The organism is Pseudoduganella lurida (assembly GCF_007830455.1).
In the GTDB taxonomy this organism is placed as follows: Bacteria; Pseudomonadota; Gammaproteobacteria; order Burkholderiales; family Burkholderiaceae_D; genus Rugamonas; species Rugamonas lurida.
This window is the reverse complement of record NZ_VLLB01000002.1, coordinates 346030-461372: the sequence shown is the minus strand read 5'-3', so window position 1 is coordinate 461372 and position 115343 is coordinate 346030. Positions and strand designations below refer to the sequence as shown.

General features: G+C 65.4%; 102 protein-coding genes, 2 tRNA genes, 1 pseudogene and 2 riboswitches (2 of these 107 only partly in view). Of the genes and pseudogenes, 52 read left to right on the top strand and 53 right to left on the bottom strand.

Features of this window, described 5'->3' with window-relative positions:
* From flgK to flgB, 10 genes are all read right to left on the bottom strand, one after another.
* Positions 1 to 1197 carry the 5' portion of a flagellar hook-associated protein FlgK gene (flgK, locus tag IP91_RS08700; protein ID WP_145648543.1) on the bottom strand. Its footprint begins 165 nt before the window's first position, so only the first 1197 of its 1362 coding nucleotides appear in the window; it begins with the start codon at positions 1195 to 1197; its stop codon lies off the left edge, out of view.
* Positions 1198 to 1314: 117 nt separating this feature from the next.
* A complete protein-coding gene (locus IP91_RS08695; protein ID WP_145648542.1) occupies positions 1315 to 1725 on the bottom strand; it encodes a rod-binding protein in 411 nt (136 codons plus the stop codon).
* Positions 1725 to 2831, bottom strand: coding sequence for a flagellar basal body P-ring protein FlgI (locus IP91_RS08690; RefSeq protein WP_145648541.1), 1107 nt, complete (start codon positions 2829 to 2831; stop codon positions 1725 to 1727). The genes IP91_RS08695 and IP91_RS08690 overlap by 1 nt, the downstream gene beginning before the upstream one ends.
* Before the next feature lie 10 nt (positions 2832 to 2841).
* Positions 2842 to 3510 carry a flagellar basal body L-ring protein FlgH gene (gene flgH / locus IP91_RS08685; RefSeq protein ID WP_145648540.1) on the bottom strand — a complete coding sequence of 223 codons (669 nt, stop codon included), beginning with the start codon at positions 3508 to 3510 and terminating at the stop codon, positions 2842 to 2844.
* A gap of 16 nt (positions 3511 to 3526) precedes the next feature.
* A complete protein-coding gene (flgG, locus tag IP91_RS08680; protein WP_199754543.1) occupies positions 3527 to 4318 on the bottom strand; it encodes a flagellar basal-body rod protein FlgG in 792 nt (263 codons plus the stop codon).
* Between the two features lie 127 nt (positions 4319 to 4445).
* A complete protein-coding gene (locus IP91_RS08675) occupies positions 4446 to 5174 on the bottom strand; it encodes a flagellar basal body rod protein FlgF (protein WP_145648539.1) in 729 nt (242 codons plus the stop codon).
* Between the two features lie 24 nt (positions 5175 to 5198).
* A complete protein-coding gene (locus tag IP91_RS08670; protein WP_145648538.1) occupies positions 5199 to 6416 on the bottom strand; it encodes a flagellar hook protein FlgE in 1218 nt (405 codons plus the stop codon).
* 10 nt (positions 6417 to 6426) lie between these two features.
* Complete coding sequence (locus IP91_RS08665; protein WP_145648537.1) at positions 6427 to 7125, bottom strand: flagellar hook capping FlgD N-terminal domain-containing protein; 699 nt, start codon at positions 7123 to 7125, stop codon at positions 6427 to 6429.
* 2 nt (positions 7126 to 7127) lie between these two features.
* Positions 7128 to 7544: a flagellar basal body rod protein FlgC gene (gene flgC / locus IP91_RS08660; protein ID WP_145648536.1), complete on the bottom strand. Its 417-nt coding sequence runs from the start codon at positions 7542 to 7544 to the stop codon at positions 7128 to 7130.
* A 24-nt stretch (positions 7545 to 7568) separates the two neighbouring features.
* A complete protein-coding gene (gene flgB / locus IP91_RS08655; RefSeq protein WP_145648535.1) occupies positions 7569 to 7931 on the bottom strand; it encodes a flagellar basal body rod protein FlgB in 363 nt (120 codons plus the stop codon).
* 120 nt (positions 7932 to 8051) lie between these two features.
* On the opposite strand from flgB, the gene flgA reads away from it, so the two are divergent.
* Complete coding sequence (gene flgA, locus IP91_RS08650) at positions 8052 to 8762, top strand: flagellar basal body P-ring formation chaperone FlgA (protein WP_145648534.1); 711 nt, start codon at positions 8052 to 8054, stop codon at positions 8760 to 8762.
* A gap of 35 nt (positions 8763 to 8797) precedes the next feature.
* Here flgA and IP91_RS08645 read toward each other — a convergent pair whose 3' ends face one another.
* From IP91_RS08645 to fliE, 17 genes are all read right to left on the bottom strand, one after another.
* The gene (locus IP91_RS08645; protein ID WP_145648533.1) at positions 8798 to 9598 is read right to left on the bottom strand and encodes a glycoside hydrolase family 73 protein; all 801 of its coding nucleotides are present in this window, start codon (positions 9596 to 9598) and stop codon (positions 8798 to 8800) included.
* Positions 9585 to 10028, bottom strand: a complete 444-nt coding sequence (flgN, locus tag IP91_RS08640; protein WP_229474150.1) for a flagellar export chaperone FlgN — start codon at positions 10026 to 10028, stop codon at positions 9585 to 9587. Before flgN ends, IP91_RS08645 begins: the two co-directional genes overlap by 14 nt.
* A complete protein-coding gene (flgM, locus tag IP91_RS08635; RefSeq protein WP_145648532.1) occupies positions 10029 to 10337 on the bottom strand; it encodes a flagellar biosynthesis anti-sigma factor FlgM in 309 nt (102 codons plus the stop codon).
* Between the two features lies 1 nt (position 10338).
* A complete protein-coding gene (locus tag IP91_RS08630) occupies positions 10339 to 11322 on the bottom strand; it encodes a flagellar motor protein MotB (RefSeq protein ID WP_145648531.1) in 984 nt (327 codons plus the stop codon).
* A gap of 27 nt (positions 11323 to 11349) precedes the next feature.
* Positions 11350 to 12267: a flagellar motor stator protein MotA gene (motA, locus tag IP91_RS08625; protein ID WP_145648530.1), complete on the bottom strand. Its 918-nt coding sequence runs from the start codon at positions 12265 to 12267 to the stop codon at positions 11350 to 11352.
* A 32-nt stretch (positions 12268 to 12299) separates the two neighbouring features.
* Positions 12300 to 13070, bottom strand: a complete 771-nt coding sequence (locus IP91_RS08620) for a FliA/WhiG family RNA polymerase sigma factor (RefSeq protein WP_145648529.1) — start codon at positions 13068 to 13070, stop codon at positions 12300 to 12302.
* A gap of 49 nt (positions 13071 to 13119) precedes the next feature.
* On the bottom strand, positions 13120 to 13602 hold the full coding sequence (locus tag IP91_RS08615; RefSeq protein WP_145648528.1) for a flagellar basal body-associated FliL family protein: 483 nt from the start codon (positions 13600 to 13602) through the stop codon (positions 13120 to 13122).
* The gene (locus IP91_RS08610; RefSeq protein ID WP_145648527.1) at positions 13602 to 14864 is read right to left on the bottom strand and encodes a flagellar hook-length control protein FliK; all 1263 of its coding nucleotides are present in this window, start codon (positions 14862 to 14864) and stop codon (positions 13602 to 13604) included. The genes IP91_RS08615 and IP91_RS08610 overlap by 1 nt, the downstream gene beginning before the upstream one ends.
* Complete coding sequence (locus IP91_RS08605) at positions 14861 to 15199, bottom strand: hypothetical protein (RefSeq protein ID WP_145648526.1); 339 nt, start codon at positions 15197 to 15199, stop codon at positions 14861 to 14863. The genes IP91_RS08610 and IP91_RS08605 overlap by 4 nt, the downstream gene beginning before the upstream one ends.
* A complete protein-coding gene (gene fliS / locus IP91_RS08600) occupies positions 15192 to 15581 on the bottom strand; it encodes a flagellar export chaperone FliS (protein WP_145648525.1) in 390 nt (129 codons plus the stop codon). Before fliS ends, IP91_RS08605 begins: the two co-directional genes overlap by 8 nt.
* A 26-nt stretch (positions 15582 to 15607) precedes the next feature.
* Entirely contained in the window at positions 15608 to 16990 is a 1383-nt protein-coding gene (gene fliD, locus IP91_RS08595; protein ID WP_145648524.1) for a flagellar filament capping protein FliD, read from the bottom strand.
* A 134-nt stretch (positions 16991 to 17124) separates the two neighbouring features.
* Entirely contained in the window at positions 17125 to 17565 is a 441-nt protein-coding gene (locus IP91_RS08590; protein WP_145648523.1) for a flagellar FliJ family protein, read from the bottom strand.
* 10 nt (positions 17566 to 17575) lie between these two features.
* Positions 17576 to 18886 carry a flagellar protein export ATPase FliI gene (gene fliI / locus IP91_RS08585; RefSeq protein ID WP_145648522.1) on the bottom strand — a complete coding sequence of 437 codons (1311 nt, stop codon included), beginning with the start codon at positions 18884 to 18886 and terminating at the stop codon, positions 17576 to 17578.
* A complete protein-coding gene (gene fliH / locus IP91_RS08580) occupies positions 18883 to 19584 on the bottom strand; it encodes a flagellar assembly protein FliH (RefSeq protein ID WP_145648521.1) in 702 nt (233 codons plus the stop codon). The genes fliI and fliH overlap by 4 nt, the downstream gene beginning before the upstream one ends.
* A complete protein-coding gene (locus tag IP91_RS08575; RefSeq protein WP_199754542.1) occupies positions 19581 to 20648 on the bottom strand; it encodes a flagellar motor switch protein FliG in 1068 nt (355 codons plus the stop codon). The genes fliH and IP91_RS08575 overlap by 4 nt, the downstream gene beginning before the upstream one ends.
* Positions 20635 to 22383, bottom strand: coding sequence for a flagellar basal-body MS-ring/collar protein FliF (gene fliF / locus IP91_RS08570; protein WP_199754541.1), 1749 nt, complete (start codon positions 22381 to 22383; stop codon positions 20635 to 20637). Before fliF ends, IP91_RS08575 begins: the two co-directional genes overlap by 14 nt.
* Before the next feature lie 36 nt (positions 22384 to 22419).
* Complete coding sequence (gene fliE / locus IP91_RS08565) at positions 22420 to 22776, bottom strand: flagellar hook-basal body complex protein FliE (RefSeq protein WP_145648519.1); 357 nt, start codon at positions 22774 to 22776, stop codon at positions 22420 to 22422.
* 536 nt (positions 22777 to 23312) lie between these two features.
* Here fliE and IP91_RS08560 point away from each other — a divergent pair.
* The 7 genes from IP91_RS08560 to IP91_RS08530 are packed head-to-tail and all read left to right on the top strand — an operon-like array spanning position 23313 to position 29739.
* A complete protein-coding gene (locus IP91_RS08560; protein ID WP_158643116.1) occupies positions 23313 to 24155 on the top strand; it encodes a FliM/FliN family flagellar motor switch protein in 843 nt (280 codons plus the stop codon).
* A gap of 13 nt (positions 24156 to 24168) precedes the next feature.
* Positions 24169 to 24570: a FliM/FliN family flagellar motor switch protein gene (locus tag IP91_RS08555; protein ID WP_145648518.1), complete on the top strand. Its 402-nt coding sequence runs from the start codon at positions 24169 to 24171 to the stop codon at positions 24568 to 24570.
* Positions 24567 to 25400 carry a flagellar type III secretion system pore protein FliP gene (fliP, locus tag IP91_RS08550; protein WP_229474145.1) on the top strand — a complete coding sequence of 278 codons (834 nt, stop codon included), beginning with the start codon at positions 24567 to 24569 and terminating at the stop codon, positions 25398 to 25400. The genes IP91_RS08555 and fliP overlap by 4 nt, the downstream gene beginning before the upstream one ends.
* A 9-nt stretch (positions 25401 to 25409) precedes the next feature.
* Positions 25410 to 25682 (top strand): flagellar biosynthesis protein FliQ, encoded by a 273-nt coding sequence (gene fliQ / locus IP91_RS08545; RefSeq protein ID WP_145648517.1) that lies wholly within the window; start codon positions 25410 to 25412, stop codon positions 25680 to 25682.
* A 7-nt stretch (positions 25683 to 25689) separates the two neighbouring features.
* A complete protein-coding gene (locus IP91_RS08540) occupies positions 25690 to 26502 on the top strand; it encodes a flagellar biosynthetic protein FliR (protein WP_145648516.1) in 813 nt (270 codons plus the stop codon).
* On the top strand, positions 26495 to 27652 hold the full coding sequence (locus IP91_RS08535; protein ID WP_145648515.1) for an EscU/YscU/HrcU family type III secretion system export apparatus switch protein: 1158 nt from the start codon (positions 26495 to 26497) through the stop codon (positions 27650 to 27652). Before IP91_RS08540 ends, IP91_RS08535 begins: the two co-directional genes overlap by 8 nt.
* On the top strand, positions 27649 to 29739 hold the full coding sequence (locus IP91_RS08530) for a flagellar biosynthesis protein FlhA (protein WP_145648514.1): 2091 nt from the start codon (positions 27649 to 27651) through the stop codon (positions 29737 to 29739). The genes IP91_RS08535 and IP91_RS08530 overlap by 4 nt, the downstream gene beginning before the upstream one ends.
* Before the next feature lie 76 nt (positions 29740 to 29815).
* Here the strand turns inward: IP91_RS08530 and IP91_RS08525 are convergent, their stop codons facing one another.
* The 4 genes from IP91_RS08525 to IP91_RS08510 all read right to left on the bottom strand — a co-directional run bounded on the left by IP91_RS08525 (position 29816) and on the right by IP91_RS08510 (position 34699).
* Positions 29816 to 30754 (bottom strand): hypothetical protein, encoded by a 939-nt coding sequence (locus tag IP91_RS08525; protein WP_145648513.1) that lies wholly within the window; start codon positions 30752 to 30754, stop codon positions 29816 to 29818.
* Positions 30755 to 30857: 103 nt separating this feature from the next.
* Entirely contained in the window at positions 30858 to 31751 is an 894-nt protein-coding gene (locus IP91_RS08520) for a flagellin N-terminal helical domain-containing protein (protein ID WP_145648512.1), read from the bottom strand.
* Positions 31752 to 31959: 208 nt separating this feature from the next.
* A complete protein-coding gene (locus IP91_RS08515) occupies positions 31960 to 32859 on the bottom strand; it encodes a flagellin N-terminal helical domain-containing protein (RefSeq protein WP_145648511.1) in 900 nt (299 codons plus the stop codon).
* 211 nt (positions 32860 to 33070) lie between these two features.
* A complete protein-coding gene (locus tag IP91_RS08510) occupies positions 33071 to 34699 on the bottom strand; it encodes an electron transfer flavoprotein-ubiquinone oxidoreductase (protein ID WP_145648719.1) in 1629 nt (542 codons plus the stop codon).
* Positions 34700 to 34965: 266 nt separating this feature from the next.
* Between IP91_RS08510 and IP91_RS08505 the strand changes: the two genes are divergently transcribed.
* Entirely contained in the window at positions 34966 to 35742 is a 777-nt protein-coding gene (locus IP91_RS08505; protein WP_145648510.1) for an SDR family oxidoreductase, read from the top strand.
* Between the two features lie 33 nt (positions 35743 to 35775).
* Here IP91_RS08505 and IP91_RS08500 read toward each other — a convergent pair whose 3' ends face one another.
* Positions 35776 to 36336: a helix-turn-helix domain-containing protein gene (locus IP91_RS08500; protein WP_145648718.1), complete on the bottom strand. Its 561-nt coding sequence runs from the start codon at positions 36334 to 36336 to the stop codon at positions 35776 to 35778.
* Positions 36337 to 36597: 261 nt separating this feature from the next.
* On the opposite strand from IP91_RS08500, the gene IP91_RS08495 reads away from it, so the two are divergent.
* The 4 genes from IP91_RS08495 (at position 36598) to IP91_RS08480 (ending at position 39088) form a co-directional block, all read left to right on the top strand.
* Positions 36598 to 37296, top strand: a complete 699-nt coding sequence (locus IP91_RS08495; protein WP_145648509.1) for a CoA transferase subunit A — start codon at positions 36598 to 36600, stop codon at positions 37294 to 37296.
* Positions 37297 to 37306: 10 nt separating this feature from the next.
* Entirely contained in the window at positions 37307 to 37957 is a 651-nt protein-coding gene (locus IP91_RS08490; RefSeq protein WP_145648508.1) for a 3-oxoacid CoA-transferase subunit B, read from the top strand.
* A gap of 175 nt (positions 37958 to 38132) precedes the next feature.
* Positions 38133 to 38618, top strand: a complete 486-nt coding sequence (locus IP91_RS08485) for a carboxymuconolactone decarboxylase family protein (protein WP_145648507.1) — start codon at positions 38133 to 38135, stop codon at positions 38616 to 38618.
* A 71-nt stretch (positions 38619 to 38689) separates the two neighbouring features.
* Complete coding sequence (locus tag IP91_RS08480) at positions 38690 to 39088, top strand: MerR family transcriptional regulator (RefSeq protein WP_145648506.1); 399 nt, start codon at positions 38690 to 38692, stop codon at positions 39086 to 39088.
* A 59-nt stretch (positions 39089 to 39147) separates the two neighbouring features.
* Here the strand turns inward: IP91_RS08480 and IP91_RS08475 are convergent, their stop codons facing one another.
* Together IP91_RS08475 and IP91_RS08470 are read right to left on the bottom strand one after the other, a co-directional pair.
* A complete protein-coding gene (locus IP91_RS08475) occupies positions 39148 to 40488 on the bottom strand; it encodes a dicarboxylate/amino acid:cation symporter (RefSeq protein ID WP_145648505.1) in 1341 nt (446 codons plus the stop codon).
* Between the two features lie 116 nt (positions 40489 to 40604).
* Complete coding sequence (locus IP91_RS08470; protein WP_307724404.1) at positions 40605 to 41438, bottom strand: 3-hydroxybutyrate dehydrogenase; 834 nt, start codon at positions 41436 to 41438, stop codon at positions 40605 to 40607.
* Between the two features lie 229 nt (positions 41439 to 41667).
* On the opposite strand from IP91_RS08470, the gene IP91_RS08465 reads away from it, so the two are divergent.
* The 4 genes from IP91_RS08465 (at position 41668) to IP91_RS26000 (ending at position 48463) form a co-directional block, all read left to right on the top strand.
* Positions 41668 to 42582 carry an alpha/beta fold hydrolase gene (locus tag IP91_RS08465; RefSeq protein ID WP_145648504.1) on the top strand — a complete coding sequence of 305 codons (915 nt, stop codon included), beginning with the start codon at positions 41668 to 41670 and terminating at the stop codon, positions 42580 to 42582.
* Positions 42583 to 42617: 35 nt separating this feature from the next.
* Positions 42618 to 42965, top strand: coding sequence for a RidA family protein (locus IP91_RS08460; RefSeq protein ID WP_145648503.1), 348 nt, complete (start codon positions 42618 to 42620; stop codon positions 42963 to 42965).
* A gap of 137 nt (positions 42966 to 43102) precedes the next feature.
* A complete protein-coding gene (locus IP91_RS08455) occupies positions 43103 to 45346 on the top strand; it encodes a RelA/SpoT family protein (protein ID WP_145648502.1) in 2244 nt (747 codons plus the stop codon).
* Positions 45347 to 45451: 105 nt separating this feature from the next.
* A complete protein-coding gene (locus tag IP91_RS26000) occupies positions 45452 to 48463 on the top strand; it encodes a patatin-like phospholipase family protein (RefSeq protein WP_158643115.1) in 3012 nt (1003 codons plus the stop codon).
* Between the two features lie 6 nt (positions 48464 to 48469).
* On the opposite strand, the gene IP91_RS08445 is transcribed toward IP91_RS26000, so the two are convergent.
* Positions 48470 to 49387, bottom strand: a complete 918-nt coding sequence (locus tag IP91_RS08445; RefSeq protein WP_145648501.1) for a cation diffusion facilitator family transporter — start codon at positions 49385 to 49387, stop codon at positions 48470 to 48472.
* Positions 49388 to 49533: 146 nt separating this feature from the next.
* Here IP91_RS08445 and IP91_RS08440 point away from each other — a divergent pair.
* From IP91_RS08440 to IP91_RS08385, 12 genes are all read left to right on the top strand, one after another.
* Positions 49534 to 49610 (top strand) — tRNA-Val (locus IP91_RS08440).
* A gap of 92 nt (positions 49611 to 49702) precedes the next feature.
* Positions 49703 to 49779 (top strand) — tRNA-Val (locus IP91_RS08435).
* A gap of 250 nt (positions 49780 to 50029) precedes the next feature.
* The gene (gene thrS / locus IP91_RS08430) at positions 50030 to 51937 is read left to right on the top strand and encodes a threonine--tRNA ligase (RefSeq protein ID WP_145648716.1); all 1908 of its coding nucleotides are present in this window, start codon (positions 50030 to 50032) and stop codon (positions 51935 to 51937) included.
* A 65-nt stretch (positions 51938 to 52002) separates the two neighbouring features.
* Positions 52003 to 52533, top strand: a complete 531-nt coding sequence (gene infC, locus IP91_RS08425) for a translation initiation factor IF-3 (RefSeq protein WP_145648500.1) — start codon at positions 52003 to 52005, stop codon at positions 52531 to 52533.
* A 271-nt stretch (positions 52534 to 52804) separates the two neighbouring features.
* Positions 52805 to 53002, top strand: a complete 198-nt coding sequence (gene rpmI / locus IP91_RS08420; protein WP_057262756.1) for a 50S ribosomal protein L35 — start codon at positions 52805 to 52807, stop codon at positions 53000 to 53002.
* A gap of 24 nt (positions 53003 to 53026) precedes the next feature.
* The gene (gene rplT, locus IP91_RS08415; RefSeq protein ID WP_145648499.1) at positions 53027 to 53386 is read left to right on the top strand and encodes a 50S ribosomal protein L20; all 360 of its coding nucleotides are present in this window, start codon (positions 53027 to 53029) and stop codon (positions 53384 to 53386) included.
* Positions 53387 to 53496: 110 nt separating this feature from the next.
* A complete protein-coding gene (gene pheS / locus IP91_RS08410; protein WP_145648498.1) occupies positions 53497 to 54513 on the top strand; it encodes a phenylalanine--tRNA ligase subunit alpha in 1017 nt (338 codons plus the stop codon).
* A gap of 65 nt (positions 54514 to 54578) precedes the next feature.
* Positions 54579 to 57005, top strand: a complete 2427-nt coding sequence (gene pheT, locus IP91_RS08405) for a phenylalanine--tRNA ligase subunit beta (RefSeq protein ID WP_145648497.1) — start codon at positions 54579 to 54581, stop codon at positions 57003 to 57005.
* Positions 57006 to 57388: 383 nt separating this feature from the next.
* On the top strand, positions 57389 to 57736 hold the full coding sequence (locus IP91_RS08400; RefSeq protein WP_145648715.1) for an integration host factor subunit alpha: 348 nt from the start codon (positions 57389 to 57391) through the stop codon (positions 57734 to 57736).
* Between the two features lie 12 nt (positions 57737 to 57748).
* Positions 57749 to 58147: a MerR family transcriptional regulator gene (locus IP91_RS08395; RefSeq protein WP_145648496.1), complete on the top strand. Its 399-nt coding sequence runs from the start codon at positions 57749 to 57751 to the stop codon at positions 58145 to 58147.
* A gap of 245 nt (positions 58148 to 58392) precedes the next feature.
* Positions 58393 to 59025, top strand: a complete 633-nt coding sequence (locus IP91_RS08390; protein WP_145648495.1) for a response regulator — start codon at positions 58393 to 58395, stop codon at positions 59023 to 59025.
* Between the two features lie 274 nt (positions 59026 to 59299).
* Complete coding sequence (locus IP91_RS08385) at positions 59300 to 60832, top strand: CHASE3 domain-containing protein (protein ID WP_145648494.1); 1533 nt, start codon at positions 59300 to 59302, stop codon at positions 60830 to 60832.
* Here IP91_RS08385 and IP91_RS08380 read toward each other — a convergent pair.
* A complete protein-coding gene (locus IP91_RS08380; protein WP_371860603.1) occupies positions 60729 to 61520 on the bottom strand; it encodes a Crp/Fnr family transcriptional regulator in 792 nt (263 codons plus the stop codon). The genes IP91_RS08385 and IP91_RS08380 overlap by 104 nt on opposite strands.
* Before the next feature lie 556 nt (positions 61521 to 62076).
* Here IP91_RS08380 and IP91_RS08375 point away from each other — a divergent pair.
* From IP91_RS08375 to IP91_RS08325, 11 genes are all read left to right on the top strand, one after another.
* Complete coding sequence (locus IP91_RS08375; protein WP_145648493.1) at positions 62077 to 63381, top strand: type VI secretion system Vgr family protein; 1305 nt, start codon at positions 62077 to 62079, stop codon at positions 63379 to 63381.
* A gap of 177 nt (positions 63382 to 63558) precedes the next feature.
* On the top strand, positions 63559 to 63981 hold the full coding sequence (locus IP91_RS08370) for a type IV pilin protein (protein ID WP_145648492.1): 423 nt from the start codon (positions 63559 to 63561) through the stop codon (positions 63979 to 63981).
* Complete coding sequence (locus IP91_RS08365; protein WP_145648491.1) at positions 63969 to 64586, top strand: pilus assembly FimT family protein; 618 nt, start codon at positions 63969 to 63971, stop codon at positions 64584 to 64586. The genes IP91_RS08370 and IP91_RS08365 overlap by 13 nt, the downstream gene beginning before the upstream one ends.
* Positions 64583 to 65002, top strand: a complete 420-nt coding sequence (locus IP91_RS08360) for a type IV pilus modification PilV family protein (protein WP_145648490.1) — start codon at positions 64583 to 64585, stop codon at positions 65000 to 65002. Before IP91_RS08365 ends, IP91_RS08360 begins: the two co-directional genes overlap by 4 nt.
* The gene (locus IP91_RS08355) at positions 64999 to 66156 is read left to right on the top strand and encodes a PilW family protein (protein ID WP_145648489.1); all 1158 of its coding nucleotides are present in this window, start codon (positions 64999 to 65001) and stop codon (positions 66154 to 66156) included. The genes IP91_RS08360 and IP91_RS08355 overlap by 4 nt, the downstream gene beginning before the upstream one ends.
* On the top strand, positions 66153 to 66752 hold the full coding sequence (locus IP91_RS08350; RefSeq protein WP_229474139.1) for a pilus assembly PilX family protein: 600 nt from the start codon (positions 66153 to 66155) through the stop codon (positions 66750 to 66752). The genes IP91_RS08355 and IP91_RS08350 overlap by 4 nt, the downstream gene beginning before the upstream one ends.
* A gap of 8 nt (positions 66753 to 66760) precedes the next feature.
* Positions 66761 to 71395: a PilC/PilY family type IV pilus protein gene (locus tag IP91_RS08345; RefSeq protein ID WP_145648488.1), complete on the top strand. Its 4635-nt coding sequence runs from the start codon at positions 66761 to 66763 to the stop codon at positions 71393 to 71395.
* 291 nt (positions 71396 to 71686) lie between these two features.
* Positions 71687 to 73354, top strand: a complete 1668-nt coding sequence (locus tag IP91_RS08340) for a peptide chain release factor 3 (protein WP_145648487.1) — start codon at positions 71687 to 71689, stop codon at positions 73352 to 73354.
* A gap of 112 nt (positions 73355 to 73466) precedes the next feature.
* A complete protein-coding gene (locus IP91_RS08335; protein ID WP_145648486.1) occupies positions 73467 to 73859 on the top strand; it encodes a GntR family transcriptional regulator in 393 nt (130 codons plus the stop codon).
* The gene (locus IP91_RS08330; protein ID WP_145648485.1) at positions 73856 to 74731 is read left to right on the top strand and encodes an ABC transporter ATP-binding protein; all 876 of its coding nucleotides are present in this window, start codon (positions 73856 to 73858) and stop codon (positions 74729 to 74731) included. Before IP91_RS08335 ends, IP91_RS08330 begins: the two co-directional genes overlap by 4 nt.
* Positions 74728 to 76119, top strand: a complete 1392-nt coding sequence (locus IP91_RS08325) for a hypothetical protein (RefSeq protein ID WP_145648484.1) — start codon at positions 74728 to 74730, stop codon at positions 76117 to 76119. The genes IP91_RS08330 and IP91_RS08325 overlap by 4 nt, the downstream gene beginning before the upstream one ends.
* A 6-nt stretch (positions 76120 to 76125) precedes the next feature.
* Here the strand turns inward: IP91_RS08325 and IP91_RS08320 are convergent, their stop codons facing one another.
* From IP91_RS08320 to IP91_RS08310, 3 genes are read right to left on the bottom strand one after another with little or no spacing between them, the layout of a single operon-like run.
* Entirely contained in the window at positions 76126 to 76449 is a 324-nt protein-coding gene (locus tag IP91_RS08320; RefSeq protein WP_145648483.1) for a hypothetical protein, read from the bottom strand.
* A gap of 60 nt (positions 76450 to 76509) precedes the next feature.
* Positions 76510 to 76875, bottom strand: coding sequence for a DP-EP family protein (locus IP91_RS08315; protein ID WP_145648482.1), 366 nt, complete (start codon positions 76873 to 76875; stop codon positions 76510 to 76512).
* Positions 76876 to 76900: 25 nt separating this feature from the next.
* On the bottom strand, positions 76901 to 79798 hold the full coding sequence (locus tag IP91_RS08310; RefSeq protein WP_145648481.1) for an nSTAND1 domain-containing NTPase: 2898 nt from the start codon (positions 79796 to 79798) through the stop codon (positions 76901 to 76903).
* A 242-nt stretch (positions 79799 to 80040) separates the two neighbouring features.
* Between IP91_RS08310 and IP91_RS08305 the strand changes: the two genes are divergently transcribed.
* Both IP91_RS08305 and IP91_RS08300 read left to right on the top strand, forming a co-directional pair.
* Positions 80041 to 80685: a hypothetical protein gene (locus IP91_RS08305; RefSeq protein WP_145648480.1), complete on the top strand. Its 645-nt coding sequence runs from the start codon at positions 80041 to 80043 to the stop codon at positions 80683 to 80685.
* A gap of 7 nt (positions 80686 to 80692) precedes the next feature.
* Positions 80693 to 81760, top strand: a complete 1068-nt coding sequence (locus IP91_RS08300; protein ID WP_145648479.1) for a hypothetical protein — start codon at positions 80693 to 80695, stop codon at positions 81758 to 81760.
* Between the two features lie 92 nt (positions 81761 to 81852).
* Here the strand turns inward: IP91_RS08300 and gcvP are convergent, their stop codons facing one another.
* From gcvP to IP91_RS08280, 4 genes are all read right to left on the bottom strand, one after another.
* A complete protein-coding gene (gcvP, locus tag IP91_RS08295) occupies positions 81853 to 84753 on the bottom strand; it encodes an aminomethyl-transferring glycine dehydrogenase (protein ID WP_145648478.1) in 2901 nt (966 codons plus the stop codon).
* Positions 84754 to 84848: 95 nt separating this feature from the next.
* The gene (gene gcvH / locus IP91_RS08290) at positions 84849 to 85232 is read right to left on the bottom strand and encodes a glycine cleavage system protein GcvH (RefSeq protein WP_145648477.1); all 384 of its coding nucleotides are present in this window, start codon (positions 85230 to 85232) and stop codon (positions 84849 to 84851) included.
* A gap of 33 nt (positions 85233 to 85265) precedes the next feature.
* Positions 85266 to 86396, bottom strand: coding sequence for a glycine cleavage system aminomethyltransferase GcvT (gcvT, locus tag IP91_RS08285; RefSeq protein ID WP_145648476.1), 1131 nt, complete (start codon positions 86394 to 86396; stop codon positions 85266 to 85268).
* A 69-nt stretch (positions 86397 to 86465) separates the two neighbouring features.
* Positions 86466 to 86574, bottom strand: a riboswitch (glycine riboswitch).
* Positions 86575 to 86604: 30 nt separating this feature from the next.
* A riboswitch (glycine riboswitch) is annotated at positions 86605 to 86691 on the bottom strand.
* 740 nt (positions 86692 to 87431) lie between these two features.
* Positions 87432 to 87836, bottom strand: a complete 405-nt coding sequence (locus IP91_RS08280; protein WP_145648475.1) for a hypothetical protein — start codon at positions 87834 to 87836, stop codon at positions 87432 to 87434.
* A 132-nt stretch (positions 87837 to 87968) separates the two neighbouring features.
* Between IP91_RS08280 and IP91_RS08275 the strand changes: the two are divergent.
* Positions 87969 to 88963 (top strand): annotated as a pseudogene (locus tag IP91_RS08275) (IS5 family transposase).
* A 215-nt stretch (positions 88964 to 89178) separates the two neighbouring features.
* Here IP91_RS08275 and IP91_RS08270 read toward each other — a convergent pair.
* The 6 genes from IP91_RS08270 to tssF are packed head-to-tail and all read right to left on the bottom strand — an operon-like array spanning position 89179 to position 97155.
* On the bottom strand, positions 89179 to 89445 hold the full coding sequence (locus IP91_RS08270; RefSeq protein WP_145648474.1) for a DUF6966 domain-containing protein: 267 nt from the start codon (positions 89443 to 89445) through the stop codon (positions 89179 to 89181).
* Positions 89442 to 90881, bottom strand: a complete 1440-nt coding sequence (locus IP91_RS26200) for a DUF4150 domain-containing protein (RefSeq protein ID WP_229474137.1) — start codon at positions 90879 to 90881, stop codon at positions 89442 to 89444. The genes IP91_RS08270 and IP91_RS26200 overlap by 4 nt, the downstream gene beginning before the upstream one ends.
* On the bottom strand, positions 90865 to 92199 hold the full coding sequence (locus IP91_RS08260) for a DUF2169 family type VI secretion system accessory protein (RefSeq protein WP_158643114.1): 1335 nt from the start codon (positions 92197 to 92199) through the stop codon (positions 90865 to 90867). The genes IP91_RS26200 and IP91_RS08260 overlap by 17 nt, the downstream gene beginning before the upstream one ends.
* A gap of 10 nt (positions 92200 to 92209) precedes the next feature.
* Positions 92210 to 94348 carry a type VI secretion system Vgr family protein gene (locus tag IP91_RS08255; RefSeq protein ID WP_145648472.1) on the bottom strand — a complete coding sequence of 713 codons (2139 nt, stop codon included), beginning with the start codon at positions 94346 to 94348 and terminating at the stop codon, positions 92210 to 92212.
* A gap of 9 nt (positions 94349 to 94357) precedes the next feature.
* A complete protein-coding gene (gene tssG, locus IP91_RS08250; RefSeq protein ID WP_145648471.1) occupies positions 94358 to 95356 on the bottom strand; it encodes a type VI secretion system baseplate subunit TssG in 999 nt (332 codons plus the stop codon).
* Entirely contained in the window at positions 95320 to 97155 is a 1836-nt protein-coding gene (gene tssF, locus IP91_RS08245) for a type VI secretion system baseplate subunit TssF (protein WP_145648470.1), read from the bottom strand. The genes tssG and tssF overlap by 37 nt, the downstream gene beginning before the upstream one ends.
* A 230-nt stretch (positions 97156 to 97385) precedes the next feature.
* On the opposite strand from tssF, the gene IP91_RS08240 reads away from it, so the two are divergent.
* Positions 97386 to 97946 carry an ATP-dependent Clp protease proteolytic subunit gene (locus IP91_RS08240; RefSeq protein WP_145648469.1) on the top strand — a complete coding sequence of 187 codons (561 nt, stop codon included), beginning with the start codon at positions 97386 to 97388 and terminating at the stop codon, positions 97944 to 97946.
* Positions 97947 to 98015: 69 nt separating this feature from the next.
* Here IP91_RS08240 and IP91_RS08235 read toward each other — a convergent pair whose 3' ends face one another.
* Positions 98016 to 98198 (bottom strand): hypothetical protein, encoded by a 183-nt coding sequence (locus tag IP91_RS08235; protein ID WP_145648468.1) that lies wholly within the window; start codon positions 98196 to 98198, stop codon positions 98016 to 98018.
* A 279-nt stretch (positions 98199 to 98477) separates the two neighbouring features.
* Between IP91_RS08235 and IP91_RS08230 the strand changes: the two genes are divergently transcribed.
* From IP91_RS08230 to IP91_RS08195, 8 genes are all read left to right on the top strand, one after another.
* Entirely contained in the window at positions 98478 to 100541 is a 2064-nt protein-coding gene (locus IP91_RS08230; protein ID WP_145648467.1) for a DUF1631 family protein, read from the top strand.
* A gap of 159 nt (positions 100542 to 100700) precedes the next feature.
* On the top strand, positions 100701 to 101411 hold the full coding sequence (locus IP91_RS08225) for a phosphatase PAP2 family protein (protein WP_145648466.1): 711 nt from the start codon (positions 100701 to 100703) through the stop codon (positions 101409 to 101411).
* A 117-nt stretch (positions 101412 to 101528) separates the two neighbouring features.
* Positions 101529 to 105053: a chromosome segregation protein SMC gene (gene smc / locus IP91_RS08220; RefSeq protein WP_145648465.1), complete on the top strand. Its 3525-nt coding sequence runs from the start codon at positions 101529 to 101531 to the stop codon at positions 105051 to 105053.
* Positions 105050 to 106465, top strand: a complete 1416-nt coding sequence (locus tag IP91_RS08215) for a cell division protein ZipA C-terminal FtsZ-binding domain-containing protein (protein WP_145648464.1) — start codon at positions 105050 to 105052, stop codon at positions 106463 to 106465. Before smc ends, IP91_RS08215 begins: the two co-directional genes overlap by 4 nt.
* 20 nt (positions 106466 to 106485) lie before the next feature.
* Positions 106486 to 108846, top strand: a complete 2361-nt coding sequence (gene ligA, locus IP91_RS08210) for an NAD-dependent DNA ligase LigA (protein WP_145648463.1) — start codon at positions 106486 to 106488, stop codon at positions 108844 to 108846.
* Positions 108847 to 108855: 9 nt separating this feature from the next.
* Positions 108856 to 109761 carry a UTP--glucose-1-phosphate uridylyltransferase GalU gene (galU, locus tag IP91_RS08205; protein ID WP_145648461.1) on the top strand — a complete coding sequence of 302 codons (906 nt, stop codon included), beginning with the start codon at positions 108856 to 108858 and terminating at the stop codon, positions 109759 to 109761.
* Positions 109748 to 110284, top strand: a complete 537-nt coding sequence (def, locus tag IP91_RS08200) for a peptide deformylase (RefSeq protein WP_145648459.1) — start codon at positions 109748 to 109750, stop codon at positions 110282 to 110284. Before galU ends, def begins: the two co-directional genes overlap by 14 nt.
* Before the next feature lie 174 nt (positions 110285 to 110458).
* On the top strand, positions 110459 to 112450 hold the full coding sequence (locus tag IP91_RS08195) for an OPT family oligopeptide transporter (protein WP_145648457.1): 1992 nt from the start codon (positions 110459 to 110461) through the stop codon (positions 112448 to 112450).
* Between the two features lie 229 nt (positions 112451 to 112679).
* Here IP91_RS08195 and IP91_RS08190 read toward each other — a convergent pair whose 3' ends face one another.
* The 3 genes from IP91_RS08190 to IP91_RS08180 all read right to left on the bottom strand — a co-directional run.
* Entirely contained in the window at positions 112680 to 113468 is a 789-nt protein-coding gene (locus IP91_RS08190; RefSeq protein ID WP_229474134.1) for a flagellar brake protein, read from the bottom strand.
* Between the two features lie 257 nt (positions 113469 to 113725).
* Positions 113726 to 114475 carry a pseudouridine synthase gene (locus IP91_RS08185; RefSeq protein ID WP_199754540.1) on the bottom strand — a complete coding sequence of 250 codons (750 nt, stop codon included), beginning with the start codon at positions 114473 to 114475 and terminating at the stop codon, positions 113726 to 113728.
* Positions 114475 to 115343: the 3' portion of a [protein-PII] uridylyltransferase gene (locus IP91_RS08180; protein ID WP_145648455.1), read on the bottom strand. It continues 1726 nt past the right edge of the window; the window shows 869 of its 2595 coding nt (coding positions 1727-2595); the start codon falls outside the window, past its right edge; the stop codon is at positions 114475 to 114477. The genes IP91_RS08185 and IP91_RS08180 overlap by 1 nt, the downstream gene beginning before the upstream one ends.

Sequence of the window (115343 nt, the reverse complement as noted above, 5' to 3'; positions counted from 1 at the left end):
CGTGGCCGTGTTCAGCAGCGACAGGTTCTGCTGGCTCCGGATGCCCAGCTGGCCGACCAGCTGCGTGTCGGCATCGCCCAGCATCACGGTGCCCAGTCCGTTGAGCGAGACGGTCTTGTTCTTGATGTCGACCAGCAGCTGCAGGTTGCCGGAGTCGCCCGGCGTGCCATCCGCCGACAGCGCCAGGTCCGATGCCGTGTAGCCGGCCACCACGGACAGGATGCCGCCCGCGTCGGTCGCGAACAGCGGCTTGCCGGGCGTGCCGTCGGTGTACTGGCCCTGCGCCAGCTGCGCGTTCATCTCGGTCGACAATGTACTGGCCATCGCGGCGATCGAGGCCTGCAGCGGCAGCAGGGTGTTCTTCTCGAAGTCGCCCAGGCCGCCCAGCTGGCCGCCCATGCTGGCGTCGTCCACCGAGAACCGGGCATCGGCAAAGCTCACCACCAACTTCGGCGTGGCGCTGGTGGTATCGATGGCCAGGCTGCCGGCCACGGCACCGGCCACCAGCGGCTGGCCCGACTTCAGCGACACGGAGCGGCTGCCGTCCGGCTGCTCCAGCACCTCGATGGAGGCCAGTTGCGACAGCGCGTCGATGGCCTGGTCCCGCTCGTCGATCAGGCCGGACGTGTTGGTGCCGAGCGCGCCGGCGGCGGCGATCTGCTTGTTCAGGGAAGCGATGTTCTGCGTCAGCGTGTTGAACTTGGGCAGCGTGGCCTCGCGCTGCTGCTGCACGGAGACCTGCTGGTTGCGGGTCACCTGGTAGATGCTGTTGAAGCTTTCCGCCAGCGCGCCGGCCTGCGCCACCACCTGGCCGCGCAGCGGACCGGAGGTGGGCTCTTCGCCGACCGCGTTCAGCGCCTTGAAGAAGTTGTCCATCGCATAGGAAATGCTCGACTTGTCGTCGGACATCACCTGCTCCAGCTGCGTCAGGTAGGGCTGCTGCTGCGTGTAGCGGCCCAGCTCGGCATTCGAGCGCCACAGCTGCTGGCTCTTGTAGGAGTCGGAAAAGCGCAGCAGCGACGTCACGTTCACGCCATTGCCCGCGCCTTGCGTGCCGATGCCGGGGGCCTGCGCGGCCAGCAGCACGCCCTGGCGGGTATAGCCCTTGGTCTGCAGGTTGGCGACGTTCTGGCTGGCCGAATTCAGGCCGGCCTGGGCGGCAACGGCACCGGACAACGCGTTGTTAATGATGGTCATGGCGGATCTTTCATGGCAGCCGGCCCGTCCGGTCACGGACGGCTGGCCGGGGGATGACGCTGGAATGCTCCGGAACTGCTCTGTTATCTATTCATGGCGACCGCCGGACCCGCGGCATTAAGTCTTTGCCGAACTTTTCTGTGCTGAAGGAACGGCGCCGGCCGGCATCGGTGCGGCCGGTGGCGGCGGGGCGGCGGGGATGAGCTGGCGCAGGATGGCATCGGCCACGCCGAAAGCGCGCTGGTGGGCCATCTGGTCGGCGACCAGGTTGTCGGCCATGTCCAGCATGTCGCTGTTGACGGAATCCTTGTAGATGCTGTCGTCGCCGGACAGCTCCTTCGTCGAGCTGCGCATCTGCTTGAGCATGTGGCCGATGAAAAAGCTCTCGAACTTGATGGCCGCTTCCGTGGCCTTCCTGTGATACGCGCTGTCGGCGGGCGCCACCTGCGGCGCGCCCTCGGCGGCCGGATCGAGGCCGGCGCCGGCGGTGGTGGAGGTGGCCGAGGTGACGGGCAGGCGCGCGTCCATCAGATCACCACCAGTTCGCCTTCGATCGCGCCGGCCTGGTCGAGTGCCTGCAGGATCGCCATGATGTCGTCCGGCGAGGCGCCCAGGCTGTTCACCACGTCGATGATCGACTGCAGCTTGGCGCCGGCGGGCCACTTGAACATCTGGCCCGACCCCTGGTCCACCGACACGTTCGACTGCGGCGTGACGACGGTCTGGCCGCCGGCCAGGGCGTTCGGCTGGCTGACCTTCGAGCTTTCCGAGATCACCACCTTCAGGGAGCCATGGGTGACGGCGGCCGCCTTCACGCGCAGGCCGTCGGCGATGACCACCGTGCCGGTGCGCGAATTGAACACGACGCGCGGATTTTCCTGGCCCACGTCGATGTTCAGGCCTTCCAGTTTCGCCATGAAGGCCACGCGCTGGGTCGGGTTTTCCGGGGCGGCCACGGCCACGCTGGTGGCATCGTCCGTGCTGGCGATGTTGCCGAATTTGCGGTTGATTGAGTCGACGATATTGGTGGCCGTCTCGAAGCTGGGGCGGCGCAGCGACAGGCGCACCGTGGCATTGGTCGAAAAATCGGTGGCGATCTCGCGCTCGATCAGCGCGCCGTTCGGAATGCGCCCGGCCGTCGGCGTGTTGACGGTGACGGAGGAGCCGCTCTTGCCGGAAGCGTTCAGGCCGCCCACCACGACATTGCCCTGCGCCAGCGCATAGGTTTCATTGTCGGCCGCGCGCAGGGGCGTGAGCAGCAGCGAGCCGCCGCGCAGCGACTTCGCATCGCCCAGCGACGACACGGTGACATCGATCGGCTGGCCGCGGCGGTAGCCCGGCGGGAACACGGCGGACACCATCACGGCAGCCACGTTCTTGCTCTTGGCATCGGCACCGTCCGGCATCTTCACGCCGAACTGCTTGAGCATGTTGACCACCGACTGGCTGGCGAACTTCACCTGCGTCGAGTCGCCGCTGCCGTTCAGGCCCACCACCAGGCCATAGCCGACTAGCGGATTGTCGCGCACGCCTTCGATGGAGACGAGGTTGCGCAGCACCTGGGCGGCCTGGGCGGGCAGTGCTGCCAGAGCGCCAAGGATGGCGCAGGCGGCGAACAGTTTGTGCAGTTTCATGGGCAATCCGTCAGAACGGCATCAGGGGGCCGAGGAAGAAGCGCTGCAGCCAGCCCGGCGTGTTGGTGTCGGCCAGCGTGCCCTGCGCCGAGTAGGCGATGCGGGCATTGGCGATGCGCTGCGACGAGACCTGGTTGTTGGCATCGATGTCGGCGGCGCGCAGGTAGCCGCGCAGCCGCACGAATTCCTCGCCCTGGTTCAGGGTGAGGGCCTTTTCGCCGGCCACCTTCAGGAGGCCGTTCGGCATCACTTCCTGGACCACCACGGTGATCGCGCCGGTCAGCGCATTCTGTTGCGTGGCCGTGGCGTCGCCCTGGAACGAATGGCCGGCGGAGAGGTCGATGCCGGCCTTCGGATACGTCTTGCCGAGCAGGGAAGGGGGCGTCACGGAGATGCCGGAATCCTTGCCCAGCTTGGTGCCGGCGCTTTTCGATGCCTGCGTGGTTTCCTGCAGGATCACGGTCACCACGTCGCCGGTGCGGAACGCGCGGCTGTCCGAGACGAGCGACAGGCCGGCGTCGGCGGAGAACACCCCGCCCGAGGTGCCACGGGGCGCCGCGATGCGGGCCACGGCGGGCGGTTCGTCATAGGGGCCGGGCCGCACGGGGGGCGGCGCCAGCGTGGCGGCGCAACCGGCCAGCAGCAGCGCGGCCAGTGCGCTCAGTTGCGCTTTGATCATCGGGTCCTCGAAAAAATCAGCGGGCGGCCTGGGCCAGGTACTGCAGCATGTTGTCCGCGGCGGACAGCACCTTCGTGTTCATTTCATAGGTGCGCTGCGCAGCGATCATGTCGACCATCTCCTCGACCACCTGCACGTTGGACGCTTCCAGCGCGCCCTGTTTCAGCTTGCCGAACTGCGCGTCGCCCGGACGGCCTTCGGTGGGCGCGCCGGAGGCGGCCGTTTCCGCGAACAGGTTCTCGCCCAGCGCCTGCAGGCCGGCCGGGTTGATGAAGGTGGTCAGCGTGAGCTGGCCCAGTTCGGTAGGCGCCGTGTTGCCGGCGATGGTGGCGGATACGGTGCCGTTCTCGGCGATCGTGATCGAGGTGGCATTGGCCGGCACGGTGATCTGCGGGGTCAGCGGCAGGCCCTGTGCATTGATCAGCACGCCGTTGGCATCCAGGCCCAGCTGGCCGGCGCGGGTGAAGGCGGCTTCGCCGTTCGGGCGCTGCACCTGCATGAAGCCATTGCCGACCACGGCCACGTCGTACTGGTTGCTGGTGATCTGCGTGCTGCCGTTGGTGAACACCTTCTGCGTGCCCACCATATGGGTGCCGTTGCCCAGCTGCACACCGGTCGGCGCGAGCGTGTTGTTGTCGGCGCGCTGCGCGCCCGGCTGGCCTTCGATGGAGTAGGCCAGATCCTCGAAGACCACGCGGTCCTTCTTGAAGCCGACCGTGTTGGCGTTTGCCAGGTTGTTGGCGATGGCCTGCAGCTTGGCATCCTGTGCCTGCACGCCGGTCTTGCTGATCCACATTGCTGGATTCATGTGATGCTCCTGTTGGTGGCCGCGGTCATTCGCGGCGGGGCCGTGCCATGACAACGGCAATCCGCCAGGCAACTTTAATGCCGGCGGAAAATAAATTGGTAAGAGTCAGCTGCGGATCGGCGGCCGATCAGGCGCTGATCAGCCGGTTGCCGGCAGTGGTCATGTCGTCCGCCGCCTTGAACAGCTTCATCTGCACTTCGAACGTGCGGTTCAGGCTCATCGTCGCGACCATTTCCTCGACGGCCGACACGTTCGAGCCTTCCAGGTGGCCGGGGCGGATCTGCACCGTGTTGTCGGTGGCCAGCGGCTGGCCGTCGCGCGCCACGATCAGGCCCGCCTCGTTCTTGGTCAGCTCGCCCCCTTCGGCGCGCACCAGCTTGAGCTTGTCGATCACCTGCATCTCGCCCATGCCGCCGGGGCTCTGGATCGACACGGTGCCGTCCTGGCCGATTTCCACCTTGGTGTAGATGGGCAGCGTGATCGGCCCGCCTTCGCCCAGGATCGGCATGCCGTTCACCGTCATGGTGCCGTTGGCGTCCAGCGTGATGCCGCCGGCGCGCGTGTACGCCTCGCCGTTCGGTCCCTCGACGGCAAAGTAGCCACTGCCCGAGATCGCCACATCGAGGTCGCGGCCGGTCGGCCGCAGCGTGCCCTGCTTGGTCGAGATCGCGTTGGCCTGCAGCGTGGTCATGTGGCGGTCGTCGTAGCCATAGCCGGGTGCGGCCTGTGCGGTGGCCAGCTCCAGGTTGGCGCGGAAGCCGCCCGTGTCCATGTTGGCGAGGTTGTTGGCGTGCACCTGCTGGCCCCGCAGGGCCCGCTCGGCGCCGCTCATCGCGGTGTAGATCAATGCGTCCATGGTTCAGTCCGAGTCCAGTGCGTGTTACAGGGCCTGCATCAGCGACTGCAGCATCTGGTTCTCGGTCGTGATGACCTTCGAGTTCGCCTGGTAGTTGCGCTGCGAGCCCATCAGGCCCACCAGTTCGTTGGTGATGTCCACGTTGGAGCCTTCCAGCGTGGCGATCGACAGGCTGCCCGCCACGCTGGCGCCCGGGTTGTCGAGGCTGACGGTGCCCACGTCGCCGCTGGCGGTCCAGCTGGTGTCGTTGACGGGCACCAGCGCATCCTCGTTGGAGAACGTGGCCAGCTTGATCTGGCCGACGGCCTGCTGCTGGCCGTTCGAGTACTTGGCGATCACCTTGCCGTCCGAACCCAGTTCCACGCCCACGTACTGGCCGGTCGTGTAGCCGTCCGCCACGTTGGTGGAGGTGGTCGCCTCGCCGGCCTGCAGCGTGCTGCCCGTGTAGTCGATCACCAGTGCCACGTCGGCGGCCGGGGCGGGCTTGAAGGTGAGGTTCAGCTTGGCGGGCGTCGTGGTATCGAGCGCGCCGTTGCTGTCGAACGTCAGCTGGATGGCTTCGCCGGTGGCCGGCCGCTGGCCATCGACCAGCGTGTGGATGGTGACCGTGTTGGCGGCATCGTCGTCGCGCACGAAGTACTGGCTGACCGTGTGGCTCTTGCCCTGGCTGTCATACGCCAGCGTCACCTTGGTCATGTTGTAGCTGGCCGAATCGGGCACCACGGCCGGATCGCTGGTGGTGTCGAACGCGACCGTCGGCTTCTTCCAGTCGGCCGACAGGTTGGCCGTGAAGTCGATGCCGGTCGATGCCTTCGCTGCCAGCGTGGAGGTCGGTACCTTGAGGTCGCCCGGCACGCCATCCGATTCCACGCCCGGCGTCAGCTGGTTGCCCTGCACGCGGCGGCCGGCGCTGTCGACCAGGAAATCGCTGCCGTCCTTCGTGAAGATGCCCACGCGGCTGTACACGGTCTCGCCGGACGACGTCTTGCTGACGAAAAAGCCGCGGCCGTTGATGGAGGCATCCAGCGAACGGCCGGTGCTCAGCACGCCGCCCGTCAGGCCGATGTTCTGGGTGGTCGAGCCGATGGTCGTGCCGGTGGCCTGCGTGCCCGCGTACATCGACGAGAAGTTGGCGCGCTGGGCCTTGTAGCCGTAGGTGCCGGCGTTGGCGATATTGTTCGAGATGCTGGTCAGCTGCTCGTTGATGGCCTGCAGGCCGGACAGGGCGATATTGAAGCTCATGGCGTTCCTCTTAGAGAGAAGTGGTCGCGGCGCCGGCCGCAGCGGTGGTAGTGGATTTGCCGTTGAAGGCGGTGACGGCGCTCGGCGCGACCTCGCCCACGTTGGCGATGTTGAGCACGATGCTGCCCGTGGCGCCCAGGCGCACGCTGTTCAGGCGCCCGGCGATATCGACCGGCGGGGTTTCGCCGGACGACGTGACGACCTTCATCTTGTAGGTGCCCGCGGGCAGGCCCATGGCCGTCGGATCGATCGAGAACGGCGCGCTGCCCGCGGCGAGCGGGCCGAGTGCCAGTTCGTGGTCCTGGCCATCGCTGCCGGTCAGGACCAGGGTGGTCTTGGTGCTGTTCGAGGTGAGGGCCAGTTCGCCGCTCACCTTGGTGCCGTCCAGCTGCACGCTGGTGGCGGTGGCCATCACGTTCGAGCCCACCTGGCCGCCCAGCGCCAGCACCTGCATGCTCTGCAGCACGCTGGCGTTGTTGCTGGTCAGCGAGGCCAGGTTCTGCAGCGCTTCCGTCTGCGACAGCTGGGTCAGCTGCTGGACGAACTGGGACGGATCGCTGGGCGACAGCGGATCCTGGTTCTTGATCTGCGCCACCAGCAGCTTGGTGAACATCTCCTGGCTCTCGCTGGCGTTGTTCGCCAGCGGCGTGGACGAGGAGGACGCACCGGCCGAAGCCGCTGCCGAGTTGGTGAAAAGGTTCGTTTCCATGATCAGACTTCGCCCAGTTTCAGAAGGGATTGCTGCATGGACCGGATGCGGCCCAGCACCTCGACATTCGTCTCGAAGGCGCGCGAGGCGGACATCATGTCCGTCATCTCGGCCACCTGGTTGACGTTCGGGTAGAACACCATGCCCTCGGCATTGGCCATCGGGTGGTCCGGCTCGTACACCTTGCGCAGCGGCTCGGCGCTCTCGACCACGTCCAGCACCTGCACGCGGCCGCCGGCGGCGGCATTCGCGCCTTCGTTCATCACGGCGGCAAACACGGGCTTGCGGGCGCGGTAGGTGTCGTTTTCGCTGGCGGACACGGAATCGGCGTTGGCCAGGTTCGATGCCACCGTGTTCAGGCGCACCGTCTGCGCCGCCATCGCCGATCCGGCGATCTGGGAAATATCCTTGAAGCTCATGCGGGACCCGTGTCGGAAAGTTCTTTATTGCCCATTGATGGCCTTGGCCAGCCCCTTCAGCTTCATGTTGATGAAGGTGAGGCTGGTCTGGAAATCGGTGGCGTTCTGCGAGAAGGCGGCCTGCTCGACGCCGATCTCGACGGTATTGCCGTCCGCCGTCGGGTGGTGCGGCACGCGGAACAGGGGATCGCTTTCCGACATCAGCGACAGGCCGCCATCGGCTTCGGACTGCAGGCGCGCCATCGACGACGCGAAGTCGATGTCCTGGGCCTGGAAGCCCGGCGTGTTCTCGTTGGCGATATTCGAAGCCAGCACGCGGCTGCGCTCCGTGCGCAGGTTGAGCGCATCGGCGTGGATACCGGTCACGTCCTTGAAATTGATGCCCATATGGATCCCCTGTATTGGCCGGCGTGGCAGCCGCGCTGGCAGTCATGCCATGTAGAATTGCGGCCACCGACCGCGGATTGCAGGCAATCTCGGCGAAATATTGCCTCGAAGGTATTGCCCATGTTCAACAAATGCATTGTAACCCGATTTTTTCCGCTGTTGCTCATCGGCATGACCAAGTTTTGCACGGCAGCATCCGTCACGCCTGAGTCGCTGGTCGCGCAGGTGCAGCGGGAAGCGACCGCGCAGCTGAACCGGCACGCGGAACTGGCCGGCTGGAGCGAACCTGCGTTCGAGATCGAGGTTGCCAGGAATACCAGGCCGATCGGGAGCTGCGACGGCGTCCCCAGAGTGGAGAGCGCGGATATCCGCCAGCCGGCGCGGATGCGCTTCGTGGCAATCTGTCCAGACGCCGGCGGCTGGCGTTACGAATTCGTCACGCGCGCCAGGATTTCCGCCCGCGTGGCCGTTGCGGCAACGGACTTGCCATCAGGGAAAAGTGTTGACATAAACGACCTGTTGCTGGAGCGCCACGACATCACGGGCATGCCGGATGCGCTGTCCGATCTCTCCGCGGTGCCGGGGATGGCGACCCGGCGCACCGTCCGTGCCGGCACGGTGCTGCGCGCCAACATGCTGGTGGCGGCCACCCTCGTCAAGCGGGGCGAGGCGGTGCGCATCGTGGCCAGGAAGGACAATATCGAAGTGACCATGGCGGGCGAGGCCGTCGATGGCGGCGGGCGGGGCGCGACGATCCGGGTGAAGAACGCCAGCGGCAACGTGATCCGGGCGCGGGTGGTGGAGCAGGGACAGGTGGAGCCGATGGAATAACGTCCGCCAGGGGCGGCGGTTGTCCGGCCCGAGGCTTATTCGGAGCGGGCGATCTTCGCGGCCAGCTTCGCCAGCTTCTGCGCGTAGGCGGGATCGGTGGCATAGCCGCCGCGCGCCAGGCCGCTGGCGAACGCATGGGCGTCGTTGCCGGCGTTCAGGGCCGACTGGTAGCGGGGATTGGCCGTCAGGAGCTCGGCATAGTCGCGGAAGGCGCTGGCCTGGTCCGGATAGCTGCGGAATTTCTCCACCTTGCGCACGGCGGCGCCATGTTCGTATTCGGTGGTCGTGTTGGCGGCCACGTCGCCCTGCCAGCCGCTGCCGGCCTTGATGCCGAACAGGTTGTTGGTGTCCGCGCCGCCCTGGCGCAGCGGGCGCTGGCCCCAGCCCGATTCGAGCGCCGCATGGGCGGCCACGATATCGGGCGAGACGCCCAGCTTTTCGGCAGCCTGCGCGGCGTACGGGCGGATCGCCGCCAGGAACTCCTGCTGCTGCGCGGTACTTCCGTTGATCATGCTGCCGTCGATCGTACTTCCATCGATGCCGCCATCGATGGCGCCATCGGCGGCGGGGCCGCCCAGGGCAGTGGCGGACAGGCGGGCACGCAGCGCCGCGCCGTCAGCCGTCAGCCCGGCACCGGCGGAACCGACGCTGCCGCCGGCCGCGATGAAATTCGCGACATCGGCCTGCACCTGGTTGAAGGCGCTCGCAAAACCGCCGGCCGCTGCCCCGCCGCCGAAGCCGGCGGGCAGGGCGGGCCGCGCCGCCGTCATGTTCGATGCGGTGGCGGCCGTTGCTGCCGTGGGGGGCGTGGCAAAGGTGAAATCAGGCCGGCTCATAGTCCCGGTGCTCGCCGTGCAGCACGCGCTGCATGATCGTGAACTGTTCGGCCAGCAGGTCGCCATTGCGTTTCGCGGCCGCCTTCGCCGCCAGCACCATGCGCTCCAGTGCCGCCCAGTCCGCTTCCAGCCGGGCGCGCGGTCCCGGGCGGAGCAGGGCAAACACCTGCGCCATGGCCGGCTGCGGGCCCGTCAGGCGGGTGGCCAGGGCGACACGGCGGGCGCGGCGCGTTTCCAGTTCGTCCACCAGCATGCCGATCGCTTCGGCCAGCTGGCCCAGGCGCGCCTGCTGGTGGCGGATGGCGGCATCGAACTGCTCGCCGAGCAGGTCCTGCAGCGACGCGTAGCCGACCAGGTCGAGCGCGATGTCCTGCAGCAGCTGCCCCATGGCGGCCTGGCGCGACAGCGCCCCTGTGAGCGGGAGATTCACTCAGCGGGCTCCGTGGAAGCGCTGGATCATGCCGGCCAGCTTGCCCGGATTGAACGGCAGTTCGCCCTTGGCCAGCGCATCGCGCAGCATGGCCACTTTTTCATGGTCGAAGTCGGGCAGCTGGTCCATGGCCGCCAGCGCCGGCTGCAGCACGGACGATTGCAGGGGCGCCGCGGCGGCGGCGCTCTTCGGCGCCTCGGGGGCGGCCGTCTCCGTCACCGTTTGCACGGGCGCGGCAGCATTGGCACCACCCACATTTCCACTCGAGATACGCATACGCTGGCCTCTTCCCTTCGTTTCGATTGCCATGTCAGTTCTCCGCTGCCTTGCCGGGCAGCAGCTTGTCGCGCAGTTGCTGCAGCGCGCTCGCGTCCGGCAGCACCGTGTCGACATCGGGGCTGGCCGCCTGCCTCCGGTCCGGCATGCCGAACATATTGGCCACGGCGCTGGCCTGGCCGCTCGTCAGGATCAGCAGTTCGATGCGGCGGTTCACGCCGGCGGCGGCATGCTTCGTGTCGAGCGGCGCGCGGTCGGCCATGCCGACCACCTGCAGCACGCTGTCGGCCGCCATGCTGCCGGCCAGCAGCTGCGCCCGCGCCGACATGGCGCGGTTCGACGACAGGTTCCAGTTGGAGAACGAGGAATGGCCCGTGTCGGCGTACTGCAGCGAATCCGTGTGGCCCACGATCAGCATCTGGTTCTTCATGCGCGCGAACAAGGGCCCCATTTTACGCAATAGCGTCTGGAACTTGCCGGTCGGGATGGCGCTGCCCCGCACAAACATGCCTTGCCTGTCGGTATCATGCAACATGACACGCAGACCATACGGCGTGACGACGGATTCCAGGTTGCTCTGCAGTCCCGCATCCTGGCTCATCTGTTGCAGCGCCCTGGCCAGCAGGTTCAGGTCATCGGCCGTCTCGTAGCTGACCTTCTGGGGGGCCTGCTGCGGATTCTGCTTCATGCCCTTTTCTTCCTTGCCCTCCACATCCGTGTTGCCGGTGCGGGGGAGAGGAAGACGGTCGATCAGGCTGCCGCGCGGGCCGCCCACCTGCTCGGGCATCACGCCCTTGCCCTGGTCGGTGCGGTTGCCGTCCGATTCGGTGAGGATCTGCTGCAGGCTCTCGGTATTGCGCGAAGCCATCAGCCACAGCACGAGGAACAGGCACATCAGCGCCAGGCAGAAGTCGGCGAACGCCACTTTCCAGGCGCCGCCGTGCTCGTCGTGCGCGTGCTTGCCGCCCCCGCGCTTGACGATGGTGGTCTCGTGGTGCTTCTCATGCGGCTTCAGCATGACGGGCTCCTGGCCACGGCTATCTTGTCAGGCTGCCTTGGCACGGCCACCTCCACGGCGCGAGCCCGTCTCCGGTTCGCTGTCGCCGCCTTCCATCGCATTGATCCAGCTTTCCAGCTGGGCAAAGCTGGGCTTGGTGTTCAGCTGTACCAGGCGGCGGCCGGCATCGATGGCCAGCAGCGGCGGCTTGCCGGCCACGTGCGTGACGAGCACCACCTTCACCGATTCCAGCGTGGAGGCTTCCTCGCCCACCAGCTGCTTCATCATGTTGCAGATCGGGTCGATCAGGCCATAGCACAGGAAGATGCCGATGAAGGTGCCGACCATCGCGGCGCCCACGTGCTCGGCGATCTCGCCGGAGGTGGCGCCTTCGCCCACGCTGCCCATAGTGATCACGATGCCCAGCACGGCGGCCAGGATGCCGAAGCCGGGCATCGCCTCGCCGATCTTGTTGAGCGACTTGGCCGGCTGGTTCAGCTCTTCGTGGATGGCTTCCAGTTCCTGCTCCAGCACGCCTTCCAGCTCGTGCGCGTTGATCTTGCCCATGGCCATCAGGCGGAAGTTGTCGACGATGAACGCCAGCAGCTTCGGCTCTTCCAGCACGGCGGGGTAGCGCTGGAAGATCGCGCTGTCCTTCGGCGCCTCGACGTGGGCATCGAGGGCCTTCAGGCCGCCGGCGGCGAGCTGCAGCAGTTCGTACATCAGCAGCAGCAGCTGGCGCTGGAATTCCGAATCGTATTTCTTGCGGATGACGATCTTCTTCAGCTGGTGGCCCAGCTCGTGCAGGATGTGGCCCGGGTTGCCCAGCACGAGCGCGCCGACCCCGGCACCGGCAATGACGAGCAGCTCGATGGGCTGCCAGATCGCGTGGAAGCCGCCGCCCATCAGCGCGTAGCCGCCGAACACGCTGCCCAGGATGATCAGGATGCCGATAATTTGCTGCATGGTGAATTCCTCTTGTTGTGGTGCCGGCGGCCTCAGGCCTGCAGCACGGCTTTCATCTTGTTCAGCGCGGCCTTGTTCAGCTGGCACACGCGCGCATCCGTCAGGTCCAGCACGGCGGCGATTTCCTTGTAGCTGAGCTCGAACTCGTAGTACATCTGCACCACGCGCTGTTCGCGTTCGTTCAGGGTGCCCAGCGCCTGTTCCAGGCTGCGCCGCACCAGCAGCTGTTCTTCCGGGCCGGGCGTGCTGCCGGCGCTGCCGTCCGCCGCGCCGTCCTGCAGCAGGTCGTCGAAGCTGGCCATCACCTCGGCATTCTCGTCGAGCTGGTAGGCCATGTATTCGTCGGCCGTGATGCCCAGGCTGGCGATGGTTTCCTGTTCGCTCGGTTCGCGGCCCAGCTTGCGGGTCAGCGCGCGCACGCCGTCGCGCAGCTTGTGGCTCTGCTGGCGCACGGCGCGCGGGCGCCAGTCCTGGCGGCGCAGTTCGTCCAGGATCGCGCCGCGCACGCGCAGGCTGGCGAAGCTGCCGAATGCCGCATCGGGCTCGCCGTAGCGCCGCAGCGCTTCCAGCAGGCCCATCAGGCCGATCTGCTCCATGTCCTCGCGGTCGATCGCGCCGCCCACCTGCGAATTCAGCTGGCGCACGATGCGCTTCACCAGTGGCGCATAGGCCAGCAGGTGCTTCTGCTCGGCGGCCGGCGTCAGTGCGGGCGCGGCCTCGGCGGCGCCATAGCTCTCGCCATAGCCGGCGCCGAAACCCGCGCCGGTGCTGCCCGCGCCGAAGTCGGTTTCTGCGTAGGCCATCAGGCAGCTCCGCCGGACGGGAAGGTGTGCATTGCTGGGCTCATCCGCATCACTCGATGATCAGCTTGCCGATCATGACTTCCCGGAACGGCTGCTCCTGCGTGTTCTTCTCGTATTCCTCGGCGAAGGCCTTGTTCAGCATCGTCGCGAAATCGTCGATCGTCATGGACTGCGCCTTGTCCATCTGCAGCGAGGACAGCGTGCGCACGGCCACGCTGCGCAGCAGCGGCAGGTGTTCCTTGGTTTCCTTCTCCTTGTCGACGGGCGTGGCCACCACCAGGTCGGAGGAGAGGTAGTGCGGGATCGTCTCGTTCGGCGCGCGGCGCAGCATGACGATGATCTTGTCGACCGTCAGGTACTTGACGGGCTTGGCATCGTCTTCTTCCTTCTTCTTTTTCTTCTTTTCCGCTTCCTTGTGGGCCGCGTCGGCCGCATCGGCCTTCGGCGCGGCGAAGTACCACATGGCACCGGCGGCGCCGCCGCCGCAGACGAGGGCGACGGCCACGATGATCAGGATGAGCTTCTTGTTCATCAGGCGTTACCTCCCATGGCGAAGGCGCGGGCACCGGCGTCGTCGCCATCGCTCAGGGCGCGGCCCGGCTGGCGTCGTTGCGCTTCGCCTTGCTGCTGTTCACCCCCCTGCTGGCGGCCACGGCCTTCGCTGTCGGCCAGCGTGCGGTTGCTGGTGGCCGACACGGTCACGGCCACGTCGCTGAACTGCCGCGACGACAGGTCCTGGCGCATGGCATCGCCCACGGCGTTCAGCTGGCGCAGCACTTCGCCGTTCGAGGCGGCCAGGTTCACCTGCAGCGCGCCGCCGCTGTGGCGGATCGAGATCTCGATGCTGCCCAGGTTGGGCGGGTCGAGGCGGATGACGGCCTGCTCGCTGTTCTTCTGCAGCTGCAGCTGCAGGCGGTCGCCCAGCGCGGCGCGCAGCGGCTGCTGCCACTGGTCCGGGCTGCCGGCCAGCCGCACGGTATCGGCGCCGTCGGCGGTCGGCGCCGTGCCGGCGTTGGCCGCCATCACGGTGCGGAACGCGGCCGGATTGTCGCCGTTGCCGGACGGGGTGTCGCCGCCGGCCTGGCCGCGGGCATCGGTAGCGGCGGCAGCCAGCACGGGTTGGGCGGTGGCCGGCGCACCGGCCACCGTGTCGCTCACGGCGGGACGCGCGTCGCCCCCCTGGCGGACCGCCGGGGCGGGCGTGTTCGCGGCAGGCTGCACCGCCTGCAGGATGCGCAGCAGGGCCGGCGTGGTGGCGGCGCTGGACGCGCCGGCAGCGGCGGCGGCCACGGCGGCGGCATCGCCCGGGCGGGCGTTGCCAGCCTCGTCCGGTGCGAAGGCCGGCTGGGCAGTACGGCACGCGGCAGGCACGGCCGGCAGTGGCGCGGCACCGGCCGGCTGGCCGGCAGCCATGTCGATGCGCGGCGTGCCGTCCGTGCGTGCGGCGCCCGCCGTCGCGTTCTGCAGGGCCGGCAGGATCGCCAGGTTCATCGCCGGCAGGGGCAGGGCGAACTGCGAAGGCATCAGGGTATCGGCCACCGTGCCGCTGGCGTCCAGCGTGGCGTCCGACGGCGTGTCATCGGCCGCTGCGGCCGGCGCGCTGTCCGTCACTGCCGCGTCTTCGCCCGGCTGCGCGAGCCCGGCCAGGTCCAGCAGCACGGCAAACGCCGGCAGCTGCACGGCAGGGTCCGCCACGCCTTCCGGGCCGGCAGGTGCGGTGCTGGCGGGGGCGCCAGGGAGCGGGAGGTCCGCTGCGGCCGCGCCACCCGGCGCGGAGGGGAAAGTCATCATCATGGGGTTCCGGCCAATTCGTTGTCGAAGGCATAGGCAAGCCAGCCTTCCTTGTTGGTATTCATTTGTTGCATCTGCTTGCCCAGCGCGGTGCTGGCAGCGTTGACCTGCTGCAGCGCCGCGGCGTGCTGTTGCCGGAGCACGGCCAGCGCGGCCCGTTCGGCCGGCGTCCACGGTCCCTGCGCGGCCAGCGCCGGCAGGGTGGCGGTGAGCAGCGTGTTCACGGTGGCCAGCGCGGGCCAGTCGGCCGCCGCGGCCGCGGCCGCGAGCTGTTGCGCCACGCGCAGCAGCTGCTGCTGGCGCGCCGGCGCGGCGCCCCCGGACACCGGCTTATCCATGCTTGGCCTGCACGCCCAGCCAGCCCTGGCGGATCGTGCCGAGCAGGCCCGTCACCTCGTCGATGACGGCCGGGTCCATGTCCACGCCGGCGCGGTACAGGCGCGCGGCGCAGTAGTCGTACAGGCGGCCCAGGTTGGCGACGACTTCACCGCCATTGTCGAAGTCCAGCGAACTGGACAGGCCGTTGATGATCTGCGTGCACTTGTCCAGGCTGATGGCCTTGGCTTCGAAGCGACGGCCGGCGATGTGGCCGCGCGCGCGCGCCAGCTCTTCCAGCAGTCCGTCGGTCAGCACGAGCACCAGCTCGACCGGCGAGGCGCGGGCCGTCTGGGCGTCCAGGTTGGTCGCATGGTATTCGCCGTAGGCGTCGTGGTTCATCATCTTGTCACCGTATGGGTTAGCGCCCGTCAGCTGTCGGACTTGTCGCCGAACAGCGCGTCGAACAGCGAGCTGTTGCCGTTCATCTGCGTCTGCAGTTCCTGGAGCGCGGTAAATTGTTTCAGGTAGCGGTTGTAGGCCGAGTTGTACTGGTCCGTCAGGCGCGTCTGCTTGGTCGTCAGCGTGGCCTGCAGTTTCGTGTTGTTCTCGCGGCGCTGGGCGATCTGGCCGCCCGTCGAGCTGGTCCACTGGCTCATCAGCTTGTCCAGGCCACCCAGCACGCCGGTCGGTGCCGTCATGCTGGCACTGCCCAGCAGCGTGTCCAGGCCGGCCGGATCGATGGCCAGCTGCTTCTTCAGGCGGTCGCCGTTCAGCGTCAGCGTGCCGTCGCGCTGGGCCGTGATGCCATAGGCGACCAGGCTGCTGTCGCCGATCTTCTGGCGCAGGATGGCCTGCATGCGGCTCTGCAGCGCGGTGATGCCGGAATCGGAAGCGAAGATGGCCGGCGCCGTGCTGCTGGTGGCGTCGCCGTGGGAGGTCAGGCCGGCCAGCACGCCGATCAGCTTGTTCCAGCCGTCGACGAAGCTCTGGACATTGGCGGCCGTGCCGGTGCTGTCCTGGCCCACCGTCAGGCTGACGGGGCTGCCGCCGCTCTGCGCCGACGTGAACGTCATCGTCACGCCGTCGAGCACGGTGTACGTGTTGGACGGCTGCTTCAGCTGGGTGCCCGTGGTCTTGTCGCCCAGCCAGACGATGGCATCCTTGGCCGTCACCAGCTGCTTGGCATTGTCCGTATCGGCCAGTGCATCGGCCATGCTGCCGGCCGCGCTGGCAGTGACGGTGACGGCATTGGCTTCGCCGGTGCGGTTGGCGGTAAGCACCAGCGACGTCACGCCGTTGATCGTCATCGTCGACGCGGTCACCGTGCCGGCGTTGTCGGTGGCGGCATTGATCGCCGCCGCCAGTTCCTTCACGGACAGCTTGCCGTCCGCGCTGCTGTCGGCCTGGCTCAGGTCGACGCTGAACTGCGTGTCGCCCGAACCGATGTGGATGGTACCCGCCGTGGCGGCATCGGTGCCATCCGGCAGGCCGCTGTAGGCGGCCTGGTGGGCCGTGGCGATCTGCTCCACGTAGAAGAAGTAATTGCCGGGCGTGGCCGCCGTGGTCGCGGTGGCCGTGCCGACCGCCGAGCTGAAGGTGGCGGTATTCGACACGACGGATTTCTTCGCCGTCAGCGAGGACAGCACCGAGTCGAACGCCGACATGGCCGAGGACAGCGAGGTCAGCGCCGTGGCGGTGGCCGTGGCGGTCTTGGTCTGCGCATCCAGCAGGGCCTGGGCGGCGCTGATGGAAGACGTGGCCAGCCCCTGGGCGGTGGAAATCGGGTCGTAGGTCGGTGCGGTGATCGCCATGTTGGTGTCCTGGTGTGTCCGGAGTGCGCGCTGAATTGTGCCCTGAGGAAATTAATGTGAGTGTACCTTGTGACAGGGCGACCGCAGGCCGCTACCCATGAAATTTATTTCCGTATGGACTTATTTTCGTGCGATCAGGACCCTTTTTGGGATCGTAGCCACAGTTGGGTTGCCAGGTCGTCATGCACTTTACGTTCCTGCATGGCCTGCCTGTCCGCAAGCGACCGCTCGTTCTTTTCCAGCACCTGGCCCAGCACCTCGCGTTTCACGTAGGCCTGGGTGAGGGCGCGCTGCGACACGGCCATGTCGGCCTCGTGCATCGTCAGGTCGAGGCGGTGGTTGTCCGCCATGGCCATGACGGCCTGCTTGTAGTTGCCGCAGTTGGCGGCCAGCGCCAGCGGCAGGCTGCCGGAGGCGCCGCTGTTCTCGGCCAGCTGGGCCAGGCGCTCCAGGTTCTTCCGGTAGCGGTCCGCCGTCAGCTGCTTGGCGGCCTGCTCGGCCTGCAGCTTCTCCACTTCCGTGTCGCGCAGTGCGACGAGGGTGGTCAGGTTGCGGATGAAATGCTGGTCGCTCATACGTTCTTCCTCATGCCATCAGCCGTTCCAGGTTCTCCACGCAGGCCGTGTACGGCGCGTCTTCCTTGGTGCCCTGGCACAGGAAGTGTTCGATGTACGGATGGCGCTGCACCGCCTTGTCCGTCACCGGATCGGCGCCCGGCACGTAGGCGCCCAGCGGGATCAGGTCGCGCACCCGGTCGTGCCTTGCCATCGAGGCCTTCAGCGAGCGGGCCGCCAGCATGTGTTCCTTGCTGATGATGCTGTTCATGCAGCGGCTGATCGACTGGCCGATGTCGATGGCCGGATAGTGGCCCCGTTCCGCCAGCGAGCGGGTCAGCACGATATGGCCGTCCAGGATGGCGCGCGCCGTGTCGACGACAGGATCCTGCTGGTCGTCGCCCTCGGCCAGCACCGTGTAGATGGCGCTCATCGAGCCACTCGGGTTCTCGCCATTGCCGGCCGATTCCACCAGCTGCGGCAGGTTGGAGAACACGGAGGGCGGATAGCCCTTGGTGGCCGGCGGTTCGCCCAGGGCCAGCGCCACTTCGCGCAGGGCCATCGCATAGCGGGTCAGCGAGTCCACCAGCAGCAGCACGTTCTTGCCCTGGTCGCGGTAGTAGGCGGCGATGGTATGGCACATCTCGGTGGCCATCACGCGCATCATCGGCGATTCGTCGGCCGGCGCGATCACGAGCACGGCCTTTTTCAGGCCCTCGGGGCCGAGGGACATGTCGACGAATTCGCGCACCTCGCGCGAGCGCTCGCCGATCAGGCCGACCACCACCACGTCGGCCACCGTCTGCCGCGTGATGATCCCCAGCAGCACGGACTTGCCGACGCCGGAACCGGCCATCAGGCCCACGCGCTGGCCCTTGCCCAGCGTGAGCATCGAATTGATCGCGCGCACGCCCACGTCGAGCGGCTCGTGCACGGGCGTCTTGCGCAGCGGGTTGATGCGCGGCGGCTGCGAGTCGAGTTCGTGCTCGCCGGTCAGCTTGCCCAGGCCGTCGATCGGTTCGCCCAGGCCGTTGACCATGCGGCCCAGCCAGCCCATGCCGATCTTCAGCGTGGTCTTCTCGTGGATCGGCAGCACGCGCGCGCCCGTCGTCAGGCCGGTGGCCTTCTTGAACGGCATCAGGTACGACACCTTGTCGCGGAAGCCCACCACCTGCGCGTCCAGCCAGTCGCCGCCCACCGTCTCGATCTGGCAGCGCTGGCCCGTGTGCAGCGGGCAGCCGACGGCTTCCAGCAGCAGGCCGGAGGCGCCGACCAGCCGGCCGGTCGGCGTGGCCACCGGTACCGCATCGAGTTCCAGGTTGCGCAGCGCGTTGGCGATCATGCCGCATCCTCGTCGTCGGCTTCGTCCATGTCGGCCGTCTGCAGCTGCTTGTCCACCTGTTCCATCACGGCGGCCAGGCGCTGCGTGCAGCCCGCGTCCACTTCGCTGTCGCCGGCACGGATGCGGCATTCGCCTGCGTCCAGCCGGGCATCGGCGATCAGGTTCCAGCGCTTGGCCCGTTTCGGGTCCAGCTCGGCCACGCGCTTGAGTTCTTCCGGGTTCAGGTACACGTCGATCTCCTCGCGGGTCGGCGGCATCGAGGCCAGCGTCTCGTCGACCAGGGCCATGATCTGCACGGGCTGCAGCGCCAGCTCGGCGCGGATCACCGAGCGGGCCACTTTCGCCACCAGGTCCACGACTTCCTTGCGCTGCGCGGCGCGGTAGTCGGCGCGCAGCTTCTTCAGGCTTTTCATGATGGCGTCGACCGGACGGGCCAGCTCGTCGAAGCCGACCAGCGTTTCCTGGCGGCCCTCGTCGCGGCCCTGGGCGATGCCCTGCAGGCGGCCGGACTCGTAGCCTTCGTCCTGGCCGCGCTGCAGGCCGATGTCGTAGCCGTCGCGCTGGCCCTGTTCGAATCCCTCGCTGATCGATGCCTGCCACTGTTCCGGATCGGGCGCACCCGTGCCGGCCGCACCGCGTCCGGCCTGGGGCGTATGGTGGGACAGGGGCGGGAAGCGGTAGGGACGGAACTGCTTCATTCGACCACCGTTTCCGCGAACAGCTGCACTTCGACTTCGCCGGAATCGGCCAGCGCCTTGACGGTGGCCATGATCTCCTGGCGCGTGGACTCGATGCGCGACATCGGCACGGGGCCGGCGCGGCGCATCATGTCCTCGAAGGCCTGGGCCTGGCGCTTCGGCATCGTCTTGAGGATCGCGTCGCGGATCGACGGCTCGGCGCCCTTCAGCGCAATCGCCCACTGCTCCAGCGGCACTTCCTCGATGATGCGGGTCAGCACGGCCTCGGTCTGCGTGGAGAGGATCAGGAAGTCGTACATCGACAGCTCGATCTGCTCGGCGATCTTCGGGTCGTGCGCGCGCAGCAGCTCCACCACCTGGGCGCGGTTGCCCGGCAGGCGGTTCAGGATCTCGGCGACCTGGCGCACGCCTTCCACGGACGTGCTCTGCATGTCGAAGGAGGCCAGGCAGCGGTCCACCAGTTCGTCCAGCTCCTGCAGCAGGTCGCGGTCGATCTCGTCCAGCCGGGCCAGGCTCAGCAGGACCAGGTCGCGGCCGTCGACGGGCAGGCCGTCGATGATCTGGCCGGCCAGCGCCGGCGGCAGGAAGGCCAGGAACACGGCCTGGATGCGCACGTGCTCGTTGGCGATGTATTCGGCCAGCCACTTCGGCGAGGCCCACTGCAGGCGCGCCATCTTCGGGCGCAGCTCGTCGCCGTAGATGCTGTTCAGCACCGTGTTGGCGATGTCGCCGCCCAGTGCCAGGTCCAGCGAGCGCTTCAGGTAGGAGCGCGAGGCGCCATGCACGCCGGACTGCTGGCGGTAGTCGTCGAAGAAGGTCTGGATCGCCGTCTTGACGGCTTCCACCTTGATGCCGCTCATGCGCGACATCACCTGCGTGACTTCCAGCAGTTCCTCGCGCGACAGGCAGCGCAGCACGGCGGCGGCCTGTTCCTCGCCGATCGACAGCAGCACGATGGCGGCCTGCTCGACGGGGCTGAGCGTCGCGCCTTCCACCGGTGGCAGGTCGTTCAGCGGGTTGGTCGAGGCGTTGTTCGCCGGGTTGTTCATATTAAGCTCGGCCATTTTTCTGCATCCACTGTTTGACGACTTCGGCGACACGTTCCGGCTCTTTTTCAGCCAGCACTTTCAGGTGATCGACCATCACGTCGACCGGTGAACCTGCCGGCGGCAGATCGTAGTTCTCCAGCAGCGGCACGACCGGCATGCCGGCGCCGTTCAGCGCGGCAGGGGCGGCGGTGGCAGCCAGTGCGGCCGGCTCGGCACCTGCCAGGGCCGTGTCGCCCACCGGCAGCACCGTCGCTTCGACGCGGCGCTCGGCGCCGGTGCGGGTGCCCGCTGGCGTCGGAAGGACGGCCGGGACCGTTGCCGGGGCGATGCGCGCCGTCACGGACCGCATCAGCGGGCGCAGCAGCAGGAAGTAACCCAGCAGCGCGGCGATCGCGTAGCCGACCCAGCTGCCGATATCGACGATGTTGTCGCGCTCTTCCCACCACTGCGCCGGGGCGACCTTGGCCGGGAAGCGCATGGCGGTGACCATCAGCGTGTCGCCCCGCTCGGCGTTGATGCCCAGGCCGTTGCGCAGCATCTTGTCGACATTGGCCAGTTCGGCGGCGGTCCAGCCCGCCTTTGGGTCGGTGGCGGCGGCCTGCGCCAGCACCACGGCCACGTTCTGGTGCTGCAGGCGGCCACGGGCCCGCTTGGTCTGCACGATGCTGCGGTCATAGGCGTACTGGCGGGTGGTGGCGTTCTTGCGGGCCGCGCCTTCCGGCAGCTGGCCCGGCGCACCCGCCGCATCGGTCGTGGTGGTGGTCGGCGTGGCCGGCGTGGCCGGGGCCGGCGGACGGTTCGACAGCGTGCCCGGCACGCCCATCGCCATGCGGTTGCGGTCCTGCTCGTCGCGCATCGCTTCGCTGGTGACCTTCGGCGTTTCGCCGTACTTCTCGACGGTTTCCTCGACGCGGTCGTTGTCGACGGCGGCCGTGACGCTCAGCTTGAAGTTGTCCTCGCCCACGATCGGGCCCAGCAGGCCGCGGATATTGCCCTTGATCTCGTCCTGCAGGCGTTTCTGGTTGTCGTTGGTGGCCGTGCTGGCATCGAAGCCGTCGGCCAGGTCCACGTGCGAGGACAGCAGGTTGCCGGCGCCATCGACGAGGCTGACGCGGGTGGGGTCCAGGCTGGCCACGCTGCCGGCCACCATGTTGACGACGGCGGCGATCTGCTCCGGCGCCAGCGTGCGGCCCGGCTTCAGGCCGATCACGACGGCAGCCGACGACTTCTCGCCGTCCGACGAGACGAACGACGTCGACTTGGCGATCGACAGGTGCACGCGGGCACTGCCGATGGCATCGATGGTCATGATGCTCTGCGCCAGCTCGCCTTCCAGGCCGCGGCGGAAGCGCACGTCCTGCACGAACTGCGACACGCCCAGCGGATCGTTCTTGTCCATCAGTTCCAGGCCGGCCGGCAGCTGCGCCGTCACGCCTTTCGCCGCCAGCAGCATGCGCACCTTGCCCAGCATCGAGCCGGGCACCAGGATCTGGCCGCTGTCCGGATGCACGCGGTAGGGAATCTGTTCCGCTTCCAGCACCGTCATCATGTCCGCCGCCGCGACTTTTTCGCGGGCGCCGAACACGGGCTTGTAGCCGGACTGGTCCTTCCACAGGAACATCAGCACGACAGCCGTCACGCCGACGGCCAGCAGCAGCATCGGGTACAGGTTCTTGACGAGGGCAGGGGGCATGGCGGGAACGCCATTGCCGCGCCAGCGCCCATAAGCGGACTTAAGGGTGGTGATCACGTCGGATTTTTTCCTGGAGTGTGGGGATGGGGCGGGTTACAGCGGCAGCTTGATGAGGTCGTCGACGGCGCCCATCACTTTGTTGCGGACCTGCATGAGCATCGAGAATGACAGGCTCGCTTCCTGGCTGGCCAGCATGGCGCCCACCAGGTCGTCGCTGCGGCCGGCATCGACATCGGCCATTTTCGTGCTGGCGGCCTGGTCGGCCGCATTCACGCCGGCGACCGCATTGGACATGGCCTGGGCAAAGCCGCCGGACTGGCCGGCAGCGTGGCCCCCGGCGCCGAACTGGGCGGCAGGCGCGATGGCGCCCGCCTGGTTCGCCAGGTCGGCGGCGGCATTGTTGAGTGCCGCGAGGTCGGCCTTGATCATGCCGGCGATTTCTTGTGCCATTGCCATCTCCACTTTTCATGCAACGTTGAACTTCGTTTCCACGGCACCGTTGTGCGGTGCCGCTTTTGAATATCGGTCGCCAGCGCTGCAACTTGATATCCGGACGGATAAACTTCTGACTTTTTATCGCGGAAATTTAACAATCTCGCGGTACGTGATAATCGGTCAAGGGAAGCGATTACCCGTATTTAATCGGCCAGGGTTAATTCAATGCGCTGCATTGTTTCCGATGAGGGAAACGATGTTTTCGAGGCAAATCACTTGAATATGATGCAAATAATCATTCAGTTAGCACCGAGATATTACCTGCTGCGATAATTGCTGCAGAGCAGTATGAATTGTCTCGGGTCAGCGTTTAGCGCACGTCGAAGCTTACCGCGGGGCAACAACACTGTAAAGGGGATTTTAAATCGGCGCGTATTGATGCGTGGCAATATCGTAAAATTTCGGGTATTCTACGCTGCCTGGATCGTCTCTATCGGCCGTTTGCGTTACGATCCAATTCAGGGATGCAGTGCCGACGAATCATAATATCAATGACCATTCTACAAACCACCGCGCCACCCGAGGTTCTCGACCCGGCGCTGCTGGGCCGTCCGGTGCACCGGCTGCCGCAGTTTGCCGCGCGCTTGCGCGAGGCGCTGGCGGCCGCCCTGCGCGCGCCCGGCGGCCGCCGTTACTGGGCCGCTTTCGAGCTGGAAGGCGTGGCCTTCGCCCGCTACGAGGGTGGCGCGGAGGGCGTGCGCTGGCAACATTATTCGGCGGGCGGGGCCGGCGTGCTCGGCTTCGCGCTGGAACGCAAGGTGCTGCTGGGCGTGCTCGATTACCGGTACGCGCGCGGTGCGGGCGGCGATCCGGTGGAAGAAAGCCGGGTGCGCGTCACGGCCACCGAGGAACGCCTGGCTGTGGTGCTGGGGCAACAGCTGGCCCTGGTCGTGGGCTCCGGCATCGCCGCGGCGGTGCCCGGCGGCCTGCCGCTGACGGGGCCGCTGGCCGCCGTCGACGGCAATCCGCCGGCCCGTGGCAGCTGGATCGTCACGATGACCGTGCGCCAGGGCGACAGCGCGGGCCGCGTCTGGTTCGCCCTCGACAAGGCGCTGATGTCGGACGTGCTGCGCGCCCTGCAGCCGGAACGCGAACGGCCGCGCGCCCGCAAGCCGGCCGCGCCGCTGCCGCAGCGCCTGCAGGTGGCGCTGGCGGGCCGGCTGGTCAGCAAGGAAGTCACGCTCGGCGCCCTGTTCGACCTGCGGGTCGGGGATGTCATTCCAGTCAGCCTGCACAGGGCCGACGTCATGCTCGAGGAGTCCCGGCTGTTCACGGCCGCGGTCACGGAGCACAAGGGAAAACTGTGCCTAACCTCTTTTGAAGACATCGAATAATGGGATCCACGCGATGAGCAATGCCAACGCCAATGCCGGCAACGACACCCTGCCGGAGGACATGATGGAAGAACTGATCATCGACCCCGCCGGCGGCGAACTGGCTGGCGACTTCAACAACGCGGCCGGTGGCGGCTTCGCCCCCGTCGCACCGCGCCGCGACCTGCCGCAGATGATGCGCAAGATTCCCGTCACGCTGACCCTCGAGGTGGGCTCGGCGCGCATCTCGCTGCAGGACCTGATGAACATCGGCCCGGACAGCGTGGTGGAGCTCGACGCGCTGGCCGGCGAACCCCTCGTCATCAAGGTCAACGGCACCGCCATCGGGCGCGCCGAGGTGGTGGTGGCGGGCGAGAACTACGGCCTGAAAGTGATCGACCTGGACGGGCTCAATCTCGACATGATGGCGCCATGATGGCGTGCGGTTCCCGCGCGGCCGGCCCGGTGCGCCGGCCGTTCGCACTGGCGCCGAGGGGCGCCGTTGCACCTAGTGCGCCGCTGGTTGCCGTTGCACTGCTGGCGCTGCTGGCGGTCTTCCCGCAGGCCGCCTGGGCCCAGGCCGCCGCCAACACGCCGGACCTGCTGGCCGGCGTGGTGCCCGGCGCGCGCACCGACCTGTCGGTGAAGATGCAGATCCTCGTCATCATGACCCTGCTGGGCCTGCTGCCCGTGATGGTCATGATGATGACGAGCTTTACCCGCTTCGTCATCGTGCTGTCGCTGCTGCGTTCGGCGCTGGGCCTGCAGCAGGGCCTGCCGAACCGCATCATCACGGGCGTGGCGCTGATCCTCACGCTGCTGGTGATGAAGCCGGTGGGCGATGCCGTGTGGCGCGATGCCTTCGTGCCCTACGACCAGGACCGCATCGGCCTGCAGGAAGCGCTGCGGATCGCCGAGCAGCCCGTGTCGCGCTTCATGCTGGCCCAGACCAGCAAGGCGGCGCTCCGGCAGATCGCCCAGCTGGCCGGCGAACAGGCCGTCACCGTGCCGATGCAGCACAGCTTCCCCGTCAAGATGGCGGCCTTCGTGCTGTCCGAACTGAAGACGGCGTTCCAGATCGGCTGCATGCTGTTCATCCCGTTCCTGATCATCGACCTGGTCGTGTCGTCGGTGCTGATGGCGATGGGCATGATGATGCTGTCGCCGCTCGTCATCTCGCTGCCGTTCAAGCTGCTGCTGTTCGTGCTGGTCGATGGCTGGACGCTGACCGTCAACACGCTGGTCACCAGCATCCAGGCCTACTAGGAGAACCTCGTGCTGACTCCGGACGTTGCCGTCGACCTGGTGGTCGAGGCGCTGCACATCGTGATGGTGCTGGTGCTGGTGCTGGTCGTGCCGGGACTGGTGGCCGGCCTGCTGGTGGCGCTGTTCCAGGCCGCCACGCAGATCAACGAGCAGACGCTGTCGTTCCTGCCCCGTCTCCTGATCACGCTGTTCGCCATCATCCTCACGGGCCGCTGGATGGCCGGCTACCTGATGGACTACTGCGTGTCCATCTTCACCCGCGCGGCCACGCTGGTGGGCTGACCCGGCCGTGGAACAGGTCCTCGCCAACCTGCTGCCGCTGCTGACCGCGCTGTGGTGGCCGTTCGTGCGCTCGATGGCGCTGCTGTCGGCCGCGCCCGTGTTCGGCGAGGCGATGGTGCCGGTCGTCGTGCGCATCCTGGCCTCGCTGACGTTTTCCATCGTGATGCTGCCGGTCACGCAGCAGACTGCCGTGGTGACCGATCCGTTCACGCTGGCGATGGTGATCGCCACGGCGGGCGAGGCGCTGGTCGGCTTCGTGCTGGGGCTGGCATTCCACTTCGCCATGGCCGTCATCGGCGTGCTCGGCTTCATCGTCTCGTCGCAGGTGGGGTTTTCCATGGCGGTGATGAACGACCCGCTGAACGGCACCTCGTCGGACGTGATCTCGACGCTGCTGTCGATGCTGGTCATTATCGTCTTCTTCGGCATCGACGGGCACCTGGTGCTGGTGAACGTGATCGGCGCCAGCTTCAAGGCCTGGCCGCCGGGCAGTGCGCTGCTGGCCGGCAGCACGTCGCTGCTGCAGACGGTGGCCTGGAACGTGGCGTGGGTGTTCTCGGCGGCGATGCTGCTGGCCATTCCCATCGTGTTCTCCACGGTCGTCGTGCAGATCGGCTTCGGCTTCCTGAACCGCGTGGCGCCGGCGCTGAACCTGTTCGCGCTGGGCTTCTCCGTCATCACCCTGTTTGGCCTCTTGATGCTGGGCCAGGTGGTGCGCTTCATTCCCGACCATTACACGCGCATGTCCGCCCAGGTGCTGGAGATGCTCCGCCAGCAGATGGCGCCCCCGCCGCAGCGCCCGGAGGTGCCGCGTGGCTGAGGCGGGCGACAAGACCGAGAAGGCGTCACAGCAGAAGCTGCGCAAGTCCCGCGAGGAAGGGCAGGTGGTGCGCTCGCGCGACCTGGCCACCGCGATCGGCATCCTCGTCAGCCTGAAGCTGTTCGTGTTCCTGCTGCCCGATTTCCTCGACGGCTTCCGGGCCATCTTCGGCGCCAGCTTCCTTCACCTCGACGGCGGCGACACGCTGATGAACGCGATGTCGGACGTGTTCTTCGAGGCCAGCCTGCTGCTCGTCAAAATGGTGGCGCCGCTGTTCGTCATCCCCCTGTGCATCGTGCTCGGGTCGATGATCCCGGGCGGCTGGGTGGCCAGTTCGGCCAACCTGGCCCCCAAGTTCTCGAAGATGAATCCGGTGGCCAACCTGGGCCGGCTGTTCTCGGGCAAGCACATGTTCGAACTGGGCCTGTCGATCGCCAAGGCGGGCGTGCTGATCGCCGTGCTGGTGCACCTGGCGCGCGGCACGCTGAACGACTACACGCAGTTGCAGTCGCTGCCCCTGTCCGCCGCCCTCGTCAGCGGCGCCGGCCTGATGCTGGACGGGCTGATGGCGCTGGTGATGATCTTCGTGCTGTTCGCCGTGGTCGACGTGCCGGCGCAGGCGTTCTTCTTCGCCAGGAACCAGCGCATGAGCAAGCAGGAACTGAAGGAAGAGCACAAGAGCAGCGAAGGGCGCCCGGAAGTGAAGGGCCGCATCCGCCAGCTGCAGCGCGCCATGGCGCAGCGCAGCGCGCGCAAGACGGTGCCGTCGGCCGATGTCATCATCGTCAATCCGGAGCACTACGCGGTGGCGCTCAAGTACGACGAGAAGCGCGCCGAGGCGCCGTTCGTGGTGGCCAAGGGCGTGGACGAGATGGCGCTGTACATCCGCCAGATCGCCGAGGAGCACCGCATCGAGGTGCTGCGCCTCGCGCCCCTGGCACGCGCCATCTACAATACCAGCCAGGTCAACCAGCAGATTCCCGCCCAGCTGTACCAGGCCGTGTCGCAGGTGCTGCACTACGTGCTGCAACTGAAGGCGTTCCGCACCGGCGGGCGTGCCGGCCGGCCCGCGTTCCCGGACCAGATTTCCGTGCCGGCGTCGCTGAGCGATGTCGCGACCAACCATGACAATGTGAGAGACGTGCCATGAATTTCCTGAACGCCCTGGTGGCCGAGCTGCGCCGCCACAAGTTCGCCACGCCGCTGTTCGTGATGTCCATCCTGGCGATGATCATCCTGCCGCTGCCGCCGATCCTGCTGGACGTGCTGTTCACCTTCAATATCGTGCTGGCGCTGGTGGTGATCCTGGTGTCCGTGCAGGCGCGCCGGCCGCTGGATTTCTCGGTGTTCCCCACCGTGATCCTGGCGACGACCATGCTGCGGCTGACGCTGAACGTGGCCTCCACGCGCGTGGTGCTGCTGCATGGCCACGAGGGCACGCATGCCGCCGGCAGCGTGATCGAGTCGTTCGGCAATGTCGTCATCGGCGGCAATTTCGTCGTTGGCCTCGTCGTCTTCGTGATCCTCATGATCATCAACTTCGCCGTGGTCACGAAGGGCGCGGAACGCATCTCGGAAGTATCGGCACGCTTCACGCTCGACGCGCTGCCCGGCAAGCAGATGGCCATCGACGCGGACCTGAACGCGGGCCTGATCAACCAGGAGAAGGCGCAGCTGCGGCGCCGCGAAGTGTCGATGGAGGCGGACTTCTACGGCTCGATGGACGGCGCCTCGAAGTTCGTGCGCGGCGACGCGGTGGCATCGATCCTCATCCTGATCATCAACCTGGTGGGCGGCGTGGCCATCGGCTCGATCATGCAGGGCATGAGCTTCGGCGACGCGTTCCGCCAGTACGCGCTGCTGACGATCGGCGACGGCCTGGTCGCGCAGATCCCGGCGCTGCTGCTGTCGGCCGCCGCGGCCATCATCGTCACGCGCGTGTCGGACGCTGGCGACTTCGAGGAACAGGTGGGCGAGCAGCTGCTGGCCAACCCGAACGTGCTGTACTCGGCGGCCGGCCTGATGGTCATCATGGGCCTGGTGCCGGGCATGCCGTGGCTGCCGTTCCTGACGTTTGCCGCGGCGCTCGGCTACGTGGGCTGGCGCATGCAGACGCGCCGCGTGGCACTGCCGGACACGAAGGGCCTGGAGGCCATCGAGGCCGTGCTGCGCGAGGACAAGACGCCGGAGCTGGAGTGGCAGAGCCTGCCCGTCGTGCATCCGCTGCAGGTGCTGCTGGGGTATAAACTCGTGGGCCTGATCGACAAGGCGCAGGGCGAGGTGCTGACCAAGCGCATCCGCGGCGTGCGGCAGAGTCTGTCGGAAGGGATGGGCATGGTGCTGCCGCCGATCGGCGTGCGCGACGACCTGGGCCTGAAGCCGTCGCAGTATTCCGTGGTGCTGGGCGGCGCGGCGATCGCCCAGGCCGAGGTGTTCGCGGACCGGTTGATGGCGATCCCGTCGGCGAATCTGTACGGCCAGGTGGATGGCATTCCCGGCGTGGAACCGGCCTACGGCATGCCCGTCGTGTGGATCGAGCCGGCCGACAAGGCGCAGGCGCTGGGCCTGGGCTACCAGGTCGTCGAGGCGCCCAGCGCGATCGCCACGCACCTGTCGAAACTCATTCGCGAATACCTGCCGGAGCTGTTCCGCCACGAGGATGTAGCCGCGCTGATGGAGCGGCTGACGGCCCTGTCGCCGAAGCTGGCCGGCGCGCTGGACAAAGCGTTGACCCATACCCAGCTGCTGCGCGTGTTCCGCGTGCTGCTGGCCGAGAACGTGTCGCTGAAGGACATCGTGCCCATCGCGACGACCTTGCTGGACAGCTCGGAAGCGACCAAGGATCCGATCCTGCTGGCCGCCGAGGTGCGCTGCGCGCTGCGCCGCCAGATCGTGGCCGGGCTGTTCGGCCAGCGCAAGGAAATGCTGGCATTCAACCTGGGCGGCGAGCTGGAGAACATGCTGCTGGGCTCGCTGAACCAGGCGCGCCAGACCGGCAAGGTCGTGCTGGACAACTACCCGATCGACCCGCACCTGCTGGCCCAGCTGCAGGTGAACATGCCGGTGGCGCGCGAGCAGATGAAGCAGCAGGCCACGCCGCCGCTGCTGCTCGTGTTGCCGCAGATCCGGCCGCTGCTGGCCCGCTACGCGCGGCTGTTCGCGCCGGGGCTGCACGTGCTGTCGTATAACGAGGTGCCGGAAAACCGCGAGGTGTCGATCATCGGCACGGTCGGCTAGAAGGCTGGAAGACTGGAAACCTGGAAACCTGGAAGGCTGGAAGTCGTGGACCGGGAAGCCGCCCCGCCTGCAAGAGTCAGGCCGGCGCCGCTACCGGCTGCGACAGCAGCACGGCCATCTCCGCCATCGCCCTGAACAGGTCGGGCGTCAGCATCGCCAGCTGCGCCTGGCCCGGCGCGGGACTGCCGCCATCCGCCAGCTCGCGCACAAGGCGCACCCGCAGGACGCGCACGCCGCAGCGCGTGGCGATCGCGCCGATCTCCGGCAGCATCAGGCGCATGTGCTGCAGTGCCGGTGTTTGCGCGGCCCCGATTTCCAGCAGCACGCCGCCATCGCCGGGCACGATCTGCAGCACGACCTTGCCCAGCCCGGGCAGGTGCAGTTCCAGCCGCAGCGCCATGCGCGGCCTGCCGCGCCGGTGCGCCGGACCGCCTTCGTCGTCCTCGTCCTCCTTGCGCGTCACCACGCGCAGCACCAGTTTTTCGGCCCCCCACGCGTACACGGCAAAGCGCCAGGCATCGAGTTCGGCGACGAGCTGCGGCGGCACGCGGCCGTCGCGCAGCACGTGCGGAGCCTGGTCGGAGAGGAACAGGCTGGCGGGCAGGTGACGGCCGTCGGCCTGCCGGTCCAAAGCGCCGCGCTGCTCGGCATAGGTGCGCACCATGGCCAGCCACGAGGCCGCCAGGGCGGAAGGCTCCGCCGCATGCGGCACCAGCTGGCGCGACAGGAACAGCTGGTTCGGCTGCATCGACATCGTCTCGTCGAGCAGGGTTTCGGCAGCGGCCAGCCGGCCGGCCAGCGCCGCAGGGGAGGGCGCGGCAGTCGGCTTGCCTTCCATCGCTTCGAGTAGAGCTCCCACGGCGCCGGGCAGCCCGGCATCGAGCGCGAACGGCGGGGCGTCGTCCGGCGGGCGTGCCACCGGCGGCACGGCCTGCGCCGTACCGGGCTGCTCGCGGGCGATCCGTTCCGGGATCGTGAGGGCCGCGCTCGACGGGGTGACTCGATCTATTGCCATGGCACCAGCTTATCATGCGGTCATAAAAAAAAGCCAACCGGAGGTATCCGGTTGGCCCTTGTCCGCCGGCCTGCCGGGCTGGCGGAACGTTTGCGGCAGAAGATTACTGCAGCAGGGACAGGACCAGCGACGACTGGCTGTTCGACTGCTTCAGCATGGCGGTGCCGGCCTGCAGCAGCATCTGGCTGGACGTCATGTTGGCCGATTCGGAAGCGAAGTCGACGTCCATGATGCGGCCGGTGGCGGCCTTGGTGTTCGTCGAGATGTTCGACAGGTTGTTGTAGACGTGGTCCAGGCGGTTCGATGCGGCGCCGATCGACGAGCGCACGGAGCCGACGGCGTCGATGGCCGTCTTCAGCAGGTCGATCGTGGCGTTGGCACTGTCGGTCAGTTCCGAGTTGCTGGTGAAGTCGCCATCGGCGCCGTCCAGCTTGTACTGCGTGGCGGCCAGCGCGATCTTCGCGTGCATGCCGGCCACGCCCGTGTCGGCGTCACCGGTGATGTCCAGTTTCATCGTTTCGTCGCTCGATGCGCCGATCTGGAACGTCACGCCGCCGGCGGTGGACAGCTTGGAGTCGGTGCCGGCGAACAGCTTGGTGCCGCCGAAGCTGGTGTTGCCCAGGATATTCGACAGTTCCTGGGTCAGCGAGTTGTACTCGGACTGCATGGCCTTCTTGTCATCCGCCGTCGACGAGCCGTCGGCAGCCTGGGTGGCCAGGTCCTTCATGCGGTTCAGGATGTTCGACGTTTCGTCCAGCGCGCCTTCGGCGGTCTGCAGCATGGAGATGGAATTCTGGGTATTGCGCATGGCCACGGTCATGCCGCTGGTCTGCGTCTTCAGGCGGGTGGCGATCTGCAGGCCGGCTGCGTCGTCCATCGCGGAGTTGATGCGGTAGCCGGTCGACAGACGCGTTTGCGACGTGGACAGGGCCGACTGCGTACGGCCGATCGAGTTTTGTGCGGACAGGGCAGCGTTGTTGGTGTGAAGGCTCAGCATATTCAATACTCCAAGGTTGGTTGGTCAGTTCAGAGCTGCTTTCCTGCGCTCTCAACAGTACAAGACGACCATCCGGCGCGGGACATTAAATGCCATGAGGAAATTTTTTTCGACCAGCGTAAAAAAAGGCCAGCCACCGGGGCCGGCCTGCCGTCGGGACGGCCTCCGTGGCCGCGCCGACAGCTGTTGCCAGAAGATCAGGCAGCGATTACTGCAGCAGCGACAGCACCAGGGACGACTGGCTGTTCGACTGCTTCAGCATGGCGGTGCCGGCCTGCAGCAGCATCTGGCTGGACGTCATGTTGGCCGATTCGGTGGCGAAGTCGACGTCCATGATGCGGCCGGTGGCGGCCTTGGTGTTGGTCGAGATGTTCGACAGGTTGTTGTACACGTGGTCCAGGCGGTTGGCCGCGGCACCGATCGAGGAACGCACCGAGCTCACGGAATCGATGGCGCTCTTCAGGGCGTCGATGGTGCTGTTGGCGTTGGTGTTCAGTTCCGCTTCGGTACCGGTGTAGGTGGTGGTCGTGCCGTCGGTCTTGAAGCCGCCTGCAGCCGCCGCGATCAGCGTGTTCATGCCGGTGATGCCGGTGGTGGCGCCGTCGCCTTTCAGGTCCAGTTCCATCGTCTCGCTGCTCGAGGCACCGATCTGGAACGTGATCTTGTCGGTCAGCTTGCCGGCGTCGGCGCCGGTGCTGAACAGCTTGGTGCCGCCGAACGTGGTGTTGCTGATGATGTTCGACAGTTCGGCGGTCAGCGAGTTGAACTCGTTCTGCATCGCGGTCTTGTCGTCCGTCGTGGAGGAACCGTCGGCGGACTGGGTGGCCAGGTCCTTCATGCGGGTCAGGATGTTCGTCGTTTCGTCCAGCGCGCCTTCGGCCGTCTGCAGCAGCGAGACGGAGTTCTGGGTGTTGCGCATGGCGACGGTCATGCCGCTGGTCTGCGTCTTCAGGCGGGTGGCGATCTGCAGGCCCGCGGCGTCATCCATGGCGGAATTGATGCGGTAGCCGGTGGACAGGCGGGTCTGCGACGTCGACAGGCTCGATTGGGTACGGCCGATGGAGTTCTGTGCGGACAGGGCGGCGTTGTTGGTGTGAAGGCTCAGCATTGGGTTCTTCCTGGTGGATTCGTCGTATCGGAGCGGAACGCTCTCATTGTTACAGGACGACCGGGAAAGGCAAACTATTAAATTCCATGTGGAAATAATTTGCAGGAATTTTGCATTCCGTCCGAGGCGGTGAAAATCTGTTGTCTTGGCGCTAAAACGCGCAACGCCGGGACATGCCCGGCGTTGTCGCGATCCTGCGGTTCTCTACCCCTTACATGTTCGGATAGTTCGGCCCGCCGCCACCTTCCGGCGTCACCCAGACGATGTTCTGCGTGGGGTCCTTGATATCGCAGGTCTTGCAGTGCACGCAGTTCTGCGCGTTGATCTGCAGGCGGTCGCCGCCGTCGTCGTTCTTCACGAACTCGTAGACGCCGGCCGGGCAGTAGCGCTGTTCCGGGCCGGCGTACTTGGCCAGGTTGACGTCGACCGGCACGGACGGGTTCTTCAAGGTCAGGTGGATCGGCTGGTCCTCGGCGTGGTTGGTGTTCGAGATGAACACGGAAGACAGCTTGTCGAACGTGAGCTTGCCGTCCGGCTTCGGATAGACGATCGGCGTGAAGTTGGCCGCGGGCTTCAGGCAGGCGTGGTCCGGCTCGCTGTGGTGCAGCGTCCAGGGCGCCTTGCCGCGGAAGACGATCTGGTCGATGCCCGTCATCAGCGAACCGATCACCAGGCCCTTGTTCAGGTACTGCTTCACATTGCGCGCCACGTGCAGCTCTTCATGCAGCCAGGACTGTTCGAACGCAGCCGGGTAGGCGGCCAGCTCGTCGTGCTGGCGGTTCTCGGCCAGCGCGGCGGCCAGCGCCTCGGCGGCCAGCATGCCGGACTTGATGGCCGCATGGCTGCCCTTGATGCGGCTCATGTTCAGGAAGCCGGCGTCGCAGCCCAGCAGGCAACCGCCCGGGAACACCAGCTTCGGCAGCGACTGCAGGCCGCCGGAGGTGATCGCGCGGGCGCCGTACGAGATGCGCTTGCCGCCCTCGAAATAGCCGCGGATGGCCGGGTGGGTCTTGTAGCGCTGGAATTCCTCGTAGGGCGACAGGTAGGGATTGGTATAGTTCAGGCCCACCACGTAGCCGACGGCCACCTGGTTGTTTTCCAGGTGATACAGGAACGAGCCGCCGTACACGTCATGCGCCAGCGGCCAGCCGGAGGTGTGGATGACCAGGCCCGGCTGGTGCTTGGCCGGATCGATCTCCCACAGTTCCTTGATGCCGATGCCATACGCCTGCGGGTCCTTGCCCTTGTTCAGGTCATACTTGGCCATCAGCTCCTTGCCCAGGTGCCCGCGCGAGCCCTCGGCAAAGAAGGTGTACTTGCCGTGCAGTTCCATGCCGAGCTGGAAGTCCGGACCCGGTTCGCCGTCGCGCTTCACGCCCATATTGCCGGTGGCGACGCCTTTTACGGACCCGTCCTCGTTGTACAGGATCTCGGCCGCCGGGAAGCCGGGGAAGATCTCCACGCCCAGCGCTTCGGCCTGCTGGCCCAGCCAGCGCACCACATTGCCCAGCGAGATGACGTAGTTGCCGTGGTTCTCCAGGCACTTCGGGATCATGAAGTTCGGCGTCTTGTAGGCCTTCGTCTCCGTCAGGAACAGCACGCGGTCTTCCGACACCGGCGTGTTCAGCGGCGCGCCCAGCTCCTTCCAGTTCGGCAGCAGTTCGTTCAGTGCGCGCGGGTCCATCACGGCGCCGGACAGGATATGGGCGCCCAGCTCGCCGCCTTTTTCCAGCACCACCACGGAGATCTCCTTCTCCGTCTGCTGCGCCAGCTGCTTGATCCGGATCGCCGCCGCCAGCCCGGCCGGGCCGCCGCCGACGATCACCACGTCATATTCCATCGCCTCGCGCGGGCCGTACTGTTCAGTCGTCATAAGATTTTTATAAGAATAGGAAGAGAAGAAAAATTAGCACGAGTGTGCTCTTTTTCTCCGGCAAATGCAACGGCATTGTAGTAGATGTTCCCGTCTAACATGGCCAATTGTGTAAGATAGGGGCTACTGAGCGGCAACTGAGCGGCAGCTGAGCGGCAACTGCGCGAGACGGAGCCGCGGGCTGCGCGGTAGCGCCGCCGAAACCGCAATTGCAGGCAACCGGGAGCAGAGCCGTGGGTATCGAAGTCAATTTTGAAGGCAAGATCGCGCTGGTGACGGGCGCTTCCAGCGGGCTGGGGGCACGCTTCGCGAAAGTGCTGGCCAGTGCCGGCGCGCAGGTGGTGCTGGCCTCGCGCCGCACGGAGCGCCTGAAGGAGCTGCGCGCCGAGATCGAGGCCGAGGGTGGCGCGGCCCACGTGGTGGCGCTGGACGTGACGGATTACGCCAGCATCAAGTCGGCCATCGCGCACGCGGAGACGGAGGCGGGGCCGATCGATATCCTGGTCAACAACTCGGGCGTCTCCACCACGCAGCGGCTGGTGGACGTGACGCCGGAAGACTACAACTTCGTGATGGACACCAACCTGCGCGGCGCCTTCTTCGTGGCGCAGGAAGCGGCCAAGCGCATGATCGCGCGCGCCAAGGGCGATCCGAAGAAGCAGCACCGCATCATCAACATCGCCTCGGTGGCGGGCCTGCGCGTGCTGCCGCAGATCGGCGTGTACTGCATGAGCAAGGCCGGCGTGATCCAGATGACGAAGGCGATGGCGGTGGAGTGGGGCAAGTATGGCATCAACACGAACGCCATCTGCCCGGGCTACATCTCCACCGAGATCAACGAGGATTATTTTGCCAGCGAACAGGGCCGGCGCCTCATCGAGATGCTGCCCCGCAAACGGCCCGGCAGGCCGGAAGATCTGGATGGCCTGCTCCTGCTGCTGGCCGGCGAGGATGCGCATTTCATCAATGGCGCCGTGATTTCGGCGGATGACGGGATGACGGCTTCCTGACCATATCGGTGTCTGACAGCGCCGCCGCGGGCGCTAGCGCGTGCCGACGAGCTTGTGCACCAGCTCCGACGACGTGGCGGCGCCGAACTTGCGCATCAGCCGGGCGCGGTGCATTTCCACCGTGCGCGGCGACAGGTCGGTGTGGCGCGCGATCATCTTGCTGGTCTTGCCTTCGACGAGGAAGGCGGCGATCTCCCGTTCGCGCGGCGTCAGTTCGGCCGACACGGGACGCTTCTCGCTGACATCCTCGAACGTCCACACGCCCGGCCCCAGCGGATCCTGCGCATCGAGGGCGCGGCCCGTCACATGGCACCAGAACAGTTCGCCCGTGGCGCGGCGCATGATGCGTTCGTCCGAATAGCGGCCGCGCGCGTTCATGATCGGGATGATGCGGTGGCCGGTGCGCAGGAATTCGTCCATCGTGGGATACAGCGCCAGGAAGGACTGGCCATCGAGCGCGCCGTGCGCGTAGCGGAACATCTGCGTGAGCGTGTCGTTGCTGGCCTGGATCACCCTATTCACGGAGATGCACATGCCCACCGGCGCGAAGCGGAAGATGGTTTCGTAGTCGATGGCATAGGCCGCCGGTGCCATGACTGGCGTTGACGCCAGCAGGGCGTCCGGACCAGTGTCGTGCAGGAGGGCTTCGCTGACACCCGCCTTGAGGGCGGACGTGCGGTGCGCGGCGGCTTCGTGGGCGTTCATGGCAGGGTCTCCTTTTGTTATGGGTGTCATCCGGTGCCGTGTTCCAGGTAGTTCTACGGTATTGTACTTTCCTCACTCGTAAACTATTCTGGTACGCCACGGGGGCGGCACGTGCGTGCCGTCCAGCTTATCAAAAGAAGGGGACTTCAAATGAACAAAGTGTATCCCGATGCGCGCGCGGCCCTGGAAGGGGTCGTGCAGGACGGGCAGACGATCGCCGTCGGCGGTTTCGGCCTGTGCGGCATTCCCGAGGCGCTGATCGCGGCGCTGCGCGATTCCGGTGTGACGGGACTGACGGCCATCTCGAACAACGCCGGCGTCGATGGCTTCGGCCTGGGCCAGCTGCTGGAAACGCGCCAGATCAGGAAGATGATCGCGTCCTACGTGGGCGAGAACAAGGAGTTTGCCCGCCAGTACCTGTCCGGCGAACTGGAACTGGAATTCACGCCGCAAGGCACGCTGGCCGAGAAGCTGCGCGCGGGCGGCGCCGGCATCCCGGCCTTCTTCACCAAGACGGGCGTGGGCACCATCGTCGCGGAAGGCAAGGAGATCCGCGAGTTCGATGGCGAGCAGTACGTGATGGAACGCAGCCTGGTCGCCGACGTGGCGCTGGTGAAAGCCTGGAAGGCCGACAAGGCCGGCAACCTGATCTTCCGTAAGACGGCCCGCAACTTCAACCCGAACGTGGCGGCCTCCGGCAAGGTCACGATCGTGGAAGTGGAAGAACTGGTGGAGATCGGCGCGATCGATCCGGATGCCGTACACACGCCGGGCATCTTCGTGCACCGCATCGTGCACAACCCGACCCCGGAAAAACGCATCGAACAGCGCACCGTGCGCAGCGCCTGAGGAGAACACCATGGCTTGGACTCGTGATCAAATGGCCGCCCGCGCGGCCCGGGAGCTGGAAGACGGCTTCTATGTCAACCTCGGCATCGGCCTGCCCACGCTGGTGGCCAACTACGTGCCGTCCGATATCGAAGTCTTCCTGCAGTCGGAAAACGGCCTGCTGGGCATCGGCCCGTTCCCGACGGACGACGAAGTGGATGCGGACCTGATCAACGCCGGCAAGCAGACCGTGACGGCGCTGCCCGGCTCGGCCTACTTCAGCTCGGCCGATTCGTTCGGCATGATCCGCGGCGGCAAGATCAATCTCGCCATCCTGGGTGCGATGCAGGTCTCCGAAAAGGGCGACCTGGCGAACTGGATGATCCCCGGGAAGATGGTCAAGGGCATGGGCGGCGCGATGGACCTGGTCGCTGGCGTGAAAAAGGTCGTCGTGCTGATGGAGCACGTGGCCACCGCGAAGGACGGCACCACCTCCCACAAGCTGCTGAAGCAGTGCGACCTGCCGCTGACGGGTGTCGGTGTCGTCGACGTCGTCATCACCGACCTCGGCGTGCTGGAAGTGACGGCGACGGGCCTGAAAGTGACCGAGCTGGCGCCGGACGTGACGAAGGAGCAGATCATCGCCGCCACCGGCGTGGAGCTGGACCTGTCGGCCGTCTGACCCGGCGCCTGTCCCGACAAGCCTGCCGCGCCCCGTGCCCGGCAGGCTTTTTTCATGGTGCCGTTCGCCTGCCGCTTGACTTCGAGCGCGCTCGAACCTCTAGCCTGTTTGCAGGACGGACCGGGGCCAATCCCGGCAGCGGTCGCGCTCCTGCATCACAGGCAAAGGAAGCGCCATGACAAACGAACCATCGATCGCGCCAACGGAGGTGCCGCCGGCATCGGGCCCCTCCGCACCGGCCGCTTCGCCGTCCGGGCCGGAGAGCAGGCGGGCGCGGGGCGAGTACTACCTGGGGAGGATCACCGGGACGGCAGGGTCGAACGTCATCGACTCGCTGCAGGACATGGCGCCGGAACTGGGCCACTGGATCGTCGATTTCGCCTACGGCGACGTGTTTGCCGGTACCGCCATCTCGCTGCGCACGCGGGAGCTGGCCACCGTGTCGGCCCTGACGGCGCTGGGCAATGCGCAGCCCCAGCTGAAGGTCCATATCGAAGGTGCGCTCAATGTCGGTTGCCAGCCCGAGGAAATCATCGAGGTCATCCTCCAGATGGCCGTCTACGCCGGCTTTCCCAGCGCGCTGAACGGCATTGGCGCGGCACGGGAAGTGTTTGCCGGGCGCGGTATCGCCATGCCCCGCCGTGCGCCGGGGGCGGCCTGAACGCGCGGGGCTTGCCGTGCCGCGCCACAGATCCTAAAGTAGCCCGATCAACGACACCGATCGGGCATGCCATGGATTCCTGTCTCAGCATTGATGAAGTCGCCAAACGCACGGGCCTGACGGCGCACACCCTGCGTTACTACGAACGGATCGGCCTGGTTGCGCCGATCGCCCGCCTGGCCGGAGGCCAACGGCGCTACGCCAGCCGTGACGTGGCGTGGATCGAGTTCCTGTTGCGGTTGCGGACCACCCGCATGTCGATCAGCCAGATGCAGGCATTCGCCACGCTGCGCGGCGCCGGTGACGGGACCGTGGCGGCGCGCCGCCGGATGCTCGAGGCGCACCTGGCGGACGTGCTGGCCGACATCGAGGCGAAGCGCCAGGCGGCACAGGCGTTGCAGGCGAAGATCGCGCACTACCAGGCCCTGGAGGCGGCAGAACTGTCCGGCCGCGACCCCTCGCGGGCATGAACGCCAATGCAAAAAGGGCACGCCGAAGCGTGCCCTTTTCTACATGCTGCCGCGGATGCTTACAGGGCGGCGTGCTTGACCGGCGTCGGTTCCATCGGTGCACCGTGGGCCACTTCTTCCAGCGGCTCGTGCGGTGCGGACGGGTTGGCCAGTTCGCGCTGCATCGTTTCCATGTCCAGCTCGCCTTCCCACTTCGACACCACCACCGCGGCGACACCGTTGCCCACGAAGTTGGTCAGGGCGCGGCATTCGCTCATGAAGCGGTCGATGCCCAGGATCAGTGCCATGCCGGCCACCGGGATCGTCGGCACCACGGCCAGCGTGGCGGCCAGCGTGATGAAGCCGGCGCCGGTGATGCCGGAAGCGCCTTTCGAGGTCAGCATCGCCACCGCGAGGATGGTCAGTTCCTGGCCCAGCGTCAGGTCGGTGTTGGTGGCCTGTGCCACGAACAGCGCGGCCATCGTCATGTAGATGTTGGTACCGTCCAGGTTGAACGAGTAGCCGGTCGGGACCACGAGACCGACGACCGGCTTCGAGGCGCCCAGGCGCTGCAGCTTCGTCATCAGCGACGGCAGGGCGCTTTCCGAGGAGCTGGTGCCCAGCACGATCAGCAGTTCTTCCTTGATGTAGGCGATGAAGCGGAAGATCGAGAAGCCGGTCAGCTTGGCGATCGTGCCCAGCACGATGAACACGAACAGTGCGCAGGTCAGGTAGAACGAACCCATCAGCTTGGCCAGCGGCAGCAGCGAGGCGACGCCGTATTTGCCGATGGTGAACGCCATCGCGCCGAACGCGCCGATCGGGGCGGCCTTCATGATGATGTTGACCATGCCGAAGATGGCGGCGCCCGCTTCGTCGATCAGCTTCGTGACGGGACGGCCCTTTTCACCCAGCAGCGACAGGGCGAAGCCGAACAGGATCGACACCAGCAGCACCTGCAGGATGTCGCCCTTGGCGAACGCGTCGACGACGGTGTTCGGGATGATGTTCATCAGGAACTCGGTGGTCGACGAGTGCGACGCCTTTTCCGTGTACTGGGCGATGGCCTTGGTGTCCAGCGTGGCGGGATCGGCATTGAAGCCGGCGCCCGGTTTCACGATGTTGGCCACGAACAGGCCGATCACCAGCGCGAAGGTCGAGACGACCTCGAAGTACAGCAGGGCCTTGCCGCCGACGCGGCCGACCTTCTTGATGTCCTGCATGCCGGCGATGCCGGACACGACGGTACAGAAGATCACCGGCGCAATGATCATCTTGATCAGCTTGATGAAGCCGTCGCCGAGCGGCTTCATGGCCACGGCGTCGGTCGGCAGGTAGATGCCGAGCAGGACGCCCAGGATGATCGCGCAGATCACCTGGACGTACAGGATTTTATAGAATGGTTTTTTGGTTTGGGCCATGACAGGTCTCCTCGTGTGTCCTGTCGCCATCATCGCAAACCATCTCAGTTATCACCATTGTGATTATCCGCATTGTGGAAAACCACAATGCGGTTACTACGTAGCGGTGCCGGCGGTCACTGCGCGACCCAGCCGCCATCCATGTTCCAGGCAGCGCCGCGCACCTGGATGGCGGCGTCGCTGCACAGGAACACGGCCAGCGCGCCCAGCTGCTCGGGGGTGACGAAATCGCCGCTCGGCTGCTTGTCGGCCAGCAGCGCGCGCTTCGACTCGTCGTTGGAGAGACCTTCCTTGGCGGCGCGGTCGTCGACCTGCTTCTGCACCAGCGGCGTCAGCACGAAGCCCGGGCAGATGGCGTTGACCGTGATGCCCGTCTGCGCCGTCTCCAGCGCGCTTACCTTCGTGAAGCCCACCAGGCCGTGCTTGGCGGCGACATAGGCCGACTTGCCGGCCGAGCCCACCAGCCCGTGCGTGGAGGCCAGGTTGATGATGCGGCCCCAGTTCCGCCCCTTCATGTAAGGCAGCGCCAGGCGCGTGGTGTGGAACGCCGAGGTGAGGTTGATGGCGATGATGGCATCCCACTTCTCGGGCGGGAAGTCGTCGACATTGGCGACGAACTGGATGCCGGCATTGTTGACGAGGATATCGATGCCGCCGAATGTCTCGGCCGCGAAGGCGAACAGCGCCTCGATCTCGGCACTCTTGCTCATGTCCGCATTGTTGTGCACGGTCTGCACGCCGTACTGGCTGGCCGTGGTGTCGAGCAGGCGGGCGATGTCGTCGGCATTGCCGAAGCCGTTGAAGACGATGTTGGCACCCTGGGCGGCGAGCGCCTGTGCAATGCCCAGGCCGATGCCGGAGGTGGATCCGGTGACCAGCGCGGTCTTGCCGGCCAGCGTTTTGAAGGTCGAGGGAGTGGTTGCTGTGTTCGTGGTCGCGCTTGTCATCATCGGTACTCCATGTGGGTGACGCCCCGTCAGGATGACGGCGGCGATGGTCCGGGCGGCGTGCCCGGGGCCGGGATCGTCCTTACAGTAGGCCGGTTCCCTTATAAGCTGCTTATTGACGCTCTGTCCTCAACTACTCTTCTTAACGAACCGCTAAGCTAAACTGGGCAAGATTTTACTGGCGGCGCACTGTAGAATGTAGCCCAAAAACCAATATCGGGCAGGAGGCCAGATGGCAGAGCAACAGAACACCGAACCTGGCGTCACCCACGACGCGGCCGCGATCCGCTCTGTCCAGTGCATCTCGCCGGCCGGCCTGCACACCATGGCCTACAAGGAATGGGGCGCGCCGGACAATCCGAACGTGCTCGTCTGCGTCCACGGCGTCACGCGCGTGTCGGACGATTTCGACAACCTGGCGCGCGCACTGTCCGGTGACTTCCGCGTGGTGTGCCCGGACGTGGTGGGCCGCGGCCGCTCCGGCCGCCTGCGCAATCCCGAGCTGTACCGCATCCCGCAATACGTGAGCGACATGGTCACGCTGCTGGCGCGCGTGCTGCACGACGATACCCAGCAGGTCTGCTGGTTCGGCACGTCGATGGGCGGCCTGATCGGCATGGGCCTGGCGGCACTGCCGGACAGTCCGATCCGGCGGCTGGTGCTGAACGATATCGGCCCCGTGCTCGATCCTGCCGCGCTGCAGCGCATCGGCGACTACATCGGCCAGGACGTGCGCTTTGCCACCTTCGAGGCGGGCGTGCAGTTCATCCGCGATGTCTCCGCGCCGTTCGGTCCGCACACGGACGAGGAGTGGCTGAAGATGGCGCGCGACGTGCTGCGCCGGCAGCCGGACGGCACCTGGGGCCGCCACTATGACCTGAACCTGGCGCTGCCGTTCCGCGCCGCCACGCCGGAGTCGGTGGCCGCCGACCAGCACCTGCTGTGGGCTGCCTACGATGCGATCCGCTGCCCCACGCTGGTGGTGCGCGGCGCCGAATCGGACCTGCTGTCGCCTGCCTGCGCGCAGGCGATGACGGCCCGCGGGCCGCGCGCGCAGCTGGCCGAGATTGCCGGCGTGGGCCATGCGCCCACCTTCGTGCACGAGGACCAGATCGCGATCGCACGCGATTTCCTCCGTGCCCCCTAGCCGGAACCGCTGATTTTTTTACCTGAAAGAGAAAGATGGACATCAAGAGACTGCACGTTGGCAAGCGCCTGTCCGAGGCCACGATCCACAACAACACCATTTACCTGGCGGGCCAGGTCGCCGAAACGACCGATGCCGACATCACGGGCCAGGCCCGCGAAGTGCTGGCCAGCATCGACCGCCTGCTGGCCGAAGCGGGTTCCGACAAGTCGAAGCTGCTGTTCACGCAGATCTACATCACCGACCTGGCCAATTTCGCCGCGTTCAATGAAGTGTGGGAAGCGTGGGTCGTGCCGGGCAGCACGCCGGCACGCGCCACCGTCGAGGCGAAGCTGGCCAATCCCGGCTGGCTGGTGGAAGTGGTGGCCACGGCCGCCCTGTAATGCCGGCGTGGCCGCCGCGGCCGGTACTGCCGCCGGCCACGTGATCCAGAACGACGCTACGCCTGGGAAGCCGCAGCCTGCGGCTTCCCCTTTTGGCGCCTGCGTGCCGGAGCAAGGTAACAAGAAAAGGTAAGACTATGGTTTCCATCGCGGCGCTGAACAGCGCAACGTCCGAACAGCTGGTGCAGGGCCTGTCGCCGCAGGATGGCGCGCGCGTCATGGCGGCCTATGATTTCGCCTGCGCCGCGTATGCCGGCAGGACGTGCACCAGTGGCCAGCCGGCGCTGGAGTTCGCCGTCGGCGTGTCCGGCACGCTGGCGCTGCTCAGCACCGATGCCGAGACGCGCATCGCCGGCCTGCTGTTCGAGCTGTGCCTGCTCGATCCGGCCCAGGGCATCGCGATCGAACCGAAGTTCGGCAAGGACGTGGCGGACCTCGTCACCGGCGTGCACCAGCTGATCCGGCTGCGCGAGCTCACCCAGGGCAGCCCGGCCGCCACGCGCGGCAAGAACGCCGCCCAGCAGGCGGTGGCGCAGATGGAAACGCTGCGCAAGATGCTGCTGGCGATGGCCAGCGACATGCGCGTGGTGCTGGTGCGCCTGGCCTCGGCCTGCAGCACGCTGCGCTGGTTCGCCGACCAGAAGATCTTCAACGAGATGACCCGCGCGTATGGCCGCGAAACGCTGGACCTGTATGCGCCGCTGGCCAACCGGCTGGGCATCTGGCAGGTGAAGTGGGAGCTGGAAGACCTGTCGTTCCGCTTCATCGAGCCGGAGAACTACAAGCGCATCGCCAAGATGCTCGAAGAGAAGCGCATGATGCGCGAGAGCTTCGTCACGCAGTCGATCGAACGGCTGCAGTCGGAGCTGGCCAACGCCGGCATCGCCGCCGAGGTGTTCGGGCGGCCGAAGCACATCTACAGCATCTGGAACAAGATGCGCGGCAAGGACCTCGACTTCACCGAGCTGTACGACGTGCGCGCCTTCCGCGTGATCGTGGCCGACGTGAAGACCTGCTACACGGTGCTGGGCCTGGTCCACAATATCTGGACGCCCATCCCGAAGGAATTCGACGACTACATCTCCCGCCCGAAACCGAACGGCTACCAGTCGCTGCACACGGTGGTGACGGCGGACGACGGCCGGCCGCTGGAGGTGCAGATCCGCACGCAGGAGATGCACAGCTTCGCCGAATACGGCGTGGCGGCGCACTGGCGCTACAAGGAAGAGGGCAACTCCAGTTTCCAGGGCCAGAAGTACGACGAGAAGATCGCCTGGCTGCGCCAGCTGCTGGCCTGGAAATCCGAGGTGGCCGATGCCGTCGTCGGCCAGGAAGACCTGCAGCGCGAGTGGGTGGAGAAGCTCAAGGAAGCCACGCTGGACGACCGCATCTTCGTCCTCACGCCGCAGGCCCGCGTGCTGGAGCTGCCGGTGGGCGCCACGCCGATCGACTTCGCCTACCACCTGCACAGCGACGTGGGGCACCGCTGCCGCGGCGCGCGGGTGGACGGCATCATGGTGCCGCTCAACACGCAGCTGAAAAGCGGGCAGACCTGCGAGATCATCACGGCCAAGGGCGCGCCCGGCACGGCGGGACCGTCGCGCGACTGGCTGAGCCCCGGCTACGCGGCCAGCAACCGCACGCGCGCCAAGGTGCGTGCCTGGTTCCATGCGATCGACATGCAGGAGACGCTGTCGCATGGCCGCGCGCTGGTGGAGAAATCGCTGCAGCGCGAAGGCAAGACGGCCGTCAACCTGGAAGCGCTGGCGCAGAAGCTGGGCTTCGCGAAGGTGGACGACCTGTTCCTGGCGGTGGGCAAGGATGAATTCAGCCTGCGCCACGTGGAGCACGCGCTGCACGACAATGCCGAAGCGCCGCCGCCGACGGATGAAGTGGTGCTCAACAAGAGCCGCGCCTCGTCGACCGAGCAGGGCGCCAAGTCCGGCGTGCTGGTGCTGGGCACGGACGGGCTGATGACGCAGCTGGCCAAGTGCTGCAAGCCGGCGCCGCCCGATCCGATCGTGGGTTTTGTTACGCGCGGCAAGGGCGTGTCGATCCACAGGCTGTCGTGCAAGAACTTCGCCGAAATGCGGCTGAAGGCGCCGGAGCGTGTGATCGTCACGGAGTGGGGTGGCGGGTGCAGCGAGACGGTGTACCCGGTCGACCTGTTCGTGCTGGCCGGCGACCGCCAGGGCCTGCTGCGCGATATCTCGGAAGTGTTTTCGCGCGAGAAGATCAATGTCATCGGCGTGAACACGCAAAGCGCCAAGGGCCAGGCGCGCATGACGTTCACGGCGGAGATCGGCGCCACGGCCCAGCTGCACAAGGCGCTGGCGGCGATCTCCGAAGTGTCCGGCGTGCTGGAGGCGCGGCGCGCATGATCGGTGCGTCACGGCCGTCGCCGTGACGCCACAGATTACAAAGTAAGATAATTTCGGCAACGCGCTCCGGTAATCTTGGGCGGTCCCCATCCCAGGGAGCATCGCATGAGCGCCGTGCCGGAATCCCTTCATGAACTGCCGCTGCAGGACAGGCCGCAATCCCTGCTGCCCGAGCCAGCGCCGCGCGGCAGCATTCCGCCCCTGCACGAAGCCGATGTGCTGGCGCTGGAGCGCACCCATCTCGAAGCGCGCCGCCGCCACGATAACGTCGACCCCGACCTGCCGGCGGCCGGCCTGGCGCTGTCCGGCGGCGGCATCCGCAGCGCCACGTTCGGCCTCGGCGTGCTGGAAGGGCTGCGCGACCTGCGCATCCTGCCGCGCTTCGACTACGCGTCCTCGGTTTCCGGCGGCGGGTACATCATGGCCTGGCTCACGGCGCATGTGCACCGCCACGGCGCCGGCTGGCTGAACGACGGGTCGGACAATGCCGCCCGCTGGGACGCATCGATCGCCCACCTGAGCCGCTTCTCGAACTACCTGTCGCCCCGGGTCGGCCTGTTCAGCGCGGACACGTGGACGATGTTCACCGTCTGGGCCCGCAACGCGGCGCTGGTGCAGATGACGATCATCGCCTACGTGCTGGCCGCGCTGCTGCTGCCGCGGCTGGCCGTGAGCTGGTTCGAGAGCTGGCCGGCGGCGGGCTGGGCGCGCTGGCTGGTGGTGGTGCTGTTCATGGCGGCCATCCTCGGCATCGTCGCCAACCAGCTGCACCAGCGGCCCGGCGCGCGGCAGAACGCACCGCACGGCATCCGCCCGTGGCCCGCCTGGAGCGCCGGGGCAGTGGCGGCGCTGGCGCTGGCCGCCTGGCTGGCGGTCCGCTTTGACTTTCACCCGTTCGGTGCCCCGAAGCCGCAATGGGTGGCGCTGCCGTTCGCGGCCCTGCTGCTGGGCGGCATGGCGGCACTGCTGCCCGCCGCGGCCCAGTGGCGTTTCAACAGGGTGGGGCGCACCTGGCCCGATTCCGGCCAGGGCCATGTGCAGTGGCTGATCGTGCTGCCGCTGCTGGCCACCAGCGTGGAACTGTCCGCCGTGCTGTGGTACATCGCGAAGGGGACGCCGCCGCGCACCTTCGGCGCCATGTTCCAGCAGGGCCTGCCGGCGTGGCCGTTCCAGCTGTCGCTGGCCTTCGCGGCCCTGTGCCTGCTGGCCTGCTGCTCCCTGCGCGACTGGACCACGCGCACCCGGCTCTGGTCGGTGCCGCGGCCCGTCTTCAACCTGTTCCTGATCGTGCTGTCGGCCGGTACCTGCATCGTCGCGCTGCACGCCATGTTTGCCGGCATCGTGGTGCTGATGCAGTGGTTCGGTGCGGATGGCCGCAGCCGTGCCGGCGTCTGGCACGCGTTCATCTGGGGCCCGTCATTGCTGCTGTCGGCGTTCGCGATGGCCGTCACGCTGCTGCTCGGCCTGCTGGGGCGCGCTTCCCTGGAAGGCATGCGCGAATGGTGGAGCCGGCTGGCCGCCTGGCTGTGGATCTATGCGCTGGGCTGGAACCTGATCACGCTCGCTTCGCTGTACGGCCCGCTGCTGCTGCCCTGGCTGCTGCAGTTCGATGGCTGGGCGGGGATGGCGCCGGCGGCCGGCTGGATCGCCACCACGGTTGCCGGCCTGTTCGCGGCCAATTCCGGCGCCACCAGTGGCGACAACAAGATCCGCTCCAGCGAGCGGGGCTGGCAGCAGCTGGGGCTGGAGGTGCTGGCGCGGGTGGCGCCCGTGCTGTTCATCCTGGGCCTGCTGGTGGCCACGGCCACGGTGCTCAACCTGGCGCTGTGGCATGTGGCGCTGCCCGCACCGGCACTGTCACCGCTGTGCAATGTGGGCGGCTGCTGGAGCGCCTATGTCGAGCAGTACTGGGACCAGGTCCACCATGTGCCGCCGGGGCTGCTGGGCCTGGCGCTGGCGGGCGTCGTGCTGGCCGGCGTGCTGCTCGCGTGGCGTGTCGACATCAACGAATTCAGCCTGCACGCGTTCTACCGCAGCCGGCTGGCGCGCTGCTATCTCGGCGCATCGCGTACCATCCGCACGCCGCAGCGGTTTACTCAGTTCGACGATGACGACGATTTGCCCGTGGGTTCGCTTGGCGGGCAGGCCGAGGCGGGTGGGGAACAACATGACCTCGCGCCGCTGCACCTCATCAACTGCACGGTCAACCTGGGCGGCTCGAAGGACCTGTCGCTGCACACGCGCCACGGCGCCTCCTTCACCATCACGCCGTACACGGTGGGCAGCAGCTATCCAAAGGCGAATGCCGAGAAGATCGGCTACCGGCCGCACGACTACTACGCCGGCGGGGGTGGCGACGTGCCCGGCATCTCGCTGGGCGAGGCGATCGCCGTGTCCGGCGCGGCGGCCAGCCCGAACCACGGCTTTCATACGTCGCCCTCGGTGGCCTTCATGATGACGATGTTCAATGCCCGGCTGGGCCGCTGGTTCGCCAACCCGCGGCAGGACAACACGTACCCGTCGCCGTGGTTCAGCCTGCGCTACCTGGTGAAGGAACTGTTCGGCAGTGCGGACGAGCGGGCCAATTACCTGATGATTTCCGATGGCGGTCACTTCGAGAACCTGGCGGCCTACGAGCTGGTGCGGCGCAAGTGCCGGCTGATCGTCGTGAGCGACGCCGAATGCGACACGCGCATGGACTTCGGCGGTCTCGGTACCCTCATCCGGCTATGCAAGGTGGATTTCAATGTGCGCATCGAGATCGACGTGGCGCCGCTGCGGCTCGATCCGGCCACGGGATTGAGCCGGGCCCACTGCGCGATCGGCAGCATCGATTATGGCGACGGCGTGCCGGGGGTGCTGGTGTACCTGAAAGCGTCGCTGACGGAAGCGGTGCGCGATGCCTCGCTGTGGCAATACCAGGCCACGCACCGCGCGTTTCCCCAGGAGAGCACGGGCGACCAGTTCTATGGGGAGGACCAGTTCGAGAGCTACCGGCGCCTGGGCCGCCACATCGTCAAGCAGGCGTTCGGTGCCGGCATGGACCAGCCGCAGCGCGACCGGCTGGCGCGCGTGCGGCCCGACTTCAGCGCCGCACTTTCGGCCGCCGGCACGTGAAGCGTGTCATTCGGGACGGCCCTGGCGGCCGGCCACCTCCGCCTGCAGGGTCACGTGGTCGATGCCGTGCCGGTCCAGCAGCATCGCGCGGATCGCCTTCAGCGTGGCCGGCCAGCGCGCCAGTTCGTGCACCTCGACGTGGCCGATCAGCGCCGGTTCGCCGGGCGACATGTCCCACACATGCAGGTCGTGCACGGAGGCGACCCCGTCCACGCCTTCCAGGTCGCTGCCGACCTGCTCGTAGTTGATGTGGCCCGGCACGCCTTCCATCAGGTGGTGGCCCGACTCGCGCAGGATGCCGAAGGTGGCTTTGAGCAGCAGCAGGGACACGAACATCGACAGCAGCGGGTCGATCTGCATCCAGCCCGTGAAGTAGATGACGACGCCGGCGGCCAGCGCGGCGACGGAGCCCAGCATGTCGCCCAGCACGTGCACGAGGGCGGCGCGGGTGTTCATGCTGTCGCGGTCCTTCGACAGGATCCACGCCACCAGGATATTGACGACCAGTCCGATCAGCGCGACGACGGCCACGGTGCCGCCCTGCACGGTCTGCGGCGCGGCAAAGCGGTGCACGGCCTCGAAGACGATCCAGCCGACGACGGCGAGCATCACCAGGCCGTTGACGAAGGCGGCCAGGGCCTCGGCCCGGCCGAAGCCGAACGAGTAGCGGGAAGAGGGCGGCCGCTTGGCGATCAGCTGGGCGAACAGCGCGAGCGCGAGGGACGCGGCATCGGTCACCATGTGGCCCGCATCGGAGATCAGTGCGAGCGAGTTGGACCAGAAGCCGGCAGCGACTTCGACGCCGGCGAACAGCAGGGTCAGGCCGACGGCCCAGGCCAGGATGGCGAGGCTGCGGTCGGCGCGCTGGTGGCGGAACTGGGCGTCGCCCTTCAGGTGGGCGTGCAGATGGCTGGGTGCGTTCATGACAGGTTCGGTGGCACGGCGGCACGGTTGCGGCCGCGGGCAGCCAATATAGCATGGCGCCCGGACGTGCCTTGCGGACCCGGCCGTAACACGATTTCAATCGGCCCTTGTCATATGCCCGTTGCCTCACTATAATGCTCGGCATTGGGCGGTTAGTTCAGCTGGTTAGAATACTTGGTCGACATCCAAGGGGTCGGGGATTCGAATTCCTCACCGCCCACCAGAATGCGAAGCGGGAAATCGTGCTGTAGAATATGGCGCGGTTTCTTCCGGAAGATTCGAGCAGGCAGTAAAAGGTAATGCGCAGTACCCATCGGGCGGTTAGTTCAGCTGGTTAGAATACTTGGTCGACATCCAAGGGGTCGGGGATTCGAATTCCTCACCGCCCACCAGAATACGTAGTGATAACTGATCTTCGCCTCACGAAGATCGTCAATGTAAGAGCGAGAAAGGCATTCCGGTTATGACACCGCGAACTACGACCGCCAAGGTTTGTGAGTGACGCTAGTCGACCGGCTTTCTATGGCTTTTCAAATTGAAAGACAACGCGGCTAGCCCGCGTTTTTTTTCGTCCATTTTTCATTCAGCTTTTTAATCCGGTTTCAGTTGTTTTTACGGCCTGCGTGCCGATTGGAGATCATGATGGTTTCAGTCCGACTTCCCGATGGTTCCGTGCGCCAGTTCGACGCGCCCGTCACCGTGGCCCAGGTGGCCTCCAACATCAGCACGAGCCTGGCCAAGGTGGCACTGGCCGGCAAGGTCGACGGCAAGGTCGTCGATACCTCGTTCCTGATCGAGCAGGATGCCGACGTGGCGATCGTCACGGACAAGGATCCCGAAGGGCTCGACATCATCCGCCATTCGACGGCCCACCTGCTGGCGCACGCCGTCAAGGAACTGTTCCCGGATGCCCAGGTGACCATCGGCCCCGTCATCGAAAACGGCTTTTACTATGACTTCTCGTACAAGCGGCCGTTCACGCCGGACGACCTGGTCGCCATCGAGAAGAAGATGACGGAACTGGCCAAGAAGGACGAGCGTGTCACCCGCAAGGTGCTGCCGCGCGACGAGGCCGTGGAGTACTTCAAGTCGATCGGCGAGCACTACAAGGCCGAGATCATTGCGTCGATCCCGGCCGGCGAAGACGTGTCGCTGTACTCGGAAGGCAGCTTCACCGACCTGTGCCGCGGCCCGCACGTGCCGTCGAGCGGCAAGCTGAAGGTGTTCAAGCTGATGAAGCTGGCCGGTGCCTACTGGCGCGGCGACTCGAAGAACGAGATGCTGCAGCGAGTCTACGGCACGGCCTGGACGAAGAAGGAAGACCAGGAACAGTACCTGCACATGCTGGAAGAGGCGGAAAAGCGGGACCACCGCAAACTCGGCAAGCAGCTGGACTTCTTCCACTTCCAGGACGAGGCGCCCGGCCTGGTGTTCTGGCATCCGAAGGGCTGGACGATCTGGCAGCAGGTCGAGCAGTACATGCGCAAGAAGTACCAGGACAACGGCTACCAGGAAGTGAAGGCGCCGCAGATCCTGGACGCGAGCCTGTGGGGCAAGACGGGTCACTGGGACAATTACCGCGAGAACATGTTCGTCACGGAATCGGAAAACCGCCAGTACGCGCTGAAGCCGATGAACTGCCCGGGCCACGTGCAGATCTTCAATTCGGACCTGCGCTCGTACCGCGACCTGCCGCTGCGCTACGGCGAGTTCGGCCAGTGCCACCGCAACGAACCGTCCGGCGCGCTGCACGGCATCATGCGCGTGCGCGGCTTCACGCAGGATGACGGCCACATCTTCTGCACCGGCGAGCAGATCGAGCCGGAAGTGGTGGCCTTCCACCAGCAGGCGATGGAGGTGTATGCCGACTTCGACTTCACCAACATCGACGTCAAGCTGGCGCTGCGCCCGGACAACCGCATCGGTACCGATGAAGTGTGGAACGACGCCGAGGAAGCGCTGCGCCAGGGCCTGCGCGCCTGCGGCGTGACGTGGACGGAGCTGCCGGGCGAGGGCGCCTTCTACGGTCCGAAGATCGAGTACCACCTGAAGGATTCGCTGGGTCGCCCATGGCAGGTCGGCACGATGCAGGTCGACTTCTTCATGCCGGAGCGCCTGGGTGCCCAGTATGTCGCGGAAGACAACACGAAGAAGACGCCGGTGATGCTGCACCGCGCGATCGTCGGGTCGATGGAGCGCTTCATCGGCATCCTGATCGAGAACTACGCCGGCGCGCTGCCGATGTGGCTGGCGCCGCTGCAGGTGGCGATCCTGAACATCTCGGATGGCCAGGCCGAATACGCGGCCGAACTGGCCGCGAAACTGCGCAAGCTTGGCTACCGCGTCACGGCTGATTTGCGCAACGAGAAGATCACGTATAAAATACGCGAACATTCCGTCCAAAAACTGCCCTACATCGTCGTGATCGGGGACAAGGAGCGGGATGCCAATACCGTGGCTGTGCGCGCACGGGGCAATATCGATCTCGGCGTAATGTCGGTCGATGCCCTGGTAGAGCGACTCCAGCAGGATGTCGCCAACAAGGCCTGACGGTTGCTCCCCGGTGGGGAGCTCCTCAACCAGCCACCACATTAAATTTCTTAAAGGAAACTACAATAGCTACTGACAAGTCGCATCGCATCAATGGCGAAATCACCGCACCGGAAATGCGCCTGTCCGGTGTGAACAATGAGCCGCTGGGCATCGTGAGCCTGGCCGAAGCCTTCCGCCTGGCGGAAGAGGCGAACGTCGACCTGGTGGAAATCGCGCCGACGGCGCAGCCGCCAGTGTGCCGTCTGATGGATTACGGCAAGTTCAAGTATTCGGAACAGAAGAAGGCGCACGACGCCAAATTGAAGCAGAAAGTCATCGCCGTGAAGGAAGTCAAATTCCGTCCCGGTACTGACGATGGCGACTACAACATCAAGCTGCGCAATCTGATCCGCTTCCTGGAAGACGGCGACAAGACGAAAATCACGTTGCGTTTCCGCGGCCGCGAAATGGCCCACCAGGACATCGGCATGCGCATGCTCGAGCGTCTGAAAGCCGATCTGGACGAGCACGGCCAGGTCGAGCAGTTTCCGAAGATGGAAGGCCGGCAAATGATCATGGTCATTGCGCCTAAAAAGAAGAAAACGGCGGCGTAAAGCTGCTGACTTCGCCGCGGAATTTATTCGCGGCACCAAAAAACCGGTTATAATTGCCGGCTGCGGATCCGCAGGGGTCTGTCCCCGCATGGGTGCCGACCCCCGGTGTTTTTTAAAGCCCGGACCGTCGAGAAGAATTTGCGGATAAATCCGCAACATGTAGTGGCCCAGCAGCCGCTGCATCAACAAGTGAAAGCAGGCACCCAAGCGCAACGTGTTGTTGCCACCTGCGATCCTGTTATTTGGAGCTGTCCGCGAGGACAGATGTGTTATGCCAAAAATGAAGACCAAAAGCTCCGCGAAGAAGCGTTTTCGCGTGCGTCCGGGTGGTACCGTCAAATCGGGTATGGCGTTCAAGCGTCACATCCTGACCAAGAAAACCACCAAAAACAAGCGTCAGCTGCGTGGCACCCGTAACATCAATGCGTCCGACGTCACCAGCGTCCTGCGCATGATGCCGTCCGCTTAATCTCACACTCATTAAGGAGCTACTATGCCTCGAGTAAAACGTGGGGTTACCGCGCGTGCCCGTCATAAGAAAGTACTCAACCAGGCCAAGGGTTACCGCGGTCGTCGCAGCAAGGTTTACCGCGTTGCCAAGCAAGCAGTCATGCGCGCTGGCCAGTATGCCTACCGCGATCGTCGTAACAAGAAGCGCGTCTTCCGCGCACTGTGGATCACCCGTATCAACGCGGCTTCGCGCGAACACGGCCTGACCTACAGCGTCTTCATGAACGGCCTGAAGAAAGCCGCTATCGAACTGGACCGTAAAGTCCTGGCCGATATGGCTGTGGCTGACAAGCCGGCGTTTGCCGCGATTGTCAACGCCGTGAAAGCAAAAATCGCTGCCTAAGCACTGACAGCGATCGATGTTGCGTGCCGCGGTATTGCGGCACGAAGAGCGGGGCACGGGATAACGACCGATGCCCCGTTTTACATTTCCAGCATAGGAAAACCAGTCGGATGAATTCCCTCGAACACATCGTCTCCGTTGCGCAGGCTGACTTTCTCGCCGCCGCGGATGCCGCCGCCCTGGAAAACGCCAAGGCCAAATACCTGGGCAAGACGGGCCAGATTACCGACCTGATGAAGGGCCTCGGCAAGCTCGCGCCCGAGGAAAAGAAGGCGCAGGGCGCCCTGATCAACGCCGCCAAGGGCCAGATCGAAGCCGCGCTGACCGCGCGCCGTGATGCCCTGGCCGATGCGCAGCTGCAGGAACGCCTGAACGCCGAAGCGATCGATGTCACGTTGCCGGGCCGCGGCCGCGCGCCCGGCGGCATCCATCCCGTGATGCGCACCTGGGAGCGCGTCGAGGCGATCTTCCGCTCGATCGGTTTCGACGTGGCCGCCGGCCCCGAAATCGAAACGGACTGGACCAATTTCACGGCGCTGAACAGCCCGGAAAACCATCCGGCCCGCTCGATGCAGGACACGTTCTACATCGAAGGCAACGACAGCACCGGCAAGCCGCTGCTGCTGCGCACCCACACCAGCCCGATGCAGGTGCGCTACGCACGCAGCCACCAGCCGCCGATCAAGGTGATCGCGCCGGGCCGCACCTACCGCGTCGACAGCGATGCCACGCACTCGCCGATGTTCCACCAGGTCGAGGGCCTGTGGATCGCCGAGGACATCAGCTTCGCCGACCTGAAGGGCGTGTACCTGAACTTCGTGAAGGCCTTCTTCGAGACGGATGACCTGGAAGTGCGCTTCCGTCCGTCCTATTTCCCGTTTACGGAACCTTCCGCCGAGATCGACATCGCGTTCGGCTCGGGCCCGCTGAAGGGCCGCTGGCTGGAGGTGTCCGGCTCGGGCCAGGTGCATCCTTCCGTCGTGCGCAATTTCGGGCTGGACCCGGAACGCTACATCGGCTTCGCGTTCGGCTCCGGCCTCGAGCGCCTGACGATGCTGCGCTATGGCGTGAACGACCTGCGCCTGTTCTACGAAGGCGACCTGCGCTTCCTGAAGCAGTTCAACTAAGCGACGCCACTAAGCGACGCCACCAAGCGCGACCTTTAAGCGAATAACGAAGAAGAAGACCGATTATGCAATTCTCCGAAAGCTGGCTCCGTACGATGGTCGATCCGAAGATGACTTCGGACGAGCTGTCCCACCTGCTGACCATGTCCGGCCTGGAAGTGGAAGAAACCGAACCCGTCGCGCCGCCGTTCACGAATGTCGTGGTCGGGCTGGTGCGCGAAGTGCAGAAGCATCCGGATGCGGACCGCCTGAACGTCTGCCAGGTGGACGTGGGCACCGGCACGCTGCTGAACATCGTCTGCGGCGCGCCGAATGTGCGCGTCGGCCTGCGCGTGCCGTGCGCGAAAGCAGGTGCCGAGCTGCCACCGGGTCCGGACGGCAAGCCGTTCCTGATCAAGGTGGGCAAGCTGCGCGGTGTCGAATCGCAGGGCATGCTGTGCTCCGCGCGTGAGCTGAAACTGTCGGAAGACCACGGGGGCCTGCTGGAACTGCCGGACGATGCGCCGGTGGGCCAGGACTTCCGCGACTACTATGCGCTGAACGACCTGAAGTTCACGATCAAGCTCACGCCGAACAAGGCGGACTGCCTGTCGGTGCTGGGTGTCGCGCGCGAAGTGTCGGCGCTGACGGGCACGCCGTTGAGCGCGCCGCACAGCGCCCCGGTCGCCGTCACGCTGGATGAGAAGCTGCCCGTAAAAATCAGCGCGCCGAACCTGTGCGGGCGCTTTGCCGGCCGCGTCATCCGCAACCTGGATGCCAAAGCTGCCACGCCGGACTGGATGAAGCAGCGCCTCGAGCGCAGCGGCCAGCGGTCGCTGTCGGCGCTGGTCGACATCTCGAACTACGTGATGCTGGAGCTGGGCCGTCCGTCGCACGTGTTCGACCTCGACAAGATCCACGGCGGCCTCGACGTCCGCTGGGGCAAGGCCGGTGAAACGCTGAAACTCCTGAACGGCAACACGGTGGCCGTCGACGAGTGGGTGGGCGTGATCGCCGACGACAAGGCGCTGGAGTCCCTCGCCGGCATCATGGGCGGCGATGCCACCGCCGTGTCGCTGGACACGACCAACATCTACCTGGAAGCGGCGTTCTGGTGGCCGGATGCCATCCAGGGCCGTGCCCGCAAATACAATTTCTCGACCGATGCGGCGCACCGCTTCGAGCGCGGCGTGGATTACGCGACCGTCGTCGAGCACATCGAACGCATCACGGCGCTGATCGTCGAGATCTGCGGCACGGCGGACACGAAAGTGGGCCAGGTCGACGACCAGATCGTCAACCTGCCGCAGCGCAAGCCCGTGCAGCTGCGCACCGCGCGCGCCCGGAAGGTGATCGGCGTGCCGCTGACGGACGAGGTCATCGGCGACATCTTCACCCGCCTGGCGCTGCCGTTCACGGTGGCCGACGGCGTGTTCAGCGTGACGGCGCCGAGCTACCGCTTCGACATCGAGATCGAGGAAGACCTGATCGAGGAAGTGGCGCGCGTGTACGGCTTCGAGAACATCCCGGCCAAGCCGCCGGTGGCCGAAAACACGATGCGCATCGAGCCGGAAAACATCCGCTCGATCTTCGCCGTGCGCCACCTGCTGGCGGACGTGGGCTACCAGGAAGTCGTCAACATGAGCTTCGTCGAAGCCCAGTGGGAAGCGGACTTCAATGGCAATGCCGAGCCGATCAAGCTGCAGAATCCGATCGCCAGCCAGCTCTCCGTGCTGCGTTCGTCGCTGATCGGCAGCCTGGTGGCCAATGTGCGCTACAACGTCAACCGCAAGGCGACGCGTGTGCGGGCGTTCGAAGTGGGCGCCGTGTACAAGCGCGATGCGTCGGTCCAGGATGGCCCGCTGACGGTGGCCGGCTACGACCAGCCGCAGCGCGTGGGCGCGATTGCCTATGGCCCGCAGGCGGACGAGCAGTGGGGCCAGGGCACCCGCGATGTCGATTTCTTCGACGTCAAGGCGGACCTGGAAGCGCTGTTCGCGCCGGCCACGTTGCGCTTTGCGAAGCTGGAGCACCCGGCGCTGCATCCGGGCCGCACGGCGTCGGTCGAACTCGACGGCAAGACCATCGGCTTCCTGGGCGAGCTGCACCCGCGCTGGCTGCAGAAGTACGACCTGCCGAAAGCACCGGTGCTGTTCGAGGTGGATGCCGTCGCGCTGCAGCAACGCGCGGTACCTGTCTATGCCGAGATCTCGAAGTTCCCGGGCACGACGCGGGACCTGGCGCTGATCGTGCCGCAGGCCGTCGCCGCCCAGGATCTGCTTGATGCGTTCAGCTCGGCAGTGGCATCCGCGGCGCATGGGCATATCGTGCAAGCCATTGTTTTGTTTGATGAATATCGCGGCAAGGGCCTGGAGGCGGACGAAAAATCGCTTGCTTTCCGCTTTAGCTTGCAAGATACTCAAACGACCCTGCAGGACGATGTCGTGGATGCCCTGATGACCACGCTGGCCGCCGCGGCAACGGAAAAAACGGGCGCCCGCGTGCGCAAATAAGCGCGTGAATGCCGTCCGCCCGGTTCGACGCCGGCGCGGGGCGGTGCGCAGAATCAGCAGGCTGGTGCGTGGGCGGCGGGCGGTGCCCGGTGTAGACTGTGGTGCACCGCGCGGTGCGCGGCACCCGTGCCGGCAGCCGCTGCGTGTTACAGGGTCTGCTGGCGTGCCGTGGCCACTTAGGTGGGGCTTAAGCGATGGTGGTAACGAAGTATTAACGCTTCCGTGTGCCGCCGCATTCCCTCAAAATAGTCATCCGTTCCGATGGGGCGGATAGCGAGTCCGCCTTGCCGGACTCATGTACTTTGTAAAGGCAGGGCAGCAAAATTAACAACAACGACACCGCGGTAATGCAATCTGCGCTGGATGCCGAGTTGCACAGCGCCATGCAGGTTGCCAAGGTACGCCAGGAAGCCGAAAAGGACCTGCCGACGCTGACCAAGGCCGAGCTGGCGGAACTCCTGTTCGAGCAGGTGGGTCTGAACAAGCGGGAAGCCAAGGACATGGTCGAAACGTTCTTCGACGAGATCCGCAACGCGCTCGAGCGCGGCGAGGCCGTGAAGCTGTCCGGCTTCGGCAATTTCCAGCTGCGCGACAAGCCGCAGCGGCCTGGCCGCAACCCGAAGACGGGCGAGGAAATCCCCATCACGGCGCGCCGCGTCGTCACCTTCCACGCCAGCCAGAAGCTGAAGGCGATGGTGGAAGAAAGTGCCGCGCTGGCACGTGCGGCCTGATAAAGGATCGTGATGAACGATCGTCTCAGCAAGACCGAGCTGGTGAGCCTGCCTTCGATTCCCGCCAAGCGTTACTTCACGATCGGCGAAGTGAGCGAGCTGTGCGGCGTGAAGCCGCATGTGCTGCGCTATTGGGAGCAGGAATTCACGCAGCTCAAGCCCGTCAAGCGGCGCGGTAACCGCCGCTATTACCAACACCATGAAGTGCTGCTGATCCGCCGCATCCGCGAGCTGCTGTACGAGCAGGGATTCACGATCAGCGGCGCCCGCAACAAGCTGGACAGCCGGGGCCTTGCCGCGCAGGGCGGGCACGCGGAGTATGATGGCGAGATGCCGCCGGCGCCGCCGCCACTCGATCGCGAGATGATCCGTGGCGAGCTGCTGTCGATCCTCGGATTGCTGAAGAGTTGAGCAGTTACGCGCGCCGGGCGGTACGCGGCCATGGCGTACGCCGGGGCGGCAGGATGCATTCCGGCGCGAAGTATTTTTGCGGCGCAAGGGCTGCCGCTGTCAGCGCGACAATGGCCCGGAACGTTAAATGATTGGTGTTACAATATCAACGTTACAAGGCTGTTAGTGGAGATGCGCTCGGCGAGCGCTCTTGGGCTACTTTCCCGCGTTAGGGATGCATGAGGGAAAGACATAAGAGGGAAACAATGATACGCATTGCCATTTGTGACGATCATCAGATAGTTAGGGCAGGCTTCAAGCAGATTTTTTCGCAGTCGGATGAATTCAACGTGGTGGCCGAAGGCAGTACCGGCCGCGAAGCGCTCGATATCGCCCGCCGCGAGATTTGCGACGTCCTGCTGCTCGATATCGCCATGCCCGATCAGAGCGGTATCGATACGCTGCGCACGATTCGCCAGGGCCAGCCGGATCTGCCCGTGCTGATCCTGTCCGGCTATCCGGCGCAGCAATACGCGCTGAACCTGTTCAAGATGGGCGCAAACGGCTATCTGAACAAGGAATGCGAGGCGGACGAACTGATCACCGCAGTGCGCACCGTGTTCCAGGGGCGCCGCTATGTCAGCTCGCAGGTGGGCGAACTGCTGGCCCAGAGCTTCGACCGCGACCCGAACACGGCGCTGCACACGGAACTGTCGGACCGCGAGTTCCAGGTCTTCCTGCGTCTGGCGCGCGGCGCGACGGTGTCCGATATCGGCACCGCGCTGTCGCTGAGCATCAAGACAGTCAGCACCTACCGCACCCGCATCATGGAAAAGATGGGCTTGCAGTCGAATAGTGACCTGACCTACTATGCGATGAAGAACAACCTGCTGGACTGACAGCAGCGCCCGGTTCTGCAACCGCCAGCGATGGCCCGCAGCGTCCCAGTGGCGCGGCGGATATCGCTGGCGGTTTGTTTTTGGGGACTGGTTTTACAGGGACTTGCCGATTCGCCAAGCTTCCTGTCGTTCCGAAAACTTGATGTCGTGCCGTCATGCTTTCGTTGTAGCTACGCGCATTAAAGCCTTTACGCAACGTTTCTTCGAAGCATTAATTCGCGTGCCGCCTTATAATGTCCTGCCCGCCTACCGCGTCAGCGAAGGATGTTTCAGGATGTATTTTTCCGCCAAGGCAGTGAACCACCGGCTGCCCTTCTACAAGACCGTGCTGTGCATTACGTGCGCGCTGATCCTCATCGTCAACGGTCTGAGCCTGTTCCACAACCTGCAGTCGCTCAAGAGCGCCAACGCGCAGGTGCTGCAGAGCTCGCGCGTGGCCGAACGGCTGCAGTACCTCGGCGTCCTGGTCCAGGATGCGGAGTCGAGCGTGCGCGGCTATTTCATCTCCGGCGACGAAGTCTATCTGGGCCCGACCCGCGCGGCGCTGGCCGAAACCGAAACCGAATTCACGCTGCTGCAGAAACTGCTGGCCGATAATCCGGCCCAGCTGAAGAACCTGGCCCAGCTGCACACGCTGGTGCGCCGCAAGCTCACGCTGCTCAACCAGGCCATCGACGTGTACCGCCACGGCGGGCTGGACGAGATCGTCAACATTTCCCGCTACAGCGACGAGCGCACCGGCATGGACGAGATCCGGCTGCAGACCGTCATCATGATCCAGGAGCAGAACGAGACATTGGAGGCACGCAGTGCGCGCTTCTACGAGGAATATCATCGCGCGCTGGTGCTTGGCATGGGCATCAACGCGGTGGCCATCGTGGTACTGGTGATGTTCTACCAGCTGGTGCGGCACAGTTTCTTCCGCCGCACGGCCGTCGAGCATGCGCTGCAGCAGTCGAACGAAAACCTGGAAGACATGGTGGCCCAGCGTACCGAGCAGTTATCGGTGCTGTCGCGCCACCTGATCAGCATCAGCGAGGAGGAGAAGGCGCGCCTGTCGCGCGAACTGCACGACGAGATGGGCGCCAACCTTACTTCGATCAGCATGGACCTCGGTGCCGTGATGGGACAGCTGAAGGAGACGCATCCGGAACTGGCCGCGCAGCTGCGCCGCGCCCGCGGCACCCTGGTCGATACGGTGGAACTGAAGCGCCGCATCATCGAGAACCTGCGCCCCAGCCTGCTGGACAACCTGGGCTTGTGCGCCGCCATCGACAGCTACACGGAAGATTTTGCGCGCATGACGAAGCTGCCGTGCGAAACCGAAATCGGTCCGGAGGTGGATGCGATTGCGCGGGAGGGGGACAACAGCCTGTCCATCGCGCTGTTCCGCATCGTGCAGGAATCGCTGACCAATATCCGCAAATACGCGCAGGCGACCTGCGTGTCGGTGTCACTGAAGCGCACGGCGGAAGGGCTGGTACTGCGGATCATCGACGACGGTATCGGCATCGCGGCCGAAACGCTGGCCAAGCCGATGTCGCACGGGATCCTGGGGATGCGTGAACGCGCGCTGCTGCTGGGTGGCACGTTGACGCTCAGGCGGGGCAGGGCCGACAAGGGCACCTGCATCGAAGTGAAGATTCCATTGGCGGGCGATGCGGCGGCGGGGGCCGCAGCCCCCGATGCGTCGCCCGCAGGGCTCAGCAGCCCGCTACGTCAACGAGCAGACGATCGTATTCCGTCTTCGCCACCTTGTAGCACTCGCCCGCATAGCGTTCCAGACCCGCTCGATCAAGCACCGTGATGTTGCCGCGGCGGTAGGTGATCAGGCCGTCGTCCTGCAACTTGCCGGCGGCGGCCGTGATGCTTTCGCGGCGCACGCCCAGCATGATCGAAATCATTTCCTGCGTTACTTTCAGCTCGTTGCTTGGTGAGCGGTCCAGGCGGTCCAGCAGCCAGCGGCACAGCTTCTGTTCGATCGAGCTGTGGCGTCCGCCGACGGCGTTCTGCGCCATCTGGGCAAACAGCGCCGTGTTGTAGCGCATCAGCAGCTGCGGCAGCGGGCCGCCCAGGTTGAACGCGTCGCGCAGCGCCTGGGCCTTCAGGCGGTAGCCGTAGCCGGCGCTCTGGACGACGGCGGTGCACATGGCACGCTCGCCCGGGAACATCGACACGCCAACGACGCCTTCATGGCCAACGACGGCGATTTCCGTGGTGGCGCCATCTTCCATCACGTACAGCAGCGACACGATGGCGGTGGTGGGGAAGTACACGTTCTCAAGCTTGTTACCGAATTCGAACAGCTCCTTGCCGAAAGGCAGTTGCACGAGCTCCAGATGTTCGAACAGCGATTCCAGTACCTGACGGGGCAGGGCGGCCAGCAGTTCGTTCTGCTGTGTGCCGCTGTACGTGATCACAGGACGCCCTTCGCGGGGAACCATACCGAGGGGCATCGTGGATTTTGCTGCTACGCCGAATTGAGTGTTGTTCATCTTATCCTCACAAGCTTAAGTACATGGACAGCGACCCGGTCGTCTGTTTCGGTGCTGTGTGCGTCCGGGAACAGTGCCGTTCGTGTTGGTAGTACTTTAAGTTCCTATGTGCGTTGCGAACATAAGACGGGTTTCCGCCGGGGTGTAGGCTGTCAAGATCGCAAGCTGTCGGCCCAGTCCTACGATAGCGCTCTTATCGCTAGCATAGCGACTGCGGGTCGGGCGCACGATTGCAAAACGGTGCATTCCATGGCGCTGAGAATGTCGGAATTGCAAGGCCTGGCAAGACCTGTTCCGTTTTCACCGTCCATCGGTAACGCACCGAACATTAAAGCGCTACATAGTGCATTCCGTAGTTTTCTTGCTGCAAGGCGGCTGATTCCTACAAGGGTTGAAATGCTCGTGCCCGGCCCCGTGGCGTAACTTACTGCTTGAAAGCATAATTTGCGCGACAAAGAGTAACGTTTTCGATCGGCATTATTGCTATTAATGAAATAGCGGATGGGCGCCGCGCAGTGGGACGGGCCGTTCTCCAGACAAGACCAGGAAGCGTTCCATGGCGGATCTCACGCCGCTGATATACGACAGCATCGCGTCCGTGACGCAGAACAACCGGCTGCTCCAGCTGACCACTACGCTGGGTGACGACCTGCTGCTGCCGCAGCGCGTGATCGCCCATGACCGCCTGGGCCGCAGCTATGAATACACCGTCGACTGCCTCGCGCGCAGCGATACGCTCGAACTGAAAAAGCGCATCGCCCAGCCGGTTACGCTGTGGGTGCAGCAGGCCGACCAGACGTACCTGCCGGTGCATGGCTATGTGTACCGGGCGCAGCGTCTCGGCAGCGACGGCCAGTTCGCCCACTGCCAGCTGTCCTTCGCGCCGTGGCTGCATTTCCTGAAATACCGCCGCGATGTGCGGATCTGGCAGGACAAGGCGGCCGACGATATTCTCACCGAGGTCTTCAATGGCCATCCGCAGGCGGAAGGCCATTTCCGTTTCGACGTGCGCACGCCGGCGCTGCCCCGCTCCTACTGCACGCAGTACGAAACGGACTGGCACTTCGTCCACCGCCTGATGGAGGAGGAAGGCTGGTACGGGTACCACGAACAGAAGCCCGACGGCTCCGGCCACCTGCTGGTGATCGCCGATACGGCCGACCAGCTGGCTTCCGTGCCCGGGGAGCGGGTGCTGTTCCACCGTGCGGGCACGGAAGACGAACTGCACAAGATCGTTCACTGGGGCGCCGGCCGCACGATCGCCGCCAGCAAGTTCAGCGCCAGTACCGACGACTACAAGGCGCCCAATGTCGCCAAGGCCACCAATACGCTGGTGACGGCCACGCATGGCGATCTGCCCGCGCAGCTGGAGGTGAATGAATACACGGGCGCCTACACCTATGCCACGCAGGAGCAGGGCGACCGGCAGTCGCCTCAGGGGCGAGGAATGGGAATCGAGCATGAAGCGCTTTGCGGCGGTGTCCGGCTGCGCAGCCTGCCGGCCGGCAGCTGGTTCACGCTGGAAGACCATCCACTGCATGACAGCGACAGTGCCGACGATCGCCAGTTCATGGTGATCGCTGTCGAATGGTGCATTGAAAACAATCTGCCAATCTCGAACCAGGTGAAGGATTTCCCCGGCAGCCTGTTGCCGCAGGTACTTGCGTTCAAGGCCGCCGTCCGCCGCGAAGCGTCCGCCGGCCAGCTGGCGACCGATGGCGCGAACGAGCACACGGGGCACTGCTTCAACCGCAGTTCCTGCCAGTTCGCCCATGCGTGCGCGGCCGCCGCGCGATTATCAGCTCCAGATAACCTCATCCCCCTCGTCAGCCAGCGTTGCCAACCCGGCCATGACCGATAGCGACGAGGCATGAATCCGGCTGTCGTGCCTCCGCAACGCCGTTTCGGATATATTCGAGCGACCGTCGGCCTGCCGCAACAAAGTGCAGATCACTACCCTGTCTGGGACGTTTCCGAGGGGCAAAAACGGCGCGAAGATGTAAAATTGCCGTACGTCAATCATTACCGAAAGCTGAACATGAAACGTCTCCAGCAAGGCTTTACGCTGATCGAAGTGCTGGTCACGATCGCGATCGTGGGCCTGCTGACGTCCGTGGCGGTACCGTCCTATAACAATTACGTGACGCGCGCCCGCACCGCCGAGGCATTCTCCGCGCTGGGCGCCGCGCAGGCGGCGGCCGAACAGTACTGGCCGAACGGGCGCACCTATGCCAATTTCAACACCTCGCTGGCGTTCCCTGCCGCAACCGACAATTTTACGTACACCCTCAGTAACGCCACCGCATCGACGTTCACCGTGACGGCCAACGGCCGCGCCAAGATGACGGGCTTCACCTACACCATCAACCAGAGCGGCACCCGGGCCACCACCGCTACGCCGAGCTGGGGCACGAACACCTCCTGCTGGGTCGACAAGAAGGGTGGCGCATGCTCCAGCTGAACCGCGGCTACACGCTGATCGAGGTGGTGGTGGGTATCGCCATCCTCGGCATCGTGCTGGCCGTGGGGATTCCGAATCTTACGCACTGGATCATCGCCAACAAGGCCAAGGCGGCCTCCGAGTTCTACCTGGACGGGCTGACGATGGCGCGGCGCCAGGCGGTGGCGCACAATGCGCGCAGCCGCTTCGTGCTCACGCCGAATGCGAACGGCCAGTACGACTGGCAGGTCGACCTGTGCTTCCCCGCGCTGGCCGTGCCATGTACCGACGATACCGGCAACTGGTCGACCGCCACCGCCGTGGCCAGTGGTGATCCGGAAGGCCTCACCGGTTTCAAGTCGGTGTTCCGTTCCGCGTCCGCGCTGCCGCCGTCGAACGTGCTGATTCCTTCGGTGGCGCCGGAAGCGGCCAACGCCATCTACTTCACGGAACTGGGCTGGGTCGATACGAGCATCCGCGCGCGCCTGACCCGGCTGCGGCTCGATCCTGCCACGGCGCTCGCCGGCGACGTGCGCGCCGCCGCGCTGTCCGTCACGCTGGCCGGCATGGCCTCCAAGTGCGACCCGGCCGCCCAGGCGCCCGATTCGCGGGCCTGTCCGCTATGAAGCGCCGGCCGCTCCGCCGCTCCAGCCAGCGCGGCATCGCGCTGCTCGAGGCGCTGATCGCCGTCGTCATCCTGGCACTCGGCCTGCTGGGCACGATCGGGCTGCAGGCGCGCTCGTACGCCGCGCTGTCCGATTCGGCCATGCGTGCGGAGGCGACCATTGCCGCCGACCGGCTGATCGGCATCATGAGCAACGACGCCGTCAACCTCGCCGGCTACCAGGTTGCGCTGGATGCGCGCGCACCTGCGGCCCTGGCGCCGTGGGCGGCCGAGACAACGGCCGCGATGCCCGGTGCGCGCTACAGCGTGACGGTGGTGCCCGAGGCGCAGCGCACCCGCGTGGCCATCGAGATCCACTGGCAGCGCAAGCAGGGCGATGCGGACAGCTCGCACCTCGTGACGGCGTACATCCGATGAGCACCCTCGCTGTCCGGCCGCGCGGCTTCTCCCTCGTCGAACTGCTAGTCAGCGTCGTCATCGGCCTGCTGGCCGTGATGTTCGCCACCAAGCTGATGATCGATGGCGAGCAAAGCAAATCGTCCTCGGTCGGCGGCTCGGATGCCATGCAAAACGGCATGCTGGCGCTGTTCTCGATGCAGAACGACGCGGCGCAGGCGGGATGGGGACTGAACGACGATCTGGTCAACGGCTGCAACACTGCCTTCACTGACCGCCAGGGCTACGTGCTGGCGGGCGCCACCCGCGATGGCGTGGCGATCACACCGCTCGCGCCGGCCGTCATCGCCAGCGGTGCCCAGTCCGATACCGTCACGTTCTATGCCGGCACCGGTCTGGCCGGCGTGGGCTCGGCGCGGCTCAACAAGAACTACGATGGCGGCGCGACGATCGAGGTCGATGCCGTCGCGCCGTTCGGCTTCCAGCAAGGAGACGCGATCGTGGTCGCCCCGGAACCTGCCGGCAGCGGCTGCGTCGTCGCGCAGATCTCGGCCGCGCCCGCCGCCAGCATCCTGCAGATCGCGTCTGCGCCCGCCTACCGCTTCAACACGGGCAACCTGAACGCCACGTACATCGGCGGCATGGCCCGCGTGTTCAACCTGGGCCCGGCGGCCAAGCTGTCGTTCCACACCTGGTCCGTCCGCAACGGCATGCTGCAGCTGCGCGCCACCGACCTGGCCGGCGCCAGCGCGCAGGCGCAGCCCGTGGTGGGCAACGTCGTGGCACTGAAGGCGCAGTATGGTTTCGATACGCGCGCCGGCAACGCGTTCCAGCCGAAGGCCGGCCTGCAGGTGGGCCGCTGGAGCAGCCTGATGATCGATGCGGATGGCGATGGCAGCATCGGCGATGCGGGCGACTGGCAGCGTATCGCCGCGCTGCGCATCGCCGTGATCGCACGCAGCGCCGTGGCGGAGCGTCCAGCGCCGGGCGCCACCACGTGCACGGCCACCACCGCGCCGGTCACGGTGTTCGGCACGGCCGTGCCGGCCGGCGTCGCGGCGGCGGCCGTCGACGTGCCGCTGGCGGTAACGAACGATACGGCCAGCTGGACCTGCTATCGCTACCGCGTGTTCGACACCATCGTCCCGATCCGCAACGCCGGGTGGCGGCCATGATGCGCCGGCCTGTGCGGACGTCCCGGCGCCAGAGCGGCCTGGCCCTGCCGCTGATGCTGATCATGCTGGTGGTGATGATGATCAGCAGTATCTACCTGCTGCGCTCGACCAATTCGGCCGCGCTGACGACCTCGAACCTGGCGTATGACGACCAGCTGTCGAAGGCGGCCGACCTGGGCATCCACGCAGCCTACGACTGGCTCAGTTCACTGCCCGACAAGGCCGTGCTGCAGAACGATATTCCCGCCGCCGGCTATGTCGCCACCACCAATCCGGGAGCCGGGCAGGGCGTGTCGAATCCCGCGTTCTGGCAGGGTTCCCTGAAAGTGTGGGACGCCGACCGTCGCGACGAGGTCGAGTACGTGATCCACCGCATGTGCCGCTTCGCCGGACCGTACAACGACGCTGCCAACAGCTGCACGCAGACGGCGGCACGCCAGGGCGTGCAGGCCCGTACCCGTGTCGGCGACAGCCTGTCTTCCGATGCGCCCGCCTACCAGGGCTCCCCGCAGCTGCACTACGTGATCACGGCCCGCCTGAGCGGCCCGCGCGGCGGCAATGTAATGAACCAGGCCGTCGTGATGATGGGTCCATGATGAAGACGATGACAACCAGGCTTTACTTCCATTTGCTGACCGGCGTGCTGGCCCTGCTGGCGCTGGCGCCCCGCGTGGCGCCCGCCGCCACCACCAGCATCGCCCAGGTCCCGCTGCTGAACATCGCCGGCACCGGCACCGTCAAGCCGAACCTGATGCTGCTGTTCGATAACTCCGGCTCGATGGACCAGACCTACACGCCGGACTATGTGAACGATTCGCTGTGCCGTTCGCGCGCCACGCTGGTGCTGGGCATCATGGGCTGTGCGGTCGGCCATCCGCCGTTCATGAGCGCCGACTTCAACAAGCAGTACTACAACCCGCGCATCCGCTACCAGCCGCCGATCATGTGGGATGGCAGCTACTACCCGGAGATGACGGCGGCGCAGACGGCCACCTGGTCGAACGTGCCGAGCGACGGTTTCGGCCGCAGCAACATCAACCTGGCCGGCACCGGCGACGCGGACATCAACCTGCTGACCGAATTCCCGGACCTGAAGTGGTGCAATCCGAACGACACGGAAGACTGCCGCACCAACACCGCGTCCTACACCTACCCGGACAATATCTACAACGTCGCCACGCCGATCTCGGTCGCGCCGTACTACTTCAATATCGCCATTTCCGAGTACTGCCGCGACGAGACGCTGACCTCCTGCACGTCGGTGGCGGCGGGCGCCGCGGCGCCCGACGGCTATCCGGTCGGCGCCGTGGTGCGCTGGTGCAGCAACCGCAACCTGACCACGTGCCAGGCCAAGCGGGTGGGCTCCTACGTCTACCCGAAATATTCGACGCCGCCATCCTCGACCATCGCGTACGGCACCATCACGATCGGTACCACGCGCTCGACGTCATCGATGACCATCGATTCCGTCAGCGTCATCAACCCGTCATCGCCCAACGCGCCGATCGTCATCACGAACGGCGCCGTCACGGCGGCCAACGGCACCAACACGGCGGCGCGCCAGCAGGCGCTGGCCTCGCAGGTCGCGGCCAGCATCATCGCGCGCACGGGCCTCGGTACCAATTCGTACTGGGCCTGCGTGCGCACGCCGTCCGGCACCAGCACGGTGCCCACCTGTGCCTCGCTGGGCATCACGCTCACGTCGAACAACGTCGTGGCCATCATCCCCATCACCTGCAGCGGCAGCAGCAAGTCGCTCACCGCCTGCAGCACCATCCGCGAGGATGCCACCAGCAACACGCGCCTGGGCTGGGCCGTGACGGTGGACGCGCCGCAAGTGCAGACCACGCCGGCCACCACGGGCGAACCGCCCACGGCACTGCTGCGCATCGGCGGCAGCGGCACCACGCGTTCGTCCGGCAGCATCGTCAACATCGGCCTGGGCGGCCGCCAGATCACCGGTACCGTGTCCCTGCGCAGCCTGACGCCCCGCAACGCGGCCGTGGCCATCGCCGCGGCGATCAATGCGTACACGACGAAGGCCACCTACAAGGCCTACCTGGGCGGCGACTCGATCACGGGCGTGTGCGCCGCCGAGCCGAATACCAGCGTCTGCATCGTCAATACGACGGCCACCAGCAACGGCGCGGTCCTGACCGGGACCCCTTACAACACCGCCGACGTGACGTTCAATGGCGTGAGCGCCAACAGCATCGTCGAGGGGATTCCCGTGACGGTGACAGCGCTGTCCTCGCTGCCGAGCGGTTTCACCCGCGTGGACCTGGTCAGCGGCCGCACCTATCCGAAGATCGCCGCGCGCACCGACTGCGTGGCCCGCGCCAACGCCTGCACGTATGAAGAGGAGATGACCAACTTCGCCAACTGGTATGCGTACTACAAGACGCGCATGCAGATGATGAAGACCTCGGTCGGCATCGCTTTTTCCGCCATCAACGCCAACTACCGGGTCGGCTTCGTACGGCTGTCGCAGGCCGCCGTCAGCGGCCGCGCGATCGACATGAAGCCGGCCGAATTCGCCGGCACGGCGCGCAGCACCTTCTATTCGACGCTGTACAACGCCACCAGCAGCGGCTCGACGCCGATCCGCACGGCGATGGACAACGTGGGGCGCATGTTCGCCAACCTGACGCCCTACGACTACCCGGAGGGCGAGAAGGTGGTGCAGTTCGCCTGCCAGCCGAACTTCCTGATCCTCACGACGGACGGCTACTGGAACGGCGACCCGACCGGCAATGTGGCCAACAACGACAACGTGCAGAATCCGGCGCGCTTCTGCAGCTACGCGCGCGGCTGCGTCGATCCGCGCGCCCAGTCGCAGCCGTCGATTTCCGACGTCGCGCTGCACTGGTATAACGGCGGTTCGTCGACGTCGACAGTGTCGCTGCGCCCGGACCTGGAGCCGGACATGACGAAGCCGGGCCAGGTGCCGGCCGCCGATGGCGACAATACCCACCTGCACGTCAACACCTACACGCTGGGCCTCGGGGTCGACGGCGTAATGACCTACGAACCGAACTACGACACGGCGCCGAAGGCGGGCGGCGACTTCTACAACCTGATCACGCGCGTGCAGACGGGCTGCCCGTGGAACAATGGCGGGCCGTACGTGTGGCCCAATCCGGACGTGACCAATACCGGCAACACGGTGCAGGAGCGCGTGGACGACCTGTGGCACGCGGCCATCAACGGCCATGGCAAGTACTTCAGCGCGAACGAGCCGGGCGAGGTGGTGGACGGCCTGTCGTCCGCACTGGCCAACATGCAGGTGACCTTGGGCGCCGCCTCGGCCGCGGCCACGTCGACGCCGAACATCTCGCTGCAGGACAACGACATCTTCTCGGACACGTTCACCACCGTGAAGTGGTATGGCGAACTGGCGGACCGCAAGATCGACGCCACCACCGGCGTGGTCAGCACCAGCACGGTGTGGACCAGCACGGACACGGTGGGCGAGAAGGTCGCCGCCAGCAGCGACACGCGGCGCATCTACATGGTCAACAACGGCCTGCTCAAGCAGTTCACGGCCGCGAACATGGCCGGCGACACGCAGGCGCTGGCGTGGTTCACGGGCCAGTGCCCGAACCTGCCGCAGTGCACGCTGCTGTCGGCCGCCGACCGCGGCATCGTCAACGGTGCGGACAACCTGATCAACTGGCTGCGCGGCCAGCAGCAGTACGCCAACGACCGCATCTTCCGCGCCTACTCGATGAGCAACGGGTCGCCCTCGATCCCGATCGTGCTGGGCGATATCGCTTCGTCCAAGCCGGCCTATGTGCGCGACCCGCGCAAGGCCTACACCAGCAACGACTACGCCACCTTCAAGGACACGCAGACGGCCAGCCGCACCACGGCCACCGTGTTCACCGCGGCCAACGACGGCATGCTGCACGCGTTCAGCGCGAGCGACGGCGAAGAACTGTGGGCCTATGTGCCGCGCATCACGATGAAGAAGCTGTATGCGCTGGCCAGCACCACGTATGCGACCAACCACCAGTTCACCACCGACGGCTCGCCCGAGACGGCCGACGTGTTCTTCACGAGCGACAACCGCTGGCACACGATCCTGGTGGCAGGCCTGAACGCGGGCGGCCGGGGCTACTACGCGCTGGACATCACCGATCCTGTCAATCCGCGTCCCCTGTGGGAGCTGTGCGCCGATGCCAGCGTGTGCACGAATGCCGTGCCGAACATGGGCCTGTCGTTCGGCAATCCGCAGTTCGGCACGTGGCGGGACGGTTCGGGCACGACGCGCTGGGTGGTGTTCCTTACCTCCGGCTACAACAACGTGCCGAACGTGGATGGCGTGAATGCCGGCGACGGCAAGGGCTACCTGTTCATCGTCGACGTGGCGACGGGCGCCGTGCTCAAGACCGTCAGCACGAACAGCGGCGACACGACGACGCCGTCGGGCCTGGCCAAGATCACCGCGATCACGGCCGATCCGAACACCGATCCGCTGGTGACCTATGTGTACGGCGGCGACAACCAGGGCCAGATGTGGCGCTTCGACCTGACCTCGACCACCGGCGCGGTGGGCGTGCTGAAGATGGGCGACGCCGGCGCGCTGCAGCCGATCACCACGCGGCCGGACGTGACGCTGTGCGCGATCACGGGCACGACGGAGCCGCAGCGCCTGGTGCTGTTCGGCACCGGCCGGCTGCTCGACGTGCCCGATACCACCAGCACCGATGTGCAGAGCCTGTACGCGCTGAAGGACACCGGCACCAGCATCAACGTGCGCGGCGCGGCGATGGAGCAGCAGACGCTCAGCAGCGGCGGCAGTTCCACCAACACCAATACGTACGTCATCAACGATGCCGCGGCGGACCTGCGCGTAAAAGCCGGCTGGTACTTCGACTGGCGCCTGAACGCGGGCGAGCGGATGAACATCGATCCGAAGATCGTCAGCGGCGTCGGCAACGTGGTGACCAACCTGCCGACGTCGTCGTCCTCGTGCTCGGTGGGCGGCACCAGCAACGCCTATTCGCTCGACGTCTGCAAGGGCACCGGCGTCACGCCGTTCGGCACTGGCACGGTTGCCGGCGGCACGCTGTCGAACACGTCGGCCGCCGTCGGCTTCATCATCGTGCGCCTGCCGAACGGCCAGCTGAAGATGATCGCCACCACCGCGAAAGGCGAAACCCTGACGCGACCGATCACGGAACTCGACTCCGAAGGCGCGCACCCCGTCGGCTGGCGCCGCGTGAAGGGCGACTGATCTTCTACCGCCGAGCTCGTGTCACACCATGCGGAAATCCCTTAACAGCCGAGCTCGTGTCACACCATGGGGTCAGGCGTGGTGACACGAGCTCATCACTAGCAGTGAAGCGCTCTCCGGCTGCGAATGGTGGGGCAGCCTCAAATCGGCTACGGTAGAGTGCGTGTCACTACGCCTGACCCCAGTGGGTGACACGAGCTGAACAGTAGGGGCGCGGGAAATTCGCCCGGGAGGAGGCAAAAAACGGTAAAATCTCCGGTTTTCCGTCGAGCCGAACCGTTGGCCGCCACCATGTCCGAAGATATCGAAGTCAATGCACCAGAAGGCGCTGCCGCCGGCACCGTCAAGTCCGGCGGTACCTCGCCAGCGCTGATCGCCCGCGAGGTCCAGCGCCGCCGCACGTTCGGCATCATCTCCCACCCGGATGCGGGCAAGACCACGCTCACGGAAAAGCTGCTGCTGTTCTCGGGCGCGATCCAGATGGCCGGTACCGTCAAGGCCCGGAAGAGCGCCCGGCACGCCACGTCCGACTGGATGGAGATCGAGAAGCAGCGCGGCATTTCGGTGGCCTCGTCGGTGATGCAGTTCGACTTCCGCGACCACATCATCAACCTGCTCGACACGCCCGGCCACCAGGACTTCTCGGAAGACACCTACCGCGTGCTGACGGCCGTCGACTCGGCCCTGATGGTGATCGATGCGGCCAAGGGTGTCGAGGCGCAGACCATCAAGCTGCTGGACGTCTGCCGCATGCGCAATACGCCGATCGTCACGTTCATGAACAAGATGGACCGCGAGACGCGCGATCCGCTGGAACTGCTCGACGAACTCGAGTCCGTGCTGAAGATCCAGTGCGCTCCAGTCACGTGGCCGATCGGCATGGGCAAGCAGTTCCGCGGCGTGTACCACCTGCTGCGCGACGAAGTGCTGCTGTTCCGCGCCGGCGACGAAAGCGCCAACCAGACCTTCGAAGTCGTCAAGGGCATCGACAATCCGAAGCTGCAGGAGATGTTCCCGCTCGAGATGGACCAGCTGAGGATGGAAGTCGAGCTGGTGAAGGGCGCCTCGCATCCGTTCGACCTGGACGAGTTCCTGGCCGGCATCCAGACCCCCGTGTTCTTCGGCTCCGCGATCAACAACTTCGGCGTGCGCGAGATCCTCTCCGCGCTGGTCGACTGGGCACCGGCGCCGCGCGAGCGCGATGCCAGCGTGCGCTCCGTGGCGCCGACCGAGCAGCCGTTCTCCGGCTTCGTGTTCAAGATCCAGGCCAATATGGATCCGGCGCACCGCGACCGCATCGCCTTCCTGCGCGTCTGCTCGGGACGGTTCGAGCGCGGCATGAAAGTGAAGCACCTGCGCCTGGGCCGCGAGGTGAAAGTGTCGTCCGTGGTGACGTTCATGGCGTCCTCGCGCGAGCAGGTGGAAGAGGCCTACGCCGGCGACATCATCGGCCTGCCGAACCACGGCAACATGCAGATCGGCGACAGCTTCTCGGAAGGCGAGATGCTGCAGTTCACCGGCATCCCGTACTTCGCGCCGGACTTCTTCCGCCAGGTGCGCATCCGCAACCCGCTGAAGATCAAGCAGCTCCACAAGGGCCTGCAGCAGCTGGGCGAAGAGGGCGCCGTGCAGGTCTTCAAGCCGGTGCAGGGCGGCGAGCTGGTGCTGGGCGCCGTGGGCGTGCTGCAGTTCGAGGTGGTGGCAAGCCGCCTGATGAACGAATACGGCGTCGACGCCGTGTTCGAAGGGACCAGCATCAGCAGCGCGCGCTGGGTGTCGTCCGACGACAAGAAGGCGCTGGTCGACTTCGAGGCGGCACTCGGCCACAATGTGGCGTATGACGCGGCCGGCAACATGGCCTACCTGGCCACCTCGGGCGTCAACCTGCGCCTGACCCAGGAGCGCTGGCCGCAGCTGACGTTCCACGCCACGCGCGAGCACGCGACCAAGCTGTCGTAAGCCATCACGGGCAGGCAAGCGGGCGGTTCCGGCAACGGACCGCCCGTTTTTTTTGGTTGACATGCTTGCCCGGTGTGTATACTGTATTAATCAAGTAATACACTAAGCGATCATGACAGACCATACTGCACAGCTGTTTTCCATTTCGGGCGGGTCGGCGACACCGATCTATCGCCAGCTCGTCGAGCAGGTGAAGCGGCTTGCCGCGGCGGGCGTGCTGGCACCGGGCGACGGCTTGCCGTCGGTGCGCGACGTGGCGCAGGAACTGGCCGTCAATCCGATGACGGTGTCGAAGGCATACGGCCTGCTGGAGATGGACGGCGTGCTGACGCGCCTCCGCGGGCAGGGCATGCAGGTGGCGCGGCGGCGCGGCCATGGCAAGGGCGAGCGCGAAGCGCTGCTGCGGCCGGCGCTGGAGAAGGCGGCGCGCGAGGCCCGCGAACTGGAACTGGACGATCGCACGATACTGGAGCTGTTTCAACTGGTGCTGAAGGAAACGACATGACCACACCCGTAGTGACGATGAAGGCAGTAGACAAGGCGTTTGGCGGCCGGCCGGTGCTGGCCAATGTGAACTGGCAGGTTGCGCCCGGCCAGGTGATCGGCCTGCTGGGCCGCAACGGCGCCGGTAAATCGACGCTGATCGAGTGCATGCTGGGACTGCGCGAGACGGACCGGGGCACTGTCGCGCTGTTCGGCGAACCCGTGGCGCGCCTGTCCGAAGCGGCGCGTGCCCGCATCGGCTACGTGCCGCAGAGATCGGACCTGTTCGAATGGCTGACGCCGGACCAGCTGCTCGCTTATTTCAAGACGCTGTACCCGCGCTGGAACGACGCCAGGGTGGCGAGCCTGCTGGCCCGCTGGGGATTCGATGCGGCGGCGCGGCGGCAGAAGATCGCCACGCTGTCCGGCGGCCAGCAGCAGCGCCTGTCGATCATCCGCGCGCTGGCACACGAGCCGGAACTGCTGGTGCTCGACGAACCGGTCGCCAGCCTCGATCCAATGGGCCGCCGCGAATTCCTGCGCGAGCTGGTGGGCGACGTGATCGGGCGCGGCACGACGGTGCTGTTTTCCACGCATATCCTGTCCGACCTGGAACGCGTGGCCGTCGACGTGGCCTTCATGAAGGAAGGGCGCATCGCGCTGCAGGCGCCACTCGACGAGCTGATGGAAGGCACGCGGCGCGTGACCGGCAATGCCGCGACGATGGCAGCGCTGGGCCTGCAAAGCGCACTGGGCCAGGTGCGGCACGACAACGGCTTCTTCAGCATCGTCACGCGCGTCACGCCGCACGACGCCGAGCGGCTCGAGGCCGCGCCCGGCGTGCGCGTGGAGGCCGTGTCGCTGGAGGATCTGTTCGAAGAGGTGACGCGATGAACGCATGGCGCATGCTGCTGGTCCAGCCCGCGCTGGAACGCCGGTTGCGCAGGGATGCCGTCGTCTCCCTGATGCTGCTGGCCACCGCACTGATCGGCGAGGGCTGGTTCGTCGCCAGTCCGGAAGCCATGCGTGCGCTGGGCTTCCTCCCGTTCGCACTGGGCCTGCTCGTCACCGTGTACTGGTGGCTGACGTTCCTGCCGCGCGCCATCCTGCAGAACACGCCCGCCAATGCCGTCCTCGTTCCCGGCTTGCGGCGCCGCCTGCTGGTCCTGGCAGCGGGACTTTGCCTGGCTGCCGGCGCCGTCAATGCCGTCATGTTCGGCATCGCGACCGGCCGGAGCGGCTTCGCGTTCGTGACCACGGTGACCGTGCTGTGGCTCATCGCGGCGTCGCTGCGAAGCGCATGGCTGCTGATGCCCATGCTACTGGCGTCATTCCTGGCCGCCTGGTATCCCGCTCCCCTGATGGCCTGGTTCGCGGGGACCGCTGAATGGACCGGCACGCTGGCCATCCTGGCGGCATGGCTGCCACTGGCGGGCGTGACGCTGCTCCTGCTGTTCCCGCGCGGCGGCGATCGCCATTTTGCCTGGCGTGCCCGCGCGGCACGTCTCGACCTGAACATGCGCAAGGGTCCTGGTGCGGCCGACGGGAGCGATGCACTCGGCAGCGTGCTGCGCCAGCCCGCGGACCTGCTCTACGGTGCGGCACTGGACGGACGATTCGGGGTGCGCGGCCGCGCGGGCCGGCTGCTGGACGGACTGGGGCCTTGCCTGCACTGGGCCCGTCCGCTGGGCCGCATCGCGTTGGGACTGTTGATCATGCTGGCGTGGGGCACCTACTCACGCATCGCAGCCGGTTTGGGGCCGTTCCTGCTCTTTGCGCTGATCCTGCCCGCGCTGACCTGCGTGAAGACGATGACCACGGGGATGAAGGAGAGCAGCGCGGAACAGGCACTGCTGCGGTTGACGCCCGCGGCGCCAGCGCCAGCTGTGCTGAACGGCGAGATCGGCGCGGCATTGCTGCGGCGCTTCGGCGTCGTCTGGGCCGGCTACCTGGCCGCGAGCGCGGTGCTGGCTGCCGTCCTGGTGGCCCCCGAAGCGCGGTGGATGATGTGGTGCTGCGGCGCCGTCATCGTGGCCGGCTGCGCGCCGCGATTGCTGCGTGACTACGCGAGGACGCCCGAGTGGACATCGTTCAGCCGCGTGTTTGCCGCAGCAGTCGTGGTACTGCCGACGCTGGCCGGGATCCTGCCGCAACTGCCGCATGCGCCGGTGTATGCCGGCGTGCTGGCGTGCCTGTTCGTAACGCTGGCGGGACTGCGCAGGCAATGGCGGTCCATGTCCGCGGCGCCGGTCGGCTGGCCGGCGGGGCGGCTGGCCGCCTGACCCGCTTCAGGGTCTATGCCACAGCGCGTCGCCAATGCTGCCGAGCCACGCAGCGAGCAGCACGATGGCGGCGATCTCGCCCGTGTCGCCTTTGTTGGTGGCATCGATGCGGGCCGCGATCGCACCGGGGTCGAGTGGAATGGTGCCGGCCAGGATGCCGGCGCTGATGTCGTTGGCGGCCGTGAAGGCGGCACCAAGCAGGAACACGAGCGCGCCTGCCGCGGGAATCAGGAACAGGCAGGCGCGCTTCGGCCGCTTCAGGACGGTCAGCTGGCCGAGGCCGGGGAACAGCAGCGCCGAGACCAGCGCTGCCCGGGTGGATGGCTTCATCAAGATCCTTGGGGTTGCGGAGCCATCATCTTAGCGCAGCCGCGTGCTGCCCCTCACTCCTCACAGATCGGGCCGATTTTCCAGGTCCGGAATGCGGCGCAGGAACGGTTGCGGGGCCGGCTCGCCGTTGAACGCGAAGACAAGCGTGAAATCCTCGCGCAAGGTGTTGATGTCGTTGATCGTCAGGTTGCGGCCATCCGTGCTGATGGCAGGTGCGCTGAGCTGGTTGTTTTCCGGCGTGATTGCCAGACCGGTGAACAGCAGGTCGGCCGGCGTTGGATCGACCAGCTGATAGTTGACGATCGTGTCCGGATCGGTCACCTGCAGCACGCCCGGATTCAGCGTCACTTCGACATAAGGCTGGCCGCTCTCCGGATCGATGGCCGGTACTGCCGTGACTTCAATGTTCTTGAACGTGATCGTCATGTTTTACCTTTCGTGGGTGGGAAAATCATCGGGATTGCAACTGCGAGCGGGCGCTGTCGGCCCGTTCCAGTATCTGGCTGGCGAGCCGCCGCAGTTCCGGGTTGTCCGGCTGTGCCTTGCTCATCTCCGTGCTCTGGCGATATAACGCCTGGATTTCTGCCAGCGTCGCCGCGGCATCGGGCTGCGTCTGTGTGCGGATCTCCCGCAGCTTCAGGCGCATCAGGTCCACCTGCCAGCGCTGGTTGCTGGGATCGCGCTGGGTCAGGTCGTCGACCAGCGCGCGGGCGCGGGCATAGGAATCCGCTGCCGCTGCGCGCTCGCCGTTTTCGAGCTGCGCATTGCCCCGATGCCAAAGCGCGTAGGCGAGCCGGCTGGTCCAGCGCAGCTCGTTGGGCGCGGCCAGCCTGAGCCCTTCGAGGAGCGTGCCTTCCTCGGCAAAATAGCGCGCCGCGTCGGCCGCCCGTCCGGAAAGGGACATCGTGTCGCCCAGCCATGACAGGCTGTTGGCCAGGCCGCCGAGATAATCGCGGTTGCCGGGGCTGGCAGCCACGGCGCGCCGGTTCAACGCCACCGCCAGTTCGAAATGCTGTGCTGCCTTGCCGTATTGTTCGCTGGCCTTGGCGACGCCGCCCAGGCTGTTGTGGGCGCTGGCCAGCTGGTTCCAGTGATCGGCGTCGTTGACGAGCGAGGCCAGGCGGGTGGCGAAACCGATCGCTTCTTCGAAGTGCTGGCCGGCCTGCACGAATGCCTTGCGATCGAAGTACAAGCGGCCCAGGTAGGCCGCGTTGTCCCCCAGGCGTTCTAGCGCTTCGGCACTCGTGGCCTGCGCCGCGTAGGGCGCCAGCATGGCGCGTCCCGCCTGCAGTGCTTCCAGCGCCTTGTCCTGATTGCCACGTGCCATCCCGACTTCGGCAATCATCTGCAATGTCGCCACGCGCTGCATGCGCGTGGTCAGGTCATCCCGCTCGCCCGCCGTCGCCAGGTACGACAGCGCCTTGCCGCTCACGCTGTCGAGCAGGTCGAGCCGGCCCAGCGGCCGCAGTTTCTCGGCGAAATCGCCCAGCATGAAGCCCAGCAGGCCCTCGGCCTCCAGCCGGTGCCGCTCGGCTTCGTGCCGCGCCGTCTGTGCCCGCACGCCCATGAACCCCGTCAGCATCGCCAGCATCACGAACGAGCCGACCACGCCCGCCACGATGCGCTGGCCCAGCTTCATGCGGCTGACGGAGCGCTGCACGAACTCGCGTGCCACCGGTGACAGCGACACCTCGCGCACCGCGAGCAGGGCGCGTGCGCCGTTGACCTGGCTGCCGGCCGGCAGCAGCAGGTCGCGCGGCCGGCCGGCACCGGCCCAGCGCTCGGCCTGGGCGTTCAGCCGGGTACGCACCTGCAGGGCGTGGCGGTGCCGCTCGATCCAGTCCGCCACGCGCGGCCAGCGGCGCAGCAGCGCCTCGTGCGCCACGCCGAACCCGGGCACCTCGGCCGTCAGTTCGCTGACGAACAGGCGCGCCTCCACCAGCGCCCGCACCAGGTCCCGTTCCGGTTCGGTGGCCAGCGCGGCCCAGGCGGGACGCCGCGCGGTGACCAGGTTCTGGTCGTCGCTCACGGCCACCAGCAGCGACAGCACCTGCGGCAGGGCAGCCTGCTGCGCCGCGGGCAGCGCGGCCACGATCTGCTCCGCGCGCACGCCCAGCGCGCCCTCGATGCCGCCCAGCTGGCGGAACACGTCGAAGCGCAGGGCGCCGTCGGCGCCGCGTTGCCGATACAGCTCGTTCAGGCAGTACTGCAGCAGCGGCAGCGCATCCGGGCTGGCGCGCGCTGCGTCGCACAGGACATCGTCGAGCCGGCTGCCGGTGGTGGCGTCGCGCTCGAACGTCAGCTGGGCGGCCTGCGCGGGCTGGCGCACCATCTGCGCGATGTCGGCACCGGTCGGCGGCGCCAGGTCGAAGTGCCCGCCGGCCGCCTTCAGGCCGGTCAGTTCCGGCAGCGCGATCAGTTCGGGATAGAAGTCGTTGCGGCAGGCCAGCAGCACCAGCAGCGTGCCGCAGCGCGCCAGCCGGTCCAGCAGCGTCACGAAGGCGGCGCGGTCGGCGTCGCTGGCATCCGGCGCACGGAAGACTGCTTCCAGCCGGTCCACGAACAGCACGATGCGCACGCGGTCCGTGGCGGCAGCCAGCTGCGCCGCCACGGCGGCGGGCGCGTCACGCAAGCGGGTGGCCAGCACCTCCGCGCTGCTGCCGTCGAACACCAGCCGGCCATCCAGTTCCGCATCCACCAGCACCGCCGCCAGTGCGCCGTGCAGACTGCCGCCGGCCAGGTCGGCACAATCCATGTGCAGGGTGCAGTCGGCGGCAACGATGGCGTCCGGCCGCTCTTCGTCCGGGGCCAGCCGGGGCAGCAGGCCGGCGCGTACCAGCGAAGTCTTGCCGGAACCGGAAGGGCCCAGCACCAGGGCCAGGGCGCAGCCGGCGGCAGCCTGCCGCAGCACGATGTCGCGCAGCCGCGCGGTGGCATCGAGGCGCCCGAAGAAGATGGTGGCGTGGCTTTCCTCGAACGGTTCCAGGCCGCGGAACGGCGAGCCCCCCGTCCAGGTGCCGGGCAGCTCGGGCGCTTCGACGACTTCGGCAATGGCACGGTAGCCGCGTTTGCGCACCGTTTCTATATAGCGTGGCTCGGTGCTGGAATCTCCCAGCGCGCGGCGCAGCTGGGCGATCGCCTTGTGCACGGGGTTGTCTCCGAGCTCGGCCGTTCCCCAGCAAGCCTGCAGCAGTTCCTCGGCCGGAATCACGGCGCCGGGGTGGCGGCACAGGTAGCGGAGCACATCCATGGCACGGGGTTCGAGCGGCGTCCGCGCGCCGAAATGGTTCAGCGCGTTGCCCGATACCTCGACCTGGTACTCCCCGAAGCGGAAACCCCCGAGTCTCATTCGTCACGACCTCAGAAAAAATTAATTCTTTGAAGATCAGGTACTTAGCCCGACGGAAGGTTCCCGGAAGGCGCGCGCGCGAGGCGCTGGCTACAGTTTGGCTTAGCTCGATAACGTCAATATTAGCATTTCCTCAGGTCAAATAAATGCCCATGCAGAATACTTTTATAAACCAAGAGGAATTTTCGCAACGTTACCTGAAGCCACTATTGGTGTTGCCTTTAGGCACCAGGTTGCGGACGTTGCCGGATTTTTCGCTGCCCCTGCCGCCCGATGCGGTGGTCGATCCGCATGGCTTCTGGGCCGAGCGCACCGGCCTGCCGGATGACGACAACGTCGATGCCGCCCGCTTCATCCACACGCCCGATGGCTGGACCTTCCGCGATCACGTGCTGATCGAATGGCAGCAGCTGGGCAGCACGTCGCACCGCCGCGTGTCGGAGCGCGACTTGCAGTTGAGCGTGACGGTGTCCGAACAGCCGGACCAGGCCGGGGTGCCGCGCCTGACCGTGGACCTGCACGCGAGCCTGATGCGCTACGAACGCGATGCGGTGGTGCAGCGGGCGCAGGACGGCCAGCCCTGCGACCTGGGCAAGGGGTGGGCGCGCGCCACGCTGCAATGGTCGCTGCGGCTGCAGTTCGTGGCCACGGCGGGCGGCCGCGCCAACGTGGTGTGCCATGCGCGCCGGCCGCCGCCCGTCACCGATGCCGGCCGTACCGGTGCCTACATCGTTTCCGATCCGCTGACGCACCTGCTGAACATGCCGCGCCTGACGCACGCATGGGAGCACGGCGATGCCGGCCTGCCCGCCGTACGCGACGGGCTGGTCAGCCGCCTGGCGGCCGCGATCGAACCCATGCTGGACGATCCCTATGAACATGTATGAGGCCGCGATGGCAAGCATGACCCTGTATGCGAATCCGCCAGGCGCGCTGCCGCTGTTTGCGGTGCGCGGCGCGAACGACCTGCCGCTGGTGTTCCGCGTCGATGGCGACGGCGGACTGCACCTGCTGCGCGGTACGCCCGGCGACGCGTGGTCCGACACGGACCTGCTGGCGGGCCTGCCCGGCTGGCGGGTCTGCTGCGCGGACGTGCGGCAGGCGCCCGGCGGCGGTATCGCCATTGCGCTCGCCCTGCGCGACGGAGCGGGCGGCAGTGCACTGCGCATGGCCACCGGCGTTCCCGCGGACCTGGACGATGCCGGCTGGCTGGCGCTGCTGGCCAGCGGCGACGGCATGCCGGCGCTGCCGGGCGACGGTCCGATCATCCGGCTGGCCTTCGGCCCGCTGCAGGCCGGCGCACCGACGCTCCTGCTGATCACCACCGCGGGAGGCGAAACGGGACAGAGTACCTGGTACTGCAACGCCGCCGCGCCGCTGCGCAGCCTGCGCCCCATGCAGCTGCCGGCGGCAGTGCAGGGCGCCAGCGCGTATGCGGTGGGCAGTTACCGCCTGCCCGGGGTGTGGGCCTTGCAGCCCGGCGGCCGGCAGGACGAATTGCGGTTCATGTCGTTTGGCGATGCGTTCGGCTGGAGCGTGAACATCGGCTATCCGAACCTGCCGGCACGCACCGCCAGCGTGCTGCTTTCGTCCGGCTCCATGCCCAATGTGCCGGACCTGTTCGCGGCCGGCGACCGCATCGTCGTCTACCGGGGCGGCAACAACATCCCCCAGCTGGTGGCGCGGGTGGCCGGGGCGCGGCTGTTGTGGACCTGCGCGAACGATGGCGGCGAATACCTGGCCTATGCGGACGCGGAGGGCGCGCTATGGATGGTGGCGCGGCCCAGCAATGGTGCCTGGCACGCCCCGTTCCTGCTGACGCGGCGGCATGCGGTGCTGGCGGCGGCGCAGAACTGCCTCTTCGCGATTTCGCGCGAGGCCGATGACCGGCTGGTGGTCAGGTGCTTCCAGGCGGACGGCACGCTCGTACGCGGCGGCCTGGTGGAGACGGTCGCTGATTGACAGGCGCTTTTTCCAGCGCCTGGGTTGCCCGCGCAATGAAAAAGCGCCGCCCGCCTTGCGGCGGACGGCGCTCGGGTACCAGCGAGAACGACTTATTCGTAAGCGCTGATCGGTGCGCAGCCACAGAACAGGTTGCGGTCGCCGTATACATTGTCGGCGCGGCCGACCGGCGGCCAGTACTTCTGCTTGCGCAGCGCCGGCACGGGGTAGGCCGCCGCTTCACGGCTGTACTTGCGCTCCCACTTGTCGGCCGTGAGGACTTCGGCGGTGTGCGGCGCGAACTTCAGCGGGTTGTCCAGCTTGTCGTATTCGCCGCTTTCCACTTTCGCGATCTCGGCGCGAATGGCGATCATCGCGTCGACGAAGCGGTCCAGCTCGGCCTTGGTTTCCGATTCGGTCGGCTCGATCATCAGCGTGCCCGGCACCGGGAAGCTCATGGTGGGCGCGTGGAAGCCGAAGTCCATCAGGCGCTTGGCCACGTCCTCGTTGCTGATGCCGGTGGCATCCGTGAGGGGACGCAGGTCCAGGATGCACTCGTGCGCGACGAGGCCATCATGGCCCGAGTACAGCACCGGGTAGTGCGGTGCCAGCCGGCGCGCCACGTAGTTGGCGTTCAGGATCGCCGTTTCGGTGGCGGCGGTCAGGCCTTCCGCGCCCATCATCGCGATGTACATCCACGAGATCGGCAGGATCGATGCCGAGCCGTAGGCCGCGGCCGACACGGCGCCGATGCCGGTGGCGGAACGCTCGTAGCCGGTGGAACGCTGGTTCGGCAGGAAGGGCGCGAGGTGCGCGCCGACGCCGATCGGGCCCACGCCCGGTCCGCCGCCGCCGTGCGGGATGCAGAAGGTTTTATGCAGGTTCAGGTGCGACACGTCGCCGCCGAACGCGCCCGGCGCGGCCACGCCGACCAGCGCATTCATGTTGGCGCCGTCGATGTACACCTGGCCGCCGTGCTGGTGCACGATCTCGCACAGTTCCTTGATGCCTTCCTCGAACACGCCGTGCGTGGACGGGTAGGTGACCATCACGCAGGCCAGGTTCTTGCTGTGCTGTTCCGCTTTCGCCTTCAGGTCGGCGATGTCCACGTTGCCGTTCTCGTCGCAGGCCGTGACGACCACCTGCATGCCGACCATGCTGGCCGATGCCGGGTTGGTGCCGTGCGCGGACGACGGGATCAGGCAGATATTGCGATGACCTTCGCCGCGCGACTGGTGGTACTTCTGGATCACCAGCAGGCCGGCGTATTCGCCCTGCGAGCCGGCGTTCGGCTGCAGCGACACGGCCGCGTAGCCCGTCACAGCGCACAGCATCTGTTCCAGCTGGTCGATCATCTCGCGGTAGCCGACCGTCTGGTCTTCCGGCGCGAACGGGTGGATGTTCGAGAACTCGGGCCACGTTACCGGGATCATCTCGCTGGTGGCGTTCAGCTTCATCGTGCAGGAGCCCAGCGGGATCATGGTGCGGTCGAGCGCGAGATCCTTGTCGGCCAGGCTGCGCAGGTAGCGCAGCATTTCCGTTTCGCTGTGGTAGCGGTTGAAGACCGGGTGCGACAGGTAGTCCGAGGTACGGGCCAGTTCGGACGGGTAGGCGTCCTTGATGGATGCGTCCAGGTCGTCGAAGTCCGGTGCGACGGGGTTGCCACCATCCGTCGTGCCGCCGGCGAACACGGTCCACAGCGCGGCCAGCGTGTCGCGGTCGGTGTTCTCGTCCAGCGAGATGCCTACGTGGTTCGCGTCGATGCGGCGCAGGTTGATGCCGTTCACATCCGCGGCGGCATGCAGCTCATCGGCCTTGTCGGTCACGACCGTCAGCGTGTCGAAGAACGTGTCGTTCGCCAGCTTGAAGCCCAGCGTGCGCAGGTTGTCGGCCAGGATGCCCGTGTAGCGGTGCACGCGCGTGGCGATCTGGCGCAGGCCCTGCGGGCCGTGGTAGACGGCGTACATCGATGCGATCACGGCCAGCAGCACCTGCGCGGTGCAGATGTTCGACGTGGCCTTTTCGCGGCGGATGTGCTGTTCGCGGGTCTGCAGCGCCAGGCGGTACGCCGTGTTGCCCTGCTGGTCGACGGTGACGCCGACCAGGCGGCCCGGCATCGAGCGCTTGTATTCGTCGCGCGTGGCCATGTAGCCGGCGTGCGGGCCGCCGAAGCCCAGCGGCACGCCGAAGCGCTGGCTGTTGCCGACGACGACATCCGCACCCCATTCGCCCGGTGGCGTGAGCAGGGTCAGGGCCAGCAGGTCGGCCGCGACGACGACCATCGCGCCGGTGGCCTTGACGGTAGCGACATCGGCGCGGTAGTCGCGCACGGCGCCGTCCACGCCCGGATACTGCAGCAGCACGCCGAAGCCATCCGTCACGCCGGCCAGTTCGGCCGGGGCGAAGGTGCGCACCTCGATGTCCAGCGGCTCGGCGCGGGTCTGGATCACTTCCAGCGTCTGCGGCAGCACGTCGCTGGCGACATAGAAGACCTTCGACTTCGACTTGCCCACGCGCTGGATCAGCGTCATCGCTTCGGCCGCCGAGGTGCCTTCATCGAGCATCGATGCATTGGCGATGCCCATGCCCGTCAGGTCGGTGATCGCCTGCTGGAAGTTCAGGATCGCTTCCAGGCGGCCCTGCGAGATCTCCGGCTGGTATGGCGTGTACGCCGTGTACCAGGCCGGGTTCTCGAAGATATTGCGCAGCACGACGCCGGGCGTGGTGGTGCCGTAGTAGCCCTGGCCGATCAGCGAGCGCATGACCTTGTTCTGCTTGGCGATGCCCTTCAGCTTCGCCAGCGCGGCCCCTTCCGGCAGCGGTGCGGTGAATTCGCCCAGGGGCAGGGTGCTGCGGTTGCGGATCTGCGGCGGCACGATCGCATCGATCAGCGCGGCGCGGGTCGGGTAGCCGAGCGTGTCGAGCATCTGTTGCTGGTCGGCGGCGTCCGGGCCGATGTGGCGGGCGATGAAGGCATCGCGCGCTTCGAGGGTGGTCAGGTCAGTACGGGTCATGGAAATCTCTGCAGGCGAACTGCTTAATCAAACTGATTCATAAACTGCTGGGCAAAAGAAAAGGCCGGCAAGCGCCGGCCCGTTGCTGCGGTCGATCAGGAGGCGGTGTTCTTGCTGTAGGCGTCGGCGTCCAGCAGGCCGTCGATGGCGGCGGCATCGGCCGGCTTCATCTTGAACAGCCACGCGTCGTACGCATTGGCATTGATCGATTCCGGCGCGCCGGCCACGGCGTCGTTCACTTCCGTCACTTCGCCCGAGACCGGGGCGTAGATGTCGGACGCGGCCTTCACGGATTCGACCACGGCGGCATCGTCACCGGCCGTGTAGCTGTTGCCGACCTTCGGCAGTTCGACGAACACGATGTCGCCCAGCGCATCCTGCGCGAATTCGGTGATGCCGACGGTGATCGTGCCGTCCGCTTCCTTGCGCACCCACTCGTGGGATTCGGTGTACTTCAGCTCTGCAGGAATATTGCTCATGTGGGCTCCAGATGGGGGTTGAATGGGGTAGGGTCAGGCAGCGAGGATTTTACCGTTACGGACGAACGGCAGCTTCACGACCGTGGCGGCCAGTTTCTTGTCGCGGATTTCCACGTGCACGGTGTCGCCCAGCTGCACGCCGTTCGGCACGCGGGCCAGGGCGATCGCCTGCTGCATCGTCGGGCTGAAGGTGCCTGAGGTGATCTCGCCCACCTCGCCATTGGCCGCGACGACTTTCTGGTGCGCGCGCAGCACGCCGCCTTTTTCGCGCAGGATCAGGCCCACGAACTGGCTGTTCTGGCCTTTGCTTTGCAACGCAGCCTTGCCGACGAAGTCGCGGTCCGACACCAGGTCGATGGTCCACGCCAGGCCCGCGTCCAGCGGGTTGACGGTGTCGTCCATGTCCTGGCCGTACAGGTTCATGCCCGCTTCCAGGCGCAGCGTGTCGCGTGCACCCAGGCCGGCCGGCTTGACGCCATTGGCAGCCAGCGCATTCCACAGCGCCTCGGCCTGCGTGGCGGCGACGCCGATTTCAAAGCCGTCCTCGCCCGTGTAGCCGGTGCGCGCGACCATCGCTTCGCCGAACGCGGTGTCCTTGACGATGGCGACATTGAACGGTTTCATGTCGGCCGTGGCGTCCTTCGCCTGCGGGATCGTTTCCCACACCTTGGCGCGCGCGTTCGGGCCCTGCACGGCGATCAGCGCCATGGCATTGTCGCCGTCGCGACGCTGGGTGATGGTGAGGCCGGCATTCCATTCCGTGTTCTTCGCCGCCATCCACGCCACGTCCTTCTCCGCCGTGCCCGCATTGACGACGAGGCGGAACCAGTCTTCCGTGAAGAAGTAGACGATCAGGTCGTCGATGACGGTGCCTTCCGGATTGAGCATGCAGGAGTACAGCGCCTTGCCGGTGACCTGCAGCTTGTCGACGTTGTTGGCCAGCAGGCGGCGGAGGAATTCACGTACATTCGCGCGCCCGTCAGTGCCGTGGATGTCGACGACGCACATGTGGGCCACGTCGAACATGCCGACGTCCGTGCGCACGGCATGGTGTTCCTCGATCTGCGAACCGTAGTTGACGGGCATGTCCCAGCCGCCGAAATCGACCATGCGGGCGCCCAGGGCGCGGTGTGCGTTGTTGAGCGGGGTGGCTTTGAGCGTCATGATTCCTCGGACTTCGATAGGGTTAACAGCACAGTCACGGATAAGCCTGCAGCACTTTTCCACGGTGTTCGTTACCCCTCTGTCCTCGGTACCTGAGAGATAGCGGATGAGCATCCGCACGCCCCTTCGGTGGGCACCGCTGCGATGGTCGCGCGTGCCGCTCTCCAGAGTTTGGGCCGCCGGTCCATCGAGGATGAACGCTGAATCTGGCCCCTGACCGGTCCATTGTGCCTGAGAGTTTTCGGGTGATGCCCCTTCGGCGGCAGCCTGCGCTGCGCTCTCCCGGTCAAGGCTAGGGACTATAAGTTAAGAATAGGGGAGTGTCAATGTGGCGGGGGGGGGGCGGATGCAGGCAGCGCGCCGAGGAATACCGAAAGCGCACAATCCACTCTAGAAATTACCCACGAGTGTGATCATGCAAGAAGCGACGTGACGCGATCCTACTCTTCTACTTCAATGCCCCGCCCGTGGCTTGTGAGCTGCCTGACGATATCATCAATGATATTTTTCGTTCTTCCAGCGGTCTCGCCTTATTGCCATCTGGGCTTCGCCAAACCTTAAGCGATCCACCGTATTATGAAGTCTGGTTGACCAGGAATACGTGTCAGTGTTTCCCCAAATATTGTTGTGGTACCATCTCCTGAGCGTAGGTAATCTGGCTAGGCGTTATGTACAGAATTCGATGGATTCCATATTATCTCCCGAAAAATATCTGCTCGATATGAGTCGCGGGGTCGATGGTTGTGGTCTCGTTGACCTTTGGGCTATTTATTAGTCGAAGCACTTCCTTTGCCTCCTACGTATTTTGAGTGGCGAGCAGGCTCTTATTAGTTATCATACTTGGCGGCTAGTGTTCTCCTCAGATAAAAGTCGTGAGCATCCCAACTGCAGCATCCCAATACAGGTCATTATTGCCGAGATTGCAGCCGTTATTGCGAACGTTCATAAAGAACTATCATGTTTTGTGCTCCGAACCTTTAGTAGCAAGCCCCGGCGCCTTTCTATAGGTCTGGTTGCTAAACTTTTGAGAAGTACCTAAATTCCCGGCCTGCTAAGCTTTGGTAATCTGTAGCTCTTTTTCCATGTTACTTCCCCAGCTAAAATGTCTGGACTGCCATCATGTAGATGCCGAGCAAGTGCTGAAAATTGGTGCACTGCATAGTCTTTATGTGTGGCAGTATCGCTTTCGATTTTCGCGAATATAAGCCGGTCTCTTCTGCACTCCAACAGAAAACCTAAAAGATCATACCCGAGCTTTTCGTCTTTTCCGAAATATGATGCGTAAATTCCATCATAATCTATGCCGAGAAAAATTTCGTAATTCTTCGACCGAAGTGTTGCAGAGTCTTCCGTAAGCAAGCTTAAATCAAGATCGTATTCGAGCTGAAGGTCGGAAAATATTTTCGCGAGAACCTCTAAAAGGTTAAAAGTTAATTTCATTTTTTCATCTCCCCATTTTCATATCGGTAACCCTCTCTTCTAAGCGTTAGGGAAGTACTGATTTAATCGCCCGGATGCTGCCACGGCGGCACCTCAAGCTGGCACAATGTTGCATCGAATTTTCTCTCTCCGATGATGAAGCAATCGAGCTTTTCTGCCGTCGAGTTCTCTGGCAAGAAGAAGCAAACGCGACGTGACCGATTCCTGGCCGAGATCGAGGCCGTGACACCATGGCCTGCGCTCGTTGCAGCACTGCTGCCGTACTACTCGAAGGGCGATGGACGAGGGCGACCACCGATCGGCTTGGAGCGGATGCTTCGTATGTATATCGCCCAGCAATGCTTTGGTTTGTCGGATGAAGGCGTTGAAGATGCCATTTACGACAGCCAATCGATTCGTGGCTTCGTTGGCATCGATCTGACGCACGAGTCGGCGCCCGATGCGACCACATTGCTCAAGTTCCGCCGACTGCTCGAGAAGCATAACTTGACACGCCGGATCTTTGACGAAATCAACGGACACCTTGCAGGCAAAGGTCTCGTGATGCGCGAGGTACCATCGTCGACGCGACGTTGATTGCGGCGCCGCCTTCGACGAAGAACAGCAACAAGGTACGTGACCCGGAGATGCACCTGTCGTAGAAGGGAAACGACTGGCACTTCGGGATGAAAGCCCATACAGGTGTAGACATGGCAACGGGTTTGGTGCACACCGTTGTGGGCACTGCCGGCAACGTCGCGGACGTAACGCAAGCACACGCGCTTCTGCACGGCGGCGAGACGATGGTCCTCGGTGACGCGGGTTACCAAGGTGTCGGCAGGCGCGAGGAAAACGTCGACAGAGTTATCATGTGGCATACCGCAATGCGCCCGAGCGTACGCAAGAACCTTAAGAAGCGTGGGGTTGATCGGCACCGGGAAAAACTGGAGCAAGCCAAGGGCAGCGTACGGGCGAAAGTCGAGCACTGTTTTCATGTTGTGAAGTGTCCGTTCAAGCATCCCAAAACCCGCTATCACGGCTTGGCTAAGAACAACGCCCAGTTATTCAAGCTGTTCGGCCTTGCCAATGTGGTGCTGGCGCGCAGATACCTCGGCAGCCAACACGCCCAAGTTGTGCCCCGAGGGTAGCAACGGAACGACAACGGCTGGAAATTCCTTTTTTTTGATTTTAGCGGTTCAGAAAACCGCCATTTCGGGCTGACTCGGCCATGACCGTCCTCGACATGAAATAGCTCGCCGTTCAGTGATTAGTTCAGTGTTTCCCTAGCGTGTCTATGCAATATAAATACCATTGCAACTCGCTGATTTGATTCTAAAGGTGATTATTTTTTCTAAGTGCACGTTCAATGTAATTGCTCAAATAACTCTTGGCGCAGCTCCTGAAGGATATCGTTCTCAGCTATTAATGGTGTGCCATTGGAATATAAAATTATGTCGGACAAACTCCCTAACCCCCCAAACATTGATAGGACCTCACTTTTTCCCGCGACAGGATCCTCAACGAGAACAAGTTTTACAACACGCACGCGGTCTGCCCAGGAGGCGCATCCGTTAGATCGTAATAGTTGCTCTATTTTGCCGAGCAATTTTTGAACTTCAAAAGTATTCATTTAAGCGGCTCCTGACTAATGACTTTAACGCCTTGTATTGTCCAAGGGCGGGGTACTACAACCTGTTGTGTTCCGCCCATATAAAAACCGCTCTGCACGCCAACCACGCCAACATAAACCTTCGTGCCAGCTGGTATCAAAATGCCAAAGGTTGTATCGAGAGGGGACTTACCCCCACCCGGCCAACTCGGCAAGACTGCCTTGTCGATTCTAGTTTGCAGTACTCCGCCCGGTTTTTCAAGACTAAAGTACTGGCCTAACGGTTGGCTGATTGTACCTGATCTGTATAGGACAATATCTCGCGACAGGATGAATTCACTATATCGTCCTCCACTGAATGTCGCCGCCATATCGTCTGGTAAAGGTCCTGGCTTTATCGCGGAAAAATTGCCTTGCTCGATCCCGAACGCGTTCGCTTGCGGTGGCCTTGTCCCTTGAACTTTAACGCCATTGGCAGAACTACGCTGGCGGTTGATCATGCCACTCGTATTTGTGTTCGGTTCGCTCTGAACTCTACTGACTGCAACCGCCCCAAGTGTGCTCATTAGTGCCGCACCAAGGGCGTTGGATACTGATACGATTTGCTCGTCGAACCCGCGCAAACGAGCAATTGCACCGGGCGTAGCGAACGGACCCAGCAGGGCCATTACGATGCTATTGGCGGTTCTCAGATGCCGGTCATTGATAGCGTCTGAAGTGATCGGAACGAAAAACTGCGTTGGTAGTGGTTCCTTCGGAAGCGGCTTGTTCCATACCGTGTAAAACGATGGCTTCTTGACTTCATCCAGGGCGACGGCTAATGCGTCACTTTTACCTTGGTCGCGTGGTTCGCAGAATGGTTGTGAAATGGTTAAGTTAATTGGCACACCAGACGCAGAGGTGACAGCGTTTTTTACGATTACACCAGGATTGTTCCCCCCATTCATGGTGCAGTGGTCCCCCTCACGAACAACTTGCTTCCCCTCGATGCGAACGCTCTTGCATCCATCCACCGGCTTCACTTCTCCAGTCACCGTTCCCGACCGAATGCCTTTGCCCGTGCCGCGTTCATCGCCGGTTCCTTTCGGCTGCTTGGTTTGGTCTAAGAGATAGGCAGGAGCGCCATTGAAATTAACAGTGCGCGCGGTGCTTGTACTATTGGAGAGATCCTGCACAGTTTGGTACGGAACTGGCACTTGGCCAGAACCTGCTGGCGTCCAGTTGATCGATGGCGCCGTGCAGATTGCCTTGAACGTCGCGTCTCTTCGGGCGCCGAGTCTATTGATGGGGGAAGACAACGCCTGAGCAGGCGGACACGCTTTCCCTAGGCGGTTTTCGGTAGCCGCCACATGCTCGGCGATGTGCCGCATCAGTTCTTTGCTGCTAAGCGAATCAGAGCGCGTGCCAATATCCGACTGGGCAGCGTCGAAGTTACCGTCGTTAGGTTCGTCCGTCATGACTTGCCTCGTCAGAGCCGATATTCAATGCAATACGCTCCTTTAGTACCCTCGACGCTGTCACTGAACATAGTTCTGCCGATGTCAGAGCCGCATCCGCAAACGGAATCGTTCTACGCCATACCAGACTGACCATCTGTTGCTCGGGCTCGATAATGATGGTGTCAATTACCATCGGTAGTATCGATCCATTGTCGTTCGCATCCCTGACTTTGAGGATCAGTCGATCAGTCGGAAGTCTGAGCCGTAGATAAGTATTGTTGCCGTCGTCGGTACGCGCGGAAGGTGTGCCAGCAGCGCAGAGGTTGGCTAGGTCGATCTCCTCTCCGCCTGTAGGATAGTCAATCTGCTGATCTGCTGGAGCCCCTTGCCACATGGCAAAGTCAAAATTTTCCGGCAGTGGAGCAGCGCTCGCGATGAAGGTGTCATCGACCGTTCCAACCAGCGTACGACGCATCGGATGGGTTTTCGGGAGGATGCCAAAGCCGGCTGGCAGGCGGAAACTGGATGCCTCGCATTCGGACTGCCGTACAAGTGCGAGCCAGCGCTGGAACTGCTTCGCTTTCAGCGGAAAATCGGGATGCTCGATAGCTGGCGCCTCGATAACCGTCGTGCGAGTGGCACGCAGATACCACTCCTGTGCAAACCCCGTGCCACAAGGATTGGGGTCGTAGGCTCTGTGTGCGATCGGCGCAGGTCGGCCAGCCGCAGCTTCCGGATGATTTGCGATCTGCTGGCCATTGAGACGGAACTTCTTAGGTACTTTTGTTCGAGCCAGCTGATCTGCCATCACTAAGCACTCGCCGCCATACGCCGATTCATAGCGAACCGGTACCGGCTTGCACTTGTCAATCTGCTTGATTCGCCAAGGACAAGGCCGAAGCAAGGTAAGCGCGCACCACTTCAGGAGGAAGAAGCCCGCTCTGATTGGAAACGCCCGTTGCAGCAATACGCGCCTGCCATGGACCGTCAACTCTTTATCGATAAGACATCTGCTCTCGTTGTTCCGCCACAGCCGCATGCGCACGGCAAAACTCTTAAGGTTCTTGTGCTCGGGTGGATGGGCAACGGCATTGACGATTACATCGCATCGTGGCTTAAACGGGGCATAGTCCGATTCATGCTCCACGCTTCCCACCAAGGAGTCATCGAACCCAGTGTCACTCGCACATAATGGCCGTTGAAGTTCCGTCGTCCTCAATTCACCACTGGCGAAGCTGAAGGTCTGTCTGGCCACCAAGACATGAAATTCCTGCCCGAACTGATCGATCGCCTGGAATGCCTGGGCAGGAAAAGACGTCTTATTGACGAAGTCCATGGCATCCTCTCTAGTTGATGTCCACATCCTTGCCGTTAATCTGTACCGGCCCCGAACTGTTGATGCTGATGTTTGTGCCGGACATTGTGATGGTGCCGCTTTGGTCCATCATCAGTGACGATGCTCCTACGCTGATCAGCAGGGAGGTACCCGCTTCGATCACATAGTTAGTGCCCACCACAGTTGTCTTGCTGTTGCCGATCTCCGCGAACTGGGACTGGCCAACCAGCGTGTTCATCGCCGCGCCGACATTGACAGAGTAGGCTGCGCCCACGTTCAGCATCTTGGCGATGGCGATCGTCTCGACTTTGTTCCTACCAACACGCTCGGACTTCTCGCCGGCGATCGAGACATCTTCGTTTTCGCCGACCGTCTCGCTGCGCGGTCCGCCGATGTCGATCGTTTCGGACTTATCCACCCGTTCGTTACGGCTGGCGTGCACGGTGATCTTTTCATGTCCATCGACGGTTTCCGTCCGATCGCGTTTGACTTCCACCACTTCATCCCGGCCGATGGTCTTGTGGCGGTCTTGGCCCACGGAGTGCGATTCGTCCTGCTCGACTTCGATGCGCTGGTTGCGCTCGGCGTGCAGCCAGATTTCTTCTGCCCCTTTTTTGTCTTCGAAACGCAGGGCGTTGGCATTGGCAGCGGTAGCGTTGAGCGTAGAGCGGGACAGCACGCCGCTTTGGCTACGATTGGCCGGCAAATCCCACGGCGGCATATTGGCCGCGTTATAGACGCTGCCGATGATCAGCGGCCGATCACAGTGCCCTTCGAGGAACTGGACCACCACTTCCTGTCCGATTCTGGGTAGGCTGATATGGCCGAAGTTCGCGCCAGCCCAGGTGCTCATCACACGCACCCAGGGACTGCTCTTTTCGTCGAATTCGCCGGCGCGATCCCAGTGAAACTGGACGCGCACGCGGCCGTATTCGTCTGTGTAGATTTCCTCGCCCTTAGGCCCTACCACCGTAGCCGTCTGCACGCCGTAAATGCGTGTATCGCGGCTGTTGTGGCCACGCTCGGGCCGCCAATGCACGGCGCTTCGCAGGCAGGTGAAGGAATTGGTGTAGCGCGATGAGATTTGGCGGTCGGCCTGGTAATTGTTTGTCGCCTGGTGATGTACCGAGATGACAAGGTAGCTATCGGCGTTGCTCCCTGTCAGGCTAAAGTGCCCGGCCAGTGCAAATGTGCGGCCGGGCTGTACCGCCCGATGATTGCTTTCGACGCGGAACTGGTGAGCGGCGGAGTCCGCCTGCTCCATCCGCAGCTTTGCAAGTGCTGGGCCAGTTGCGCTGGTGAAGCCGTGCGCCCCGGTATACTCGTGATGTTCCAGCGCTGGTACGGCGCCAGCCTGACTGAGAGAAGATTGGTCTGCCCAGTCGGCACGGGCATTCTTGAATTCATATGTACGGACGGTATAAAGGGCCGAGGTCAGTTGGCGGCCTGCACTCCAGGCTTGGATTGCATCCGCCTCCTGTGTGCCGGCCTCGCTCTGATAATCGATGATGGCATCGCCGTCAATCGGATCGGCCAGCGTGCTGTCGTCGGAAAGAACGAGTGTGTGGCCATCGTACCGGTGCTCGTACCAGTAGTGCAGTCCTGCCGATTCCCAGCGGCGCTGCAGATGATTGGCGTCGGACTCGTTGTACTGGATTGCCAGCGTGATATCGGTTTCTTGGCCTGACAGGTGCAGCCGGTAGTCCCGGGACAAGTAAGCGTCGAAAGTCCTTGTACTCAATTCGGTGAGCGTCATGCCCTGGAACGTGGCGCAATCGTGGCGGAGTTCCAGAAATGCCAGCCAGGGACGCAAGACCATCTCGTAGAAAGCGAACCCGCCATCTGTGCGCAAGAAGCGGAATTCGAACACGTAACCGTTGAAGTACCGCAGCGAGCCGTCATCGCGTACTAGCGATACCGTCACCATCTTGCCCATCGCCTCGGCGAGAGATAGGTTGGCATCATCGGACAGCACTTCCACGGTATAGCGAAAGTCGCGGGACAAAGCCTCGTCGCCATCAAATGCGTTGGCGAGCATCATTGCATTTGGACCGTCGTTGCGCGGGAAGTCCAATTTCAGCAAGCGGTCATGCTGGCTTGCGGCAGTCAGTGCCGAGAGGCAGGCGAAGGCATCGTTCAGCTGGTTCATTGTGTGTCCTCATAGTACCGGCAGCAGATAGCGGGTTTCGCAGTCCTTGCGATCTGCCGCAGAACAAAGAAACGTGTGATATCCAAGGCGCGCCGCTCCGCCTGTGCCACCGGCCAACGTGATGGGTTGCACCTCTGCGGCGGAGAGTACGAGGACCAGCTCGGCATCGATCCCGGGCATATGGAACATGGCGATCAAGGCAAGCAGCTTGGGCAATCTTTCACCATCGGGAAGGAAGCTGTCGTAGGTTTCCCTGTCCAGCGGGCCGAAACGTATGCGTATGCGTGCGTCGCGGCGCCAGATGGCGGGACCCAGTACCAGCCCTCCGTCGAGCTTGGCGGACTGCGTACCCACGCGGGCCAACTGATGAGGTGCGAGTATGTGCCAATAGCCAATACTGGTTTCAATCGTGACGGGCAATTGAAAATAGTCACAGATCACGCTTTGCAGCATCGCTGACGAAGCAGGTCTCTGCTGCAACGCGCCTGTGTAGTAAGCGACAACAGAATCGTCCAGGGATGTGCCAGTGATGTTGCCGGAGAGGGCCATCAGCAGGGGCCGCAAATCGTCCGCTCCCTCATCGAGCGACGGCAGTTCCGGGCGGTGCTTTCGCCAAGCCGCATGGAAGTGGCGCACGAACCGGTTCGAGAAGATGTCAAGAAGTGCCAGGGTGCCGCCGTCATCGTTCCTTGCGATACGCTCTGTGTAGTGGAGGGGCAGCGCACCATGCGTGCCGGTAAAGCCCATGAATAGTGCCGTTACGGCCACATGAGGATCACTGTTTTTCAAATGGACATCGACTGCGCCGAGGTCGCTGGTAGGAAAAGTCAGGTCGCGGCTGTTTTCGAAGCGCAGCAAACGGTCCAGCGCCTGGCGACGTGGTACATCGTGGCACTGCGCCAGCCAACCCAACAAAAGTTCGACCGCCTGAAAGAAGCTGTAGCGACCAGGTGCATCGCAAATCTGTCCAATTAACTCAGGACAGTCATTCCGCTGCGCGGTGGACATAACAAGATCTCCTGTCCCGTGGTTGCGGACAGGAACCGCAGCCGGGTGAATACATTGATTTGCCCATAGAGGGCGAGGAATCGGTCGAGCAACTGGATGAACACATGCAGGCCGCTGGCGACGTAGGCGCTTTCGTCTACAGTGACGCATATGTCGATACCGGCCATCAGCGCGGTGTGCTCGCCGCTGCGCACCCACTCGTGGACGGTGCGGCTCGACAGCGCCACGATGCCCTCGATTTGCCGTTGTGTGATCGGCGAGCAGGGCAGGTCATACAGCGTGAGCATCTTGCGTAACTCGACTAGGCCCAGATCCGACAATGCCCTCTGGTTCAGCGCAAGATGAGATATCAGGCGCCAGTGCGCGCGCTGGTTTGCCGGGAACCGACGCGATAGGGTAGGTTTGCGCAGAAAACGAATTGGCGCGCTATCGAGGATGCCGTTCGCCTGCAGATCGCCGTCGGCTCTACCATAGGCGAGCGTCGACGGGACGTCACGGTTACTGCACGTGATGTCTACAGAAAGCGTTTGGGCTTCCGGGAGCGATGTCCGCATTTCATGGTCGACCAGTGCGATCCGGATTTCATGGCCTGGATCGCCTTCCGCGGCGGCGTCATCGCGGTGCGTGATCCAGTAACCGCCCTCGCCGGTCGCGGACGTGCCCTGACCGTGGGACCGGCCATAGAATGGCCGCAGTTCTGTAGTGCGCTGGCTCGTTCCGGTGCCGCTGATCAGTCGTGCAGTGTCGATCGAATAGAGCTCGTATTCTGCTGGCCGCGCGAGGTCGATCAGGAGAGGATACTCTGGAGCCCGGCGATGCAGATCGATGGGGGCTGCGGCACGCGAGTGCAGGTTTATCACTGGTGCACAGTGCGACAGAAGGTTGCCGGCACCCACATTTGCAAGCGTCCGGCTTGTTGCTGCGTCCCGCGTCAATCCGCGCAATGGCAAATGCAGGGTAAAACCATTGCCGAGCTGAGGCATCTTCGCCAGTACAGCGGCAAGGTCTATCTCAATGAAATTGAATTTGTCCGGGAAGGCGAAGTATTCGGTCAACAGGCGGTAAGCAGGATGCGAACGCGCCGGCCATGGCAACAATGCGTCGCTGTCTTGAAACCCTGCCGGATGGATCGGGAAAACTGGCAATCGATACCAGGGACCTGTCCCGTCCGATCGTACGAAGGCGGGAGCGGTTCGCAAGAACAATGCGTCGCGGAGTGCAGCACAGAGTGACGCTTCGCCGTTGATGAAGAGCGTGAGGCGCTTCATCTCAAGTTCCTTCAGCGGCGTTACGCTCGTCAAGCTGAACTCGAACGCCGATTCGAAAGCATGATCGATCCGATGACCTTCCGGAGCTGATGCAACTGGAATGTAGCGTGCGCCAGTGACACCTAATGGCGAAAGCACGACATCGGTGCTTGTGCGGAAATGGCATCGCACGCCTTGCACTGGACGTGACTTCAGGTCTGTGCCGCGTGGGACCGTTCTTGGCTGCTCTGAAGACGCCATCTGATAATCGATCTGGATGACCGAGCACGAAGGGAACGGCCGGAGGTAGTGAGGATAAGTAGTTTGTAGCAGAGCCTGGGTAAAACGCGGATAGTCGTCATCGAGTTTTTTGCTGACCCTGGCACTGAGCAGCGCGCATGCTTGGATCAAACGCTCGACGTGCGGGTCACCGCATGCGTCGTCGGTGATTCCGAGCATCCCTGCCAGTCGTGGATAACGTACCGAGAGTTCGCGACAATCACGGCGAAGCGTGGCCAATTCTTCTTGCAGATATGGTAAAAGTTGCTCCATTGCTTCTTCCTTGCCTTAGGGCATTAGAGCAATGGTGCCATTGCTCTCGCCGCGACGATTGATTTAGGGCAAGTCTCAAGGAGCTTCGGGACGTGAAGTGAATGTTGCAGTAATGAGGACACAGTTGATGCAAGGACTCATCGTTGCCCCCCGCCGCGCCCGGTCGTGCGTCCCCAAAAACAAGGTGTGCGCTAGAATGGCGATCACCGTTTTTTGAGGGTAAAAAAACCATGAGCGAAGATAAGCAAAAATTGGATGGCGCAGCCTGGTTTACGTTGTCGGGTGACGTCAACAGCGATATGGTCCACCGCGTGTTCGAGGCGGTGGCGGACATGACGGAGGATGGCGTGGAGACCGCCCACATCCTGCTGCAGTCCAACGGTGGGTATGTCAGCGATGGCCTGTGCCTGTACAACTATCTGTCGAACCTGCCGATCAAGGTCGTGATGTACAACGGCGGCGCCGTGGCGTCGATCGCCGTCATCGTGTTCCTGGCGGGAGAAGAGCGCTACGCCAGCGAGACGGGCCGCTTCATGGTCCACAAGTCGCATGCCAGCGCGCCGTCGGGGGCGCGGCCGGATGCGCTGCGCATCATCGTCGAGGGCCTGCAGGCGGACGACGCACGCACCGAATCGATCCTGCGCCAGCATGTGCAGCTGTCGGACGACCACTGGATCGTCCACGCCCATGCGGACCTGCACCTGACGGCGCGCGATGCCGCCAAGGTCGGCATGATCAACGATATCGCCGACTTCCGTCCGCCCAAGGGCAAGCGCGTCACGAACATCTGACCTGCCAATAAAACAGCCCGGAACGGCAGCACCATTCCAGGCTTCGTCATGCGCCCATGGCGCGGTACCTTACTTCTTGCTGCGCGAGCTGGACTTCTTGGCGTCGTTCTTGTGGCTTTGACGGCCCGCTTCGGCGTGCTGTTCCGGCGTGCCGCCCTGCACGCCGGACGCCGATCCCTGGTTGCCGGACTGCTTGGAGCCTGCCGACGATGATCCCTGCTTGCTGCCGCTGCTTTTGCGATTCGAGGCCATGATGTTTCCTTTCGATTGAAGTGAACAGGTTGCTCGCCGAATCCGCAGGGCATCGCGACGCGTTTTCGGTAGCGAAATAATGCGTGCTTGCTCTGGTGCCGGATATAAGAATTTACCGTAGGCGCGTGTAGGACTAGGCCTCCAATGGCAGGCGCAACAGGCGCCGATGGGATCGCTGACAGGTTGAGGAAGCGCAGTAAAACCACAGCTTGCTGCGCAGTTTATTGCGCCACAGAAATAGTGTGCCAGAATGGCGGTACCTCCCGACCCTTCGCGCCCATGTCCGCCACTTCCATCTCACCGTCTGCGCCGCCCGGGGCGGTCACGCCGCGGCATGCCTTGCTCGAGGAGCTGATCGCCATCACGCTGCGCCAGGTCACGCACGGGCTGCGCGAGCTGTGCACGACGCTGGCCGGCCGCCTGCTGACGGAAGACGCCGCGATGCTGGTAGACGCGCGCACGATGCATCTGCGCGCACGCACGGCAAAGGCGCTAGGCGACGGGCATGTCACGCTGGTACATCTGGCCGGCAGCACATTGGAACATCATCTGCGGCGCGAACTCGTCCAGCTCGCGCCGCAGCAGCCGGTGCCGGCGCCGGCGGAAAACGCGCTGTCACTCGTACCCTACGAGGAGATGGACCAGCGCGTCACCCTCGGCGCCATCGCGCGGCCCTTCGACGACGCGCATGCCGACGCACTGGCGGCACTTGGCGTGCGGCTCGCCCGACTGTTCGACCGTGCCTCGCTGCGCGTCAATCCGTTCCGGCCGGCGGTGTTCATCGCCGCGTGGTCGCAGGCGCTGCAGGAATTCTTCGGGGAGGAGGACGAAGGCGGTGCAGCCGTGCTGCTGCAGCTCCTGAACCCCGCGTGCTTCCACGATCTCCAGGCGGTCTACGGGTCTTTGAACGAGACGCTGGAGCGCCGCGGCGTGACGGCGCCCCGGCGCGTTCGTCCCGCAGCGCACGATGGCCGGCGCCACGCGGCATTGACGGACCGCTTGCAGCGGTTCTTCGCCAGCACCAGCGGCGCCACCGCCACCGGCCCGGCTGGCACCATGGGCCCCAGCGCGTCCTTGCTGGCCTACCTGGAGAGCCTGCCACGCCTGCCGCCGCAGGACATGGGCGCCGCGCCAGCCAACGTGGTCTACCTGCCCGGCATCAAGCGGGGCGCGCCAGCCGGCGCCCTGTCGCCGGCGGACGAGGGAACCATCGACCTGCTGGCTGCCGTGTTCGATGCGGTGCTGCACGACGGCGCCATCGCTCCGGAAAGCCGCGACCTGCTGCAGCTGCTGCAAGTGCCGGTGCTGCAGGCAGTGCTGGCCGACCGTGCGTTCTTCTTCGACGATGCCCATCCGGCACGCCGCCTGCTCGAGCTGCTGTCGCAGCTGGGCCGGGAGCGCACCCGCCGCGGCGAGCGGCGCAGGGACGACCCCGAGTACCGTGCCATGGCCCGCAGCGTGAACCAGGCAGCGGCCGATGGGACGGGCGATGTGACGGCCGCTTTTGCCCGCGCCGTCCATGAGCTGGAGCAGGTGCTGGCCGACGAGGAAGCGGCCGCCATCGCCGCGCCCGTCGCCGCCGCGCTGCAGCAGGAAAGGACCGCCACGGCCCGGCGCGCCGCCCGCGATGCCGTCAGCCTGCGCCTCGGCACCGGCGAAGTCGTCGCCGTCGTCGAAGCGTTCCTGGAGACCCGCTGGACGGATGTGCTGACGATCGCCTACAGCGTCGAAGCGGACAAGCCCGGCGCGGTGCGGCACGCCACGCAGGCGATGGACCACCTGGTGTGGAGCGTGCAGCCGAAACTGACGGCGGACGAGCGGCGCCAGTTCCTGGCCAGACTGCCCGCACTGCTGGCCGCGCTGAACAAGTGGCTCGACGTGATCCGCTGGCAGGGCGACGAACGCACGCGCTTCTTCGCCGAACTGGCCGACTGCCATGCCTCGATCGTGCGCGCCCCGCTAGACATGGCGCCCGAACGGCGCCTGGCGGTATCGATCGAGGCGGCGCAGCATGCGGCGCAGCGCCGTCTGGCGCAGGTGACGGCTTCGGAAGCGGCCGCCGCCGACGACTGCGCGCTGGCCCATCTCGCGCGCGGCGCCTGGTGCGAATTCGCGGAGGAGGGCGGTGCGCGGCAGGTCAGGCTGGCCTGGATCAGCCCGATGCGCTCGCTGTTCATTTTCTCCAACGGCGCGCGCCAGGAAGCCTTTTCCCTGTCGTCCGGCGATCTGGCGCAGCGCCTGCGGGCGGGCAGCGTCACCGCGCTGCAGCCTGGCGGCGTCGTCGACCGCGCGCTCGCGCAGGCATTGGCCAGCAACGACCCGGCCGGCAGCATCGCCGCGTGATGACTGCCTCAGATCGGCGGCATTAATCCTGGCGTAATAAAAAGACACTACACTGCAACCCTCCTGGCGAGTATTGCCATGGCGGAATATTCTGGCGCTGGACGCGGCAGTGTGGTTCAATACCGGCCCCGACCGGACGGAACAGAAAGCAGGATGCAGATGATGTTGTTGTGGAAGGCATTGACGGCGCTGGGCGGCGTCACCGTGACGGGCCCGCTGGGCGTGGCCGTGGCCGTGTGGCTGCTGGCCGGGCGCAGCTGGCGCCTGTCGCTGAACTGGATGCTGCTGTTCTGCGGCGGCATGGCACTGGTCGTCATCACCAAGCTGCTCTGGTACGGCTGGGGCATCGGCATCCAGGCGTGGCATTTTTCCGGGCTGTCGGGTCACGCGATGCGGGCCACGGCCGTTTATCCCGTGGTGTTCTTTCTCGCGTTCCGCAACGCCCGGCCCGGCTATCGCACCCTGGGGCTGGCGGCCGGCGTGCTGTTGGCCTTCCTGATCAGCTATTCCCGGCTGCCGGTGCGCGCTCATTCGGTATCCGAAGTGGTGCTCGGTGGCGCGGTGGGCTATGCGGTGGCCGCGGCATTCATCCTGGGCGTGCGCGGCGAGCGCCCGGCGATCGTCACCGACCTGCTGCTGGCCCTGTGCATCCCGCTCGTGATCATCATGCCCCTGACGAAACCGGCCCCGGCGGAACGCTGGATCAAGCAGATCGCCATGTACCTGACCGGCAAGGACCCGATCGAGCGGGCCTGGAAGCAGCGCCCGGATGGGGAGCCGGCTTCGCAGGCCGATGTCGAGCCAGACCAGCAGCCGGATGCCCAGCCCGAGGTGCGGCAGGCCCCCGTGCAGGTACGCGGCCCGATCTGACGGGCCGGGCGTGCCGCACGGCATCCGTCCGCCTGCCAAATTTGCCGGGTTTGCGACGGCGGGATGGTATGATAGCTTTCCTTGTAATCTGGCCTGACTGGCAATAAATTTACCCTCGTGCGTCTCTCATCCATCAAATTGTCGGGATTTAAGTCGTTCGTCGATCCCACCAATTTCCAGGTGCCGGGGCAGCTGGTTGGCGTGGTGGGTCCGAACGGCTGCGGCAAGTCGAACATCATCGACGCGGTGCGCTGGGTGCTGGGCGAATCGAAAGCCTCCGAGCTGCGCGGGGAATCGATGCAGGACGTGATCTTCAACGGCTCCACGCACCGCAAACCCGCCGGCCGTTCCTCCGTCGAACTGGTGTTCGACAACCACGATGGCAAGGCGTCCGGCCAGTGGGGCCAGTACGCCGAGATCGCCGTGAAGCGCACGCTCACGCGCGACGGCACCTCCACCTACTACATCAACGGCCAGCCGGTACGGCGGCGCGACATCCAGGACATCTTCCTCGGCACCGGCCTCGGTCCGCGCGCCTACGCCATCATCGGCCAGGGCATGATCGCCCGCATCATCGAGTCGCGCCCGGAAGAGCTGCGCGTGTTCCTCGAAGAAGCGGCCGGCGTCTCGAAGTACAAGGAGCGCCGCCGCGAAACGGAGAACCGCCTGAACGACACGCGCGACAACCTGCTGCGCGTGGAAGACATCCTGCGCGAACTGGGCGGCAACCTGGAGCGCCTGGAGGGCCAGGCGGCGATCGCGCTGCGCTTCCACGCGCTGCAGGCGGACCAGGAAGAAAAGCAGAAGCTCCTCTGGCTGTTGCGCAAGAACGAGGCGCAGGCCGAACAGGAGCGTTATTTCCGCGAGATGCTGCAGGCCCAGACGGACCTGGAACAGCAAACGGCCCAGCTGCGCGGCGTGGAACTGTCGCTGGAACAGATGCGCCAGGCGCACTTCGCCGTCGGCGACCGCCTGCACGGGGCGCAGGGCAATCTGTACCAGACCAATGCGGAAATCGGCAGCCTGGAAGCGCAGATCAAGTTCGTCGTCGAATCGCGCACGCGCCTGCAGCAGCAGATCGCCACCCTGACGGCGCAGCGCGACCAGTGGACCCGCCAGTCCGAGGAATACGGCGGCCAGGTCGACGAGGCCGAATTCGAGCTGGAAGAGCTGGCGGCAAAGGTGGAAGAGGCGCAGATGGTGGCCGAGCAGAAGGGCGAGCTGCTGCCATTGCTGGAGCAGGAATGGCGCGCGGCGCAGGAATCGTCCACCGAATCGCGCGCCCGCATCATGCAGATGCAGCAGCAGCTGGAACTGGAATCGGCGCACCAGCGCAATGCCTCGAACATCCTGAACGGCCTGGCCACGCGGCGCGAGCGCCTGCAGCAGGAGAAGAACGGCCTGGCGATGCCGGATGCGTCGCACCTGGAAAACCTGCGCTGGCAGCAGGAAGAAAAGCAGCAGGCGCTGGAAGAAGTCACGATGGCGCTGGAAGAAGCGCTCGACACGCAGCCGAAGCTGGAAGAGGAACGCCGCGCCGCGCAGGCCGCCGTGCAGAGCGAAACGACCACGAGCGCGCAGCTGGAAGCGCGCCTGAACGCGCTGCGCCAGCTGCAGGAACGCGTGCAGACGCAGGGCAAGGTCACCCCCTGGCTGAAGAAGCACGGCCTGGACGAGCTGCCGCGCCTGTGGCAGCAGCTGGCCATCGAGGCGGGCTGGGAAGCGGCCGTGGAATCCGTGCTGCGCGAACGCACCGGCGCCCTGCAGGTGTCGAACCTGGAGTGGGCCAAGCATTTCATCGGCGATGCGCCGCCGGCCAAGCTGGCGCTGTTCGCCCCCGCCACGGCCGCGCCGCCTCCCGCCGCACCGGTCGGCTTCCGGCCGCTGCTCGACCTGCTGAAGCTGAACGATCCGGGCCTGCGCGGCGTGCTGCAGGACTGGCTGCACAGTGTCTTCATCGCCGAGGATGCGGCGCAGGCGTTCTCGAACCGCGTGCACCTGCCTCCGGGCGCCTGTTTTGTCACGCGCCAGGGCCATATCGTCACGCCGTCGAGCGTGCGCTTCCATGCCGCCGATTCGGAGCAGGAAGGCATGCTGGGCCGCCAGCAGGAGATCGACAATATCGGCAAGCAGCTGCGCGCGCAGGCCATGCTGGCCGAGGAAGCCCGCTCGCGCATGGTGCGCGCCGAAGCGGCCGTGACGAACCACGCCCGCACCTTGACCGAGCTGCGGCAGAAGAACCAGTCGCTCACGAGCGCCTTGCACGCACTGCAGCTGGAAGTCGTGAAGCTGTCCGATATCGAGGCACGTTTCAACCAGCGCAGCACGCAGATCGAGGCCGATCTCGCCGAGATCGCCGCGCAGGAAGCGGAACAACTGCAGGTCAAGCTCGCATCGGAAGAAAAATTCGAGCAGCTCGACATTGCGCTGGGCGACCTGCAGGGCGAGCACGAGGAAGGCCAGGAAGCCTTCCAGCGCAAGGAAGGCCGGCTGGCCGACGCGCGCGAGGCCCTGCGCGAGCTGGAGCGCAAGGCGCAGGAAACGGCGTTCGCGGAAAAAGCCGCGCGCAGCCGCATCGAGGAACTGCGCCGCAATATCGCCACTGCCACCACGCAGGCGGCCCAGGTGGCGGACAGCCTGCGCGACGGCGAGGCGGAACTGGCCGGGCTGGAAGCGGGAACCGCCCACGAAGGCCTGCAGGAACTGCTGGACCGCCGCTCGCTGCAGGAACGTGCGCTGGCCGATGCACGCCATGAGCTCGACCAGATCGCCCAGCAGCTGCGCCATGCGGAGGAATCGCGCATGACGAACGAGCGCAGCCTGCAGCCGCAGCGCGACCGCATCACGGAGATGCAGCTGAAGGAACAGGCGGCGCGCCTGAACCAGGATCAGTTCGCGCAGCAGCTGGCGGAAGTGCAGGCCGACGAGACTGCGCTGGCCGCGAAGCTCACGCCGGACATGAAGGCCCAGTACCTGCAAGGCGAGGTCACGCGCCTGACCAACGCCATCGCCGCGCTGGGCGCCGTCAACCTGGCCGCGCTCGACGAGCTGGCCCAGGCCTCCGAACGCAAGAACTACCTGGATGCGCAGAACGGCGACCTGGTGGAAGCGATCACCACGCTGGAAGACGCCATCAGCCGCATCGACCGTGAAACGCGCGACCTGCTGCAGGCCACGTTCGACCAGGTCAACGGCCACTTCAGCGAGCTGTTCCCGATCCTGTTCGGCGGCGGCCAGGCCCGCCTGATCATGACGGGCGACGAAATCCTCAATGCCGGCGTGCAGGTCATGGCCCAGCCGCCCGGCAAGAAGAACGCGACGATCCACCTGCTGTCCGGCGGCGAAAAGGCGCTGACGGCAACGGCCCTCGTGTTCTCGATGTTCAGGCTCAATCCCGCGCCGTTCTGCCTCCTCGACGAGGTGGATGCGCCGCTGGACGACGCCAACACGGAGCGTTTCTGCCGCATGGTGAAACGCATGTCCGAGCAGACCCAATTCCTCTTCATCTCGCACAACAAGATTGCGATGGAGATGGCCACTCAACTGATCGGTGTGACGATGCAGGAGCAGGGCGTATCGCGCATCGTGGCGGTGGATATGGAAGCCGCCGTCAACTTCGCTACCGAGGCACAAGCAGCATGACAGACTTTCAAACCAGCCTGATCGCAGCCGCCGGCGTGTTCGTCGCCGGCGTATTCATCTACAACAAGTGGCAGGAGCACAAGGCCAAGAAAAGCGTGGAGCGCGCCTTCGGCACGGAGCACGACGACGTGCTGATGCACCGCGGCGACGATGGCGCGGCCGATCCGTTCGAGCCCTCGCTGACGACACCGGACACGGTGCGCGCCGAACCCAGCTTCTCGCTGGGCGACCTGCCGCTGGTGGACGGCGGCTCCGGTGCCTACGCGGCGCCGCTGCACGAGGAAGCGGTGGCGCCCGCAGTCGTGGCGGACGATGTGCTGCATCCCGATCCGGTCATTGAACCTCGCGAACCTCACGAGCCGCGCGAACCGCATGAACCTCGCCTGGCCGCGGCAGGCATCGAGCCGAGCCTCGACCCCGTGCCGGCAGCGGCACCTGCGGTGGCGGCTGGCGTGGCCCCTGGTCCGGTATCGACGACTCCCGCCTTGCCTGCTGCCGCCGCTCCGGTTGCCCCAGTAGGGGCGGCACCTGCGGCACCTGCGGTCGTTATGCCCGCTGCCGTTTCTGCACCGGCCCCGCGGCCGGCCGAAGACCCGGCCGTGTCGGCCGCCGAGCAGGCCACCTCGCTCGTCGATCCGCTGGTGGACTGCCTGCTGCCGCTGGAGCTGGAAGGCCCGGCGCGCGGCGAGAAGCTGCTGCCGGCGCTGCAGAAGCTGCGCCTGGTCGGCAGCAAGCCGGTGCACTTCATCGGCCTGGCCGCCAGCGGCCGCTGGGAGCCGGTCCGCCATGGCATCGTCTATACCAAGCTGCAGGGCGGCGTACAGCTGGCCAGCCGCACCACCGCGCTCAATGAACTGGAGTATTCGGAACTGGTGACGCGCCTGCGCAGCATGGCCGACGAGATCGGCGCGGAACCGCAAGTGCCGGACATGATCGAAGTGATGGCCGAGGCGCGCAACCTGCACCGTTTCGTGGCCGCGCACGATGCGCAGCTGGGCGTGAACCTGGCCGCCAACGGCGCGCCATGGGCCATCACCACGCTCGTCGGCGCGCTGGAAAAGCAGGGCTTCGACGTGCGTCCGGACGGCCGCTTCGTGATGCCGGACGGCGAGGGCGGCCAGCTGTTCACGCTGTCGACCAATGTGTCGCCGGCCGAGGAAACCACGTCGCGCCTGACGCTGCTGCTGGACGTGCCGTGCGTGGCGCCGGCCAAGAACGGCTTCGGTGCCATGACGGCCTGCGCGAAGGCGCTGGTGCAGCGTCTCGACGGCATCGTCGTCGACGACTACAACCAGCCGCTGTCCGATGCCGCGCTGGCGGAGATCGCCGGCCAGGTGCAGGATTTTTATGCGGACATGGAAGCGTCGGACATCCCGGCCGGCTCCACCCGCGCGATGCGCCTGTTTAACTGATTTTCAAGCGATTCACCGCGATGACCCAAGATGCCAAGCATGCCGAGCGTGCCGACGCAGCCGCCGCCGACCGTGCGGCATGGCTGACGGCGGAACTGAACCGGCACCTGCACGCCTACCACGTGCTCGACGCACCGACGATCCCGGATGCCGAGTACGACAGGCTGTTCATCGAGCTGCAGGAACTCGAGGCGGCCCACCCGGACCTGGCGCTGCCCGATTCGCCCACGCAGCGGGTGGGCGCCGCGCCGCTCGGCCAGTTCGACGCCGTCACGCATGTGGTGCCGATGCTGTCGCTGAACAATGGCTTCAGCGACGAGGACATCGACAACTTCGACCGCCGCGTGCGCGAGGGGCTGGACGCGGGGCAGGTGGACTATGCCTGCGAAGTGAAGTTCGACGGGCTGGCCATCAACCTGCGCTACGAGAACGGCGTGTTCGTGCAGGCCGCCACCCGCGGTGACGGCTATACGGGCGAAGACGTCTCCGCCAACATCCGCACCATCAAGTCGATCCCGCTGCGGCTGCATGGCGAGGCACTGCCCGACGTGCTGGAAGTGCGCGGCGAGGTGCTGATGTTCAAGGCCGATTTCGCCGCCATGAACGAACGCCAGCGCGCCGCCGGCCAGAAGGAATTCGTCAATCCTCGCAATGCCGCGGCGGGCGCGCTGCGCCAGCTCGATTCGCGCATCACGGCGCAGCGCAACCTGCGCTTCTTCGCCTACGGCATCGGCGAACTGACCGGAGCGGCGATGCCGGACCAGCACTCCGCCCTGCTGGACTGGTACGAACAGCTCGGCCTGCCGGTGGCGAAGCAACGCGCCGTCGTGACGGGCAAGGACGGCCTGCTGGACTTCTACGCGCGCATCGGCAAGACCCGTCCGGCGATGCCGTACGAGATCGATGGCGTGGTCTACAAGGTCGACAGCGTGGCCGACCAGCGCGCGCTGGGCTTCGTGTCGCGCGCCCCGCGGTTCGCGCTGGCGCACAAGTTCCCCGCCGAGGAAGCGCTGACGACGGTGCAGGCCATCGAGGTGCAGGTGGGCCGCACCGGCGCCATCACGCCCGTGGCGCGCCTGGTGCCCGTGTTCGTGGGCGGCGTGACCGTCACCAACGCCACGCTGCACAATGAAGACGAAGTGCGCCGCAAGGACGTGCGCGTGGGCGACACGGTGATCGTGCGCCGCGCCGGGGACGTGATCCCGGAGGTGCTGGCCGTGGTGCTCGACAAGCGGCCCACGCCGGCGCCGGCCGCCTACGTGCTGCCGGACACCTGCCCGGTGTGCGGCTCGCACGTGGTGCGCGAAGAGGGCGAGGCGGTGGCGCGCTGTTCCGGCGGGCTGACCTGCGCGGCGCAGCGCAAGGAAGCGATCCGCCACTTTGCCGGCCGCCGCATGATGGACATCGAAGGTCTCGGCGACCGCTACATCGATAGCCTGGTGGAAGCGAACCTGGTGCACGGCGTGGCGGACCTGTACCGGCTCACGCTCGACGACCTGCTGAAGATGAAGAGCGACGCCGACGAGCGCGACGGCGCCACGCCGGAGACCGTCAGGCAGGGCAAGGTGGCCACCAAATGGGCCGACAACCTGCTCGAAGCCATCGCGATCAGCAGGAAGCCGCCGCTGGAGCGCCTGCTGTTCGGCCTGGGCATCCGCCACGTGGGCGAATCGACGGCCAAGACGCTGGCCGACTGGCTGGGCCGCTTCGAGCTGATCCGCCGCGCGCCGGCCGCGCTGCTGCGCGTGCTGCCCGACATCGGCGGCACCGTTGCGGAGTCGATCGCCGACTTCTTCGCGGAAGAAAAGAACCAGCAGGCCATCGATGCGCTGCTGGCGGCCGGCGTGGCACCGCAGGGCGAACACCCCCCGAAGGCGCAGCTGCGCGAGAAGCTCGACGAGGTGCAGCTGCTGGCCGCGATCGGCATCCCGAAGCTCACGGAGCCGCGCGCGAAGCAGCTGCTGCAGGCGGGACTGACGCTGGAACAGATGGCCCTGCAGAAGATCTTCACCGTGTACGGCCTGCCGGCCACCGTGGCCGGCGCGCTGGAAGAATGGGCGGCATCCGAACCAAACCGCACGATGCTGATGTCGCTCTCGGCCCTGCGCGCCGAACTGCTGGCGCAGCTGCCCGAAGCGGCGGCCGACGAAGGCCCGATGGCCGGCAGGACGTTCGTGCTGACCGGCACGCTGCCAACGCTGTCGCGCGATGCGGCCGGCGCGATGATCGAGGCGGCCGGTGGCAAGGTGTCCGGCTCCGTGTCGAAGAAGACCTCGTACGTCGTGGCCGGCGCGGAAGCCGGCAGCAAGCTGGCGAAAGCCGAGGCGCTGGGCGTGACGATCCTGGACGAGGCGGCGCTGCTGGCGCTGCTGGGCAAATAGGGCAAGACCATGACACAGATTCGCAAGGCAGTGTTTCCCGTGGCGGGCCTCGGCAGCCGCTTCCTTCCCGCCACCAAGGCGCAGCCGAAGGAAATGCTCCCGATCGTGGACAAGCCCCTGATCCAGTATGCGGTGGAAGAAGCGGTGGCAGCCGGCATCACCGAGCTGGTCTTCATCACGGGCCGCAACAAGCGCGCCATCGAGGACCACTTCGACAAGGCGTATGAACTGGAAGCCGAACTGGAAGCGAACCAGAAGCACGCGCTGCTGCAGCTGGTGCGCAACGTGATTCCGAAGCACGTCAACTGCATCTACATCCGGCAGCCCGCACCGCTGGGCCTGGGCCATGCCGTGCTGTGCGCGCGGCCCGTGATCGGCAACGAGCCGTTTGCCGTGCTGCTGGCGGACGACTTCATGGACACGCCGGAAGGCGTGCAGCCGGTGCTGGCGCAGATGACGGCGCGCTACGACTTCGAGCGCGCCAGCCTGCTGGCCGTGCAGGAAGTCCCGCGCGAACACACGCGCCAGTATGGCGTCGTCAGCGCGTCGCCGTACCGCGACCGGCTCGAGCTCGTGTCCGGCATCGTTGAAAAGCCCGCGCCGGAACAGGCGCCGTCGACCCTGGCCGTGGTGGGGCGCTATGTGCTGTCCGGCCGCATCTTCGATTTCCTCGAGCAGGTGGGCGAGGGCGCCGGCGGCGAAATCCAGCTGACCGACGGCATCGCCGCGCTGCTGCAGCACGAACGCGTGCTGGCCTACCGCTACGAAGGGCAGCGCTACGATTGCGGCTCGAAGCTGGGCTATCTGAAGGCAACGGTGGCGATGGGCCTGAAGCATCCGGAGACCGGCCGGGAGTTTGCCAAGTTCGTGGCGGGTGTCATCGCCGGGCAGGGAGACGACCATGACCGTTCGTGAAATCCTCAAAATGGGCGATCCGCGCCTGCTGCGGCAGGCCGCGCCGGTGACCGAATTCGACACGCCTGCGCTGCACGCGCTGATTGCCGACATGTTCGACACGATGCATGCGGCGAACGGCGCCGGCCTGGCCGCGCCGCAGATCGGCGTCGACCTGCAGGTCGTGATCTTCGGCTTCAAGTCGAACGTGCGCTATCCGGATGCGCCGCAGGTGCCGGAGACGGTGCTGATCAATCCCGTTCTCACGCCGCTCGACGATGCGATGGAGGAAGGCTTCGAGGGCTGCCTGTCGGTGCCGGGCCTGCGCGGCAGCGTGCCCCGCTTCAAGCGGCTGCACTACGAAGGCTTCGACCAGCATGGCAACCGCATCGTGCGCGATGTCGAGGATTTCCATGCGCGTGTGGTGCAGCACGAGGTGGATCACCTGCTGGGCATCCTGTACCCGGCGCGCATCCGCGATTTCTCGAAGTTCGGATTTACCAGCGTGATGTTTCCCGAGCTGGATCCGAACGACGACGATTGAAGATGAATGCGGAGTAAAGGGGATGTTCCTGCTTGCCGGGCAGCCGCACACAAACCTCTTTTGCCATTTCACACTGAACATTGGCGCCCCGGAAGAACTCGCGTAATATCCCGGCCAGCATGAGCGTTCAACAACAATCCGGGATCACGAATCCCGGTCACCGGGAGTTACAGGATGAGCCAACCCTCTTCGTCCAATCCGCTTGAGTTTTCGGTTCGGGGGATCATCCTCGGCATTCTCATCACACTGGTCTTCACGGCCGCGCAGGTCTACCTGGGCCTGAAAGTCGGCCTCACCTTCGCCACCTCCATCCCCGCCGCCGTCATCTCGATGGCACTGCTCTCCGCGTTCAAGGACGCGACCATCCAGGAAAACAATATCGTCCAGACGATCGCCTCGGCGGCCGGCACGCTGGCCTCGGTGATCTTCGTGGTCCCCGGCCTGCTGATGATCGGCTGGTGGGCCAAGATCCCGTTCTGGCCCGTGTTCGGCGCCTGCGCCATCGGCGGCGTGCTGGGCGTGATGTACACGATCCCGCTGCGCCGCGCGCTGGTGTCGCAGTCGAAGCTGCCGTATCCGGAAGGCGTGGCCGCGGCCGAGGTGCTGAAGGTGGGCACCCAGTCGCGCGCCGGTGCACAGGAAGGCAAGGCCGGCCTGAAGGCGGTCATCTGGGGCACGCTGTCGTCGGCGTTCTTCGCGTTCCTGGCCGCCGCCAAGGTCACGGCCGGTGAAGTCTCCCATTACTTCCGCTTCGGCGGCGGCACCGGCGCCACGGGCCTGGGCGCTTCGAGCTCGCTGGCGCTGATCGGCGCGGGCCACCTGATGGGCATCACGGTCGGCATCGCGATGCTGGTCGGCCTAATCATCGCCTGGGGCATCCTGGTGCCCGTGATGACGAGCCTCTCGCCGATCGCCGCCGGCGCTTCCGCGATGGATCACGCGCTGCGCATCTGGAGTACCGAAGTGCGCATGATGGGCGCCGGCACGATCGGCGCGGCCGCCATCGTCACGCTGGCCACGCTGGCCAAACCGATCTTCGGCGGCCTGACCTCCGCGCTGGAAGCCTCGCGCGCCGAGAAGCACGGCGGCGCAGCGGTACCGCGCGAAGAACGCGACATGTCGATCTTCATCGTGGGTCTCGTCACGCTGCTGGCGATGGTGCCGGCCGGCTGGCTGCTCGCGACGTTCCTGCAGGACGGCGTGCTGGCTTCGCTGACCACGCCGCTGGTGGCCGTGGGTGTCGGCTACATCCTGGTGGCGGGCCTGCTCGCCGCTGCAGTCTGCGGCTACATGGCGGGGCTGATCGGTTCGTCGAACTCGCCGGTGTCCGGCATCGCCATCCTGACGATCCTGGGTGCCGCCACCTCCGTCGGCTTCGTGGGCCGCCACATCATGGGCCCGGAAATCGCCCATGCGCTGATCGCCTTCGCGCTGTTCGTGACGACGGTGGTGCTGGCCGTGGCCGTGATCGGCAACGACAACCTGCAGGACCTCAAGACCGGCCAGCTGGTGGGCGCCACGCCGTGGAAGCAGCAGGTCGCCCTGATCATCGGCGTGTTCGCCGGTTCGTGCGTCGTGCCGCCAGTGCTGGAGCTCCTGAACCATGCGTATGGCTTCGTCGGTGCGCCGAACCAGCACGCGATCTCGGACCAGCCGCTGGCCGCGCCGCAGGCGCTGCTGATCTCCACGCTGGCGCGCGGCGTGATCGGCGGCGACCTGCCATGGCACCTGATCGCCTGGGGCGCGCTGATCGGCCTGATCCTGGTGGCGATCGACTTCACGCTGAAGAAGACCAGCCATGGCAAGTACAGCCTGCCGCCGCTGGGCGTGGGCCTGGCCGTGTACCTGCCGTCGGCCGTGATCGCACCGGTCGTCGTGGGCGCGCTGACCGGCTACTACTTCGAGAAGGCGATGCGGGGCAAGTCGTATGGCGAGGCCGCCTCGCGCGTGGGCGTGCTCGTGATGTCCGGCTTCATCGTGGGCGAAAGCCTGTTCAACGTGGCGCTGGCCGGCCTGATCGTGGTGTCCGGCTCCGGCGAGCCGATGGCGCTGGGCCTGGGCATCGAGGAATCGGCGGGGATGATCATTGCGCTGGCGGTCGCCGCGGCGATCCTGGTGACCCTGTATCGCTGGGCGGCCGGTTCGGCGCGCCGGATCGAGGGCTGACGGCAGAAGTCGCAGCAGCGGATGTGCGGCGGGGTCGCACCCCGGCCTTTTGCAGGCGCGGTGGGAACGCGCACGAACGGCTGGGGCCAGGCCGCGGTGGCGGCAGCGGTTATCGGCCGACTCCCTGGCGCCGTGGGGCAGACCGCTGCCCATCCGCCAGCCGGTCCTCCAGCAAAAAATCCCGCAGGTGCGGGATTTTTTTTTTGCAGCGCGAAGAAGCGCCCGCGCTCTACCGCCGCGCCATCGCCATCCGGCCGATCGCCTTGTCGACTTCGTTCTGCATCTGCGGCGACAGGTTCACGAAGCGGCAGCCGATCTGCACCTGCTCGCCCAGCAGGAAGGAGCGGAAGCGCCGCGCCAGGCGGATTTCCAGGTCGCAGATCACGATCGATTCGCCCAGCTCCAGCCGCACCCGCTGCAGCTTGCGGCCGATGTGCAGGCCATTGGCGTCGCGCGGGGCGCAGCGCATGCCGATGCCGCCAGCGGAGATGTCGTACAGCTGCAGCTCGTGCGGATTGCCGAACAGGACGAAGGATGCGGTGTAGTTGCCCGTCAGCGGCGTCTCCAGCCGCATGGTCGTGCGGCGGTTCAGCACGATGGCGGTGGGCGGGAATTGGGCGGGAATGTGCAGGGGCTGGTCCGGCGCCGGCGCCCAGTCGGCCGTCAGCTCGAACTGGAAGCGCGCCGCATCGAGCCAGGTGACGAAGGTGCAGCGGCCCGGTGGCAGCGTGCTGCCTTCGCCCAGTTCCAGCGTGAAGTGCGGCTCGTCCGGGTGGACCGACAGGATGCGCGCCAGCACGGCATCGCCGCCCGGCGGATAGATCGTCAGCGGCTGCCCGCGGTCGGCCAGCACCTGCAGCGCATCGCCGATCATGTCCGCATCCGCGATCTCGTGCGAGGCCGCGTTGATGCCGATGCGTTCGACGATATCGGCGGGCTTGAACGGCGCAAGCCGGGCCGGTGCCGGATGTATGGCGTCCAGCAGGGTGTCGTTGTTGGCGACGGACAGATTGCTCATGGAGTCCCCTTTACTGTGCCGGGCAAGACCACCGCGAAACACGCGCAGCGCGGTCCACTTCGGGCGCAGCTGGGCGCTGAACCTGCGCACGGCATGCGTATCGAGCCAGGACAGGCGTGCGCGATGGGGTTTCGGGTGGGGTCTCATGGAAGGTTCGGCGGTTCAACGTGCAAGCATACCAGTATTCGCTTCCATGACGACATTGTTGTTGCATTATGGATATAAAATAACGGGGCGTTCTTGATCGGAACCGCGCTCTAGAACCCTTCGTCCGCCGCCAGGTAGCGCCACTGGCCCACCGGCAGGTCGCCCAGCTTGACGCGGCCGATGCGCACCCGTTTCAGGCCGACCACCTTCAGGCCCACCATGTCGCACATGCGGCGGATCTGGCGCTTCTTCCCCTCGCGCAGCGTGAACGACAGCTGGTCGTCGTTCTGCCAGCGCACTTTCGCCGGCAGCAGCGGTTTGCCGTCCATCCACAGGCCGTGGTTCAGCTTCTTCAGGTCCGACTCCGGCAGCTTGCCCGGTTTCGTGTACTCCACGCGCACAAGATACTCCTTGTCGATGTCCGTGTCGTGACCGATCAGCTGCTTGGCCACGCGGCCGTCCTGCGTGAGCACCAGCAGCCCGACGGAATCGATGTCGAGGCGACCGGCCGGCACGAGGCTGCGCAGCTGCGTCGGGTGGAACTGCTCCGGCGCGGGATCGTCCGGCCAGCGGTTTTCCGGCTTGATCAGCGCCACGGCCGGCGTGTAGCCGTCTTCCGCCTGGCCGCTCACATAGCCCATCGGCTTGTTGATCAGGATGGTCACGCGCTTCGACTGCTCGGCGGCGGCCTGCCGCTCCACGGTCACTTTCTGGCTCGGGTACACCTTCACGCCCAGTTCCGAGACGACCTTGCCGTCCACCCGCACCCAGCCCTTGGCGATCCATTCGTCCGCCTCGCGGCGCGAGCACAGGCCCAGTTCGGACATGCGCTTCGACAGTCTTAACAGTTCTTCTGACATTACACTTTCAACGCTTCCAGTAAATCGGTTTCCAGCTGGAGTTGCGCGCGCGCGTTGGACAGCGTGGGGCCATCCACGATGAACACGTCTTCCACGCGCTCGCCCAGCGTCATGATCTTCGCCGTGTGCAGGTTGACGCGGTATTTCGTCAGCACGTTGGCGATCGAGTAGAGCAGGCCGGTACGGTCGTTGGCCGTCACGGACAGCAGGTAATATTGGCCGCGCTCGTCCGGCCGCAGGTCCACCGCCGGCTGGATCGGGAACGTGCGCGACAGCCGCGACAGGCGGCCCCGCATCGGCTGCTGCAGCGGTTCGGCCTTCTGCAGCAGGTCGCACAGCTCGTGCTCGACGAGGCTGATGATGTCGCGGTAGCTCTTCGCGAAGCTCTGCTCCGTGACGAGGAAGGTGTCGAGCGCGTAGCCGTGCTTCGTCGTGTGGATCTTCGCATCCAGGATGCTGAAGTTCTTGCGGTCGAAGTAGCCGCAGATGCGCGCGAACAGGTCCGGCTGGTCGCGGATGTAGACGGCGATCTGCAGGCCCTCGCCGATCGGCGCCAGGCGGCATTTCACCACCGGCTTGTCGCTGTCCAGCCGGTCGTACAGGGCGCGCGTCTGCCAGGCGATGTCGGAGGCGTCGTGGCGCAGGAAGTAGGCCACGTCCAGCTGCTGCCACAGGGGCTCGTGGGCCGAGGGCGGCAGGCCGTACAGGCGCAGCGTGGCCAGCGCTTCCTGCTGGCGGTTCTTCAGTTCGCGGTCCGCCGAGTGGGGTTCGCCGCCCAGCACGCGCAGCGTCATCTTGTACAGGTCTTCCAGCAGCTTGGCCTTCCAGGCATTCCACACCTTCGGGCTGGTGCCGCGGATGTCGCACA

Bases quoted from the DNA above. Each gene is read 5' to 3' on its own strand.
- fliE (WP_145648519.1), bottom strand. From the start codon at position 22,776: ATGGCACAAGAAATCGCCGGCATGATCAAGGCCGACCTCGCGGCACTC.
- IP91_RS08470 (WP_307724404.1), bottom strand. From the start codon at position 41,438: ATGATGACAAGCGCGACCACGAACACAGCAACCACTCCCTCGACCTTC.
- IP91_RS08630 (WP_145648531.1), bottom strand. From the start codon at position 11,322: ATGCTGAAGCCGCATGAGAAGCACCACGAGACCACCATCGTCAAGCGC.
- IP91_RS08270 (WP_145648474.1), bottom strand. From the start codon at position 89,445: ATGAATACTTTTGAAGTTCAAAAATTGCTCGGCAAAATAGAGCAACTA.
- IP91_RS08575 (WP_199754542.1), bottom strand. From the start codon at position 20,648: ATGGCCGAGCTTAATATGAACAACCCGGCGAACAACGCCTCGACCAAC.
- IP91_RS08460 (WP_145648503.1), top strand. From the start codon at position 42,618: ATGGACATCAAGAGACTGCACGTTGGCAAGCGCCTGTCCGAGGCCACG.
- IP91_RS08645 (WP_145648533.1), bottom strand. From the start codon at position 9,598: ATGAGCCGGCCTGATTTCACCTTTGCCACGCCCCCCACGGCAGCAACG.
- IP91_RS08530 (WP_145648514.1), top strand. From the start codon at position 27,649: ATGAATTTCCTGAACGCCCTGGTGGCCGAGCTGCGCCGCCACAAGTTC.
- IP91_RS08335 (WP_145648486.1), top strand. From the start codon at position 73,467: ATGACAGACCATACTGCACAGCTGTTTTCCATTTCGGGCGGGTCGGCG.
- IP91_RS08230 (WP_145648467.1), top strand. From the start codon at position 98,478: ATGTCCGCCACTTCCATCTCACCGTCTGCGCCGCCCGGGGCGGTCACG.
- flgC (WP_145648536.1), bottom strand. From the start codon at position 7,544: ATGAGCTTCAAGGATATTTCCCAGATCGCCGGATCGGCGATGGCGGCG.
- motA (WP_145648530.1), bottom strand. From the start codon at position 12,267: ATGCAGCAAATTATCGGCATCCTGATCATCCTGGGCAGCGTGTTCGGC.
- fliH (WP_145648521.1), bottom strand. From the start codon at position 19,584: ATGAAGCAGTTCCGTCCCTACCGCTTCCCGCCCCTGTCCCACCATACG.
- IP91_RS08360 (WP_145648490.1), top strand. From the start codon at position 64,583: ATGAAGCGCCGGCCGCTCCGCCGCTCCAGCCAGCGCGGCATCGCGCTG.
- IP91_RS08345 (WP_145648488.1), top strand. From the start codon at position 66,761: ATGACAACCAGGCTTTACTTCCATTTGCTGACCGGCGTGCTGGCCCTG.
- IP91_RS08300 (WP_145648479.1), top strand. From the start codon at position 80,693: ATGGCAAGCATGACCCTGTATGCGAATCCGCCAGGCGCGCTGCCGCTG.
- rpmI (WP_057262756.1), top strand. From the start codon at position 52,805: ATGCCAAAAATGAAGACCAAAAGCTCCGCGAAGAAGCGTTTTCGCGTG.
- fliD (WP_145648524.1), bottom strand. From the start codon at position 16,990: ATGGCGATCACCGCACCGACCTACGACCCGATTTCCACCGCCCAGGGG.
- galU (WP_145648461.1), top strand. From the start codon at position 108,856: ATGACACAGATTCGCAAGGCAGTGTTTCCCGTGGCGGGCCTCGGCAGC.
- IP91_RS08400 (WP_145648715.1), top strand. From the start codon at position 57,389: ATGCAGGTTGCCAAGGTACGCCAGGAAGCCGAAAAGGACCTGCCGACG.
- gcvT (WP_145648476.1), bottom strand. From the start codon at position 86,396: ATGACGCTCAAAGCCACCCCGCTCAACAACGCACACCGCGCCCTGGGC.
- IP91_RS08350 (WP_229474139.1), top strand. From the start codon at position 66,153: ATGATGCGCCGGCCTGTGCGGACGTCCCGGCGCCAGAGCGGCCTGGCC.
- fliI (WP_145648522.1), bottom strand. From the start codon at position 18,886: ATGATCGCCAACGCGCTGCGCAACCTGGAACTCGATGCGGTACCGGTG.
- IP91_RS08665 (WP_145648537.1), bottom strand. From the start codon at position 7,125: ATGGAAACGAACCTTTTCACCAACTCGGCAGCGGCTTCGGCCGGTGCG.
- flgH (WP_145648540.1), bottom strand. From the start codon at position 3,510: ATGATCAAAGCGCAACTGAGCGCACTGGCCGCGCTGCTGCTGGCCGGT.
- fliS (WP_145648525.1), bottom strand. From the start codon at position 15,581: ATGATGAACCACGACGCCTACGGCGAATACCATGCGACCAACCTGGAC.
- IP91_RS08380 (WP_371860603.1), bottom strand. From the start codon at position 61,520: ATGAACAACACTCAATTCGGCGTAGCAGCAAAATCCACGATGCCCCTC.
- fliP (WP_229474145.1), top strand. From the start codon at position 24,567: ATGATGGCGTGCGGTTCCCGCGCGGCCGGCCCGGTGCGCCGGCCGTTC.
- IP91_RS08330 (WP_145648485.1), top strand. From the start codon at position 73,856: ATGACCACACCCGTAGTGACGATGAAGGCAGTAGACAAGGCGTTTGGC.
- flgB (WP_145648535.1), bottom strand. From the start codon at position 7,931: ATGGGCATCAATTTCAAGGACGTGACCGGTATCCACGCCGATGCGCTC.
- IP91_RS08355 (WP_145648489.1), top strand. From the start codon at position 64,999: ATGAGCACCCTCGCTGTCCGGCCGCGCGGCTTCTCCCTCGTCGAACTG.
- IP91_RS08670 (WP_145648538.1), bottom strand. From the start codon at position 6,416: ATGAGCTTCAATATCGCCCTGTCCGGCCTGCAGGCCATCAACGAGCAG.
- IP91_RS08560 (WP_158643116.1), top strand. From the start codon at position 23,313: ATGACCATTCTACAAACCACCGCGCCACCCGAGGTTCTCGACCCGGCG.
- flgG (WP_199754543.1), bottom strand. From the start codon at position 4,318: ATGAATCCAGCAATGTGGATCAGCAAGACCGGCGTGCAGGCACAGGAT.
- IP91_RS08370 (WP_145648492.1), top strand. From the start codon at position 63,559: ATGAAACGTCTCCAGCAAGGCTTTACGCTGATCGAAGTGCTGGTCACG.
- IP91_RS08340 (WP_145648487.1), top strand. From the start codon at position 71,687: ATGTCCGAAGATATCGAAGTCAATGCACCAGAAGGCGCTGCCGCCGGC.
- IP91_RS08555 (WP_145648518.1), top strand. From the start codon at position 24,169: ATGAGCAATGCCAACGCCAATGCCGGCAACGACACCCTGCCGGAGGAC.
- flgM (WP_145648532.1), bottom strand. From the start codon at position 10,337: ATGGCAATCGAAACGAAGGGAAGAGGCCAGCGTATGCGTATCTCGAGT.
- IP91_RS26000 (WP_158643115.1), top strand. From the start codon at position 45,452: ATGAGCGCCGTGCCGGAATCCCTTCATGAACTGCCGCTGCAGGACAGG.
- IP91_RS08260 (WP_158643114.1), bottom strand. From the start codon at position 92,199: ATGGACTTCGTCAATAAGACGTCTTTTCCTGCCCAGGCATTCCAGGCG.
- thrS (WP_145648716.1), top strand. From the start codon at position 50,030: ATGGTTTCAGTCCGACTTCCCGATGGTTCCGTGCGCCAGTTCGACGCG.
- IP91_RS08605 (WP_145648526.1), bottom strand. From the start codon at position 15,199: ATGGATAAGCCGGTGTCCGGGGGCGCCGCGCCGGCGCGCCAGCAGCAG.
- IP91_RS08690 (WP_145648541.1), bottom strand. From the start codon at position 2,831: ATGAAACTGCACAAACTGTTCGCCGCCTGCGCCATCCTTGGCGCTCTG.
- IP91_RS08390 (WP_145648495.1), top strand. From the start codon at position 58,393: ATGATACGCATTGCCATTTGTGACGATCATCAGATAGTTAGGGCAGGC.
- tssG (WP_145648471.1), bottom strand. From the start codon at position 95,356: ATGTCCACCGCGCAGCGGAATGACTGTCCTGAGTTAATTGGACAGATT.
- IP91_RS08325 (WP_145648484.1), top strand. From the start codon at position 74,728: ATGAACGCATGGCGCATGCTGCTGGTCCAGCCCGCGCTGGAACGCCGG.
- IP91_RS08240 (WP_145648469.1), top strand. From the start codon at position 97,386: ATGAGCGAAGATAAGCAAAAATTGGATGGCGCAGCCTGGTTTACGTTG.
- IP91_RS08280 (WP_145648475.1), bottom strand. From the start codon at position 87,836: ATGAAATTAACTTTTAACCTTTTAGAGGTTCTCGCGAAAATATTTTCC.
- IP91_RS08395 (WP_145648496.1), top strand. From the start codon at position 57,749: ATGAACGATCGTCTCAGCAAGACCGAGCTGGTGAGCCTGCCTTCGATT.
- IP91_RS08315 (WP_145648482.1), bottom strand. From the start codon at position 76,875: ATGACGATCACGTTCAAGAACATTGAAGTCACGGCAGTACCGGCCATC.
- IP91_RS08590 (WP_145648523.1), bottom strand. From the start codon at position 17,565: ATGAGCGACCAGCATTTCATCCGCAACCTGACCACCCTCGTCGCACTG.
- gcvH (WP_145648477.1), bottom strand. From the start codon at position 85,232: ATGAGCAATATTCCTGCAGAGCTGAAGTACACCGAATCCCACGAGTGG.
- IP91_RS08520 (WP_145648512.1), bottom strand. From the start codon at position 31,751: ATGCTGAGCCTTCACACCAACAACGCTGCCCTGTCCGCACAAAACTCG.
- IP91_RS08490 (WP_145648508.1), top strand. From the start codon at position 37,307: ATGGCTTGGACTCGTGATCAAATGGCCGCCCGCGCGGCCCGGGAGCTG.
- flgA (WP_145648534.1), top strand. From the start codon at position 8,052: ATGTTCAACAAATGCATTGTAACCCGATTTTTTCCGCTGTTGCTCATC.
- IP91_RS08225 (WP_145648466.1), top strand. From the start codon at position 100,701: ATGATGTTGTTGTGGAAGGCATTGACGGCGCTGGGCGGCGTCACCGTG.
- IP91_RS08455 (WP_145648502.1), top strand. From the start codon at position 43,103: ATGGTTTCCATCGCGGCGCTGAACAGCGCAACGTCCGAACAGCTGGTG.
- IP91_RS08365 (WP_145648491.1), top strand. From the start codon at position 63,969: ATGCTCCAGCTGAACCGCGGCTACACGCTGATCGAGGTGGTGGTGGGT.
- IP91_RS08610 (WP_145648527.1), bottom strand. From the start codon at position 14,864: ATGATGATGACTTTCCCCTCCGCGCCGGGTGGCGCGGCCGCAGCGGAC.
- IP91_RS08375 (WP_145648493.1), top strand. From the start codon at position 62,077: ATGGCGGATCTCACGCCGCTGATATACGACAGCATCGCGTCCGTGACG.
- IP91_RS08320 (WP_145648483.1), bottom strand. From the start codon at position 76,449: ATGAAGCCATCCACCCGGGCAGCGCTGGTCTCGGCGCTGCTGTTCCCC.
- IP91_RS08215 (WP_145648464.1), top strand. From the start codon at position 105,050: ATGACAGACTTTCAAACCAGCCTGATCGCAGCCGCCGGCGTGTTCGTC.
- IP91_RS08675 (WP_145648539.1), bottom strand. From the start codon at position 5,174: ATGGACGCATTGATCTACACCGCGATGAGCGGCGCCGAGCGGGCCCTG.
- pheT (WP_145648497.1), top strand. From the start codon at position 54,579: ATGCAATTCTCCGAAAGCTGGCTCCGTACGATGGTCGATCCGAAGATG.
- IP91_RS08190 (WP_229474134.1), bottom strand. From the start codon at position 113,468: ATGAGCAATCTGTCCGTCGCCAACAACGACACCCTGCTGGACGCCATA.
- IP91_RS08485 (WP_145648507.1), top strand. From the start codon at position 38,133: ATGACAAACGAACCATCGATCGCGCCAACGGAGGTGCCGCCGGCATCG.
- IP91_RS08500 (WP_145648718.1), bottom strand. From the start codon at position 36,336: ATGGCACCGGCGGCCTATGCCATCGACTACGAAACCATCTTCCGCTTC.
- IP91_RS08255 (WP_145648472.1), bottom strand. From the start codon at position 94,348: ATGAACCAGCTGAACGATGCCTTCGCCTGCCTCTCGGCACTGACTGCC.
- IP91_RS08475 (WP_145648505.1), bottom strand. From the start codon at position 40,488: ATGGCCCAAACCAAAAAACCATTCTATAAAATCCTGTACGTCCAGGTG.
- IP91_RS08510 (WP_145648719.1), bottom strand. From the start codon at position 34,699: ATGGAATATGACGTGGTGATCGTCGGCGGCGGCCCGGCCGGGCTGGCG.
- ligA (WP_145648463.1), top strand. From the start codon at position 106,486: ATGACCCAAGATGCCAAGCATGCCGAGCGTGCCGACGCAGCCGCCGCC.
- tssF (WP_145648470.1), bottom strand. From the start codon at position 97,155: ATGGAGCAACTTTTACCATATCTGCAAGAAGAATTGGCCACGCTTCGC.
- IP91_RS08615 (WP_145648528.1), bottom strand. From the start codon at position 13,602: ATGAACAAGAAGCTCATCCTGATCATCGTGGCCGTCGCCCTCGTCTGC.
- IP91_RS26200 (WP_229474137.1), bottom strand. From the start codon at position 90,881: ATGACGGACGAACCTAACGACGGTAACTTCGACGCTGCCCAGTCGGAT.
- IP91_RS08620 (WP_145648529.1), bottom strand. From the start codon at position 13,070: ATGGCCTACGCAGAAACCGACTTCGGCGCGGGCAGCACCGGCGCGGGT.
- IP91_RS08515 (WP_145648511.1), bottom strand. From the start codon at position 32,859: ATGCTGAGCCTTCACACCAACAACGCCGCCCTGTCCGCACAGAACTCC.
- rplT (WP_145648499.1), top strand. From the start codon at position 53,027: ATGCCTCGAGTAAAACGTGGGGTTACCGCGCGTGCCCGTCATAAGAAA.
- IP91_RS08480 (WP_145648506.1), top strand. From the start codon at position 38,690: ATGGATTCCTGTCTCAGCATTGATGAAGTCGCCAAACGCACGGGCCTG.
- IP91_RS08385 (WP_145648494.1), top strand. From the start codon at position 59,300: ATGTATTTTTCCGCCAAGGCAGTGAACCACCGGCTGCCCTTCTACAAG.
- pheS (WP_145648498.1), top strand. From the start codon at position 53,497: ATGAATTCCCTCGAACACATCGTCTCCGTTGCGCAGGCTGACTTTCTC.
- IP91_RS08185 (WP_199754540.1), bottom strand. From the start codon at position 114,475: ATGTCAGAAGAACTGTTAAGACTGTCGAAGCGCATGTCCGAACTGGGC.
- IP91_RS08495 (WP_145648509.1), top strand. From the start codon at position 36,598: ATGAACAAAGTGTATCCCGATGCGCGCGCGGCCCTGGAAGGGGTCGTG.
- IP91_RS08465 (WP_145648504.1), top strand. From the start codon at position 41,668: ATGGCAGAGCAACAGAACACCGAACCTGGCGTCACCCACGACGCGGCC.
- IP91_RS08445 (WP_145648501.1), bottom strand. From the start codon at position 49,387: ATGAACGCACCCAGCCATCTGCACGCCCACCTGAAGGGCGACGCCCAG.
- IP91_RS08235 (WP_145648468.1), bottom strand. From the start codon at position 98,198: ATGGCCTCGAATCGCAAAAGCAGCGGCAGCAAGCAGGGATCATCGTCG.
- IP91_RS08310 (WP_145648481.1), bottom strand. From the start codon at position 79,798: ATGAGACTCGGGGGTTTCCGCTTCGGGGAGTACCAGGTCGAGGTATCG.
- IP91_RS08525 (WP_145648513.1), bottom strand. From the start codon at position 30,754: ATGGCAATAGATCGAGTCACCCCGTCGAGCGCGGCCCTCACGATCCCG.
- IP91_RS08195 (WP_145648457.1), top strand. From the start codon at position 110,459: ATGAGCCAACCCTCTTCGTCCAATCCGCTTGAGTTTTCGGTTCGGGGG.
- gcvP (WP_145648478.1), bottom strand. From the start codon at position 84,753: ATGACCCGTACTGACCTGACCACCCTCGAAGCGCGCGATGCCTTCATC.
- def (WP_145648459.1), top strand. From the start codon at position 109,748: ATGACCGTTCGTGAAATCCTCAAAATGGGCGATCCGCGCCTGCTGCGG.
- IP91_RS08695 (WP_145648542.1), bottom strand. From the start codon at position 1,725: ATGGACGCGCGCCTGCCCGTCACCTCGGCCACCTCCACCACCGCCGGC.